A 115343-nucleotide genomic window follows, 5' to 3' on the forward strand; every position below is an offset into this window, starting at 1 on the left:
CAGACCCCAAGCCAGGGCGCCAGGTCGTTCGTCCGGTGGGGCGCTCCACCTGGCGCCCTGACTCGTGGCCCGCTTCCCCTGCGGGCGGGTCGACGACAGACGGGATGATCAGCCGGGCGAAGCTTGCGCGGGCGCGCGGGACAATGAACCCGTGCAACGATTCGACGCCGCAGGAGCTGACCTCGTCCCTGGTCAGCGCGTCCGAGTTCATGTGACTCATCAGCACCCCTGGGGCGTCAGCGTGACGATCATCGGGCATGAGGACATCGGAGCATCGATCGACGGCGCAGCGATCGACAGTCCTTCTGCCGAAAGCCGTGCTTGGTTAGGGGAGTACCCCGTTGTCGGGTCGGAGATTGACGCCGTGGTGCAGCAGATCCGCCGCTGGCATCCACCGGCATGGGTGCGATTGACCATCCGCGCCCGGGACCTAGACAGCTTTCAATGGCCGTGCGACTTCTGCGACAAGCCCACGATCTTGAGCTCGGGGGGCGATGGTGTGGTCATGGACGTCAGGAGCGCCGATGGCCCCGGTAGCCATGCCATCGTGGCCCATCGTGAGTGCCTAAGAGAGCGTCTGAATGAGCGCAGCTACGAACGTGCTCGTGTCGACTCGGTCGGCCGAAGCTGAGTGAAGATGGCAGACGGAGACGGCTCGGCCGAGGTCGGCGACGTACGTAACCAGTGGATAGCCGCCTATCAGCTCAACCGACTCCATGCCCAGCTCCCTGAGCAAGGTGAGGGCCGACGGGTGTTCGCCCGCATGGTCTTCTTCGCGCTGGACGGCGCGGAGAAGGCCGGATACCCCAAGCGGAATGCGGACGCCGTACGGTTCAACCTCCGCGGCTTGCTGATCGAAGAGCTACCGCCGGACGGAGATCCCCTATGGGATCCCGATGCGCTGGGCGCGGACGTGCTGGCCGCATTGCCGCTGTCCCTACAGCGAGCCCAAACATGGAGCACAGATTGGACCACCCGACCCCGAATCGAGATCCTGGCTCTGCGCACCTGCAAGAACCTGCTCGGATCGATGAGGGCGATCGCCGACCGTATGACCGCTGAACCGCTGAGAACACAGGTTGATCAATGGTTGGAACTCTGGCCGCGTCTACCCTGATCGTCGTGCCATTAGCGTGCCATTAACCCCGGTAACAAGGGGTCAATCACGGTCACTCACGACCGGCCCAAAGCACAGGTCAGCCGTCCTACGAGGCGTGATGCATACGATTCCCAAGCTGACAGCGCAGGCTCGATTCCCGTATGGGTGGGACAACGGTGACAGGATGATCCGGCAAGGGGAGGAGCATGCCGGTGCGCATCAAAAATCGATTCCTGCTGGGGCGACCGCTGTATCCATCGGGAGCGGAAGAAGCTCTTGTCAACGTGATCCATCGAGCCTTCATCGACATCCGGACCATGGTCTGGCACCGCAAGCCGCTCTGGCTGAACAGTGATGACCCGGGAGCCGAGTCAACGGCCTATCTCCAGCAGATCCACATGCTGTCAGACCTCGGAGACCAACTGCCGTCATGTCTCGCAGCCATGCTTCGTCGCCCTCGTTCCCGGAAGGAAATTACGTGGAACCTGACCTATACATGGAGAACTGCCGGCCCAGACAAGCGCCAGTGGCTGCGAGATGTTTTCGCCGAAGTCGGCTACGACCATCATCATCTTTTCCCGGACCAGGGCGATCATGACAAGTACGACAGGGCGACTCAGTTAGGGAAACGGATCCGAACGGCCCGGTCTGCCGCAGAGGCGGAGCTGACTGCCCTCGGGTACGACAAAAAGGCATGGGAGGAGGACCGATGGCACACCTTGGAGGAGTTGCCCGGTGGGGATGGGCCGCGTGCTCATGTGATTTTCACATTCATACCCCGTTCCCGGCTCGCACGCTGGCGGGGGCGATCCACGTTGATTCTAGCCGTGGATGTTGAGACGAACCAAGCAACACTGGCGTCTAAAGATCCGGAACATAGACGGAATGGTCTCGTTCGTTCTTGATCGGAAAGTCCGCAGACCACAGGTCAGGACCCCACACGTTGAACGAGCATCACTCCACTTTTAATCCGCAGGTTCCGGACTTAGGGGTCCTAACGCAATGAGTTGTAAGGGCCGCCACAAGTACCTGGCCAGCCTCGGCCGCTACGTCCGCCTCGGTGAGGAGACCTCCGCCCGCGTCACCGCCGAGGCCGATCCCGTCCAGCGCCGCGAGCACCACGGCGCGGTGCGTGCCGTGGTCTCGGTGCTGTGATACCTGCACGTTCTGGGCGCTAGAAGATTTCCAAGAAGATCCTCGCGGCTGCCGCTGCGATGAGAGCTGCGGAACTTATCAGCATCCATCGAGTCGCGCTTCCGAGTTTCTTGGTCCTCGCGTGATGTACGCAGATGCAACGCCATAGCTCCAGCACTGCCGCATCTAATGTCTCGGCTGTGGTTTGTGCGGTGAACGTGTCGCGAAACTCCTTTGCGGAGCTTATTTTGCTGATCGTGTCGCTGTAACTGAATGCGATTGGAGTGCGATCGTCATGCCCCAGAGAGATCTTCGGAATAGATCGCGAGCCGGTGAATATTCCAACCGCACTTATGGTCGAGTAGGCAATGGCCGCTAGGCTGGTTAGCGCGAACGCCCCGGTGATCGGTGATATGGAAGACGAGCTCAGCCCTGAGATGAATACTACTCCGGTGATTACCAGAGCATTGGCGCTCAAAATTCCGCTGGCTCTGCTGATGAGCCCCAGTCGGAGCTGATCCGATCGAGTCAGATGCCATTGGGCAAGATTCAGCCGAGCTGTAATGTCCATCTCGTCGGTCATCTAGCTCCTTGCCTTCCCCTGTCGGCCTGCAGAAGGGTCCACGATTGTCCAACGCGATCGAGCGGAAACTGGTTCCTGTATGGGCATGCGGTCGTTAGGCCCCAGGAGCCTTGCCCAACTACCGCTGTGCAATATGTACGCAATGATCATGACCCACCCCTTCCAGCCGTGCCCGTTGCGTGCCCGTCAGGAGGGTGAGCAAGGGGGAACCGCGGGGATTCACGGGTAAGGCGAGACCATCTCTGGCCTGGGACGCTGCAGGCCGGAGGGCCGTGCACCGCAATCTTCCAAACTAGCTACGCGGGTTCGATTCCCGTCGTCCGCTCAAATGGCAAAAGGCCAGGTCAACCGGCATACGGTGACCTGGCCTTTTGTTATTCAAGAAGTTTTTTCGATCGCCCGTGCCACCTGCGTGCCACTAACCTTTTTTGTGCCTCTCGGTGTGGCTTTCTCACGTGCCACCTTGAGCGCTTGGCCCAGCGCCTCAGCGATCACCTTGTCTCGGTCCTGACTGGTGTGTTGATAGATCAGCGCTGCCCGCGCCGAGGCGTGCCCCATCCAAGCCATCGGCTCTTTGAGGCTCGCCCCGTTAGCCGATGCCAAGGTGTTGCCGACGTGCCGGAGATCGTGGAGGCGAAATCCCGGAAGGCCCCCCTCCGCCTGGACCCGCCTCCAGAGTCGCCGCCCGCGCGGCTGCCGGTCCGCTTCGCTCGGAAGATGACCGCGTCTACACAGGCCGATTTGACGTCCCTGGGCTGGTGGCGTTGGGTGACTGGCGTGTCCAGGTTGCATTTTGAAGCGGTAGATGACGCAACGCTTGAGAAGTGGCGGCATGTCCACAACGTGATCATCCCGGCCGATCCTCTGTCACTGGAGGACGTACGAGAGCGCCGGCAGCGGTTTCACTTGGAGTTGGGGTATGTCGGCGATGTGCTTGCCGGCTGCTCTACCGTACGCCCTCCTATGGACGATGCGGGGAAGGCCACAGTGATCGTGCGGGTGCTTCCCGAGCACCGTCGGCAGGGGATCGGTGGGGAGTTCTTCCAGCGTGAGTTGGAACATGCCCGGGCGATGGGTGGCAAGGTCATCGAGACCGTAGTCCTGGAATCCAACCAGGACGGACTGCGGTTCGCGCTCTCCCATGGCTTCGTCGAGATCGAGCGTTACGTGCTACCCGGCCACGCCGTCCCCTTCATCGATCTGAGACTGACGTAGCCGCAGAGCCGTCAGGGCCTCCGCCGGCCCCTGAGCGGTCACGAATGAACGACACCGGTATACCAACGGCATCGCCCGCCACCTCGCCACGATGGCCCTCAAGTCTGCGAGTGCGGGGCAGCCGTCGTGATGACGGGTGCCTGCAACGGGGGATCCGGCCTTTTTATCGAGGCTCAAGTTGGCGGTGTCTGATGCTTGGCCGTCTGAACGATCCCCGAGCGGAGCCCTCCGCTCGGGGAGTGGGTGCGGGCGAATCCGGCCGCCGGTACGAGCCATGAAGCCATCACGCCTTCTACGACGCACCCCGCCTCCAACTGCGTCACCTCAGTGCCGCGCCAACCACCGGCCCGCCGCCGCCCAGGCATTACGAGGCGCCTCGGAGAAATCTCCTTGCGCCAGCTCGCGTTGGTCACGCTCCACGTTTGCGACATGCACCGTACAGACAGCAAGACCAATGCTCACGAGCATGGCGAGTACCAAGAAAGTAAATCCCAGCCAGCCCAAAACGCTCCATGGCTCGTACGAACTCACTCGATACTGCGTCCGCACCATCGATTCCATGCCCATGAGTGCCGCTGCGATCGCGTACATGACTACCGGAAGGACGAAAAAAGCCCGCTTACGCATGGGATTAATTGTGCACCTTGGCCGTTTTGCTCCACGAGCTTCTACGCGCATGAGTCGCTGCGGCCGCCGGCCCCAACCACTACGCGGCGCCTACGGCGTCCTTCGGATCAGCGCCGGCCGCTCTGCTCCCGCTACATGAAACCCTTACGCGCGAGCCAGGCAATCAGCCCTAAAATCGACACGAAGATGAGCCCCATGCTCGCCCACGAAGCCCAATCGAGCGGCCCTGCTGTATGGGGATCCCCGCCATCCGTGGACGCGAGTAACGAGAAGATCGATGACAGCGTCGCCGCCATCACGACGAGCATGACTCCCGAGAACATGAGCAGGCGATTACGCGGCCCATCAGGTGCTTCCCCTGGCGCAGGCTCGCCATACTCACCTCTGCGGGCCTTGCGAAAACTCTCCACGGCGACCGCCAGCGCAAGAGCCAGGCCAAGTCCTGCGGCGATCAAGGCCACCCAGTCGAACGGTCCACGCACATAGGGATCTACGCCGCTTATCCATTTGAGACCGCGAATCGCCAGCGACAACAGCAGCACGCCTATGAGGAGTTTGAACGGACCAGGCGGCATTTTATTGGACACATCATGATTATGTCGGTTGTCGATCTTTCGTCCAAGAACAACCTCCGGCGGGGGCGCTTCGGCCCCGGGATCATCGTGATCGAAAGACCGGGGAGCCGTAGATGGCCGGGGTGGACCTGATCGTGCCACTTAACACGTCCCAGGCGGGGAGGAGTGAGTCGTCCGCACGGGGTTCTCACGTCGCGCCGCTCGCATGCCGGTAAGGCCGGGAAACGAGGGGCTGTCAGGGGACTCACGGGCAGGGCAGGACTGCTTCCGACCAGCGCTGCAGCAGCTCACAGTGCTGCGTACCGAAGTCTTCCAAACCGGCTACGCGGGCTCGGTTCCCGTCGTCCGCTCCAAAATGGCAAAAGGCCAGGTCACTCCATCCCTGGGGCAACCTGGCCTTTGGTTTTCGTCTAACTTCTCTCTGCTTTCGCGCCCGTTATATGCCTAATGAGTTTTTCTCAGCCTCGGCGTGTGAGGCCGTGAATTCCTCCCCGTACAAATCTGCGATCACCGCTCACCCTCCGGCGGGTTCCGCCGGAGGGTGAGCGACCCTCCCCTGAGCGGCCCCCGGCGAGAGAGCGGTGATCACGCGGGGAAGTCCTTCGGGTTGACGCCGCTCGTGCTGGCGTTGCCGCCCCTGACGACGTTCAGGGTCAGCGTCCAGATGGTCGACTGGGTCGTGGTCGTGGTGAACGACAGCAGTCTGTCGAAGCGCCTGTAGACGGCGCTCCGGCCGAACTTGCCCTTGGAGGTGCTGAACCTGTAACCGCTGGTGTAGAAGATGCGGTAGGTGCCGTCCCTGACATCGTTGACGGTTGCCGTCGACCTTGCCCTGACGAAGACACTGATCGCCTTGCTCTTGCCGCGGACGAGGGTGACGACCGCGTCCCTGGTGGTGCCGTTCTTGACCTTGAGAGCACCCTGCCCACCGCTGATGCGGTCGTAGAGGATCTTGCCGTTGGCGGGACGCGCGGCCGCCTCGGTCCAGGAGACTGCGGAGGACTCCTGGGTCGTGGCGCCGGCCGGACTGGAGGCGATACCAGTCAGGAGAACGGATGCGAGGATCGCTCCCGCGAGGGGACGTAGAGAAACCATTTCGTAAATATGGCGAACCATCCGTTAACCCGTCAACGGATAATGCATCCGCGGAAAATTGTCCGGACACCGTTCCCCAAGCGGAAATGCAAACGGCACCTCCTGGAGACATCGGCCGAACCGCGCACCACCTCGCGCGGGCCGGCCGGGGAAGAGTCCCTCCGTACCCCGGACGACTCCGGAGGTCGCTAGGAGGAACCGCTGCACACTTCCGTCGACAGAGCGGTCTGCCAAGGCTCGGCGGCCTGCTTCCCCTCGGGATCCGAACCGAGCGCGTGGAGAGCGGCGTAGACGGTCGTCTGGACGCCGGAGACCTCCACGCGAACAGGAATCGGCCACTCTCCCTTCGGAACGGCCGCGCAGTCGATGATCTTGTACTTCAGACTGAAGCCGAGACTCTGCCTGGGCTGGAGCACCTGGGAGTCCTGCTTCCCCGGGGACAGCAACTCCAGTCCCGGCCCGCTCCGGCCGATCCCCACAATCGTCACGGGCCCCTGGCTTCTGCTTTTCATGTCCAGGTTGACGGTGAACTGCCGGAACGATTCGTCCGGGCCTTCGACGGATTCGGTGGAGGTCCCCGTCATCTCCAGGTTGAAGCCGGGAGACGCAGGCAGGTCCGGCGACGAGTGCGCGGCAGCGGCAGCGGCAGCGGCGTGGGCCGGCGGCGCCAGGCCGCACGCCGACACGAGCATCAGGGCAGAGGCGACACCGTACGACCTGAGACGCCGATTACCACTCGCTACCTGAGTCATACCGGGGACATTCACCTATATAGCCACAAAACAACCTCACGCCACGACCAGGCCATCCCCAACATTTCTCGACAAATCCCTCGAAACAGGCCCGCTGAAGCATGAGGGCGGCGGATGTGACGGCCGCACCGCGCGGGACCACGCGCATTCCATGCCCCGCCAAATCGCCTAAATCATCCGAATTGCCCACATGAGCACCAAGAACGGTGACGCATCGGCCTCCGCCACGATCGGGAGGAAAGCACAAACGGCGGACTACAACGGGTGACGGGACCGACACTGAGTGAATCCAATCCAGGAGGCACACATGAGCGAAGCCGTCCGAGTCCTGCTCGACGAGTCCCGGATCCCCCGCAACTGGTACAACATCGTGGCCGACCTACCGGCCCCGCCTCCGCCGCCGCTGCATCCGGACACGTTGCAGCCGGTCGGCCCGGACGATCTCGCACCGCTGTTCCCGATGGAGCTGATCGCCCAGGAGGCCGGCTCCGAACGCTTCGTCGCGATCCCGCAGAGTGTCCGCGACGTCTACCGCCTCTGGCGACCGACCCCGCTGATCCGCGCCCGCAGGCTCGAACGCGATCTCGGCACGCCCGCGAGGATCTACTACAAGTACGAGGGCGGTTCCCCCTCGGGCTCGCACAAACCGAACACCGCCGTCCCCCAGGCCTACTACAACGCGCGGGAGGGGATCAGGCGGCTGACCACGGAGACCGGAGCGGGCCAGTGGGGCTCGGCACTGGCGTTCGCCTGCGCGCAGTACGGCATCGAGTGCGAGATCTGGATGGTCCGCGCCTCCTACGACCAGAAACCGCACCGCAGAAGCCTGATGCGGATGTACGGCGCGACCGTGCACGCGAGCCCGTCCCCGATGACCTCGGCGGGCAGCCGGATCCTGGCCGACCATCCGGACTCACCGGGCAGCCTCGGCATCGCGATCAGCGAGGCCGTCGAGGTGGCGGGGGCGGACCCGGAGGTCCGCTACGCGCTGGGCAGTGTGCTGAACCACGTTCTGCTCCACCAGACGGTGATCGGCGAGGAGGCGCTCGAACAGATGGCCGCGTTCGGCGAGGTGCCGGATCTGATCGTGGGCTGCGCGGGCGGCGGTTCCAATTTCGCCGGGCTGACCTTCCCCTTCCTCCGCGAGAAGCTGGCCGGGCGGATGAATCCGGTGATCCGGGCCATCGAGCCCGAGGCCTGCCCCTCACTCACCCGGGGCACCTACGCCTACGATTTCGGCGATGCCGCCGGGCTCACCCCGTTGCTGAAGATGCACACGCTGGGCCACGACTTCGTACCCGATCCGATCCACGCGGGCGGCCTGCGCTACCACGGCATGTCGCCCCTGCTCTCACACGTGTACGAGCTGGGACTGTTCGAGGCGGCCGCCAGGGGCCAGACCGAGTGTTTCGAGGCGGGGCTGCGCTTCGCCAGGACCGAGGGGATCATCCCGGCACCCGAGCCGGCCCACGCGCTGGCCGAGGTCGTCGCCGAGGCGCTCCGATGCAGGGAGACGGGTGAGCCCAAGGTGCTGTTGACCGCGCTGTGCGGGCACGGGCACTTCGACATGAACGCCTACGACCGCTACCTGTCCGGGGAGATGGAGGATCTCTCGCTCCCCCAGGAGCAGATCGACACGGCGCTGGCCGGGCTCCCCACCCTGTGATCGCCCGCTCCGCCACCTCCGTGATCAAAATGCTCCGTTGCGTGACCGATAAATTCCGCTAGATCCAGAAATATCCAGTAATCTCGCCCAAACAAGGAGAGCGAAACTAGATCATTCTTTACAATCCTCCCTAAAAGCAGTCAAAGTGGCCTGGAGGGAACGTGACGGAGTTCGACGGCGTCATCGTGGGCGGAGGCCACAACGGGCTTACGTGCGCCGCCTACCTCGCCAAGGCGGGCTTATCCGTCGCGGTTGTGGAGCGAAACGACGAGGCCGGGGGTGGATGCACCACCCAGGAACTGACCCTCCCCGGCTTCCGGCACAACACCCACAGCAGCTATCACTTCCTGGAGGAGGGCCCGGTCCCCGGCGACCTGGAACTCCAGCGGTACGGCCTTCAGTACGTCTACCCCGAGACCCAGCACGCCACGATCTTCAGGGACGGCCGCGCGATCACGGTCTACACCGACCCCAAGCGCACCGCCGAGTCCCTGGCCCGGTTCTCCAGGGCCGACGCCGACCGGTGGCTGGAGCTGTACGAGCGCTACGCCGAGGCGGCCAGGGGCCTGATGAACGGCTTCCTCTACTCCAGGCCGCTGCCGCCACCCGTGCTCGCCGAGCAGATCAAGGGCGATCTCGGCCGCGACCTGATGAGCTACATGCCTCTGTCGCTGTACGAGGCCGTGGACAGAAACTTCGAGAGCGAGCAGGTCAGGGTTCTGTTCAAGTCCTTCCTGCACGCGATCTCCATCGAGGACGTACCCGGCACCGGCGGTTTCTTCCCCCGGCTGCTCTCCCGCATCACACGCCTCGGCGTGCCCGTGGGCGGGGCGGGAAACGTGGCGAGCGCGCTGCGCGCCGTCATCGAGGAGCACGGCGGCACGGTGGTCACCGGCGCCCACGTCGAACAGATCATGGTCGACGACGGCCGGGCCACCGGGGTCAGGCTGGCCACGGGTGAGGTCCTCGGCGCGCGGCGGTTCGTGGCCAGTTCGGTGGACGCCCCCCAGACGGTCCGGCTGGCCGGCCCGGAGAACTTCGGCGCCGAGATCACAGACAAGATCGAGAACTATAAATGGGCCGGGCACAGCCTGGTCACCCTCCACCTGGCGCTCCAGGAGCCCCCGCGCTACACGGCGGCCGAGTTCGAGCCCGATGTGGACCGAGCCTTCCTGGTCGTGCTCGGCGCCGACGACAGCGAGCAGCTCGGCCGTACCTTCGACCAGATCCACGAGGGACGCTTACCCGACCGGCTCGCGGGTAACGGCGCGTGCCCGTCGCTGTTCGACCCCTCGTACGCGCCGGACGGCAAGCACGTGGCGTTCTGGTGGCCCTGGGCGCCGTACGACCTCGACGGGGACTCGGCCAACTGGGACCGCAGGAGCGAGGAGGTGGGAGAGCGGCTGCTCGCCGAGTGGACCGAGTACGCCCCCAACCTCGCCGGCTCCGTCCTCGGCAAGCGGGTCTTCTCCCCGCTCGACATCGAGCGCCACTGCGTCAACATGGTGCGCGGCAGCCACCACGTCGGCGCGTACGAGCCCTCACAGCTGGGCGGCAACCGGCCGGTCCCCGAGATGGGCCAGTACCGGACCCCGATCGACGGCCTCTACCTCTGTGGCGCCAGCAGCCACCCCGGCGGCTCGGTCTCCGCGGCCCCCGGGTACAACGGAGCGAATGCCATTGCCGAAGACCTCGAACTGGACACCTGGTGGACCCCGGTGCCCGCACCCCGGTGGAGCGAGTGAAGTCACGTTTCGTCACTAAGGACCCAGCGACGCCAGGCTTTCGAATGAGCAGCCCCGCTTCACTGCACGAGCAGCTTTCCATGCTCAACGCGGCGAGCAAACGAATCGGCAGCACCCTGGACATGTTCGAGACCGGCAGGGAGCTGATGGATCTCGCCGTACCGCGTTTCGCGGACGCGGCGGGCATCCTGGTGCAGGACCGGCTGGTGACCGAGGGTGAGTTCCCCCAGCGCAGCACCGACGGCACGGCGCCGGTACGGAGGATCGCGGTGGGCGTGTCCGACCCCGCGCCCGGTGTGTACGCCAACGCGTTCCCGGTGGACGAGGTCGCCGTCTACGAGGCGTGGACGCCCTACGCCCGATGCATGGCCAGCGGCAACCCCATCCTGTACCCCCGCCTGGGCCGCCGTACGGCCGAGGAGATCGGGCGGTTCTGGAAGCGCGACTCGGTCTCCAGCGTGCTGGAGGACAGCTCCTTCCTGGTGGTCCCGCTGAAGGCGCGCGGCCAGGTGCTCGGCTTTGTCATCTTCACCCGCAGACCCGACAGCTACCCCTTCGACGAGCAGGACGTGAACCTCGCCGAGGAACTGGCGGCCAGGACCGGGGTCTGCATCGACAACGCGAGGCTCTACAGCCGTGAGCGCCGTACCGCGCTGACCCTGCAGAGCAGCCTGCTCCCCATAGACCTCTACCAGCCGCTGGGCCTGACGATCGCCTCCCGCTACCTGCCCGCGAGTGATCTGGTGGGGGTGGGCGGCGACTGGTACGACGTGATCCCGCTGCCCGGGTGCCGGGTCGCCCTCGTGGTCGGCGACGTCATGGGGCACGGCATCAGGGCCGCCGCCACGATGGGCCAGCTCCGTACGGCCGCGCGCACGCTGGCCAGCCTGGACCTGAGCCCGGCCGACGTGCTGTTCCGGCTCAACCGGATGAGCCAGGACCTGGACGCCAGCCAGATCGCGACGTGCGTGTACGCCACCTACGACCCGGTGACGCAGCTCTGCGAGATAGCGTGCGCGGGGCATGTACCGCCGATCCTGGTACGGCCGGGCGGCGAGACCGAGCTGCTTGAGCTGCCTCCCGGGCTTCCCCTCGGCATCGGCAACGAACCGGCCGAGATGCGCAGGTTCACGCTGCCGCACGGCAGCGTCCTGGCCTTCTACACCGACGGGCTGGTGGAGAGCCGTGACCGGGACATCGACGAGGGCATCAGCGCGCTGCGCGGCCTGCTCTCCGGTCAGGACCAGGACCTGGAAGAGGTCTGCGACCTGACGATCAGTGCCCAGCGTCCGGGACACGAGCGTGACGACATCGCCCTCATGCTGGCGAGGGTGTGCGAGCTCACCGAGAACGAGGTGGTGGAGCTGACCCTCCCCTCCGAGCCCATCTCCGCCTCGAAGGCCCGCCGCTTCGTCCGCAGCACCCTCACCGGCTGGGGACTGTCCTCGATCGCCGACAACACGGAGCTCATGGTCAGCGAGCTGGTCGCCAACGCGATCGAGCACGGCCACGGCCCGGTCGAGTTGCGTCTGCTGCGCGGTCCCACGCTGCTCTGCGAGGTGTCCGACTACTCCCCCGCGGTGCCGGTCATGCGCGAGGCGGCCACCGACGACGACACCGGCCGCGGGATCTACCTCATCAACTGGCTCGCCCACCGCTGGGGCTCCCGCCTGACCCCGAAGGGCAAAATCGTCTGGGTGGAGCTGAAGTTGCCGTGGAGCTCTCCCCATACCGGGTGAGGGTGAAAGGGATTCGCAGGGCTGGGTTCCTCGGTATTCCTCCGTACCGTGAACGGCACCGGAGCGTGGCGCACTCAGCCGGAGTGTTCGCCGCGCCCCGGTGCCGTCGGGTTCGGCGGATCGCGTAGATCGCGGTGGTGCCGCCGGCCCTGTCTGCGACCACCGGCGACGGCCGGGAGACCCTCGCTCTGCGAGGCGGGACGGACCGCACGCCCTCGGGGCCGGGGTTCCCGGCGATGCCGTCCTCGATCGAACCGGCGAAGGCGTGGGTACGGCCTCGCATCTCGCCCGAGGAGGGAGCGCTCGATCCTCCCGTGACCGGAATCGGTCACGGCGCCGGAACAGGCCGGTGACCACGACAGCGGTCAGGGGGCAAAGATCGCTTTGCGCATGTGGTGAATTTTCACGAAATATCATGGCCGATCGCTGACGGTGAAATAACCGCGGGATGAACCCATATAGCCGGGTGGAGCATAACCCTCAATCGGTAGGGCATCGGCCTACCCGTCATGCCTCATAGACGCGATGACTACTGGCGATCCACGGGTTACGGTCGAGATAAGACTCGGGAGGGCATGATGACCATCGACATACGTGAGGCCTACCGCCGCGCGCTGGACGACTTCGGCGCTCTCGTTCATCGGATCGAGCCCGACCAGTGGCAGACCCGGACTCCATGCGTCGACTGGGACGTTCGTGCCCTGGTCAACCATGTGGTGAGGGAGAATCTGGGGGCGCCCGAACTGCTCAGCGGACGGTCCGCCGCGGAGATCGGTGACATCTTCGACGGCGACCTGCTCGGCGACGACCCGATCAAGGCGTTCGACGCCTCGGCCATGGGCGCCGTCCAGGCGGCGAGCAGCGACCACTCCCTGACCTGCGTCACCCGCCTGTCGTTCGGTGACGTGTCCGGCGCGGAGTACATCGCCGAACTGTTCGCCGACGCCCTCATCCACACCTGGGACCTGGCCCGCGCCATCGGCGCCGACGAACGGCTCGACCCCGAGCTGGTCGAGGCCTGCACGGCCTGGTTCGCCGACGCGGAGAACGACTACCGCCAGGCAGGGGTCATAGGAAAACCGCAGTCGGTGCCCTCCGGCACGGACCCGCAGACCCGGCTCCTGGCCTCCTGGGGCCGCGTGGCCAGACCGTGTCCCTCGGCGTGACCCCGGACCGTCCCTGACCGCGTCTCTCCGACAGGCGCCGGCCCGCAGGCGCCCCGGCTTCACGACGGCTCGGTACCGCGTCCCGGCGTTCCCGATCGTCTCCCCGGGCGCCCCCGGCGGGCCTCAGCTGGCCGGCCGCTTGCCGTGATTGGCCCTGCGCTTCCTGCGTGCCCGGCTCTTGCGTGATCGCCTGCCCATACCGACCACCCTCTTCCTCACGTTCTCAGGGGCCCCGGTTCTCCCGGGGTCCGATGACGCGAGTCCCTTTCACGGGGCCTCATCCTCACGTTCCTCCTGGGACGCGTGCCGTACAAGACCCGAGAGACAATCCGTCCTGCTGGCCCCGATCATCGGGGAGGCGATCGGGACCGGTGCGATCGAGGCAGGACACATGGTCGGAGCCCCGCCGCGCACAGGCCGGACGGGCACGATCCCGGTCATGGTTTGGGCGGCTTATGCTCCCTCGCATGAGTGCAGAGCTGATGGACCGCTGGCGGTCCCTGACCGGACCCGACGCCGAGCCCCTCGGCCGGAAACTGATCGCTCGTTACAACGAGCCGCACCGCAGATATCACACGACCGCCCACCTGGAGGCCGTACTCGCCCACGTCGACACCCTTGCCGGACACGCGGAGAACCCGGATCTCGTACGGCTGGCGGCCTGGTTCCACGACGCCGTCTACGACCCGCGGCGTGGCGACAACGAGGAGCGCAGCGCCACGCTGGCCGAACGCGCCCTGCCCGAGCTGGGACTGCCCGCCGGAGCCGTGGCCACGGTCGCCCGGCTGGTCAGGCTCACCGTCACGCATGATCCGGCCCCCGAAGACGCGGACGGGGCCGTACTGTGCGACGCCGATCTGGCGATCCTGGCCGCCCCACCCGGGATCTACGCCACTTACGCGGCGGCCGTGCGCGAGGAATACTCCTTCGTACCGGACGACGCCTTCAGAGCCGGCAGGGCCGCCGTGCTGCGCTCACTGCTCGACCTTCCGGCGATCTTCCGTATCGCCGATCTGGAGGCGGCCGCGCGGGCCAACATCCACGCGGAACTTGAGCAACTGTGAGTGGATATTCACCAGGATCAAACATAACTGCTGCATTTACCTGTGATAATTTGGTGGAATCTGGTGGATTAAGGAGTGGTCGATGCTTGCCCAGCAGCGGCAGCAGGCAATTCTGGAGCGAGTGCGTAGCAGCGGCGGGGTGAGGGTCGCCGATCTGGTGCGGGAGCTCAGCGTCTCCGACATGACGATCCGGCGGGACCTGGAGGTGCTCGCCGAGCGCGGGCTGGTGGAGAAGGTCCACGGCGGCGCCACCGTGGCCGGGCCCGGCTCGACCGAGGAGCCCGGGTTCGCCGCCAAGTCGGTGCGTCAGCAGCTGGAGAAGGAGGCGATCGCCCAGCAGGCCGCGCAGCTCGTCCGGCCCGGCACGGCCATCGCGCTCTCCGCCGGAACCACGACCTGGACGCTGGCCCACTTCGTGGCCGACGTGCCCGAGCTGACGGTGATCACCAACTCGATCAGGATCGCCGACGTCTTCCACCGTTCTCCCCGGGCGGACCGCACGGTCGTGCTGACCGGCGGGGTGCGCACTCCCTCCGACGCGCTGGTCGGGCCGGTCGCCGTGTCGGCGATCCGCAGGCTCCACGTCGACACCCTGTTCCTCGGCGTGCACGGGATGAGCGTCCGCGCCGGTTTCACCACGCCCAACCTGCTGGAGGCGGAGACGAACCGCGAGCTGGTCGCCGCCGCACACCGCCTGGTGGTTCTCGCCGACCACACCAAGTGGGGCACGGTCGGGATCAGCACGATCGCCGATCTGGCCGAGGCCCACGTGGTGATCACCGACTCGGGCCTGTCCGACGAGGCCCGCGAGGAGTTCACCTCGCGAGTGGGCGAGCTGATCATCACCAATCCCCAGCCGGAGAGCGAGAGCCTGAGCCGATGAAGCGCACGATCACCCACCTGGCCGACGGGCGGGAGCTGTTCTATTTCGACCGGCAGGACGACGCGGACCGCAGCGCGGTCGACAAGCGCGACCTGCCGCCCCGTCCACCGGCCTCCGAGCTGCGCTACGACCCGCTCACCGAGGAGTGGATCGCGGTGGCCGGCCATCGCCAGGCCCGCACCTTCCTCCCCCCGACCAGCGAGTGCCCGCTCTGCCCGTCCACTCCCGGCCACCTCACCGAGATCCCCTCGTCCTCCTACGACGTGGCCGTATTCGAGAACCGGTTCCCCTCCTTCTCCGCCCAGCCGGTCGAATACGAGCAGGTCGGCGGGCTGAGTGAGGTCCGCCCGGGGACCGGCCGCTGCGAGGTGGTCTGCTTCACCTCCGATCACAACTCCTCCTTCTCCGCGCTCTCCCCCGAGCAGGTCGAGCTGGTCATGGAGGCCTGGATCGACCGTACGGCGGAGCTGTCGGCGCTGCCGGGCGTGGAGCAGGTGTTCTGCTTCGAGAACCGGGGACCGGAGATCGGCATCACCCTGGCGCACCCGCACGGCCAGATCTACGCCTACCCCTACGTGACCCCGCGCACCAAGCTGACCCTCGGCGCGGCCGAGCGCCATCGGGAGCGGACCGGCGGCAACCTGTTCGCCGACGTGCTCGCCGCGGAGCGGGAGGCCGGGACCCGGGTGGTCGCGTCGAACGAGCACTGGACGGCCTTCGTCCCGGCCGCGGCGCGCTGGCCCGTGGAGGTCCACCTCTACCCGCACCGCCAGGTCCCCGACCTGCTCGCGCTGGAATCCTCCGAGCGCGCGGCCTTCGGCCCGCTCTACACGGAGGTGCTCCGCCGGCTGGACGGGCTGTTCGGCGTGCCCATGCCGTACATCGCGGCCTGGCACCAGGCGCCGGTCAACGTCGGCCGTGACCTGTCGTACGCGCACCTTGAGCTGTTCAGCATCCGCCGGGCACCGGACAAGCTGAAATATCTCGCCGGGTCGGAGTCCGCGATGGGCGCATTCGTGAACGATGTCCTGCCCGAGAACACGGCACATCTCCTGCGCTCCGTTATCACAGATTGATTACCGCTTGGCATCAGGATGGAGTCGCGTGACCATTACTTTGCCACTACTATCCTTCCAACATCAGCCGTAACAGCTGATATGCCCAATCCCGGGCGAGGCGCCCGGGAGCCGGGGAACCATCGAACCTGGGGTGAACCACTTCGGTGGAAGGGCTTCCTCCAGCCCGAACCCGTCAGCTAACCCGGTCGGCGTAAGGAGAAGAGGAGGGTCGTGGCGGCTCTTTCCCCCACGTTCCGTCGTCATGCGGCTCTGACCCTGTGTCTGATCTCGGCCACCACGTTCACCCTCGGCGCCTCAGCCGCGGGAAACGCGGCCCCCAAGCCGACCGAGGCCGAGCTCCGGGCCGATCTGGCCAAGCTGGGCAAGAAGATCGACAAGCTCATCGAGACCTATGCGGCCAAGCGCGAGGCCCTTGAGAAGGCGCGGAAGGCCGAGACCGTCGCCAAGACGAACATGCGCAAGGCCGAGGAGACCTACGCCGCGGCGGAGAAGGAGGTCGACTCCATCGCCCAGATCCGCTACCAGAGCAACAGTGGAAGCCTGCCCGCGATGCTGTTCGCCCCCGACCTGAGCGGCGCGGCGATGATGGAGCAGCTCACCGCCCAGCAGAGCGCTCACCTGCAGCAGTTCGAAGGCACCCTGAACCGCAGGAAGCAGGCGGTTCAGAAGGCGGCCCAGCTCGCCGACGACATCGGCGATGAGGCCAAGGTGGTGGAGAAGCAGCGCGAGGACGCCGAAGATGTGATCCGCGACATCAAGGACAAGCTCGACCGGCTTGTCCCCACCGGTTCCGGCCGCCTCTCCAACGGAAGCTGGGCTCCCCAGCTCCCCACCGGCGTCGACAACATCACCGACCGCACCCGGATCATGCGCGAAGCCGTCAGGAAACGCTTCAGCCTGCCCTACGCGGTCGGTTGCTACCGGGCCGAGAACGACGGCGGCGAACACCCGCTCGGCCGCGCCTGCGACTTCATGATGAGCACCGGCGGCTCCATGCCCTCGGCGGCCCACGTCCAGCTCGGCGACGAGATCGCCGCCTGGGCCATCAAGAACCGGGCCCGGCTCGGCGTCAAATACGTGATCTGGCGTCAGCGCATCAACCACGGCTCCGGCTGGCGCGCCATGTCCAACCGCGGTGGCGTGACCGCCAACCACTTCGACCACCCGCACATCTCGATGTTCTGAGCTATTCCGAGCGGCAAGGTCTCCGATCCGCGGTGGGATCGTTTCGGGAACCGTCAGGGCACTTCCACCATCCACCGGCTCGTGTCTCTCCCATCCGCGAATCCTCCCGCCGGGGAAGCGCGGAGCACGATCGTCAACCACCGGTGCCGCATGCTTGCGTCACCCTTTCGTGCCTTGCCTGTCACCGCCATGGGCGGGGAGTGACTGGTAAGGGTAGAAGCATGATCTTTTTGAGGCGGACGCTCCAAGTCACCATGCTCACTCTTCTGGTCGTCCCGCTCATCGCCGTCACCACTGTCCCGCAGGCGGCGGCCGACTCGCGCAGGCGGCCACAGGCCGACGCCGGGGCGCCGGCCCGCCGCATGCTGGCCCGGCTGAAAGTCTCCAGGCCCCTGTCGATCCGTGGTTACAGCCACCAGCGGTTCCAGCCCCGATGGGCGCACCACAGCGGCAAGTGCGACGCACGAGAGGTGGTCCTGGCCCGCGACGGGCGACGAGTGCGCAGGAACGCGGACTGTCACCCGGTCAAGGGCGTCTGGTACAGCCCGTACGACGGCAAGTGGCTGAAAAGCGAGAAGCAGGTCGATGTCGATCATGTCGTGCCGCTGGCGTACGCCTGGCGCTCCGGCGCCAGCACATGGAGCCAGGCGCGGCGGCGTGCCTTCGCCAACGACCTCAGCCGCCCCGAGCTGGTCGTGTCCAGCCACTCCGTCAACATCGCCAAGGGCGCCGAAGGACCGCAGAGCTGGCGTCCGCCGCGCCGCGGTTACTGGTGCCGCTATGCGACCTCATGGATCACCGTGAAGTATCACTACCGGCTCTTCGTGACCCGGAGCGAGAAAGTGGCCTTGCTCAACATGCTCCGCACCTGCCGGGGGTGACGATCGAATCGTCCGCGGGTCACAGCCCCTGTGCGCACGAGGGGTCGCGTCGGTACTGGATGATCAGACGCCACATGCCGCTTTATCTCCTTTTTTGGCGATGTGTTGCCGCAGCGATGGCCCGCGTTCAGCCCACGAGATCACCCTGAGGCAGGCAGATGATCATCTGCCTGCGGCCATGGCGGCCGAACGCCCGGGCCTCGGCTCGGGTGACGCTGCGAAGGAGTGATACGTGCGCGGTAACACGAGGATGCGCCGACTTGAAAGAGGGGCGATATCGGCGGCATCGATCGTCATCGCCTCGATCCTGGCGCTCGGCACCGCCCCCGCTGCGGCGGCCGACGGCGATCCCGTCGACACGGTGGTTCTCACGGAGGACTTCTCCTCGGGGAAACTCCCTGCGGGATGGACCGGCCATCTCGGCATCTGGCAGGTCAAGGACGGCCGTCTCGAGGGCGTCTCCGCGAACGGCCAGCGTGCTCGCATCACGTTCGGCACAAGCTACGAGAACTACCGGTTTGAGGCCACGGCGAACTTTCTGAAGGTGGCGGACGAGTCCCGCTGGCTCAACCTGGCCGCGGACTTCCACGGCGCCGAGGACTACGGTTCGGTGTTCGTGGTGCGCAGCAACACCAAGCTGCGCAACGGTCTCGAATACGCGGTGAACAAGGCCGCCGGCGGGTCGTACACGTCGCCCGTCGTCGCTCCTGCGGGCGTCGCTCTCAACACGAACGAGACACACGCCCTGTCGCTTGAGGTGCGCGGCGCCCATGCCACCCTCTCGGTCGACGGCGTCGCCTACCTGTCGACGACCGATCTGTTGCGCACCGGCGGAACCCTCGGCCTCGTCATCAACAACGCCACCGTCGCCTTCGACGACATCAAGGTCACCCAGCTCGCCCCCGAGGCGACCGCTCCGGGCGCGCCGACCAGACTGCGCGTCTCGCAGAAGGGCGCCCAGGCCACGCTGGCGTGGTCCGCGCCCACCGACGCGGGCAAGACCTCCGGCGGGAAGGCCGCGACCGTGACCGGGTACGAGGTCGCGATCGGCGCCGCCGGAACCGGCTCCGGCGGCCTTGAGTGGTCTCCGGCAGCCGGCACCTCGCATACCTTCACGGGCCTCGCGCCCGGTGCGTACACCCTGTGGGTACGCGCCCTCAACAGCGCAGGCAAGACGGGGGAACCCGCCGGTGCGAACGCGTCGCCGGGCGTGCCCAAGATCAAGGGTTTCAACAGAACTCTCAACGGCGGCGCCTGGAGCACCAGCCACGTGCAGGGCATCGCCGTCGACCAGGCGAAGGGCTACATCTACTACTCGTTCACCACCCTGCTCGTGAAGACCGACCTCGAAGGCAACATCATCGGCACTGTGGGCGGGTTCACGGGGCACCTCGGTGATCTTGACTTCAACAAGGCCGACGGCCGGGTCTACGGTTCCCTCGAGTACAAGGCGCAGAAGGCGTTCTACATCGCCGTCATCGATGTCGACGCGATCGACACGGTAGGGATGCAGGCGCAGAACTCCGACATCGTGCAGACCGTCTACCTCGGTGAGGTGGTCGCCGACTTCACCGCCGACATGGACCACAACGGCGTCTTCGACGGCGACACGGCCAACACCCTCGACCACCGCTACGGCAGCAGCGGTATCGACGGCGTCAGTTTCGGCCCGAAGTTCGGCACGACCGGCGGTACGCAGTATCTGACGGTGGCCTACGGCGTCTACTCGAACCTCGGCCGCACGGACAACGACCACCAGGTGCTGCTGCAGTACGACACGAGCGACTGGGCCCGCTACGAGAAGCCACTCGTCGAGGCGGCTCCCCATCGCAGCGGCCCGGAGCGCGTGTCGGGCAAATACTTCGTCTACACCGGCAACACCACGTACGGCGTGCAGAATCTGGAGTACGACGACTTCCTGCGGCGCTGGTTCATGGGCGTGTACCTCGGCACCAAGCCGGCCTTCCCGAACTACGGGCTCTTCGCGGTGGATGCCGCGACGCGGCCCGTGCTCGGTGAGCTCGTCGGCACCGGCGGAGACCAGGGCCTCCTGATCGCACTGGCCAAGGACGGGCGCACGGACGAGACCACCGGCATCCGTGGCTGGGTTCAGAAGGCGGACGTGGGCATGGAGTCGCTCGGCGACGGGCTGTTCTACCTCTCACGCGACAGCTCCAAAAACGGGCTGCAGACTTCCGACATCACGCTCTACCGGTGGGTCGGCGGCACCGGCACGCCGTTCACGCCGGTGAACAGCGAGACCGAGCTCAACCGCGCGCCCGTCATCACCTCCCCCGCTCCGGCAGGGGGCACGATCGGCCAGACCTACTCTCACACCTTCACGGCCTCGGCATTCCCGAAGGCGAGCTTCGCGGTCACCGCGGGCAAGCTGCCCATGGGACTCGCCCTTGACCGCGCGTCCGGCGTGCTCTCGGGCAGACCGGTGAAAACGGGGAGCGTCGCATTCACCGTCACCGCCACGAACGGGGTCAACCCGGCCGCCACGCAGGCTGTCGTCATCAAGATCTCACCCGCCAAGGGCGCCGGCGGAAACGGAAACGGCCACGCAGACGGCCATGAGAACGGGAACGGCCACGGGAACGGCCACGGCCATGGCCGTGGCCATGGCCACGATCACAGGTAATAGCGGCGGCAGCGGTAGGGGCTCGCTCCCTCCCGGTGAGTGAGGACACCCGTCGCTGACGAGCACAACGCCGATCCAGGGCCCCCGAAACGCTGAGCGTCCGCGGGGGCCCTGAATCGGGCCGCGGTGGAGTGGCCGGCCTGCTCGGGCAAGCGGCACTCGAGCTTTCCAACCTGGGCGACGCCCTCGTCGATCCAGACAGGACGTTCGGGGCGTGGGCGAGGGGCCTGGCCCGGGACGCAGGGCGGTCGATCTCCACCCGCGAAGGCGCCCTCTCCGCCCTTCCAGTCTCGATCTAGCCTTCCGGTCCCGATCTAGCCTTCCGGTCCCGATCTAGCCTTCCGGTCCCGATCTAGCCTTCCGGTCCCGATCTAGGTTTCCGGTCCCGATCTAGGTTTCCGGTCCCGATCTAGCCTTCCGGTCCCGATCTAGGTTTCCGGTCCCGATCTAGGTTTTCGGAACGTGGATCGCCTCGAGCTTGGTGGGAAGGTCCAGCTGCGCCCTTCTGATTGCACGATAATCATCCCTGGGGACCTCTTTTTCGCCGAAAAAAGCTTTCAGCAGGGTGTCTTCGCTGGGGCCCTCGGCGCCGAAGATTCCCTGAGGGGCGCTGGGGGCGCCGAGAAGGTGGACGTAGCAGCCGTAGTCGATTTGCAGGACGTCGAACTTGATCCCCGGAACTCCCGCACTGGAGTAGTCTTTTTTTATTATATGAAGGATCCGGTCGTCGATCAGCCTTCGGATGAGAGGATGGTCGACGTGCTCCTGGTTGAGGAGAAAGGCCCTTGCCTTCTTCTTTGAGATCACTTCTCCTATGATGGCGTCGAGAAGCTTACGCGCCTCCGGGGCGCTGCTCAGCAGCGCCGCCTTGGTCATTTTGTAGACCCGATGCGCGCCCTGCCGGATGTCGTTGGTGGAGATCTTCTCGTCGTTGGCTATGATCGCGGCCTTGGAGATTATGCTCAGTGCGTCTCTTGGCACCCCCTCCGCAGCCCTGATCAATTCCTGAAGTGCGGTGATCTGGGTGAAAAGCAGGGTGGTCAACTGATCCAGGGAGTCCAGTTCCGACAGGTTCTGCGACTTCAGCTCCTGGTTTATGTGGCGGAAGAGGAGATTCTGGAAGAAGTTGATCGACCGCTCCTTCTGCTCCCTTTTGCTTTTGGCGGGAAATATCACGAACTCGTCGAGGTCAAGTATCGGGAACAGGTCCGATCCGATCTCGATGCCGATGTAGTCCGAGCTGCCTTCCCTGAGAATTCTCCATTCCGTACGATGAGGGATCGCCGCGATCCGTACGGTGACCTTGGGCAGGCTGAAAAAGATCCGGCGGAGCATCTCGGCGACGTACGGCTGGAGGGAGACCGGCATCTCGCTCCACTCGTCGAGGAGTATCCAGCACTGCTCCGCGGGATGGGCCTCCAGCGCATGCTTGAAGAGCTTTCCCAGCGCGCCGAAATGGACGCGGTAGCGAACGCCTCCCGAGGATTTTATCCGGATACTCTCGGATGACTTGTCGAGCGACCTGTCGGAGACGCCGGCGCTCATGGACAGCCCGGATTTTCCGACGCCCACCTTCAGGTCGTCCGCCTCGGAACGCTCTTTCTCTCTCCCCGTGAAGATTTCCTGCTCTTCCTGTTCGACGACCATGACCTCGCCGATGTGATCGAATATCTCGTTCAGGGGATGCAGGTCGCCGTGGCCGTTCAGCGCATCGTTGATCAGGCTGTCCTGAATCATCGCGATGATGTCGACGAGGAGCCGCGAAGCCCTCTCTGCGAGAGGAATCGTGGAGTCGGAGTACCAACCCCCGGTTGAACCCAGGTCCTGTTTCACATCGATGAAGACGACCAGGTTTCCCTTGGCCCGCTCCTTCTCTGCCAGGTATTTGAGCGTGTGGGTCTTCCCGGTCCCCCGGCGCCCATATATGACGCCGTTGTCGCGAGCCGCTATGGAGGTCGTCAGGATTTCATTTTCGACGTAAGTGCTTATTGTGTGCTCATCGTTGTGGATGCGCTCTGCGCGCTTCTCGATGACCTGGAGGATATTAAGCAACTTTGCGGTATCCAACATTCCACCCCCAGATTATTTATTTCGAAAATTCATGACGATCAAAGCCACTGCCACGCCAAATGTCTTCAATTATTTCCGTGGCACGGTCAAGAAATGAGATGATCTCAATGGTGTGCGCGAGGGTGTGATGGACGTGGGGCGAGGCCGGTCGGCCCGCCGCGCGGCTCGGGGCACGTTCGCGCGAGGTCATCGGCACCCATGAGGAGCGTGATGGAGCAGGCGAACAGGGATGTGGCGCCGGGTGGGGAGGCGGCGTCCGCCGAGGGGAAACCTCGTGGGCATCGGGGTGGGGACGCGCGAGGCCGGACCCCCTGGACACGCGGGCGGGTTCTCGCGTCACTTGCCGTGCTGGTCGCCGGGCTACTGGCGTTTCACTCCGTTGTGCCCAACACCGTGGGCAATCTCGGCAGCCTGCTGGAGACGTTTCTTCCCTGGCTCGGCCTGGCCGTTCCCGTGCTGGTGGGCCTGGCGCTGCTGCGCCGCTCGGCCACCGCGACGGCGGCCACGCTGCTGCCCATGGCAGCCTGGGCCATCCTCTTCGGCGGGCTGCTGCCGTCCGCGGACCCTGAGGCGGCATACGACCTGACGGTGCTCCAGCACAACGTCAACGACGAGAACCCCGACCCCGCGGGAACCGCACGGGCCCTGGCCCAGGCCGGAGCCGACCTCATCGCCCTCGAGGAGCTGATGCCCGGCGCGCTGCCCGTCTACGGAGCCGCCCTCGCGTCCGGCTATCCCCACCGAGCCGTCGTCGGCACCGTCGGGCTCTGGTCCAGGCATCCCCTCGTGGACTCCCGGCCGGTGGACATCAAGCCGAAGGACATCGAGGCCGACTGGAGCCGTGGGTTGCGGGCCACCGTACGGGGGCCGTCCGGTGACATCGCCGTATACGTCGCCCACCTCCCCTCGGTCCGCATCGGACTGCCGAGCGGCTTCAGCTCCGCCCGGAGGGACGAGAGCGCCGCCGCGCTGGGCGCGGCCATCGGCGCGGAGAAGCTGGACAGGGTCATTCTGATGGGCGACCTCAACGGCACCCTCGACGACCGTGGCCTGGCCCCGGTCATCTCCCGGATGACCCCGGCGGAGGAAGGTTTCGGCTTCAGCTGGCCCGCGGCTCTCCCCCTCGCCCGGATCGACCACGTCATGACCCGGGCTGCGACTCCCGTCACCACCTGGGCGCTGCCCCCTACCGGCAGCGACCACCTGCCGATCGCCGCCCGCGTCAAGATCTGGCCGTGAGTCATTCAGGTCGGTGTGACGGGTCCACCCGCAGGCGGGTGAGCGCTTTCGGGGTCAGGTCCCGCGCGAGCGACTCGAGTGCGGCGACGATCTCGCGGATCCGCTGGGGGTCGTCGGTGCCGAGCGCCGCGCCCAGGGCGTCATCAACGGGCGTCGAACGGACCTGAGCCACTCGCTCGGAGACTTCGGAGGCCTGCCGGACCAGGAGCCGGCGACGGTCCCGGGGGTCGGTCATCGTCACGACGGAGCCCGTTTCCCGCAGCCTCGCGACGGCGGCCGACACCGCGCTCTGTGGCAGGCCCGTCCGCGTGGCGATCTCTCCGACCGAACTGTCCGGGTGCTCGCGAAGATCGCTCACCACGATCAGGACCGTCCGGACGCTGGTGGAGTGATGGCCGATGCCCTCCGTCGGCATCGCCTCCTCACCGATCTTCATCAGGGTTCGTCCCAGCAGGAACAGCTCTACTCCATTCACGCTCACGAAGATACATCAAAAAAGATGCATCAGTATTGATGCATCAAACTTGATGGGTTACAGTCGGTGCCGAAGAAGCGATCACCCCCTCCGAAAGGGATCTCCATGAACGACGCGATGACAGGCATGCTCCACGTCCCGGGCGCCCGCCTCTACTACGAGGTGCGCGGCACCGGTCCCCTGCTGCTCATCTCCCAGAGCGGCGAGGGCGACGCGGGCCGCAGCGTCGATCTGGTCGACCGGCTCGTCGAGGACCACACGGTGGTGACCTACGACCGGCGAGGGCTGTCACGCAGCACTCTCGACGACCCCGCCCAGAGGCTGACCGTCGAGGCACACGCCGACGACGTCCACCACCTGCTGGCCTCCCTGACCGATGAACCCGCGCTCATGCTCGGCTGCAGCCTCGGCGCCGTCATCGGCCTCCACCTGGCCCTGCGTCATCCCGGCCAGGTGAGCACGCTCATCGCGCACGAGCCCGTCGCGCCACGACTGCTGCCCGACGCCGAACGGACCCATCACGAGCAGGAGCTGCGGGAGATGCAGGAGGTCTACCGCCGTGACGGCCTGCCCGCGGTCGTCACGGTGATCGCCAAGCTCCTCGGCATCAGCCTGGCCGACCAGGAGACGGAGCCGGACCTCACCCCGCACCCGTTCACCCCCGAACGGACCGTCAACTTCGGGTTCTTCGTCGAGCACGACTTCACCGCGATCCTGGACGACACGCTGGACGTCGCCGCGCTGAAGAACACGCCGACCCGCATCATCCCGGCGGCCGGCCGCACCACTCCGCGCACGGTCTTCGACCACCGGTGCGCGCAGGAACTGGCCGATCTCGTCGGCGCCGGCCTCGAGACGTTCCCCGGCGGCCACAACGGCAACCTGACGCATCCGCGCGCCTACGCCGCACGCGTTCGCGAACTCCTCAGCGGGGCGTGACGCCCGTCGGCTCTCCCCGGCTGAGCACTCCACGGTCTCCGAGAGTGCCGGGCAGAGGATCTCCGGGAGTGCCGGGCAGAGGATCTCCGGGAGTGCCGGGCAGAACCCCCGACGGTGGCTCGGAGGGATCTTCCGAGACGGTGGAAACGTATATGACAGCGATCTCCCGCACGGACAGAATTGGGCGTCATGACCGATAACCGGATTGATCCCCCTTTCGTCGCCGACGAGGGCCCCATGCTGCGCTCCTGGCTTGACTGGCAACGGGAGACCCTGGCGGTGAAGTGCGCCGGGCTGGCGCAGGACCAGCTCCGTCTGCGCTCCGCCGAACCGTCCACGATGTCCCTGCTGGGCCTCGTCCGCCACATGACCGACGTCGAGCGCTACTGGTTCCGCAACATCCTCACCGGTGAGAACGCCCCCGACATCTACTGGACCGACCAGCATCCCGACGCGGAGTTCGACCTGGTGGACACCGCCTCCGCCGAAGAGGCGTTCGCCCGCTGGCAGGCAGAGATCGTCAGTGCCCGCGAGCTCTCCTCGGGGCTGCCCCTCGATCTCGTGGGCAAGGGGCTCCGCGGGGGCGAGGAGGTCTCGCTGCGCTGGATTTTCGTTCACATGATCTCGGAGTATGCCCGGCACAACGGCCACGCCGACCTCATCCGCGAGCGGATCGACGGTGTCACCGGCGAGTAACGGCGTCAGGCACGACCCTCGCCGTTGACGGCCGCACCGGCCGCTGCGACCCTCCGGACCGACACGCAGTGGTCGCGTCCGGATCCGCGCGGTCGGAACACCACCGCCTCGATCACCGTTCCGGGGGCCTACCCCTGCGGGCGTAGGCGGGACACGTCCCCGCACACGCCCGCGGAGAGATCAGCCGGAGAGCCGGACCGGGTTGACCAGGTCGGCGTACATCAGCAGACCGGCCGAGATGATCATCACGAACGCGATCGCGTAGGTCAGGGGCAGCGCCTTGGCGATGTCCACGTAGCCGGGCGTGGGGCGGCGGGCGACGCGCGCGTAGCCACGCTTGACACCCTCCCACAGGCCGCCCGCCACGTGACCGCCGTCCAGCGGAAGCAGCGGAACCAGGTTGAACAGGCCGATCGCCAGGTTGAAGCCCGCCAGCAGATTGATGAAAACGGCGATCTTGTTCTCCAGCGGAGCGCTGGAGGCCGCTATCTCACCACCGATGCGGCCCGCGCCGATGATGCCGATCGGGCCGTTCAGGTCACGCTCCTCGCCGGAGAACGCGGCGTGCCAGACGCCGACCATCTTCTGCGGGAAGCGGAGCAGCGCGCCGGCGGTGGCCGTGGTGAGATCCCACATCTGGGAGCCCACCGCGCCGATGCCCTGCTTCTCCATGACCACCGTCGGGCTGATGCCCAGGTAACCCACGCCCTTGTCGATCTTGCCGGGTTCGTCGAGCGACTCCCGGTCCTGGGCGATGAGGTTGGCGGTCAGGGTCAGCTTCTGCCCCGCCCGCTCGACCTCGAACGTCACCGGCCCCGGGCCGTGGGCGCGGATGTCCCGCGTCACCGCCTCCCAGGTCGTGGCGGGCTTGCCCGCCGCCGACAGGATCTTGTCACCCGGCTTGAAGCCCGCCGCCGCCGCCGGGCTGGGCTTGTCGGCCGCGGTGCACTCGGGGTTCTTCGCGTATTCGGCGGTGGTCTTCACGCACGCGGGGACTCCGGCGACCTGCGTCTTCGACACCTGGACGCCGAAGCCCATGAGCACGACACCGAACAGGATGAAGGCCAGCACGAAGTTCATCGCCGGGCCGCCGGACATGACGATGACCTTCTGCCACCAGGGCTTGCGGTAGAAGACCCGGTCCTCGTCGCCGGGGCGGACCTCCTCCAGCGCCACCTCGCGCGCGTTCTCGATCAGGCCCTGCCAGGGCCCGGTGGAGACCGAACGCAGCTTGGTGGGATCGTCGGTGGGCCTGGGCGGCAGCATGCCGATCATCCGGATATAGCCACCGAGCGGGATCCACTTGATGCCGTACTCGGTCTCGCCCCTGCGCCTCGACCACATGGTCGGGCCGAACCCGACCATGTACTGGGTGACCCTGACGCCGAACAGCTTCGCCGGCACCAGGTGGCCGATCTCGTGCAGCGCGATCGAGGCCATCAGTCCGACGAGGAAGATGACGATGCCGATCACATTGAGCCAGCTCACAGGTTCGTACCCCCGGTCGCGGATTTATCGACAATGCCCCTTAGGAGATTAGCCGAATTATCCAGGCCCCAGGTTGCCGCCGAGACGGACGTCATGCATTGGGCCGCCTGTGCGGGCCTGGACGAACATGGCCACTTTGGTGACAATAAGCAATCGGACGGTTACATTATGGCAAGGACGGGCGAGAGAGTGCGGGGAGAGCTTTGATCGGAATCCTGGTTGCCGAGCAGTTGCCCCTGGTCCGGCGTGGCCTGGTGGCATCGCTGGAGTGCGAGGCCGATCTGAAGGTGGTAGCCGACCTGGGCAGGGGCGAGGAAGTCTTACCCGCCGTTCTGCGCCACGAACCCGAGGTCGCGGTCATCGGCCTGGATCTCCCCGGCGTCGACGGGTTCGCCGTGGCGCTCCGGCTGCACGAGGAGGCCCCCCGCTGCCGGGTCCTCCTGCTGTCGGGCAATCCCACCCCCGGCCAGGTCCGCCGCGCCTTCAGCGTCCAGGCGCTCGGGTTCATGAGCCTGGACGTGGGGCCGGATCAACTGGCCGACGGCGTTCGCCGGGTCGCGGCAGGCCGCCGCGCGGTGGACTCGGAGCTCGCCCTGGCCGCCTTGGAGCTGGTGGAGAACCCGCTGACCCGCCGGGAGCTGGACGTGCTCCGGCTGGCCGCCCAGGGGGCCCGGTCCGGCGAGATCGCCGACCAGCTGTTCCTCTCCGTGGGAACGGTCCGAAATCACCTGTCACGGATCATGTGCAAAACCCACGCCCGCAACCGCCTCGACGCCGTGCGCATCGCCGGCGACTCCGGATGGCTGTGACGCCTCACGGGCGGGCGGCGGAGGCCGCCTGGACGTCAGGGACGCCAGATGAGGACGAGCGCGCAGTCGTCGTTGTGCCCCGACGACATGGCCGTGACCAGATGGCGGGCGCCGTCGCGGAAGCCGGAGGGCAGCAGCCGCTCGGCCTCGCCCAGCAGGCGGTCGAGGCCGGCGTCGATGTCACGGCCGGGCTGCTCGATCAGGCCGTCGGTGTAGAGCATGAGCGCGTCGCCCTTGCGGAGCATCCCGCGGTCGGTTTCGCAGTGCAGGTCGGGCACGACGCCCAGGACCACGCCCTTGGCCGTGGAGACCCGCCAGGTCCCGGTGCCCGCCTCGAACTTGACCACCGGGGGGTGACCGGCCGAGGTGATCACGTATTCGCCCGTGGCGAGGTTGATCCGCACGTGGACGGCCGTGACGAAGCCCTCGGCCTCACGCTGCCGGTGCAGATAGGTGTTGCAGGCGGGCAGGAAGTCGGTGACCGAGCCGAGCAGGCCGCCGAAGGTGCCCGACAGCATCAGCGCCCGGGTGCCCGCGTCGACGCCCTTGCCCGACACGTCGACCAGGGCGAGGTCCACGATGTCGCCCTCGCGCATGGAGACCAGGAAGTCTCCTCCGAACGAGGAGCCTCCGGCCTGCTTGAGGACCACCCTCGAGCCCCAGTCCTTGGGCAGCGGGGGCAGCTCACTCTGGCTCTTGAGCCGGTCGCGCAGCTCCAGCAGCATCGCGTCGCCGCGCAGCCCCTGCACGCCGAGCTTGCCCCGGGTGCGGGCCATCAGCGCGGCCAGGACTGCGGTGAAACCGAAGGTGACCAGCAGGCCGGGACCGATGTGCCCCACCCCGCGCACGACGGCCACGTAGATGATGGAGATCGCGACCGCGCACAGCAGTTTGGCGAGGCTGGGCAGCCGGAGCTGGAGGCCGGCGACAAGGGTGATCGGGATCATGAGCGCCGGGGAGAACCACTCCATGGAGACCCGGGCGGCGAGACCGCCGAGCACCAGGGTCAGCACGATCAACGTGATGAGCAGGTTGCGGTCACGGGCCAGCGGGCCACGGCGCAGGAGGCGCACGATGGGCACCAGGAGCGGGACCCGCACCAAGAACGCACGGAGCGCCGGAGGGATCAGCGGCACCGGACGGGAATTCATGATGCACCTGACTGTATCGGGCTATCCCCCCTTTGGGCAGCCCACTTGACCAATACCTTGATCATTAAGGGTGGATAATAGATGGCCGGAACCCTCCATCCCCTCTACCGTAGGAAAAATGAGCATTAGTCTGCGTCCGGTAACCGAAAGCGAATGGTCCGGCTGGATGACGGTGGAGGAAGAGGCGTTCGGCGCCGCCGTCCCCCCGCACCGGGAGAAGCTCTTCAGGGGCACCACCGAGTTCGACCGCTCGCTCGGCGCGTTCGAAGGCGACCTGCTCGTAGGCGTCACCTCGGTGGACAGCCTCACCATGACGGTGCCCGGCGGGCCGATTCCGGTCGGCGGCGTCACCGCCGTCGGCGTGTTGCCCTCCCATCGCCGCCGGGGCATCCTCTCCTCCCTGATGACCCGCCAGCTCGCCGACGTCCGCGAGCGGGGCGAGGCGGTCACCGCCCTCTACGCCTCCGAGGCCGCGATCTACGGGCGCTTCGGGTACGGCAGGGCCGCCGACAGCATGTTCTTCACCATCCCCACCTCCGGCACGGCCTTCGTCAAGAACGCTCCGGTCGATCCGGCGCTGCGGCTGCGCGTCGTCAAGCCCAACGAGGCCAGGAGCGTCTTCGAGAAGATCTTCGAGACCGTGCGCGGCGACCGTCCGGGACTCTACGAGCGCACGCCCGCGCGCTGGGACGTCGTGCTGTCCGACCACGAGGCCGACCAGCGTGGCGCCGGACCGCTCCGTGCCGTCGTCGTCGAGGACGACGACGGCCCCCGGGGCTACGCGACCTTCCGGACCAAGCAGAGTTTCACCGATCACGACGTGCCGGACGGCGAGGTGCGGCTCAGGGAGCTGTTCGGCCTCGACCCGGCCGCCTACGCGCTGCTCTGGCGGCATCTGCTGGATCGTGACCTGATGTCGCACGTCAAGGCCTCCTACCGGCCGTCGGACGACCCGCTGATCCACCTGCTGGCCGAACCGCGCCGGCTCAACGCCGGCTGGCTGGACGACCTGTGGATTCGCCTCGTGGACGTCGAGCGGGCCCTTGCCGCCCGCCGTTACTCGGCGCCGGTGGACGTGGTGATCGAGGTCGAGGACACCGTCTGCCCCTGGAACGCCCGCCGCTGGCGGCTGTCGGCCGACACCTCCGGCGCCCGGTGCACGCCCACCGAGGACCCCGCCGACCTGACGCTTCCCGTCACCGTGCTGGGCGCGGCCTACCTGGGCGGCCGGCCGCTGGCGGCTCCGCAGGCGGCCGGCGCGCTGCGCGAGTCGCGGCCGGGAGCCGTACGGGAGCTGTCCACCGCGATGTCGTGGGATCCCGCTCCCTGGGGCGGGTTGATGTTCTGATCCGCTCCGGCCTCGCCTGACCGGCCCGCGGCTTTCGGCCCATGACTCCGGGCCGTGAGCTCCGCGGGCCGCGACCCCGGCCGTATCCATGACTCCGGGTCGCAAGCTCCGCAGGCCGCGACCCCGGACGTATTCGCGGCCCGGCTCGTGAACTCGCGCCTTGATCTCGCGAGCTCCGGGCCCCTGCCGTGACCGGCGGGTTAGGGTGACGGCATGGCACTGCAGAGTTTGCAGATCAACGCGATCACCGCGATGCGGGCACGGGACGTCTCGCGACCGACGCAGGAGCAGCAGGAGGCCGCGGACCGGCGGCCCCTGCGCGACGAGGCGCCGCGTAAGGAGCCTCCGCGCAGAGAACCCCCGTACCGCGAGTCCCCACGCCGCGGATAGGGGTCAACACCCGTCCGGGGTCACCCGCTCGCTCATGAACGAGCGAGCGGGCTCTCCGCCGGGGTTCAGGGCAGCGAGGGAAGCTGGCCGATCGTCTCGTACGAGTCGAGCTGCGCGAGCCGGCGGCTGTGCCGCTCGGCGCCCGAGTAGGCGGTGGCGAGGAAGATCTCGACGAACCGGGTCGCCTCCTCCTCCGAGTGCATGCGCGAGCCGATGCTGATCACATTGGCGTTGTTGTGCTCACGGGCGAGTTTGGCGGTCTCCTCGCTCCACGCCAGGGCGGCGCGGACGCCGCGCACCTTGTTCGCCGCGATCTGCTCGCCGTTGCCCGAGCCGCCGATGACGACCCCCAGGCTGCCCGGGTCGTCCACGACGCCCTCGGCCGCACGCAGCACGAACGGCGGATAGTCGTCCTCGGGGTCGTAGACGGAGGGACCACAGTCCGTGACCTCATGGCCGTGTTCTTTCAGCCAGGAGACGATGTGGTTCTTGAGCTCATAGCCGGCATGGTCGGCACCGATGTAGACGCGCACCCGCCCAGTTTCGCAGGTGTATGTGGACGGCTGGACCCCGGTCCCGACTAAAGTAATGATCGAAGCACTCCTGCAACCCTTACAAGAGAGAGCCCCTCATGCGTGACATCCGAGTGGTCGGGGACCCGGTCCTCCGTACGCCCGCCGAGCCGGTCGTCGACTTCGACCGCGACCTGCGACGCCTGATCGACGAGATGTTCGACGCGATGTACGCCGCGCAGGGCGTCGGCCTGGCCGGTCCGCAGCTCGGCGTGTCGCAGCGGATCTTCGTTTACGACTGCAGCAACCGCAAGGGGCATGTGATCAACCCGGTGCTGACCGTCGACGACGACGCGGAGGTGCTCGACGAGGAGGGCTGCCTGTCGGTTCCCGACCGCGACACCCGCACCCCGATCTACGCGAAGACCCCCCGGGCCGCCGGGGTCACCGTCCAGGGTCTGAACCGCCTGGGCCGCCCGGTCCAGATCAAGGCCCGCGGCCTGCTCGCACGCTGCTTCCAGCACGAGACGGATCACCTCAACGGCCTGCTGTACGTGGACCGGCTGGCCAAGGACGCCGCCAGGAAGGTCCTGCTTCAGGCCCCCTGACCAGAGGATCGGACCGCCGCGAGGGGCGGGCCGGCCGGAGCCGAGGGGAGGGCCGGGTGCGCGGAGTCATCCGGCCGGGGGCACGGTCCGACCTCGGAGCTCGACGCCCCGGAGGCAGCCGGTGCTCACCTGGCGGCGACCTGCCGGATCGAGTCCGCCCGACCCGGCAGAACGCTCTCGGCCCACCCCGTCAGAGCTGGACGGCCTTGATCTCCAGGTATTCCTCGAGGCCGAACTCGCCCAGCTCACGGCCCAGCCCTGACTGCTTGTAGCCGCCGAACGGGGCCCGCATGTTGAACTGGCCGCCGTTGACGGCCACCTGGCCGGTTCGCAGCCGCCGCGCCACGGAGACCCCGTGCTCCTCGCTGCCCGCCCACACCGCACCTGCCAGGCCGTACGGCGTGTCGTTGGCGATGGCGACGGCCTCGTCCTCACCGCGGGTGTAGGGGATGATCGTCAGGACCGGGCCGAAGATCTCCTCCTGCTCGATCACCATCCCCGGCTCCACCCCGGCGAACACCGTGGGCTCCACGTAGAAGCCCCGGTCCAGGGGCTGGTCGGTGCCTCCGGCGACCAGCCGTGCACCTTCTTCCTGGCCCCGGTTGATGTAGCGGATGACCCGATCACGCTGGGCCGCGGAGACCAGCGGGCCGAGCCTGGTCATCTCGTCGAAGGGGTCGCCGACGGTGTATTTCCTCGCGGCCTCGACGGCGAGCCCGACGGCCTCGTCGTACCGGTCCCTGTGGACGATCATGCGGCTCCAGGCGGAGCAGGTCTGGCCGGAGTTGAGGAAGGCGTTGGCCACCGTCACCTTGGTCGCCACGGGCAGGTCCGCGTCCGGCAGGACCAGGCTGGCCGACTTGCCGCCGAGCTCCAGCGCCACCCGCTTGACCGTCTCGGCCGCGAGCGCGGCGACCCTCCGTCCCGCCTGGGTGGAGCCGGTGAAGGACACCATGTCCACGTCGGGGTGGGCGGCCAGGGCTTCGCCCACCACCGGGCCGTAACCGCTCACCATGTTGAAGACCCCGGCGGGCAGCCCCACCTCGTCGAAGATCCCGGCGAGCGCGAAGGCCGCCAGCGGCGCCACCTCGCTGGGCTTCAGCACGACCGTGCAGCCCGCGGCCAGCGCCGGGCCGACCTTGCAGATGACCTGGTGGAGCGGGTAGTTCCACGGTGTGATGGCGGCCACCACGCCGACCGGCTCCCTGAAGATCCGGGAGTTGCCGACCTGCCCGCCCTCGAAGGCGTAGGTCTCGGCCATCTGGGCGTAGGAGGCCAGCACCCCGGCCGGCATCAACGTCTGCACCTTCATCGCCACGCCGTACGGCGCGCCCATGTCGGTGGCGATGATCCTGGCTATCTGATCGGAGCGTTCTCGGAGCAACTCGGCCGCGGCGGCGAGGATCTTGCCTCGCTCGGCGGAGGCCGTCCTCGCCCACGAGGGAAATGCCGCACGGGCGGCGGCCACCGCGGCGTCGACGTCGGCGGGCGACCCTGCGGGCACCCTGTCGATTATCTCCTCCGTCGCGGGGTTGACGACGTCGATGCTTTCGCCCGACGCCGAAGACTGCCAGGCTCCGTTCAGATAAAGGTGACGCATTCCCTCATCCTTGCGCGCGTATTGTCATTATGCGAGAGCTCAGCAGGTCACACCGTAGATCCCGCCGCCACACGAAGATCAGAAGTTGGCCGGATGTGGCCATTCGCCCCGTTGGGCGCTCGACCGTCCGCTGCGACGAGGGTACGACGAAGAACGCCGACAAGCGGCATATAGGGAAGATCCTTAAAAACTCGTAATATCCGGATAAGAGCGTTTCTTGATCGTCGCGGAAATCCAGATCACGCCGAGCCCGCCGGACCGCCACGAAATGATCACCGCACCCATCAGGCACATCCGGCCCGCCGGGGTCGCCCGAGACCGTCCGGGGCCGGCCCGAGACCGGTCCCGTGATCACCGTTCGTGGTGATCCCTGCGAGCGCTGTGATCCCCCGAGCCGCCGGAGCCCGCCGTGGTCGAGCACGGCGGGCGGGCGATCGAAGGCGGGTGAGGCCGGTCCGCGACTCAGTCGAAGATCGGGGCCCGGGTCCTGGAGCGCTTGAGCTCGAAGAACCCGTCGGTGCCGGCCACCAGGCGAACACCGTCCCAGAGCCTGCCCGCGGCCTCGCCCTTGGGTGCGGGCGAGATGACGGGGCCGAAGAACGCGACGCCGTCAACCGAGATCACCGGGGTGCCGACCTCCTGGCCGACCCGGTCGATGCCGTCGTTGTGCGAGGCGCGGAGGGCCTCGTCGAACTCCTCGGAGTCCATCGCGTCGGCGAACCCCTGATCGAGCCCCGCCGCCTCCAGCGCCTCGGCCACGAGCTCGGGGAACTTCTCGGGCTCCTTGGCCCGGCCCTGGTTGTGCAGGCGGGTGCCGAGTTCGGTGTACAACCGGCCGACCGTCTCGGAGTCATGCTTCTGCTGCACCGCCGTGACCACGCGGACCATGCCGATGGTCCTTTCGACCATCGTGCGATAGCTCTCGGGCACGTCCTTGTCCTCGTTGAGGACCTTCAGGCTCATGACGTGCCAGCGTGGTTCGATCGGCCGTACCTTCTCCACTTCCAGCAACCAGCGGGAGGTCATCCACGCGAACGGGCAGAAGGGGTCGAACCAGAGGTCGACAGGAGTGCGCTCCGTCATCTTTCAGCTTCCTGATCGTAAGACTTCGTCACTCGGCGACAACCCGATCGGTAGAGCCTCCTATTCCATATCTGGATTAATACGTTGGCTTGCCCGTTTATCCTCAAATGTGGTGACCAGCCTTCCGCTTGATCTTCCATGCGGCGACCTGCTGCCTTACGTGGCAGGATTCAGTCACCCCTTCGCAATGGAGCGGGGGAAGTTTTGACGAGGGAGCGGTAGTGGCAGGCAACCTGACCCGTGACGAGGCCCGCGAGCGCGCACGGCTGCTCAGCGTGCAGTCGTATGCGGTGGAGCTCGATCTGACCGAGGGTGAAGAGCGCTTCGAGAGCATCACCACGGTCCGCTTCACCAGCGCCCGCGCGGGTGCGGAGACGTTCATCGACCTGGCCGAGGCCAAGGTGCGCAGGGCGGTGCTGAACGGCGTCGAGCTGGACGTGACCGGCTACGACCCGGAGACCGGGCGACTACCGCTACCGGACCTGGCCGAGACCAACGAGCTGCGCATCGACGCCGACTGCTCCTACACGCGCACCGGCGAGGGCCTGCACCGCTTCGTCGACCCGGTCGACAAGAGCGTCTACCTTCACAGCCAGTTCGAGACGGCCGACGCCCACCGGATGTACGCCTGCTTCGACCAGCCCGACCTGAAGGCCACCTTCGAGCTGACCGTGCTCGCGCCCTCGTACTGGGAGATCATCTCCAATGCGACGCCCGACTCGGCCGACGAGCTGGAGGGACACCGGGGGCGCCACGGCGCGCTCCAGGCCGCCAAGCGCTGGCACTTCCCCGCCACCCCCGTGCTGTCGACCTACATCACCGCGCTGTGCGCCGGGCCGTACCACAAGGTGACCTCCGAGCACGACGGCATCCCGCTGGGCCTGTACTGCCGGGCCTCGCTCGCCGAGCACCTCGACGCCGACAACATCTTCGAGATCACCCGGCAGGGCTTCGACTTCTACCACCGGGTCTTCGGCGTCCGTTACCCGTTCGGCAAGTACGACCAGCTGTTCGTGCCCGAGTTCAACGCGGGCGCGATGGAGAACGCGGGCTGCGTGACCTTCCTGGAGGACTACGTCTTCCGCTCGCGCGTCACCGACGCGGTGATCGAGCGCCGCGCCGAGACGATCCTGCACGAGATGGCGCACATGTGGTTCGGTGACCTGGTCACCATGCGCTGGTGGGACGACCTGTGGCTGAACGAGTCGTTCGCCACCTACGCCTCGGTGCTCTGCCAGGCAGAGGCCACCCGCTGGGGCCAGGGCGCGTGGACGACCTTCGCCAACGTGGAGAAGTCCTGGGCCTACCGCCAGGACCAGCTGCCCTCGACCCACCCGATCGCCGCCGACATCGTCGACATGCACGCGGTCGAGGTCAACTTCGACGGCATCACCTACGCCAAGGGCGCCTCGGTCCTCAAGCAGCTCGTCGCCTACGTCGGGCTGGACAACTTCCTGGCCGGCGTCCGCGACTACTTCAACGAGCACGCCTGGGGCAACACCGAGCTCAAGGACCTGCTCGGCGCCCTGGAGCGCACGTCGGGACGCGATCTGTCCTCCTGGTCCAAGGAGTGGCTGGAGACCTCCTGGGTCAACACGCTGCGCCCGTCGTTCACCGTCGACGCCGAAGGCCGCTTCCTCGAGTTCCAGGTGCTGCAGGAGGCCCCCGCCGACTATCCGACGCTGCGCTCGCACCGCGTCGCCATCGGCCTGTACTCCCTGCGGGGCGACGAGCTGGTCCGCACCAAGCGGGTCGAGCTCGACGTGGTCGGTGCGCGTACGGCGGTGGCCGAGCTGGCCGGCGAGCTTCAGCCGGACCTGATCCTGATCAACGACGACGACCTGACCTACGCCAAGGTCAGGCTCGACGAGCGCTCGCTGCGGACCCTGGTGGACGGCGGGATCACCAAGTTCACCGAATCCCTGCCCCGCGCCCTGTCCTGGTCCGCGGCCTGGGACATGACCCGCGACGCCGAGATGACCACTCGCGACTACCTCGCCCTGGTCATCTCCGGGGTCAGCTCGATCAAGGACATCACGGTCGCCCAGACCGTGCTCCGCCAGGCCCGCCAGGCCGTCCAGCAGTACGCCGACCCCGCCTGGCGGAACCAGGGCATGGCCCTGCTGGCCTCCGCCCTCCGTTCCCTCGTCGACGGCGCCGAGCCCGGTTCCGACCACCAGCTCGCCTACGTCAACGCCCTGTCCACCGTGGCCACCTCGACGGAGGATCTGGCCTTCGTCAGGGGTCTGCTGGACGGCTCGACCGCGCTCGACGGCCTGACCGTGGACACCGACCTGCGCTGGACGCTGGTCCAGTCCCTGGTCTCCGGCGGCGTGCTGGGCGACGAGGACATCGCGGGCGAGCTCCTGCGCGACGCCACCGCCAGCGGCGAGCGCTCCGCGGCGCTCTCCCGCGCCTCGATCCCCACGGCCGAGGCCAAGGCGAGCGCCTGGTCCACGATGATCGAGGGCAAGCTGAGCGGCGCCCTGCTCCGCTCGACGATCCTGGGCTTCATGGACCCGCGCCACCCGGATCTGCTGGAGCCGTACGCCGCGAAGTATTTCGAGGAGATCGGCTCGATCTGGAAGTCCTGGACCTCTGACAGCGCCCAGAACTTCGCGACGGGCTGCTACCCGGCCCTGAGCATCTCGCCCGAGACCGTCGCCAGGACCCAGGAGTTCATCGCGGAGAGCCAGCCCTCGCACGCCCTCAAGCGCCTCCTGCTGGAGGGCGCCGACGGCGTCAGCCGCGCCCTGCGCGCCCAGGCCAAGGACGCCGCGGCCTGACCCGCCTCGGATCCGGAAGGAACCGACGCGAACCACCCCGGCGGAAGCCGGACGCGCGGACGCCCCCGCCATCACGGCGGGGGCGTCCGCGCGTTTTCGAGCGGCGCCGTGTGCCCGGCCGTCACCGGGTCGTGTCTCGGCGCCGGGGAGACCAGGTCCGTGCCCTGCCCTGCCGATCCTTGATTTCTCACCCGGCGTTTCACGCGGGCGGGAGGGTCGAGCCGACCGCCGAGCGGCCGAGGCCGAGGGGCGAGGCGGATGGTGATAAAAATGGTTTCTAGCCGCCCAAATAGGCTCATTTCGTCCTTGCACAGGTAACGTCCACCTCGTTCGCGGGTCATGAGAGGGTGATCAAGTGGAATCGGCACGTGATCTACTCGTCTCCCTGGCCCAGAGATACGCCTTCGCCGATCTGGGGGCGCTCGCCCCCGGTGTCGTGAAAGACGCGAGCAACATCGAGGTGGTGTGCGAGTTCGGGCAGCGGCTGCTCTCACTCGACGCGGAGGACTTCGCCGTCGAGGCACGCGCCGTACCGAGCGACCTGAGGCGGCGGGCGCGGGCGTGCACCATGCCGCAGACGCCACGCGAGCAGCCGCGCGGCGCTCTGGAGTCGCTGCGCCCGGCCTACGCGCTGCTGCTGGAGGTGATAGCGGTCAGATGGTACCGGCGCGAGCTGAGCTCGATGGTCGCCGCCGTACACATCGCCAGCGAGTATCTTCCGCTGCTCGCCTTCGAGCCGCTACTCGGCAGCGCGGGCGACCCCACGCGCTGGCCCGAGGGCCTCAGCGCGCCGGGCAGCAGGTTCGGCGTGATCGGCGACCGCGAGTGCGACCACACCAAGGCCGAGCAGTCGGCCGTCAACCGGACCCTGCGCGTGGCCCAGGAACCCGCCGAGGGGTGGCGGGCCTACCTCGATAGGCAGCACAGCCAGGTGGCCGGTGCGCTGGCCACCTGCGTGGCCGAGTGCCGCAACCCCTGTACCGCGATGGACTGGATCCAGGAGAGCCACCGCGAGGACCTCGCCCTGCGCGCCCGGGTGGCGCTGACCTTCGCCGACACCCCCCTGGTACGGCTACGCCACGCGGCCCCGGTCGGCCACGGGTTCGGCGTGCCCTCCCCCGAGGAGGTGCTTGAGGCCTGGGACCGCAGCCGGACGATCCTGGGCAAGAACGAGATGGGCCGGGAGGCCGCCAAGGACGACGGATTCCCGCTGCCGGGGCTGCCCAGCCTGTTCTCCGCCATCGCCGCCGCCCCGCTGACGCCCTCGACGCTGCTGATGGACACCGCCACCCATCTGGTGAAGCTGCTGCGGCTCTGACCGTGGCACGCGCCTTCGCGGTGGAGACACCGGGCGGGCCGGCGGTCAGATCTCCTGGCCGATGAGCACCGAGAGCACGCAGCAGGCGATGGCGACCAGCATCAGGATCGTCGCCCTGCGGATGTAGCGGTACTTCGCGTCGGCGGTGGCGCTGAGCCTCCTGATCCTCAGCACGATCAGGTCGACCCTGACCTGTCCGTTCCGGCGGGTGCTGCCCGCCCTCAACTCGGCGAGCACCTCGTCGGTGAAACCGTGGACGTAGGAACGGCGGCGATCCACGGCCTGCCCGGCGAGCCCCGCGCTGCGCGGATGGATCGCGCCGACGAGCATCAGGATTCCCGCCAGCCAGAAGAACATCCCGGTCCACCAGAGCCACTCCACCTGGCTGGGCAGCTCGTGCGGCCTCCACTGCCCGCCCAGCAGCCCCGCGACGATGAGACCGGCGGCGGCGCCGGTCGTCACCAGCAGGATGACCCCCTTCTGATCCGCCCTGCCGACCTCGGTCTGCGCGTCGACGAGCATCGCCATGATCTGGCCGAGGATCTGATCCGGTTCTCCCGCCGCCGTGCCCCCCTCAGGAGGGCGGCCCAGCAGCGCGTCCCACACGATCTTCAGCACGCCCCGATTATCGGGGAAAGTCACGGATGGCGCGAAGCCTGGTCCGCGAGCATCCACACGCCGGTGACGATCCCGCCCACCAGGTCTCCCGCGCCGAACACGGTGGCCATCGACATCGCGGCCATGCGGCACTTCTCGTCGGGGAGCCGCCGCCTGGCCTCGGAGCCCGTGACGATCTCCAGGGCCTTCTTCTCCGAATCCACGAAGATGAGCACGGCCCGGTCGACCTCGTCGCCCAGCGCGGCGTGCAGCCGTTCGGAGAAGTGACGGCGAGGGCCGATCGCCGGTCCGAGGTAGGCGGCGAAGCGCAGGCCGGTGCGGCGCTCGGCGGCGCGCAGCGCCTCCCGGACGCCGTCGATCTGGGTCGAGGTAAGGGTTCTCATATCCGTCGCCACCTCCGTCACCACACCGAGGACGCTCCACCGACGTACCGTCCGGGCTCGGCGGTCTCCGCCAGCATCACCCAGTCGACCTCCGGCGTCCGGCTCTCCGTCAGCACCAGACCGGAGGTGTTCACACCGTGCTCGCTGTGGAGCGGGCCACCGAACCACATCGCACCGGCCGACGTGGTCCGGGCGGCGCTCTTACGCAACCTGCCGGGCAGTGCCGCCAGCAGGGCGATGAGCAGGAACAAGCCACCGGAGGCTCCGATGAGAAATCCGAAGACCTGGATCGCACTGTCCACACCATCAACCGTAGGTCCCTTCCGGGGAATCGTCGAGATCTACCAGACAGCAGGTCTCCGCTCCCCCCAGAAACCGCCGCGTGCCGCCTCGACCTGCGCCGAAACGGAGATCAGGGTGCCCTCGTCGCCGAACCGCCCGGCCAGCATGACGCCGATCGGCAGGCCCTCCGCGGTCCAGTACAGCGGAAGGCTGACCGCGGGTTGCCCGCTGACGTTGTAGATGGCGGGGAAGGCGGCGAACCGCTTCATCCGTTCGAGGGTCTCCTCGGGATCCTCGACGTCTTCGAACCAGCCCACCGGCTGTGGCGGCTGGGTGAGGGTCGGGGTGAGCACCGCGTCGTACTGGTTGGTCACCAGCAGCCCCACCCGGGTGGCGAGCTGCAGCGCCGACTGCGCCCGCATGAAGTCGGGGGCCGGGATGGCGAAGCCGCGCCCGCGGAGCCAGGCGGTCAGCGGCCGGAGCCTGTCCTGCCTGGTCAGGTCCACCGGGTGCATGCAGGCGAACGCGCACCAGAGGGTCACGAACTGCGGCACCAGATCGGCCGTGAACGGCGGATCGATGTCCACCACCTCGTGCCCGAGCCCCGCCAGCTCCGCCGAGGCCCGCTCGTAGGCGGCGAGCACCTCGGGCTCCACCACGGCGCCCGGGACCGCCGGCTCGGCGTAGCGGGCGATCCGCAGACGGCCCGGGTCGCGGCCCACGTAGGCCGAGAAGGAGCCGAGCTCCGGCGGCGGCGCGTAGTAGAGATCGCCGGGGTTGTTGTGGGTCATCACGTCGAGCAGCGCGGCGGCGTCGGCGACGGTCCTGGCGATCGGACCGTTGGTCGACAGGCCGGCCAGGTCGGGGACGACGGGCGCGTAGCTGATCCGGCCCCGGGTCGGCTTGATGCCGTACAGCCCGCAGACGGAGGCCGGGATCCGGATCGATCCGGCGCCGTCGCTGCCCTGTGCGGCGGGAGCCAGCCCCGCGGCGACCGCGGCCGCCGCGCCGCCGCTGGACCCGCCCGCCGAGCGGGAGAGGTCCCACGGGGTGCGGGTGGGCGGGGAGATCGAGGTCTCGGTGTAGCACGGCATCCCGAACTCGGGCGTCGCGGTCTTGCCGAGCATGATCGTCCCTGCGTCCCTGAGCCGCTCGACCACGCTGTCGTCCACCGGGGCGACGAAGTCCTCGTAGGCGGCCGAGCCGAAGTGGACCGGAACGCCCTTGACCAGGTTAAGATCCTTGATCGGGATCGGCACTCCGAGCAGGGGTGAGGGGTCACCCCCCGCGAGCACCCTGGCCTCGGCCTTCTGTGCCTGCTCCAGTGCCAGTTCCGGGGTCACGGTCACATACGCGCCCACCTGGGAATCCAGCCGGGCGATGCGATCGAGGTAGTGCTCGGTGATCTCGACAGGCGAGATCTCCCTGCGCCGTACGGCTTCCGCCTGCTCAAGAGCATTAAGATCATGTATGTGAACCACGTCCCGCACAGTAGGCGCAGTCGACCGAAGTTATCTAGAGAGGAAATGAGTAGATACCCGGTTAAGACGAGCGCCATGCGAAGGATCACGGTCACAAAAGTATGAGATACGCAATACTAGGCACCCTCAAGGACGTCAGCTACCGTGAGTTACGTGGATTCCGGTCAAGTACCAGAAGACGGTAACACTACGTCACCGATTTGGGTCAGCGACCGCCAGGCCGAGGACAGGCCGACGTCTCGACCCGCCGCGCCCGCGTCTACGTACGCGCCCATCGAGCGTGCTTCCCTGCGCAGCCTGCTCGACCATCCCAAGTACCGCCATCTGCGCCGACGCGTTCTGATCGCGATCGGCGCGGGGGTGATCGCGGGCATCCTGCTGGCCAGTTGGCGGCTGGGTGTCACCGCCGCCATCGTGGCCGCGATCGCCGACACGGTGCTGCGCGCCCGTTCGAACTCGAGTGTGCCCGCCTGGCGGCGCGCCTCGGTCGCGGAGCGGCGCACGGAGGTCCAGCTCAAGAGGCTGGAGCGGGGTGGTTACCGCACCCTGCACGCCCGTGCCATCCCCGGCAGCGAGGCCCAGATCGACCATCTGGTCGTGGGCCCCACGGGGGTGTACGCCGTCGACTCCGAGAAATGGGACAAGCGCCTGCCGGTCCGCGTCCAGTCGCATCGCAAGCTGTTCCACGGCCCGTTCAACCAGAAGCCCCGTCTTGACGAGGCCCGCTGGGAGGCCGCTCAGGCCAGCGAGCTGATCGGCGAGATGCTCGGCCGCGAGGTCTCGATCGTCCCGTCTCTGGCGATCTACGGTCCGGCCATCCCGTGGAAGGTTCTCAACGTCCGCGAGGTCGACGTTTTCGACGGCAGCCGTGTCCGTAAATGGATCACCAAGCGCGAACGCTCACTCACCGACGTCGAGATCGAGAAGATATACGAGGCCGCGGAGCATGTTCTGCCCGCGCGGTACCCCGAAACCTGAGGTCTTTCGGCATGCCGGCGTCATTCTCCAACTTTTTCGGCATACCGGGTTAGTTCTCCGGGACCAAGGTCCAACGGGAGTCTCCTACGCCAAGTCGCCCCGGCACCGGTGACTCCCGTTCTTGGAGAAGGCTCTTGGAGAAGGCGTCCTCCCCGGAGGGAGGGTCGCCGTCGAGCGACCCGCGCCGTTCGCGCCTCGCGTACCCGTCGTGGCAGTGCGTGACGATGCCCGCGCCGGCGGTGTGACTCTGCGCGACGGCGAGCGTCCGCCGACAGGTCGTCCCCGGCCCCGAGCGCGATCCCGCATGCGCTCGAACACACCCGATTCCGCGCATCCGAGGCGCTTCGTCGACACGGCCCCCGCCCCGCTCGCCGTCGCCGGCGCGGACGTTCGATAGTCTTGGGGACAGATCCGTCGAGCCCGGACCGGGCTCATCGGACGCCGCGTCGGTGCCCATCCCCGCTTCCCCCGTCGGCGTCCCGCGATCTCCGCGGTACCCCTCTGCCCCGCCCGGCAGGCGACCTCTCGCCGTGCTCGCGGAGCGGCAGTCACAGAGCAGATGGTCACAGGCCGTACGTCTCGTGGCGTGGACAGTCGTCTCACGCACCGGGCGGTGGCCGTACCATTTGAAGACACGGTTTCGATGATGGGAGAAGCCTTATGCCCGCCCTCAGGTCTCGTACGGTCACTCACGGCAGGAATATGGCCGGGGCCCGAGCCCTGCTCCGGGCGACGGGCGTAGCAGGCGAGGACTTCGGTAAACCGATCATCGCCGTGGCCAACAGCTTCACCCAGTTCGTCCCCGGGCACGTCCACCTCCGGGAGGTCGGCGACGTGGTCGCCACGGCGATCCGCGAGGCGGGCGCGATCCCCCGCGAGTTCAACACGATCGCGGTGGACGACGGCATCGCGATGGGCCACGGCGGCATGCTCTACTCGCTGCCCAGCCGCGAGCTGATCGCAGACTCGGTCGAATACATGGTCAACGCGCACTGCGCCGACGCGATGATCTGCATCTCCAACTGCGACAAGATCACCCCGGGCATGCTGCTGGCCGCTTTCAGGCTCAACATCCCCACGATCTTCGTCTCGGGCGGGCCGATGGAGGCCGGGAAGACCCCCAACGGGAAGCTCGACCTGATCGACCCGATGATCGCCGCCGCCGACGACAGCGTCTCCGACGCCGAGCTGCTGGAGATGGAGGAGAACGCCTGCCCCACGTGTGGTTCGTGCAGCGGGATGTTCACCGCCAACTCGATGAACTGCCTCGCCGAGGCCATCGGCCTCGCGCTCCCGGGCAACGGCACGATCCTGGCCACGCACAAGGCGCGCAAGAAGCTCTTCCAGGACGCCGGCCGCCAGCTCGTGGACATCACCAAGCGCTACTACGAGCAGGACGACGAGACGGTCCTGCCGCGGAGCATCGCCACCCGTGACGCGTTCGAGAACGCCATGGCGCTGGACGTGTCGATGGGCGGCTCGACCAACACGATCCTGCACATCCTGGCCGCGGCCCGCGAGGCCGGGGTCGACTTCGGCCTCAAGGAGATCAACGAGATCTCGCTGCGGGTCCCCTGCCTGTGCAAGGTGGCCCCGGCCACGGCGAAGTACCACGTCGAGGACGTGCACCGCGCGGGCGGCATCCCGGCCATCCTCGGCGAGCTCGACCGGGGCGGCCTCATCCACCGCGACGCCTACACCGTCAACGGCGGCACCCTGGGCGACTATCTGGACGACTGGGACCCGCAGTCGCCGAAGGTCCTGTCCGAGGCGGAGGAGCTCTGGCACGCGGGCCCCGGCAACATCCGTACCATCAAGCCCTACTCGCAGAGCGCCCGCTGGGAGGAGCTCGACCTCGACCGGTCCGAGGGCTGCGTGCGCGACATCGAGCACGCCTACACCCGTGACGGCGGCCTGGGCGTCCTCTACGGCAACATCGCCGTCGAGGGCTGCATCGTCAAGACCGCGGGGGTCGACGAGTCGGTCTGGAAGTTCACCGGACCCGCCGTGGTCTTCGAGTCCCAGGACGACGCGGTCGAGGGCATCCTGAACAACAAGGTCAAGGCCGGCGACGTCGTGGTGATCCGCTACGAGGGGCCGAAGGGCGGTCCCGGCATGCAGGAGATGCTCTACCCGACCTCGTTCCTCAAGGGCAAGGGCCTGGGCAAGGTCTGCGCGCTGGTCACCGACGGCCGCTTCTCCGGTGGCACGAGCGGGCTGTCCATCGGCCATGCCTCTCCGGAGGCCGCCGAGGGCGGCACCATCGCCCTCGTCGAGAACGGCGACCTCATCGCCATCGACATCCCCGGCCGTTCGATCGAGCTGCAGGTCTCCCAGGAGGAGCTGACCGCCCGCCGCGAGCGGCTCCTGACCGAGCTGGGCGGCTACCGGCCGCGCGACCGCCAGCGCCCGGTGACCGCCGCGCTCCAGGCCTACGCCGCACTGACCACCTCGGCCTCCACCGGCGCCTCCCGGGACCTGTCCCAGCTCTCGCGCTGACGGCCGGGGCCCTGATTCCCTTGTCGGGTACGGCATGCCGTACCCGACAAGAGGTTCGAAAAATGTCGGTGCTCGGCATTATTATTTGGGTATGACTACCGTCATGAAGCCCTCCACCCGCCCGTTGACGACCGCCGAGATCGCCGCCCTCGCCCTGTCCCTGGCGCACATGGGTTCGGGCCCGCAGGCCATCACCGCCCGGCGCGGCCTGCGCCACGCGTTCGAGCACATGGAGCTCGACGACGAGGTCATCGCCACCACGCTGGAGACCCTGACCTCACCGATGCCCCCGGCGACCGCCGACCGGGCAAGGACCATCGCCAACGCCATCACCTCGCGTCTCGTGATCCGCCTCCACTACCAAGACGTGACCGGCCGGATCACCGTCCGCGACGTCGACCCGGTGACGTGCATGGTCCACCGCGAATACTGGTATCTCGTGGGCATGTGCCGCATGCGCCACGCGATCCGGGCCTTCCGGTTCGACCGGATCGTCGCCACCGAGCCCACCTTCATGCCCGCCCGCCCGCACATGGTGGACAATTTCCTTCCCTTCCAGGGCAAGCGCGCGGCATAACCGGATTCTGATCTGTCATCCGGCGTGATCCTGAAAGCCGGATGACAGACTCCGGTATCGCTCCCGGCGGTCGCCGCGGCCCCAACGCGGGCAGGCGGACAGACCGCTCGGGCGTGATCATGCGGGCAGGGCCGCTCATACGCAGGCATGATCACTTGAACGCTGTCATGCGGACGGAATCGTGCGGGCGCGCCCATCCGAGCCCAGCCTGCCGACGAGACCTCGCGGGTCCGCTCACTCGAATGAACGCGGTCAGGTGGAGAAATCGTGCGGGCGCGCCCATTCGAATGCGATCTGCGGACGGGACCTCGCCGGTCCGCTCACTCGAATGAACGCGGTCAGGTGGAGAAATCGTGCGGGCGCGCCCATTCGAATGCGATCTGCGGACGGGACCTCGCCGGTCCGCTCACCCTGAAAACCGTCATGCGGGCACGCTCACTCGAACACGGTCGATGGGGACGGGAGCGTGCGTGGAACGCGGTCTAGCCGCAGCACCCGCCGCCGCAGCATCCGCCACCGCCGCCGCCACTCGCCGGGGCGCTCGATCCACCCGCCCCTCCGGTCACGGCGACCGTGGACAGGAGCTTGACGGTGTCATCGTGGCCGTCCGGGCAGACCGCCGGGTCACCGGATCGGGCCATCGGACGGGAGATCTCGAAGGTGGACCCGCAGGCACGGCAACGGAAGTCATAACGCGGCATGGCACACAGGTTACCCAGATTCCTCAGCGAAAGGTGATGGAGGCGTAGTCGGCCACCGGACGGTAGCCGATCGCCTGGTAGACCGAGTTGGACGTGAGGTTGGCCAGGTCGGTGAAGAGCAGCACCTCGTCGGCGCCCTCGGCCCGCGCCTTGGCGGTCACGGCGTGGGAGACCGCCGCGCCGTACCCCTTCCTGCGATGCTCCGGAGGCGTGTAGACCGGGCCGACCCTGGACATGCCCCCGATCGGCGAAGAGACCCCGGCGAACGCGACGGGCCGCCCGCCCGCCTCCCACAGGACCAGCTCCCGCCGGCCGGTCCGGCTGGCCACCAGCGGGGTCAGGTCGGCGGGGGCGGGGGCGGCACCGGCCGCCTCGCCCTGGAACTCCCCGGCCCATTTCACCAGGAGCTCGAGGTCGTCCTCGGTGGCCGTGCGAGCGGCTCCGCCGGAGGGGAAGGGCGGCGGGACGAGCGCGTCGAGCCGGTAGAGACGTTCGAAGCGGCGCTCGGCCACGGGCCGCCACCAGGCGGCGGCGAACGCCTCGGCCAGCGGGAGCGGCCCGGAGACGCCGGGGATCGTCCTCTCCGCCTCGATCAGCTGGGTGGCGAGGTCCCGCACGGTGTCGACGGGGATGGCGGGGAGCAGCAGGAAGCGAGGCGGCGTCTGGCAGGCCGCCGCGACGGTCTCACCGTCGCGCTCCAGCCAGGCCAGCAGCAGGTCGTCACCCCAGAGGCCGATGCGCATCCCCCGCAGGATCGTGAGCGGGACGGTGTTGCGGACGGGATCCTGGAGCAGCCACGGCTCCGCCGCCCCGGCGTACACCTCGACCTTGGAAGTGAAGGTCCATGTCATGCACCGATTGTGCCGACAGCTGCCCGCCGGGGCGAGCGGATATTCACGCCGCCGTCAGGCCGCGTTCTCCGCGAGGTAGGGCGCCCACAGGGGGTCGCCGACGATGTGCGCGCCGATCAACCGCCAGTGGACGCCGCGTGGCACCACCGGGGCGACGCTCAACGTCCACCCCAGTTCCTCCAGCATTCGGTCGGCCTTGCGATGGTTGCACGACGTGCACGAGGCAACGCAGTTCTCCCACGTGTGGGGTCCGCCCCGCGAGCGGGGAATCACGTGGTCGATGGTCTCGGCCCGCTGGCCGCAGTAGGCGCACCGGTAGTCGTCCCGGCGCATCAACGCGGTTCGGGTCAGCGGGATCCGCGACCGGTAAGGAATACGGACGTATCTGCGAAGCCTGATCACCGATGGGACGTCGAGCGTGCGACTCGCCGAACGGAACACGGCGCCCCGCCCGTCACGATGGACGACGTCCGCCTTCTCCCTCAGCACGAGCACGACGGCACGGTGCAGGGAAAGGGTGGTGAGGGGTTCGTAGGTGGCGTTCAAGAGCAGGACCTGGCGCATCAGCGGGCCTCTCCCGCCGTACAACGCGTCAATTGAGGGGGCACGCCACTGCGTGCCCCGGCTGGCGGCCCCTCCTGGGGCCCGGGTGCTTCCGTCACGAGGACCTCCGCCGGACGGCCCAGCGGATGCTCACCACGGCACCGTCCTTCACCAAGTTTGGCTTCTACATCAGCGTTCCCGCCACCCATAAATGACTGGAGGGACCCCTGATACGTTTTATGCCCGCATTACCAGTTCTTAACTCCTCCCGCTACGGATAGGATACGTCGCTCGCGCGATGGCCCCGCACGGTAGCCCGGAGGTCGTAGGGTTCCTGCCATGACGCTACAGCCATACCCTCCAGCCAGCCGCGATGACCTCGTCGAGGAGCTGCACGGCACCCCGGTCTCCGACCCCTATCGATGGCTGGAGGACCCCGACGACCCGGCCACGAAGGACTGGCTGACGGCGCAGGAAAAACTGTTGTCCGCGGAGATGGGAGCCCTTCCGGGCCGCGACGGCTTCAAGTCACGGATCACCGAGCTTCTGAGGTCGGGCTCGATCGGCGCACCGGTGTGGCGCGGGGAGCGGCAGTTCTTCATGCGGCGCACCCCGGAGCAGGAGCACGCCGTTCTCTACACCGTCGACCCCGACGGCACCGAGCGGGCGCTGCTGGATCCGATGACGCTCGACCCGACCGGTCTCACGACGCTCGACGCGTGGCAGCCCGACAAGGAGGGCCGTCTGCTCGCCTACCAGGTCTCGGTGGGCGGCGACGAGGAGTCCAGCCTCTACCTGATGGACATCGCGTTCGGCGACCGGATCGAGGGGCCGATCGACAGGTGCCGCTACTCCCCCGTGGCGTGGCTTCCCGGCGGTGAGTCCTTCTACTACGTGCGCAGGCTGCCCTCCACGGAGGTGCCCGACGGCGAGGAGCAGTTCCATCGCCGGGTCTACCTGCACAGGGTCGGCACCTCCACCGAGGAAGACGTCCTGATCTTCGGCGACGGCCTGGAGAAGACCAACTACTACGGCGTCGGGGTCTCCCGCGACGGCCGCTGGCTGCAGATCTCCGCCTCCCGGGGTACGGCGCCGCGCAACGACCTGTGGCTGGCCGACCTCTCCGCCTCCGCCGCCTCCTCTCCCGACCTGGTCGTCGTCCAGGAAGGGGTGGACGCCCAGAGCGGGCTGCAGTTCGGCCGCGACGGCCGGCTCTACGTCTTCACCGACCGCGACGCCCCGCGCGCCCGGATCTGCGTGACCGACCCCTCCACCCCCCAGTTCGAGAACTGGCGTGACCTGATCCCGCAGGACCCCGAGGCCGTGCTGTCCGACTTCGCGATCCTCGACGACCTGGACCGGCCGGTCATGCTCATCGGCTGGACCCGCCACGCGATCAGTGAGATCTCCATCCACGACCTGGTCACCGGCGAGCGCCTCGGAGAGGTGCCGACGCCGGGAGTGGGCACGATCGGCGGCATCAGCGAGCGTCCCGAGGGCGGCCACGAGGCCTGGTTCGGCTACACCGACAACACGACCCCGCCGAGCATCCAGCGCTACGACGCCCGCACCGGCGAGACCGCCCTCTGGGCCGCCTCCCCCGGCGCCGTCGAGGTTCCCGCCGTCAACACCGAGCGGATGACCTACCGCTCGGCCGACGGCAGCGAGATCCACATGCTGGTGATCTCCAAGCCCGGCGTCGAGGGCCCCCGCCCCACCGTCCTGTACGGCTACGGCGGCTTCGGCCTCTCGATGACCCCCGGCTACTCGGCGTCGATCCTGAGCTGGGTCGAGCAGGGCGGCGCCTACGCCATCGCCCAGTTGCGCGGCGGCGGCGAGGAGGGCGAGGAGTGGCACCGGGCCGGGATGCTCGCCAACAAGCAGAACGTCTTCGACGACCTGCACGCGGCGGCCGAGCACCTGATCGCCACCGGCGTCACCACGGCCTCCCAGCTGGCCATCTCCGGCGGCTCCAACGGCGGTCTCCTGGTCGGCGCGGCCCTGACCCAGCGCCCCGAGCTGTACGCGGCGGTGGTCTGCTCGGCCCCGCTGCTCGACATGATCCGCTACGAGCTGTTCGGGCTCGGCGCGACCTGGAACGTCGAGTACGGCACCGTGGAGAAGCCCGACGAGTTCGCCTGGCTGCACGCCTACTCCCCGTACCACAACGTCCGGGAGGGCGTGTCCTACCCCGCGACGCTGTTCACCGTCTTCCAGTCCGACACCCGGGTCCACCCGCTGCACGCCTGGAAGATGTGCGCCGCCCTGCAGTACGCCCAGGCGTCCGACAGGCCGATCCTGCTCCGCAACGAGGTCGAGGCCGGCCACGGCGCCCGCGCGGTGAGCAAGACCATCGAGCTCGCCGCCGACCAGCTCACCTTCCTCGCCTACCACACCGGTCTGACCCAGTAGGGGAAGCGCGCCCCGGGATCGCCGTCTCCGATCCCGGGGCATCCGGTCCGAGGCCCGGCAGGAGCGCCGACGCCGTCCCGGTTCCCGGAAACGCTCTCGCGGAGTGGGTTGAGAGCGCCCGGGCGGCCACCCGGGCGTCCTCGGCGCCGGGATCGTGAAAACCGTCGGGGGCGGTGGTTGTGGTCGACGGGTGGAGAACGCCACGACGTTGGAGGGGCTGACCTTCTCCGAGGATGTGACCGAGGGTGGCTCTGAAGCCGAAGGCTGGAATCCGAGCAGGTGATCTCCCACTCGGGCCGCGGCAGCCTCAGAGCTCCGATGGATGCCCCCGGCCTCAGCGGACCAGGCGTACCGGCCCTGCGGGGACATCGCCCACCCGGCGGCCCACCCCTGACGGCATCCGCCCGTTGCGCGGTGGACCCGGGGCCGGAGGTCCGGGAGGGGGGTCAGATGCCCATGCGGGCGGCGATGCCGTCGAGGATGTAGTCCAGCCCGGTCTCGAACTGCCACTGCGGGTCGTCCTTGTGGGTGCCTTCGAGGAGGTAGCGCTGGAAGGTGGGATAACGGCCGGTGCCCATGAGCCAGATCATCTGCGGCGCCAGTCCCGTCTTCAGCTCGTCGTCGCTGGACCATCCGCGGCCCTCCATCAGCTGGTGCAGGGTGATCTCGGCGTTGGTGGCGCCGTGCACGTAGGAGTCGATGGTGCGGACGATGGCCATCATCGTGTCGGCGTTCAGGCCCAGGCTGTCGAGTGCGGTCAGTGATCGCTCCGCCACGGCCATCCGGTTGGGGGTCAGGGCGAAGGCCGCCTGGGGTGAGAGCTGGGCGAGCCAGGGGTGTTTCAGCATCAGCGCGCGGGTGCGGAGGGCGAGGGCCCGTATGGTCTCTCGCCAGCCGTCGGCCTGGGAGTGCTCCAGCTCGCCGTGGACCAGGTCGACCATCAGCTCCATGACGTCGTCCTTGCCGGACACGTAGCGGTAGGCCGCCATGGGGGCGACGCCCAGCTCGGCGGCCAGGCGCCGCATGGTGATGGCGTCGAGGCCCTCCGTGTCGGCGATCTCGACCGCCACCGAGGCGATTCGGTGGGGGGTCAGGGCGGCGCGGGGTGCGGGCGCGGGGCGCTCGAGACGCTCCCACAGGGAGGCCTGCGCCTGGCCCTCATCTTCCACCTGCGGAGGAGGAGCGGCCGAGGACTTTTTCTGACTGGCCACGGATGCGGTCTCCTTATCGTCACATTGCGTACAGCGTATCAGGAATAGACAACGTACACAGTCATGTATACGTTGTACTCGCTAAGATACGGCGTACACATTGAGGAGATTTCCCATGGACGACATGTTCGGTTTGCGGGTCGCGGTCATCGTCGGCAGCACCCGGGACGGGCGCTTCGGCCCGGTCGTGGCGAACTGGCTGCTCACTCACCTCGCGCAACGCGAGGACATGACGTTCGACCTCGTCGACCTGGCCGAGACCCCGCTGCCCACCGTGTTCCCGGCCTTCGGGCAGCCCGCGGCGCCCGGCACCGCCGAGCTGCTGGCCACCGTCTCGCCGAGGCTGGCGGCGGCCGACGCGTTTGTCATCGTCACCCCCGAGTACAACCACAGCTTCCCGGCCTCGCTGAAGAACGCCATCGACTGGCACAACAAGGAGTGGCATGCCAAGCCGGTCGGTTTCGTCTCCTACGGCGGCCTGTCCGGTGGGCTCCGCGCGGTCGAGCAGCTCCGTGTCGTCCTGGCCGAGCTGCACGCCGTCACCATCCGCGACACCGTCAGCTTCCACGGCGCGTGGACGCAGTTCGACGCGGACGCCAATGCCAAGGACCCGGCCGCAGGCGCCGCGGCGAAGACCATGCTCGATCAGCTGGCCTGGTGGGCGCACGCCCTGCGTGACGCCAAGGCCCTTCGCCCCTATGCCGCCTGATGCCGTCCTACCCGCCGGAGCCGGAGGAGGCAACGATGGATCACGAAGGTCACAGCGAAAGTCGCGGTGAAGGTCACCCCGGAGAGAAGGAACCGGAGCGCCCGAGGTCGCTCTACTTCGGCGTGTTCGGCCTGATGCTCGGCATGTTCCTGGCCATGCTCGACGGGCTGATCGTCGGCACCGCGCTGCCCACGATCGTGGGTGACCTCGGCGGGCTGAACCACCTGTCCTGGGTGGTGACGGCCTACCTGCTGGCCGCCGCCGCGACCACCCCGATCTGGGGAAAGCTCGGCGACCTCTACGGCCGCAAGGGCACCTTCATGTCCGCGATCGTGCTCTTCCTGGTCGGCTCGGTGCTTGCCGGGCTGTCGCAGGACATGGGCCAGCTCATCGCGTTCCGTGCCGTGCAGGGACTCGGGGCGGGAGGACTGATGGTCGGCGCGCTCTCGATCATCGGTGTGCTGGTGCCGCCGAGAGAGAGCGGCCGTCTGCAGTCGATGATCGGCGCGATGCTGCCGGTCGCCTTCATCGGCGGGCCCCTGGTCGGCGGCTTCCTCACCGACCAGCTGAACTGGCGCTGGACCTTCTACGTGAACGTGCCCGTCGGGATCGTCGCACTGCTGATCATCGGTACGGGGATCCGGCTGCGGACCGAGCGGATCAGGGCCCGCATCGACTATGCCGGCGCGCTGCTGCTGACCGTCGGCATCCTGACCCTGACGCTGCTGGCCAGTTGGGGCGGCAACACCTACGCCTGGTCCTCGCCGCAGATCCTCGCCCTGGGCGCCGCCGGCGTCCTGGCACTGGCCGGGTTCGTGTACGTCGAACGGCGCGCCATCGAACCGGTCATCCCGCCCCGGCTGTTCCACAACCGCAACTTCACCCTCGCCCAGATCCTCAGCTTCCTCGTCGGCGCCGTCATGCTCAGCGTGACGAACTACCTTCCGCAGTACATGCAGTTCGTCCAGGGGGCCTCCCCGACGGCCAGCGGCCTGCTGCTGCTTCCCCTGATGTTCGGCATGCTCGGTGCGCAGCTGACGGTCGGCCACCTCATCAGCCGCAACGGCCGCTACCGCGTCTACCCGATCCTCGGCGGAGCCGTGATGGCGGTGGGCGCCCTCGTCCTGCTCCTGCTCGACGTGAGCACCGGCACGGCCGTCGCGTCCGCCCTCACCCTGGTCACCGGGCTTGGTATGGGCCTGCTGATGCAGAGCACCATGCTCATCACGATGAACAGCGCCGACGTCCGCGACATGGGCGCCGCGAGCGGAACGGTCACCCTGGTGCGCACCATCGGCGGCTCACTGGGCATCGCGCTCCTGGGCGCCGTCTACGCGAGCCGCATGGAGGCGAGCCTGGCCGGGAGGCTCGGCTCCGAGGCCGCGCACCGGATGGCCGCCGGCGGTGGCCGGCTGACGCCCGCCCTGCTGCGGGACATGCCCGCCTCCGTCCGCGACGCCTTCCGGGCGGCCGTCTCCAGCGGCCTGCACGGCATCCTCATCGGCGCCGCCGTCCTGTCGGTGGTCGCCTTCGCCGCGACCTGGCTCATCCGGGAGATCCCACTACGCACCGGGGCCGCGCAGGCCGACCCCGCCGAACCCGCGGAGCAGGCCGGGCACGCGGAAGACACGGAAGGGAGTTCCCGTCCCACGCTGGCCCCCGCCGGTACGGCCGACTGATCGCGAGCAGTGATACCTCGTTACCTCGTTATCCGCCCCGCCACTCGCCGGCCCGGATCGGGCCACACGCGTCAGAGCAGGCCGAGCGCGTCGCGTGCCGCCGCCACGGCGGCCTGGCCCAGGCTGATGCCGCCGTCGTTGGGGGGAACCGTACGGTGGGTCAGGACCCGGAAGTCCCGCAGTCGAAGCGCCCTGACGAGCCCGTCCAGCAGCAGCAGGTTCTGGAAGACCCCGCCTGACAGGGCGACGGTGCCTATGCCGGTGCTCTCGCGCAGCCGTACGCACGCCTCGGCGGTGACGGCGGCGAGCCCGTTGTGGAAGCGGGCGGAGACGAGCTCCGGGCCGGCCCCGCCGCGCATGTCCTCGACGACCGCCCGGACGAGGTCCGCGGCCTGGATCGTCACGAGCGGCCCGTCGTCGAGGAGCCGGGCGGGATAGGCGCCCCTCTCCGCCGGATCGGCCCGCTGTTCGAGCGCGATCGCGGCCTGCCCCTCGTAACCGGCGGTGTCGCGGAGTCCGGTGATCGCCGCGACCGCGTCGAACAGCCGGCCGGCGCTGGAGGTGAGGGGAGAGTTCACCCCGGACCTGGCCACGGCCACCACGTCGTCCCAGTGGCGGTGGTTGCGGGACCTGACCGGGAGGCCGTCGGGGGGCGCGCCGTCGTAGGCCGCGTCCAGGTGCGCGGCGGCCATCCGCCAGGGTTGCCTGATCGCCGCCGTGCCGCCGGGCAGCGGCACCGGCGACAGGCGCCCGGCACGGGTGAAGCCCGTGAGATCGGCCACGAGGAGCTCGCCGCCCCAGATGGTGCCGTCGGTGCCGTAGCCGAGGCCGTCGAAGGCCACTCCGATGACGGGCCCGGTCTCCTGGTTGTCGGCGAGGCAGGAGGCGATGTGCGCGTGGTGGTGCTGGACCCCCGCCAGGTCCACCCCGCCCGTGTCCTGGGCGTCGTGGGCGTACTTGGTGGAGAGGTATTCGGGGTGGAGGTCGTGCGCGACCAGTTGCGGCGTGACGTCGAACAGTCGCCGGAAATGGTCGACGCCGTCGGCGAAGGAGCGCAGCGTCTCGTAGTTCTCGAGATCGCCGATGTGGTGGGAGAGGAAGGCCTGGTCCTCCCTGACGAGGCAGAAGGTGCTCTTCAGCTCCGCACCGCACGCGAGTACGGCCCGCCGTACGGGCTGGGAGAGCCTCAGCGGCTGGGGTGCGTATCCCCGCGATCTCCGCAGCGGAAGCCCTCTCCCCCCTACCGGGAGGATCACCGAGTCGTCGGTGCGGACGTGGATCGGGCGGTCGTGCGTGAGGAAGCCGTCCGCGATGCCCGCCAGGCGGCTGCACGCGTCGCCGTCCCGGTAGGCGATGGGCTCGTCGGAGAGGTTGCCGCTGGTGAGGACGTACGGCCCGGCGAACCGCTGGGCGAGCAGGTGGTGCACGGGTGTGTAGGGCAGCAGGAGCCCGAGGCGGCGGTCGCCCGGTGCCACGGACGCAGCCATCGCGGCGCCGGGCCGCCGGGGCAGCAGCACGATCGGGCGCCGGGGGCCGGTGAGCAGCCGTTCGGCGTCGCCGTCCAGCTCGCACAGCGCTCGCGCGGTGTCGAGGTCGCCGACCATGACGGCGAACGGCCTGTCCTCGCGATGCTTGCGCGCGCGGAGGGTCCGCGCGGCCTCCTCGTTCGCGGCGTCGACCGCCAGGTGATATCCGCCGAGGCCCTTGACGGCCAGGATGCCGCCCGAGCGCAGAAGCCCTGCCGCCGACGTGATCGGATCCTCGGCCGGTGATCCGTCCTCGGCCCGGCTCCGGGCGTCGAGCATCCGCAGCGTCGGCCCGCAGGCCGGGCAGCAGATCGGCTGGGCGTGGAATCTGCGGTCCCGCGGATCGAGGTATTCACGCTCGCACTCCCCGCACATGGCGAACGCGGCCATCGTCGTGGCCGGCCGGTCATAGGGGACGTCCCGGATGATGGTGAATCTCGGCCCGCAGTTGGTGCAGGTGATGAAGGCGTGGCGATATCGGCGGTCGGCCGGGTCGAACAACTCGGTCAGGCAGTCAGCACATGTCGCGACATCGGGCGATATCAGAGTGGCCCTTCCGGCTCCCTCCCGGCTGTCCGCGATGTGGAACCCGTGGTCCCCGCGCGCCGGTATCACTGTGGCGGTGACCCGGTGGATCGCCGCCAGCGGGGGCGCCTGATCCCGCAGATCCTCCTGGAAGCGCGCGACGTCATCCGGCGCGCCCTCGGCCTCGATGAACACCCCCCGGCCGTCGTTGCCCACCCATCCGGACAGCGCCAGCCGCAGGGCCAGGGAGTGGACGTGCGGACGGAATCCCACCCCCTGAACGATGCCCTCGACACTGACCCTGATCCGAATCCGCGTCGGGACCTGAGCCTGAGCCCGCGTCCGCCCGATGCTCACGCCGCCGCCCTGATCCGGGGCCGTCCGATGCTCACGCCGCCATCCCGATCCGGATCCGGGTCCGGGGCCGCGTCCATTCGATGCTCACGCCGCCGTCAGGATCCGGGTCCGTGGCCGCGTCCGTCCGATGCTCACGCCGCCATCCTGTCCGTGCCCGGCGCGCCGTCACCGGGAGGCACGCACGGTCTGGACGAGAAGGTGATGTCCATGATCAGAGCTTTACCGCTGATTGTGAAGTCAAGGGTGTCACGCCTGAAACAACTCACCGTAATCTGACGACTACCGTAAATAACGGAGCGTCAGCATGTCTGCCATATCGACCATGAAACCAGCGGTCAGCGAAGCCTTCGCTCGCCGGGACCGCGCCGGCCGCGCCCTCGCGGACGACGCGGAGCGCATCGCGCGAGCGTGCCAGGAGATGGCCATCCTGTTCCGTCTCGGCGGAAAGCTGATCGTCTTCGGCAACGGCGGCGGAGGCACGGACGCGGCCCACATCGCGGTCGAGTTCATGCACCCGGTCATCGTGGGCAAGCGAGCGCTGCCCGCGGTGGCGTTGAGCAACGACGCCGCGACGGTCAGCGGGGTGGGCAACGACGAGGGGCTCGCCGAGGTCTTCGCCCATCAGGTGCGCCACTGGGCGGACACCTCCGACATGGCGCTGGGGATCTCCCGCGACGGCCGGTGCGCGAACGTCCTGCGGGGCCTGGAGACCGCCAAGGACCGAGGCCTGTTCACCCTCGCCCTGGTCGGCGGAGACGGGGGCGCCCTCGCGAGCAGCCCGGCGGTCGACCACGTCCTGGTCGCCGGCTCGGACGACCCCGCCGTGGTCAAGGAGATCCACGTGACCATCTATCACCTTCTGTGGGAGCTGGTCCACGTGTTCTTCGACCAGGCCGGCCCGCTCTCCGGCGAGACGCCCGGATGACCGGGCCCGCGGACTGTTCCGCCGATGTGTGCATCACCTGCTCCGACGAGGCCGTGCCGATGACGGTGATCCGGCTGATGGACCCGGACCTGGCGATCGCCCGTGCGGACGGTTTTCCCGAGGAGATCAGCGTGGCGCTGGTCGACTCGTCGGTGGGTGACACCGTCCTGGTGCACGCCAAGGAGGCCATCGCCGTGATCGCGCGGGGAAGCGGTGATGAGCGTGCTTGAGGAGTCGCCGCCCGACGGGATAGGGGGGCTCTACCCCTTCCTCTACGCGGGCCGGGCCGATATGGACTCGGCGCTGGCGGAGGCCAACAGGTCCACCGCGGAGAAGGCGGCCGAGATCGTACGGCTGCGCCGGCGGATGGCCGAGGAGTCGGGGGCCGAGCTCGCCGAGTGCGCCGAGGAGATGGCTCTCCGGTTCACCTCGGGCGGGAGGCTGTTCACGTTCGGCAACGGCGGCAGCAGCACCGACGCCCAGGAGGTGGCCACCGCCTTCCTGCACCCCTCCCACGGCCGGCCCCTGCCCGCTCTCTCCCTGACCAGCGACGTCGCCGTGGTCACCGCGCTCTCCAACGACGTGGGGTTCGAGGTCGTCTTCGCGCGGCAGCTCGCGGCCCTGGCTCGGCCCGGAGACATCGCCCTCGGCCTGTCGACGAGCGGTGGCTCCCGCAACGTCGTCCAGGCGTTCGAGGAGGCGGCGCACCGGGGCATGCTCACCGTCGGCCTGGCCGGCGACCAGGGCGGCAGGCTGGCCGAGCTCGACCTTCTCGACTACCTGTTCGTCGTCCCCTCCTCGTCCGTGCACCGGATCCAGGAGGCGCAGACGACGGTCTACCACGTGCTCTGGGAGCTCACCCAGCACGCGCTCGACTCGATATCCGTCCCACGGGGCCACCGCTCTGGGTGAAGGGAAGCGCCATGATCCGTACGGCACAGACCCCCCACACCGATCACGTCCCATCGACATCGACGAGGAGTGGGGAGGCGGCATGACGGCGACGACGCGGTCGGCGAGCGGCGGACCACAGGGGCAGGAAGAGCCGGTCATCCATATTTTGTGGATCAATGCCGGGCTGAGTTGTGACGGGGACTCCGTCGCGTTGACCGCGGCGATGCAGCCGAGCATCGAGGACATCGTGCTGGGCACGCTTCCGGGACTGCCCAAGGTGGCGGTGCACTGGCCGCTGATCGACTTCGAGTCCGGGCCGATGCAGGGCGCGGACGTGTTCATCGAGTGGTTCTTCAAGGCCGCCCGCGGGGAGCTGGACCCGTTCGTGCTGGTGGTGGAGGGCTCGATCCCAAACGAGTCGATCAAGCAGGAGGGCTACTGGTGCGGGTTCGGGAACAACCCGGAGACCGGGCAGCCGATGACCACCAGTGAGTGGCTGGACCGGCTGGCGCCCAAGGCGACCGCCGTACTGGCGGTCGGCACCTGCGCCACCTATGGCGGGATCCACGCGATGGCGGGCAATCCGACCGGGGCGATGGGAGTGGCGGACTACCTGGGCTGGGACTGGCGCTCCACGGCGGGGCTGCCGATCGTCAACGTGCCCGGGTGCCCGATCCAGCCGGACAACCTGTCGGAGACGATCCTGTACCTGCTGTACCAGCTCGCCGGGCAGGCTCCGATGATTCCGCTGGACGAGGCGTTGCGCCCGACGTGGCTGTTCGGCCAGACCGTGCACGAGGGCTGCGACCGGGCCGGCTACTACGAGCAGGGGCAGTTCGCCACCGAGTACGGCTCTCCCAAGTGCCTGGTGAAGATCGGCTGCTGGGGGCCGGTGGTCAAGTGCAACGTGCCCAAGCGCGGGTGGATGAACGGAATCGGCGGCTGCCCGAACGTGGGCGGGATCTGCATCGCGTGCACGATGCCCGGCTTCCCGGACAAGTTCATGCCGTTCATGGACGAGCCGCCCGGAGCGCGGCTGTCGGTGACGGTCAGCGGCGCCTACGGAAGCGTGATCCGTACGTTGCGCGGCATCACCCTCCACACCGTGGACAAGGAGCCGAAGTGGCGTGCCAAGGGACGCGAACTCCTCACCGGATACACCGCACCGTGGCGCTGAGCCGCGGCCTCGAAGGGAAGTTGATGTGAAGACCTCACCGAAGCCGCAGCGGGGCGGGCCGGGCGAGCAGCCGAGCGAACTGGTGGAGATGGCCTGGGACCCGATCACCCGGATCGTGGGCAGCCTCGGCATCTACGCAAAGATCGACTTCAAGAACCGGCGGGTGGCCGAGTGTTACAGCACCTCGTCGATCTTCCGCGGCTACAGCATCTTCATGAAGGGCAAGGATCCGCGCGACGCCCACTTCATCACCAGCCGGATCTGCGGGATCTGCGGTGACAACCACGCCACGTGCTCGGTCTACGCCCAGAACATGGCCTACGGTGTCCGGCCTCCGGCCCTCGCCGAGTGGATCCTGAACCTCGGCGAGGCGGCCGAGTACATGTTCGACCACAACATCTACCAGGAGAACCTGGTCGGGGTCGACTACTGCGAGAAGATGGTCCGCGAGACCAACCCCGGCGTGCTGACGCTGGCCGAGCGCACCGAGGCGCCGCACGCGGCCGACCACGGCTACAAGACCATCGCCGACATCATGCGCTCGCTGAACCCGCTGGAGGGCGAGTTCTACCGCGAGGCGCTGCAGGTCTCCCGGCTGACCCGGGAGATGTTCTGCCTGATGGAGGGCAGGCACGTGCATCCCTCCACCCTGTATCCGGGTGGGGTGGGCACGGTCGCGACGGTGCAGCTGTTCACCGACTACCTGACCCGGCTGATGCGCTACGTGGAGTTCATGAAACGGGTCGTGCCGATGCACGACGACCTGTTCGACTTCTTCTACGAGGCCCTTCCCGGCTATGAGGAGGTCGGCCGGCGCCGGGTGCTGCTGGGCTGCTGGGGCAGCTTCCAGGATCCCGAGCACTGCGACTTCACCTACCGGAACATGAGCTCCTGGGGTCGCGAGATGTTCGTCACCCCCGGAGTGATCGTCGACGGCCGGCTCGTCACCAGCGACCTGGTCGACATCAACCTCGGCATCCGGATCCTGCTGGGCAGCTCCTACTACGACGACTGGCAGAGCCAGGAGCCGTTCGTCACCCACGACCCCCTGGGCAACCCGGTCGACATGCGCCATCCGTGGAACCAGCACACCATCCCGCACCCGCAGAAACGCGACTTCACCGACAAGTACAGCTGGGTCATGTCCCCGCGCTGGTTCGACGGCAAGGACATGCTCGCGCTGGACACCGGCGGCGGGCCGATCGCCCGGCTGTGGTCCACCGCGCTGTCGGGGAAGGTCGACATCGGCTACGTCAGGGCCACCGGCCACAGCGTGGAGATCAACCTGCCGAAGAGCGCCACCCTGCCGGAGAAGTCCTTCGAGTGGAAGATCCCCCAGCACAACGGCCAGCCGCTGTCCAACGCGCTGGAGCGCAACCGGGCCCGCACCTACTTCCAGGCCTACGCGGCGGCGTGCGCGCTGTACTTCGTCGAGCAGGGACTGGCCGAGGTGCGGGCGGGACGCACCCAGACCTGGTCGCCGTTCACCGTGCCGGACGAGGCGATCAGCTGCGGGTTCACCGAGGCGGTCCGCGGCGTGCTGTCGCACCACATGGTGATCAAAAACGGCAAGATCGCCAACTACCACCCGTACCCGCCCACACCGTGGAACGCCAGCGTCCGCGACGTCAACGGGGTGCCGGGGCCGTACGAGGACGCGGTGCAGAACACCCCGATCTTCGAGGAGAACCCGCCGGAGACCTTCAAGGGCATCGACATCATGCGCACCGTGCGCAGCTTCGACCCGTGCCTGCCCTGCGGGGTCCACATGTATCTCGGTGACGGCCAGGAACTCCGCAAGCTGCACAGCCCGCATGCCTTCAACGCCACGTGATCGATCGGCCGCCGGGGAGCCGTCCGCTCCCCTCCGGCCGGGAAAGGGGGCCGGGCAGATGCCGCCAGCCCATGATGTTCAAGCCACCGGGAGTCGCGTCGAGGCGCTGATCTCCGAACTCGGCACGCTGACCGACCCCGCGACGCGCGCCAAGGCCGAGGAGCTCGTCCGGGTGCTCGTCGAGCTGTACGGCGCGGGCCTCGAACGCGTCGTGGAGATCGTCACCGAGGCCGGGGACGCGGAGGTGTTCCGCCGCCTCGTCGGCGACCACCTCGTGTCGGGCCTGCTCGTGCTGCACGATCTGCATCCGCTGAGCACGGCTGAGCGCGTCCGTGAGGCGCTCGACACGGTGCGGCCCCTCCTCGGGTTGCACGAGGGCGGGGTGGAGCTGCTCGACGTGGACGAGTCCGGGGTCGTACGGCTGCGCCTGCGGGGCACCTGCCACGGCTGCTCCTCCTCGCAGGCCACCGTCACGGACGCCATCGAACGCGCCGTCGCCGCCGCCGCGCCGGAGGTGTCCCGGGTGGACGTCGAGGGAGTGGTCGACGACCGGGCGCCGCTGCTGCAGATCCAGCACCGCCCGCCCGGCTCGTGCCCGGTGCCGGAGGCGGTCTCATGACGGCCACCGGGCTGCGCCGCTTCCTGGAGCCGCAGAAGCCTGACGTGGCGCGGTGCGAGATGTGCGCCGAGCCGACCGGCACCGAGCACGGCCACGTGGTGAACGTCGAGAGCCGGGCGCTCCTGTGCACGTGCCGGAGCTGCTACCTGCTGTTCACCCATGAGGCGGGGGCTCAGAGGCGTTACCGCTCGGTGCCGGAGCGCCACCTCTACGACCCGGCGTTCCGGCTGACCCAGGCGACCTGGGACGAGCTCCAGATTCCGGTCCGCACGGCGTTCTTCTTCCGCAACTCCACGCTCGACCAGACGGTGGCCCTCTACCCGAGCCCCGCCGGAGCCACCGAGTCCCTTCTTCCGCTGGACACCTGGGAACGCGTCCTGGCGGACAACCCGGCGATGGCCGATGCCCGGCCGGACGTCGAGGCGCTCCTGGTGGACCGCCGCCCCGAGGGCGGTTTCGCCTGTCACCTGGTGCCGATCGACGCCTGCTACGAGCTCGTCGGCCTGGTGCGGCTGCACTGGAAGGGCTTCGACGGCGGCCAGGAGGCCTGGAAGGCCATCGAGGACTTCTTCACCGGGTTGCGCCGGCGCAGCGACCTCGTGCCGTCCGGAGGCGACGACCGTGGATGAGATCGGATTCACCTGCGTGGGCGTGCGGGCGGAGGCCTACGCGGCCTTCCCGACGCTGGTCTTCCGGCTGCGCATCACCGAACCCTCTCCCGAGGGGGTGCACGCCATCGGGCTGCGGTGCCAGATCCGGATCGAACCGCACCTCAGACGGTACGACCCCGACGAGGTGGAGCTGCTCGGCGACCTGTTCGGAGATCCCTCTAGGTGGGGCGACACGCTGAAGCCCCTGCAGTTCGCCAACCTGTCGATCATGGTCCCGGCCTTCACCGGAACCACCGAGGTCGACGTGCCGGTGCCCTGCAGCTACGACCTGGAGGTGGCCGCGGGCAAATACTTCGCCGCGCTGGACGACGGCGAGATCCCGCTGCTCCTGCTCTTCAGCGGCACCGTGTTCTCCAGGGCGGAGCGCGGCTTCTCCGTGGGGCAGGTGCCGTGGCACTGCGAGACCAGGCACCGGTTGCCCGCTGCTGTCTGGCGGGAGCTGATGGACCGCTACTTCCCCGATTCGGGGTGGCTGCGGCTGCGCCGCGACACGCTGCGGGACCTGCACCGGTTCAAGTACGAACGCGCCCTGGCGACCTGGGACGAGGCACTGGAACTACTGCTCAAGGAGACCCGGGGATGACCGTGCCGATGGAGATCGCCAGGAAGGTGGCCGACGCGGTGCTCTACGAGGGCTACCTGCTCTACCCCTACCGGGCCTCGGCGGCCAAGAACCGGGTCCGCTGGCAGTTCGGGGTGCTCGTGCCGCCGGGGTTCACCGCCACCTCCGAGCCCTCGGCGAGCCTGACCGAGTGTCTCCTGGAGGGAGCCGGGGAGGCCGTGGCGCACCTGCGGCTGCGCTTCCTCCACGTCAACGCGCGGAGCGTCGAGCGCGCCGAGGGCGACGGCTGGCAGCCGGTCCACGAGCTGAGGAGCGGAGAGGCGACCTACCTCACCTTCGACGAGGCGACCGAGCGCGAGGTGGAGGCCACGCTCCCCGTCCTCGACCTGCTCGACGCCGAGCAGACGATCGAGGTGCGCATCCCGGGAGAGCACTCGACCTCATCGATCGTGGCGCCGTCCGGCGAGGTGGAGGGGCGCGTCATCTCCGAACACCTGCCGGTGCACGCCGTGCTCAGGGTGGGCGCCGAGCCGGTGGCGGGGCCGTACGGCCTGATCAAGCTGCGGGTCCGGGTGGAGAACACCGACCCCTGGGATCCGCTGGACGCGCCGCGCGAGCAGGCACTGCGGCGTTCGCTGATCTCGGCGCACCTGCTCATCGGCGTGAACGGCGGGGCCTTCGTCTCCCTGCTCGATCCGCCGGAGTGGGCCCGGCCGTCCGTGGAGACCTGCCGCAACGAGAACACCTGGCCCGTCCTCGTCGGCGAGCCCGGACACCGCGACGTGGTGCTGTCGTCGCCGATCATCCTGTACGACCATCCGGACATCGCGCCGGAGAGTCCGGGCGACCTGTTCGACTCGACGGAGATGGACGAGATGCTCCATCTGCGCACGCTCACCCTCACCGACGAGGAGAGGCGGGAGGCCCGTGCGACGGATCCCCGGGCGTCCGAACTGATCGACATGGTCGGCGACCTGCCGTCCGAGATGGTGGAGCGGCTCCACGGCGTGATCCGCTATCTGGGCGCGCCCGCGCAGGAGGTCCGCACGCCCTGGTGGGACCCGGGGGCCGATTCCACGGTGTCGCCGGACACCGACAGTGTGGTCGTTTCAGGGGTCGCGGTCGCGAAGGGCAGCCGGGTCCGGCTCGCTCCCGGCAAACGGCGCGCCGACGCCCACGACATGTTCCTGGCGGGCAGAACCGCCCAGGTGGAGGCGGTGCTCCTCGACCTCGACGGAGCCCTGCACCTGGCCGTCACCCTGGAGGAGGACCCGGGGGCCGACCTGCACCGGTCCCACGGGCGCTTCCTCTATTTCGCCCCGGACGAGGTCGAGCCGCTGGGCACCGAGGAGGTCATGACATGAAAATCCTGGTGGCGGGGGTCGGAAACGTCTTCCTGAGCGACGACGGCTTCGGCGTCGCGGTGGTCAAGCGCCTGGCGGACGCCGAGCTTCCCGACGGCGTCACGGTCGCCGACTTCGGCATTCGCGGCATCCACCTCGCCTACGAGCTCACCGGCGGCGCGTACGACTCCGTGATCCTCGTCGACGCCGTGTCGCGCCACAGCCCGCCCGGCACGCTGTACGTGCTCAAACCGCTGACGAGTGGCTGCGCCGCGTCCTTCGTCGACGCCCACGACATGACGCCCGAGATGGTGCTGGCGCTGGCGGGCACGCTCGGCGGCGAGACCGGCCGGGTCCTGCTCGTCGGGTGCGAACCCGCCGACATCTCCCCCGGCATGGAGCTGAGCGCGCCGGTGGCGGAAGCCGTCGACGCGGCGGCGGAGCTGGTCCTCGAACTGATCGACCAGCAGATCGCGACGGCGCTCGCCCCGGCGAGCCACGAGGAGGAACCCGCATGGTGAAACGTCTGATGGCGACGGCGGCGCTGGTGGGGCTGGCGGTGCTGGTCTACCAGTCGATTCCCGACATCAAGCGCTATCTGAAGATCAGAAAGATGTGACGGACGGCGCACGGATCCTCCTCGCGGGGTCGCGGCGCGGCCCGGTGAGATCGGCCGAGCGCGAGCGGCTCGGCCGCGTCGGCTCGGCTCGGCTCGGCTCGGCTCGGCGAGATCGAATCGGCGAAGGCGGCTCAGTCAAGCCGGCTCGATGAAAGCAGCTCGGTGAAATCGGCTCAGCGACTCCGCTCAGCCACGTCAGCAAAATGAGGTGAAGTCAGTCGTGCACGAGTTCGGGATCGCCGAGGCGATTCTCACCGCGGTGGAGAAACGGGCGGACGGCCGGCGGGTACAGCGAGCGCGGGTGCAGGCAGGCGCCCTGCTCCGCATCACGGAACCCGCGATAAACCACGCGTTCGCCATGGTCGCCGAGGGGTCGCTGGCCGAGGGCGCGCAGGTCGAACTGGTCGTGGTCCCGGTCAGCCTGACCTGCCGGTCCTGCGAGCAGACGGCCACGTCCGTCGACCCCTTCGCCGTCTGCCCCGGATGCGGCGGCACCGATATCGACAGCGAGGGCGGCGACGATCTCGTCCTCGAATCCATCCAGATGGCGGAGGCCACTCATGTGCCTGGGAATTCCCGGCGAGATCGTGGAAATCCTGTCCGACCGTCCTGATCTGGCCATGGTCGATGTCTGCGGGGTGAAGCGGGCGATCAACATCGGCCTGCTGGAGGGCGAATCCGTCCTGCCCGGCGACTGGATCCTCATCCACGTCGGGTTCGCGCTGTCGAAGATCGACGAGGTGGAGGCCAAGGCGGCGCTCGACTTCCTGGAGAGCATCGGGCAGGCGTACGAGGACGAGATAGAGGCCCTCCGTGAATCCATGATCGAGGAGGGGTGAGATCCGGTGCGCTTCGTCGATGAGTACCGTGACGCCGAGAAGGCCCGGACGCTGGCCACACGGATCGCCGCCCTGTGCGAGCCGGGTCGTGCCTACAAGTTCATGGAGGTGTGCGGCGGGCACACCCACACGATCTACAAGCACGGGCTGGAGGACTACCTGCCCGAGGCGGTCACGCTGGTGCACGGCCCCGGCTGTCCCGTCTGCGTGATCCCCATGGGCCGGGTGGACGACGCCATCCACATCGCCGGGCAGCCAGACGTGATCATGACCTCGTTCGGCGACATGATGCGCGTGCCCGGGGGGAACGGATCCTTCCTCGACGCCAAGGCGCGGGGCGCCGACATCCGCATGGTCTACTCCCCGCTGGACGCCCTGAAGATCGCCCGGCAGAATCCCGGCAAGCGCGTGGTCTTCATGGCGATCGGCTTCGAGACCACCGCTCCCTCGACGGCGATGACCGTCCTGCGCGCGGAGGCCGAGGGGATCGCCAACTTCTCGATCTTCTGCAACCACGTGACGATCATTCCCGCGATCAAGGCGATCCTGGACTCTCCGGACCTGCGCCTCGACGGGTTCATCGGGCCGGGCCACGTCTCCACCGTGATCGGTTGCCGGCCGTACGAGTTCATCGCGCGCGACTACGGCAAGCCCCTGGTGGTGGCCGGCTTCGAACCGCTCGACGTGCTGCACACGGTCTACCAGATCCTCGTGCAGCTGGCCGGCGGCCGGGCCGAGATCGACAACCAGTACGCCCGGGTGGTCCCGTGGGACGGCAACCTCAAGGCTCTGCGCGTCATCAACGAGGTGATGGAGCTGCGCCCGTACTTCGAGTGGCGCGGGCTGGGGTTCATCTCGCAGTCGGCGCTCAGGGTCTCGGAGCGATACGCCGCCTTCGACGCCGAACGGATCTTCCAGATTCCCGGCGGCCGGGTGGCCGATCCCAAGGCGTGCCAGTGCGGTGAGGTGCTCAAGGGGGTGCTCAAGCCGTGGGAGTGCAAGGTGTTCGGTACCGCGTGCACTCCGGAGACGCCGATCGGCACGTGCATGGTGTCGTCCGAAGGGGCGTGCGCGGCCTACTACAACTTCGGCCGGTTCTCGCGCGAGCGCGTCAAGGAGGCGACCCAGAGGTGAGCGCCGAGGAGGAGACCACCGGCCGGGTGGAGACCGCGACGCGGGAGGCCCCGGAGCGGATCAGGTCCGCGGGCCGCGAACGGCAGCCCCCGGACCTGATCCGGGCTCCCGATCCGATCCAGACCCCGGATCCGGTTCGGCCTCCCGATCCGATCCAGACCCCGGATCCGGTTCGGCCTCCCGATCCGATCCAGGCTCCGGATCCGGTTCGGCCTCCCGACCCGATCCAGGCTCCGGATCCGGTTCGGCCCGCCGACTCGATCCAGACTCCGGCGAGCCGAGAGCAGCAGGTCCTGGACCGGATCGAGCGGGTACGCCACCGCAAGGCCCGCGTGCGGGAGGACCGCATCACCCTCGCGCACGGCGCGGGCGGCAAGGCCACGCACACCCTGATCGAGGCGGTGTTCCTGGAGGCCTTCCGCAACCCGCTGCTGGAGCCCCTGGAGGACGGCGCGGTCGTCGACGGGCTGGCCTTCACCACCGACTCGTACGTGGTGACGCCGCTGTTCTTCCCCGGGGGCGACATCGGCGACCTCGCGGTCAACGGCACCGTCAACGATCTGGCGATGTGCGGGGCGCGCCCCCGCTACCTGTCGGCCGGATTCATCCTTGAAGAAGGCTTTCCCGTCGCCGACCTGCGGCGCATCACCGCCTCCATAGCGGCGGCGGCGCGGGCGGCGGACGTGTGGATCGTCACCGGCGACACCAAGGTCGTGGAGAGAGGCAAGGCCGACGGCTGCTACATCACCACCTCGGGCATCGGGACGCTGGACCGGACTACCCGGCTGAGCGCCGCCGCCGCCCTGCCGGGGGACGTGGTCATCGTGTCCGGGCCGATCGGCGAGCACGGCATCACGATCATGCTTGCCCGGGGAGAGCTCGACATCGAAGCCGATCTCACCTCGGACACCGCGCCGCTCAACGCCCTGACCCGCATACTGCTGGACGCCTGCGGCGACGGGCGGGTGCGCTGCCTCCGGGACGCCACCCGCGGCGGGGTCGCGACGATCGTCAACGAGATAGCGGAGGCCTCGAAGGTCGCCGTCGTGCTGGAGGAGGACGCGATCCCGGTACGCCCCGCCGTACGCGGGGCATGTGAACTATTGGGGATCGATCCGCTCTACGTCGCCTGCGAGGGCCGGATGGTCGCGGTGGTGGCCGAGCAGTCCGCCGAGGTCGCGCTGGCCGCCCTGCGCTCCCATCCGCTCGGCGCGGACGCGGCCGTCATCGGACGGATCGGTGACGACCCGCCGGGGCTGGTCCTGCTGAAGACCTCCTTCGGAGGCACCCGCATCGTCGACCTGCTGGTCGGCGACCCGCTGCCGAGAATCTGCTGAGAATCCGTCAATCCGATGAGGTGCTGGATATGAGCGACAAACAGAGACCTGAGGACGCGAGCCCGCACGGCGAAGAGGGAGAGAAGGAGCACCACGGCTACTCCCCCGACGTGGGTCGCGCGAGCGAAGAGGTGATCCAGTCCGGTAACCGGGCCTTCGCTCCCCCGCCGGAGACGAAGGGCCCCGGACGCGTGGTGTCCGAGGAGGAGCGCGAGGGCGTCTCCCCCACCGACACCGAGGCCGCATCGCCCCTGGGCGTCGGCACCGGCACCGGCAGACGCGCCGAGGAGATCGCGGAGGAGGAGGACGAGGAAGGCCGCGAGGCAGCCGGTGTCGATGAGAAAACCGGGCGTCCGTACGGCGTCTCCACCTCTGAGGACTCCACCGGCGTCAAGCCTCGGGACCCCGGCCGCTAACGCGGGAAGACGATCGTCTTGTGGCCGTCGAGCAGGACGCGCTGTTCGGTGTGCCAGCGGACGGCGCGGGCAAGGGCCTGGCACTCGACGTCGCGGCCGATGGCGGCGAGGTCGTCCGCGGAGTGGGTGTGATTGACCCGGGCGACCTCCTGCTCGATGATCGGGCCCTCGTCGAGGTCGGCGGTCACATAGTGGGCGGTCGCGCCGATCAGCTTCACGCCCCGGGAGTGAGCCTGGTGGTACGGCTTGGCCCCCTTGAACGACGGCAGGAACGAGTGGTGGATGTTGATCACATTGCCCGCGAGCTTGACGCAGAGATCTTCCGACAGCACCTGCATGTAGCGGGCGAGCACCACCAGGTCGACCCGGTAGTGATCGACCAGCGCCAGGATCTCCGCCTCCTGCCTGGGCTTGGTCTCCGAGGTGACCGGCAGGTGGTGGTAGTCGATGCCGTAGGACTGGGTCAGCGGCCGGAGATCGGGGTGGTTGGAGACGACCGAGACGATCTCGATGTCGAGCAGGCCGGAGCGTGTCCGGTAGAGCAGGTCGTTCAGGCAGTGGCCGAACTTGCTGACCATCACGAGCACGCGCGGCTTGACGGCCACGTCCCGCAGCTTGAAGTCCATGCCGAATTCGGGGGCGAGGGCGGCGAAGGCCGTGAGCAGTTCTCCGTCGGGCACCGTCGAGGAGAACTGCACCCGCATGAAGAACCGCCCGTCGGCGTCTCCGAACTGCTGACTCTCGATGATGTTGCATCCCTGCCCCGCGAGGAGGCCCGAGACCGCGGCCACCACACCGGGACCGTCCGGACAGGACAACGTCAACACAAACTCGGCCCTGGAACTCATGCCTTTTCACCCTTGAGGAGGTCGGATCGTACGGTGCCTTCGACTGACCTGGGCAGAGTACAGCGACCCGCCCGCATTCACCCGCACCATTCCCGTTGATCTCCTCTCCGGCATGAACACGTTGAATCGGCTGACGGTGATAGCGTCCCGGACCTGTGAGCGACTCCCAGGTGAACGACCGGCCCGCGGCCCGAGTGATCTGCGTGGACGGCACGGGCCGGGTGCTGCTGATGCACTGGCACGACACGACCAGCGGGCAGACCCTGTGGGAACCGCCGGGCGGCGGGATCGACCCCGGCGAGACGCCCTTCGAGGCCGCGCGACGGGAGCTGACCGAGGAGACCGGCCTGCCGGGCGAGGCGGTGCTGAACCGGTGGGTGCCGGTGCGCAGGGAGTTCGACTGGCTCGGCACTCGCTATGCCAAGACCGAACGGTTCTATCTGGCCAGGTTCGGGAGCACTCCCGAGGTGGACCCGAAGGCGTTCACTTCCGAGGAGGACAGCACCTATCTGGGTTTCGGCTGGTTCTCCCCCGCGGAGATGGCCGAACTTCCCGGCGCCCTCGAACCTCCGGACCTGCGGGAGATCATCTCCCGGATCACCCAGCTTGCCCCCTAAAGAGGCCAAGGTGCAGACTTTTCCCCTGCGGAGGAAAAATCCACACCCTGATGCACATAGAGGAAAAAATGACTCCCACGGAGGGGGGATTCCTCCCGAGTGGGGATTATCTCCGCCTCGTGGGCCCATCCCCTGCGGATGCACCCTCTGTCTCGCCAGGAGTGTCCTCCTTCGCCTGCCTTCCGCCCCGCGCCACTCTTTTTCCTGCGACACGGTACGGCTCAGCGTGGACCACGGCCACATGCAGATCTTCCCGGCATGAATCGTCGTCAGAACCTGGATCAACTCAGCGGAGAGGCGCTCTCACCCCTTGTGCATGACGCTGGAAGCACCACTCAGTCTGACCGTTCCGGGCTTGTGAACAATGATCTTTTTCATCGCACTCACCAAAGAATGACTACAGATACGAAGAGTAAGTATTCCCCTGTTCCGCCTGAACGCAACGCCTAATGACGAATTAGCATGAAATTCGCTTACTTAATGAGGGGGGACATGGCAACAACCAGATCTTTCTCTCCATGGATCACGATGCAACCGCCGCGCTCTTCTCTGCGGATCTCGCGCCAGCCGTACTTGCGATAGAGCTCCATCGCGGCAGGCTGGTTCAGGGTGGTGTCACCGCAGAGCCGGACATAGCCCAGCTCAATCGCGCGCTTCTCCAGTTCAGCGACCATCTGGGCGCCGAGCCCGCGTCGCTGGAATTCCGGATGGACCCGCATGCGGCACATCTCCGCGCTCTGGTCATCAACACGGCGCAGCCCGCCCATTGCGACGATGCGCCCGCCGGGAATCTCACCCACGAGGAACTCTCCACCGCCGGCGAGATAGATCTCGTTGATCCGGGGGAAATCGTCCTCGTAGTAAACGCCGTCTCCCGGTGCGAGACCGACCTGAGCAAGGCAGATCTGATGCAGCGCCCAGACGGATTCGAGGTCAGACCAGCGATAACGCCGGATTCTGGCCTTCATGCACCAATCACCGGATCCTCCGTCGGCGAGGCGCGCAGCGCCTCCTGGAAGAGCTTGAGCCCCGCATGGTTGGGGGCCTTGGCCTCCACCTCCCTGGCCATCTCATGGGCGCGCTGCATGAGGATGCCGGGCCTGCAGTTGTCGCCGAGGCCGTCGAGCGTGGCCCGGGCGATCGCCAGCGCCTCGTCGATGTCACCCTCGAGAAGCTTGCACTGGGCACGGTCGAACTTGATGAAGGTCGGGTCGAGCCAGTCGGCCGGGCCGTACTTCGTGAGCGCCTGTTCCAGGATGAGGTCGGCCTCCATCGCCTGCCCCAGCTTCACCAGTGCGTCTCCCTGGTGGAAGTAGAGCTGACGCTCGGTGTAGCCGAAGGTCGAGTCGTCCTGATCGACGGCGGTCATCTGGGAGAACGCCGCCCTGGCCCGCGACAGCGCCCGCTTGGCCTGGTCGACCACGTCCTTCTTGCCCGAACCCGACATCATCGCCAGCGCGCGGGCCTCGACGACCGGGGCCATGGCCTGAGCCGCGCAGGGCGTCTGACCGGCCATGTCGCGGCTCTTCTTGGCAAGGTTGAGCGCTTCGCGCGGGTCGCCGTAGTAGAGCGGGACCAGTGCCTCCCTGGCCGTCACCCAGGCCCGGAGCGCGCGGTCTCCGGTCTCGTCCGCGGCCGTCCTGCCGGTCCTGAAGAAGGAACGGGCAAGCCGGTGATCGCCGAGGTTAATCATGATCATGCCGCTCAGCCCCGCAAGCTGGGCGGCCATGCGGCATAACCGTTCCTGCAGGTCCACCGGCTGGCGCCGCTCCATGGCCTTGCGCACGGCGCTGAACTCCAGGAGCACGTCGCAGAGCAGTCTCAGCGGCGGTGTGTTCATGTATTGGCGGCCGAAGCCGATGGTGGCTTCCTCCCACTGATCCAGCATCGCAGCCGAGACGGTGGCCGACACCAGGGTGTCGTCCATCCTTCTGCGAATGCTCTCCACGGATCCGAGCACCTGCCCGTCCAGCGCGATGCCGCTGCCGGCCAGAAGCTGTAAAAGCGTCCTCCGTAGCACGTTCTCGTCCTCCTCACCCCCGACCACGGAAGAGGAGTTGCTGATCGACTGAATCAGCAACTCCCCAGGGCCAGGGGAAGTATCGGGTTTTCCATCTTGGAGATCTCCTCGGACCGTCCCGGGCATCTTGTGACCATGGCCACAGATGCACGGGCCGTCGTATCCAAGGGAGACCGGTTCGACCCGGTAGGCGGTGCACAGATAGTGGAGGTATTCGGGACCGGGCCGTTTCAGCCCGCTCTCGTAGGCGGAGAGAAGCGTCTCGCCTATGCCTGGCGCCGATTTGCCATCACGTTCGAACAGCGCCCTTATCTGTTCGATCACATCCGCGAGGGCGACGCCGTGCGCGAGACGATGACCTTTAATCCGTGTTGTCCCGAATTGTGGATTACACTTTTCGTAGATCATCTCGGCGATATGCGCCGAGCTCTGCCCGACAGCCAGGCCTTTGGCCCGAAGCTGCCGCGCTAATTCCGTCTCCCTGTGCTGCCTGCCGGACATACCGGCCCCTCTCTCGTGGCCAGCTGGGCTGGCTGGCACACTTGTCCCGACCGGTCCTCTCCCCTGACTCAGTGTGATTCTGTTGTCGCACTGTGCCTAAGAGAATGATGGACCACGTTTGACTCATCCGGAACGTACGAATAAAGCCACCGGCTAAGGATCGTCCACCGCCGGACTGTTTCTTTCAACCTACTTGGGACAAGGCATACCCTGATCTGGGTTTTCCCCACATTGACCCTGAGGCCACAGTGGGCCATGTTTGGCTCACAACACCAAATGCGTGATCAATCGAACACGATTCGGTGCTGTGAGCCAAACCCAAGAGGAGGGACGAGGTGGGGGAAAACGACTTCGGGCACCTAGAACGACTGGTGTCGGAACTTGACTCCCGCGGGCTCCACGCCCGGGTGGTGCGGACCCAGTCGGGCCGTGCCTTCGTACGTGTGATCAACCCGAACGCGACCAGCCTGGCGGAGAATGTCACCTGCCGAGCGCAGGCCGCCCCCAGCTGCCGGGATTGGTACTACTGGTGGTCCTGGGGTGAGCGGATGCACACGGCGGAAGACCCCGCCGGTGCCGCGACCAAGGTCGCACGCGTACTCGCCGCGGTGGGGGAGTGAGCGAGCGGTGCACCTGACGGCGTCCATCCGCCCGGGTGCATCGCTCCTACCGCGGCTCGACGGGGCCGACGGGGTGACCGGTGCGGAGCGTCTTCGGACGCTGGTCACCCCGTCGGCTTCGAACCTCTCGAACGATCCCGTCGACCGGCCCTCTCAGCCGGCCCGTCGACGGTCTTCGAAGCTCCAGAAAACACAAGCTGCCGCCCGGGTCTCGTCCGGGCGGTAACCGGAGGGATCTCTCTTGGAAACGGCACGGGACACGCTTCCGGGTGCGCGTCCCGTACGAGTCGTCCGTCACCGGGGCATCCGAGCCCACCCCCCGCGGCCCTGAGCTCGGATGTCCCCGTCTTCCCCGGCGTGATGTGACGGCGGCCGGTTCGGTCGGCAATATAGGTAAGTCGCATGACTTGCCCGTCTTGACGAACGATCCGATCCGAGAGGGATCCACTCCGTGTTCTTGTTTGCCCCCTTGTCCGTGATAAGCCTCTCTCCGATAAGCCCCTCTCCCACTCCGACCGCGACCGTGACGGCCCCCGCCACGGAGACCTTGGTCAAGGATGTAATGAGTGTGGGCGCAGGCTTGACCAACGGATGCGACAACGGCGGCGGGGCGATCTGCAACCTCATGCGAGCCGTCCTGCCGGACACGTTCGCACCTCTGGTTGCGGCTCTGATCGCCATCGTGCTGGTCATGCTGATCGCTCTGATCTTTCGCAACGTGGCCCACCGGCTGATCACCCGGGTGGTACGGCGGGCGTCCTCCGGCCGGGCGTCCCTGGCCGGACGCCTGCGCGGGCGGGAGCCGGTGACCCCCGAGGGCCTTGACGCGATCGTGGCCGAGAGGCGCAGGCAGCGGGCCGAGACCATGGGTTCGGTGCTCAAGCACATCGCCTCCATCGTCATCCTGGGCACCGGGGTTCTGACCGTCCTCGACAAGCTCTCCATCCCCATCGCCCCGCTGCTGACCAGCGTCGGCATCGTGGGTGTGGCGATCGGCTTCGGCGCCCAGGAACTCGTCAAGGACTTCATCGCGGGCATGTTCATGCTCCTGGAGGACCAGTACGGCGTGGGCGATGTGATCGACTCCGGTGCCGCGATCGGCACGGTCGAGGCGGTCACCCTGCGCATCACCCGTCTGCGCGACACCGAGGGCCGGGTCTGGTACGTCCGCAACGGCACCATCACCCGCGTCGGCAACGAGTCTCAGGGCTGGTCCCGCGCGGCGGTGGACGTGCCGGTGTCCTACACCGCCGACATCCCCGCGGTCCGCGAGCTCCTTGAGCAGGTGGCCGACGAGATCTGGTCGGACCCCTCCTTCCGCGACTCCGTCATCGTCGAGGAGCCCCAGGTCTGGGGGATCGAGCAGATCTCCGACACCGCCGTCATCTTCCGGATCAGCGCCAAGACCCTCCCGTCCAAGCAGGCCCAGGTCGCCCGGGAGCTCCGCCTCCGCGTCAAGTCGGCCCTGGACCGCGCCTCCATTCCGATCGCCGGCTGACGTCACTTAGGCTTGACGCGTGTCCGCGATCCCCGAGGAACCCCAGTCCTTCTACGACGCCGTCGGCGGCGAAGAGGCCTTCAGACGTCTTGTCCACCGCTTCTACGAGGGAGTGGCGGACGACCCGCTGCTGCGGCCTCTCTACCCCGAGGAAGACCTCGTCGGGGCCGAGGAGCGGCTGCGCCTCTTCCTCATCCAATACTGGGGCGGCCCCAACACCTACAGCCTGCAGCGCGGACACCCCCGTCTGCGGATGCGGCACAACCCGTTTGTCATCGGCCCGGACGAGCGCGACGCCTGGCTGAGGCACATGCACGACGCGGTGGCCTCGCTGGAGCTCCCCGACGACCTGGAGAAGCGCCTCTGGGACTACCTGGTCTACGCGGCGCAGAGCATGATGAACGCCCCCGGCGCATAAACCCCGCCGGATGACCACTCCCGACGCATAAACCCCACCGAGCGAGGGCAATCGATGCACATGGAAACCCCCTGGTGGCGTGATGCCGTCGTCTACGAGATCTACGTTCGCAGCTTCGCCGACGCCTCTGGAGACGGCGTCGGCGATCTGCCCGGTATCCGGCAGCGCCTGCCGTACCTCGCCGAGCTCGGCGTGGACGCGATCTGGCTGACCCCCTTCTACCGCTCCCCCATGGCCGACGGCGGCTACGACGTGGCGGACTACCGCGACGTCGACCCCCTTTTCGGCACCCTCGCCGACTTCGACGCGCTCGTCGCGGAGGCTCACCGGCTCGGGCTGCGCGTGATCGTGGACATCGTGCCGAACCACAGCTCCTCCGAGCACAAATGGTTCCAGGCCGCGCTGCGGGGTGAGCAGCGCGAGCGCTACATCTTCCGCGACGGCGGGGACCTGCCGCCCAACAACTGGCAGTCCACCTTCAGCGGCCCGGCCTGGACCAAGACGCCCGACGGTCAGTGGTACCTCCACCTGTTCGCCTCGCAGCAGCCGGACTTCAACTGGCGCAACCCCGAGGTTCACTCCGAGTTCCTCGACATCCTGCGGTTCTGGCTGGACCGGGACGTGGACGGGTTCAGGATCGACGTGGCGATGGGCCTGTACAAGGCCGAGGGTCTGCCTGACAGCCCGCCGGAGGATCAGGCGTTCAAGGCCGAGTCGCCGATCTGGGGACGGCCTGAGGTCCATGAGGTCTACCGGGAGTGGCGCAAGGTGCTCGACTCCTATCCGGGCGAGCGGATGGCCATCGGCGAGGTGTGGACCGACTCCGCCGAGGACCTCGCGCTCTACGTCCGCTCCGACGAGCTGCACCAGAGCTTTAACTTCGCCTGGCTGGAGGCTCCCTGGTCGGCGACGGCGTTCAAGAAGATCATCGATGACACCCTGGCCGCCGTGACCGCTCCCACCTGGGTGCTCTCCAACCACGACGTGATCCGTCACGTCACCCGGTACGGCGAGGGCGCGACCGGCTCCACGCCGGGCCTCGCCCGTGGCCGTGCGGCGCTGCTCGCCATGCTCGCCCTGCCCGGGTCGGCATATTTGTACCAGGGGGAGGAACTTGGTCTCCCCGAGGTGAAGGATCTTCCCCCGGAGGCCCGCCAGGACCCCATTTTCGCCCGTTCGGGAGGCAAGCTGCCCGGCCGGGACGGCTGCCGGGTCCCCATCCCCTGGTCCGGCGTCGCCGAGCCGTACGGCTTCTCCCCCGACGGCGTCCGGCCCTGGCTGCCCCAGCCCGCCGAGTGGGCCGCGCTGAACGCCGAAAGCCAGGCGGACGACCCGGGCTCGACTCTGAGCTTCTACCAGGAGGCCCTGCGCGCCCGCCGCGCGCTGCGCGGCTCGCTCGATGACCAGGTCACCTGGCTGGACTCCCCCGAGGGCGCGCTGTTCTTCAGGCGCGGCTCGCTGACCTGCGTCATCAACTGCGGCACCGAACCGGTATCGCTTCCGCCGCACGAGCATGTCCTGATCGGCAGCGCTCCCGTGGAGGGCTACCTGCTCCTTCCGGACACGGCGGCCTGGCTGCACACCCCCTGACCCCCGCGGGGAGCCCGTCTCGGTGAGGTCGCACCAACACGGGGGATCCGGCGGGCGCTACCCGGCGGGCGCGAACCGGCTCAGGTAGACGAGCTCCTCCTGGTTCAGCCGCCGGGGAGCGGCCCGTGCCACGTCGTAGGCGACGAGCACCGAGCGGGCCTGAACGAAGATCTCCTCGTTGTCACGGATCTCGTAGTGGAGGGTGAACCTCACCGGCCGGATCTCGGTCACCCAGGTCTCCACCCGGACCGGGTCCGGGCGGAAGGTGAGGGGGCGCCGGTAGTCGATCTCGTGCCGGGCGATCACCAGCCCGTTGAAGGGCTTCCTGCCCTCCCGGTGGGGGTCGATGTGGAACATCGCCAGCCGCGCGTCTTCGAGGTAGTCGAAGAACCGCACGTTGTTGACGTGGCCGAGCGAGTCGACGTCGGCGAACCTGACGGCTCGGGGAAACACATGCCGGTGGCCCTGGCCGACGCCGTCCGCGACGCTCTGTTCAAACACACCGAGAACGGTAGCGAGCCCCCGGCTCCCGCTGTACGGCGGGGCGCCGGGGGCTTTTTCCTGCGATCCGCGTCAGTCGCGGGTGAGCCTGCGGTAGGTGACACGGTGCGGGCGAGCCGCATCGGCGCCCAGCCGCTCGATCTTGTTCTTTTCGTAGTCGGCGTAGTTGCCCTCGAACCAGAACCAGTTCGAGCCCTCTTCCCACGCAAGGATGTGGGTGGCGACGCGGTCGAGGAACCACCGGTCGTGCGAGGTGATGACGGCGCAGCCGGGGAACTCCAGCAACGCGTTCTCCAGGCTGGAGAGCGTCTCGGTGTCGAGGTCGTTGGTGGGCTCGTCGAGCAGCAGCACGTTGCCGCCCTGCTTGAGGGTCAGCGCCAGGTTGAGCCGGTTTCGCTCGCCACCGGACAGGATGCCGGCCTTCTTCTGCTGGTCCGGACCCTTGAACCCGAACGCGGCGATGTAGGCGCGGGAGGGCATCTCGACCTGGCCGACCTTGATGTAGTCGAGCCCGTCGGAGACGACCTCCCAGACGTTCTTGGTCGGGTCGATGCCACCACGGCTCTGGTCCGCATAGGAGATCTTGACGGTGTCACCGACGACGATCTCGCCGCTGTCCGGCGTCTCGCTTCCGGTGACCATCTTGAACAGCGTCGTCTTACCGACGCCGTTCGGGCCGATGATGCCGACGAGACCGTTGCGCGGCAGGTCAAAGGAGAGACTGTCCATCAGGACACGGTCGTCGAAGCCCTTGGTGAGCTTCTCGGCCCGGATGACCGTGGTGCCCAGACGCGGGCCCGGCGGGATCTGGATCTCCTCGAAGTCAAGCTTGCGGTGCTTGTCGGCCTCGGAGGCCATCTCCTCGTAACGCTGCAGACGCGCCCGGCTCTTGGTCTGGCGTGCCCTGGCGTTGGAGCGGACCCACTCGAGCTCCTCCTCCAGGCGCTTCTTGCGCTTGGCGTCCTTCTGGCCCTCAAGCTTGAGCCGGGCCGCCTTGGCCTCCAGGTAGGTGGAGTAGTTGCCCTCGTAGGGGTGGCAACGGCCGCGGTCGAGCTCCAGGATCCAGTTGGCCACGTTGTCCAGGAAGTAACGGTCGTGGGTGACGGCCAGGACGGTGCCGGGGTATTTCTCAAGATGGGACTCGAGCCACTGGACGCTCTCCGCGTCCAGATGGTTGGTGGGCTCGTCGAGCAGGAGCAGGTCGGGCTGTTCGAGCAGAAGCTTGCACAGCGCGACCCGGCGGCGCTCACCACCGGAGAGCTGGGTCACCTCGGAGTCCGGCGGCGGGCACCGGAGGGCGTCCATCGCCTGCTCCAACTGGCTTTCGAGATCCCACCCGTTACGGTGGTCGAGCGCTTCCTGCAACGTGCCCATCTCGTCCAGAAGCGCGTCGCTGTAGTCGGTGGCCATGAGCTCGGCGATCTCGTTGTATCGATCGAGCATGGCCTTGGTCTCGGCGACGCCCTCTTCGACGTTGCCGAGCACGGTCTTGGATTCGTTGAGCGGGGGTTCCTGCTGAAGCATGCCGACGCTGAAGCCGGGCATGAGCCGGGCGTCGCCGTTGGACGGCTGCTCCAGGCCCGCCATCATCTTCAGCAGCGTCGACTTTCCGGTGCCGTTGGGGCCCAGGACGCCGATCTTGGCGCCCGGCAGGAACGACAGCGTTACGTCGTCGAGGACGACCTTGTCGCCATGCGCCTTGCGCACGCGCTGCATTGTGTAGATGTACTCCGGCATGCCTTTAGTTTAGGGCCTGCTGAGCTCAGCTAGGGGCGGACTCGGCTCCGGGCCGACGGGCAGGGGGCACAACCGTGGCGGGCAGGCAGATCCGGTCACGGCCGAGCTCCTTTGCCCGGTAAAGGGCCAGGTCTGCCGCGGCGAGCAGTTCGATCAGGTCGTCGCCGTGCACGCTCATGATCGCCACCCCTGCCGAGATGGTCACAGTGATCATGTTGTCGTCGGCCGGAACCGCCATCCGCCCCACGCGGGAACGCAGACGCTCGGCGACCCGGCGGGCCTCGGTGACATCGGCCCTGGGCAGCAGGACGACGAACTCCTCGCCGCCGAAGCGGCCCACCACGTCGTAGTCACGCAGCTGACTGCGGATGGTGGAGGCCACGCCCACCAGGACCTGGTCGCCGATCAGGTGGCCGTAGGTGTCGTTGACCCGTTTGAAGTGGTCGATGTCGACGATCAGCAGGGCGAGCGTCTCGCCGGTGCGACGTGCCCTGACGATCTCGGTGTCCGCCTCACGCTGCCACGCCGCGGCGTTGAGCAGACCGGTCTTGAAGTCGGTGCGGGCCGCCGCCTGCAGCTGGGCGTGGAGCAGGCTGCGCTGGAGCAGCACCACCGGCGGCAGCGCCAGCACCAGCAGCGCCAGGTTCAGCCCGCAGGTGATGGAGACGAGGACTCCGAGACAGAGCTCGACCACGTCGAGCAGCAGGCTTTCCCGATTCCACAGAACCTCCCGCCAGCGGCTGTCGGGATCCGCGGTGTGCGCGGCGATGGCGATCAGCGCGGTGTTGACCACCGTGAACAGCACCGCGCAGCCGACGGCGATGAGGATGGGCTCCCCGGCGCCCCTGGTCAGCGCGGCCAGGCCACCGGCCGTGCCGTGGAAGAGCAGCGAGGCCGCGCATCCGGCCAGGCCGATCGCGGCCGAGCTGAAGACCCTTCGGTAGACGACCGTCTCACGCACCCGTTTCTGCAACAGGAACTGGAGCGGGATGGGCGCGAGAAGCGCGTAGACCGGCGGCAGGAGCAGTGCGGCCGGCAGCCACCACGCGGAGAGCAGGTCGCGGGAGACGCCCGCGGGCATGCCGAGCCTGCGGGTCGCCTCGATGCAGACGGCGCCACATGCCATCAGCGCGGTGAAGGTGAGCAGATCAGGCCAGCGGAAATTGCCGGATACGGCAAAGAACAAGATTGCGGCAAAATCCAGGGCCACGACCCCGCAGATGTAACCAACCAGTGCGCGACGCTGCCCAAGCAGAGGCCATCTGTCGGCCAAGGGCGCCACGCTGTCGCGTGGCTTGACTGAGGTGTGACTGGGAGCCGCCATGTCGTCCCCCTCTCCGACTAACGATGTGTAACACAATAGTTGCGGAGTGTGCGGCATGCGATGGGAACCGCTACCTTTGGCAGAGTGGGCAGCTCACCAGTTGGCTCACAAATGGAATCGCTCGCTCGCGAGCGGACCGTGTGGGAAAGGAGCAGCCATGCGGCGGGGCGTGACCTGGACCTAACAGGTGTCTCGGCATCCGACACGGGAACGACCATCGGCCGGCTTATCTCGGCGCCACCGCACTCTCGCGAAGGCACTGACCGCGTCCGGCCGATGCCCCCTCACCCTCCGGGCTCCGATCTCACCATCCGGGCTTCGATGCGTCTCTCGCACCTCGGACTCCGCCGAAGGCACCACCCGCCTCATCTCCGAACCCTGCCGAAGGCACTTGCGCGCCCTGCCGAAGGCACCCGTTCGGCCCTTATCCCCGGGCACCTCCAAAGGCTCCCCGCCTCCCTTCGGGCACCCTTTGAAGGCACCCCCGCTCCCCGAGCACCTCCAAGGGCGCCACCCGCCTTACCCACGGACACCTCCAAAGGCGCCACCCCGTCTCCCCTCGGCCACCCCTCGAAGGCACCACCGGCCCCACCCTCGGGCACCTTCGAGGAAGCCGCACCACGCCAAGGAGGCAACACCCCGCGCTTACCCTCGGAAAACACCTCCGGGGCACCCCCGGACACCTCTAAAGGCGCCGACCGGCCTCATCCAGGCATCCTCGAAAGCACCACCGCCCCCTCAAGCACCTTCAAGGGCACCATGCCCCGGCTCGCTAGGGCCCGGGCGATCCGCTGGCGCACTCGCCCAGCTCGGCGCGGCACCCGGGCCGGCGGGAAACCCGGCTCAGGCCGCCATACCTTCTTCCACGGGCCACGGCGCGTCGTCCTTCGCCGGCCTGTCGACCTTCTTCTCCGGCGTGCCCGGTTTCCCGGCCACACCCTCCCCCGCGCCGAGCTCCTTCCCCGATGCCTTCTTACGAGCCGTTTCCTTCGGGGCCGCGCCCGGCTTCCCCGAGCCCGGCTTCCCGATCGGCTCTCCCACGCCAAGCTCCCAGCTGACCATCTCTTCCTCCGTCTCTTCGTTCGCATCCGGCGTCTCACCCGCCGGGCCGCGGTCCGCCGAGCCCGGCTCGCTTCCGGCCGCGCCCTCACCCGCCGTACCGCCTTCGGCCTCTGCCGCGTTGTCGTCTTCGTCCGCGGCCTTCACCAGGGCCAATGCCCCGGAGGCGCTTTCCTCGCCAGGGGCCGCGCCGCCCATCGCCCAGTCGAACGTCTCGCGGTCGAGCTCGCTCCGCTCCTCCCGGCCCAGTGCCGGGGTCGCCCCACCCCGCTGTGGCTTGGCGAAGCTCCCGAGCCCCCAGCGAAGGTCATGTCCGAGCGAGTTGGCCTCCACCTCCGCCATGAAACGGCGCTCGCCCTCATGAGTGAACTCACGGATCCGCAACCGCCCCTGGACGACGATCGGCTGGCCCAGGTGGATCGACTGGGCCACGTTGTCGGCGAGCCCGCGGAAACAGCGGACGCCGAAGTAGGTCGTGTCACCGTTGCGCCACTGCTGGTTCTCCCTGTCGAAGTAACGGCTCGTCGAGGCGACCTTGAGCGAGGTGACCCGCGAGCCGTCGGGGAAGGTGTGCTGGCGCGGCGGGGCCGCGACGTTACCGGTCAGCGTGACGTAGATGTCATTCATCGTGCCTCCCATGAGAGCCGGCGGACTGCCCGCGGCATGGAATACACGATGGCCCGCATCGCCCCCGGCACGAGCTACCGAATCACGCTCTGGGGACAACCGTCCGGGCCCGCGACGCAGCTGTGGACAGTGCGGAACCGACACCGTGACAGGGCCGGTTCGGCCGGTTCGGCCGTGACGACACGTGACGACACGAGCTCACCACCGTCGAGCCCGGACGGTTCCCCTCCTCGTCAGGGACGAGCGCTGCAAACGTGCTGGATCGGCCGGTCGCATCCATCGGTGACCGGCGCCGTGGCTGACCCGTGTCGCACGCGGGCGCCGGTGATTGCCCAGCAGTCGGGACGGGTCGGCGGCCGGAGCGGCTCAGCGCTCAGGGCGGTTCAGCGGCCGGGGCGGCTCAGCGGTCGGCACGGTTCAGCGGTCGGCACGGTTCAGCGTGGACATGCCCCACAGTTCGGCGATACGTCCGTCCTGCACCCGGAAGATCTCCATCATCGTGGGGAGGGCGTGTCCTCCCGAGCCGGCCGGGATCCCGTGCATGGTCGTGCGAACGGCGACTCTGTCCCCGTCGACGAGCATGTCCTCGACGACGATCCGGACATCGGGGAACGTCGCGTGTAGCCCGGCCCAGGCCTTCCTGACACTTTCGACGCCGGTGGTGCCCAGCGGGTGACTCACGAAGTCCGCGGAGAAGATCGCCTCCGCGGCCGCGATGTCGCGGGCGTTGAACGCCTCATACATGCTGTGCCCGACGGTTCTCACACTGTCTGTCATCTCATCCGTTCCTGTCTGGAGAATATGGGCGGAGATCCCGCAGGGCTATCGGTCCGCACGGTCACGCTCGATGCGCTCCACGTTGACACGTAGGCGATCCAGGGCCCGTAGCACGATCTCCTGCTCTTCCCCGGTGACCCCGTCGAGCAGCCGCACCTGGTAGGCCTGGTGGGCACACGCGAGTTCTGCGGCGACTCGTTCGCCCTCGGGCGTCAGGCGGGCCAGGGTGTAGCGGTTGTCCTCGGGATCGATGCGACGGCTGATCATTCCCTCGCCCTCGAACTCCTTGATGAGGCGCGTGACGCTCGCCCCATCGAGAGAAAGGATCCGTCGCAGGTCGCTGTGGCTGGTCTCCCCGTCCCTCCACAGTCGCATCAGCACCTGAAGCCGGGGCCTGCTCATCCCCACATGCCGCGCGAATGCCTGGCGTACCTCGGCACAGGCGCCCGCCAGCTGATGAAAGAACCTGTCTTCGGAAGTTTCGGCCGACCCTGCCATCCGTCCCCCTCGCGAGAGAAGCTTCTACTCTTTCTATCAACAACTCTTGATACCATCAAGAGTTTAATCATCAAAGGGATTTACGGTGGCCCGGACCGGTTCACCAGTGCGATACCGCATGGAGCCAGGGGTCGGAACGTCGCGACGGCGAGTGATGGCGCAGGGCCGCCCTCGCTGCGACACCGCGCAGAGCTCAAGGTCAAAACACGACGGATGAGGGCAGGTGGCCGGCTCGGTACCGCTCACCCGTGCGGGAGCGGTACCGGAAAAGAAGGGCGCGGCGAGTCAGGATGAGCCCTGCCGGGGGCGGCAGGGTGGTCGATCCCTATCAGTCCCCTGTGTCCTGGCGGCGGCGCGTCCGGTGCCGCGCTCGCCCCCGAACGCACGCCCCTACCGCAGAGCTTGGCCCAGATGCAGCCCCGCGCAGATGCGCCGGGCCTCGACCAACAGCCGGGCCTCGACCAACAGCAGCATCGTGGACGGCGCGGAATCAGCCCCGCATGCTTCGCATCGCCGCGTAGAACTCGTTGTATCGGGCCAGCTCGCGTTCCACCGGCTCGATCACCATGCCCTCGGCGACCCCAGCGACCCTGCGGCGCATCTCCCGCTCCAGGCGATCACGCTCGTTACCCGCTCCGAGCACGACGAAATTACGGCTGGCCACGGCGGTGAGCAGTCCGAGCCCGAGGACGGAGAGCATCATCAGCGCCACCCATGGCAGCGAGGCCGTCTCGCCGAACACAGCCAGGCCCGACGGCAGCTTGCCGACGCCGACCACACCGTAGAGGACGGCCGTGCCGACCCAGGCGACACCCGCGAAGAACAGCAGGATCAGGAGGTACTGCCAGACGAGGAGAAGCCGCCACCAGACGGGGACCCGGTCCAGGCGCGGTGCGATCTCCGACAGCTCCTCGGAAAGCACCTGGGGCAGCTGAGCCGAGCGCGAACGCGCGGCGTCCCTGATTCCGTTCTGCCAGGCCTCGTGCATGCCGGAGGTCAACCCGTCGGAAAGGGCCTGGACCGCGTTGTCCACCTCCGCAGGCTGCGCGCTGATCGAATCTCCCGCGAGACCTCGAATCTCGTCCCTCAGGTCGCTCAGGCGCAGGCTGTTGAGCGGGTCGGGGCGGAGCTTGGCGGCCCAGCGTGCGTACGGCCAGCCGATCCACTCGATGGACCGCACGCCGTAGACGTTCTCCATCGCCTCCCCGACCGCGGGGACCCCGACCGCGTCGCACAGGGCGTCGGTGAGGCCGATCCGGCGGGCGTCATCCACAGAGGACGCGGCGCCGGGTGCTCCCCCGTCGGGCATGACCTTCGTCAGACGGATCGTCAGGCGGTCAAGATCGGCCTCCAGGCGCTGGACCGCGGCTCTGCGCTTGGACACGGTCTCGGCGAGGACCGCCTTGAGACTGTCCACGCCCCTGCCCGTGGTCGCGGAGGTGGCCACGATGATGGGGTTCTCGACGCCTTCGCGGCGGAGCAGCCCGTCCAGGTCCGCGACGCACTCGGCCAGCTCCTCGGCCTCCAGCCGGTCGGACTGGTTGAGCACGAAGATCGTCACTGCCTCGTGGCCGGCCAGATCGGTCACGTAGCGGCGATGTGTGGAGGCGTCAGCGTACTTCTGCGGGTCGAGCACCCACACGACGAGATCGGCGACCTGGATCAGCCGGTCGGCCTCGGTGTCGGTCAGCGCCCGGATGGAGTCGTGGTCGGGCAGGTCGAGCAGGATCAGTCCGTGGAGCTGGCTCTCGCCCTTGTCCAGGGCACTGGCCCGGGCGAAGCGGTGGCGCCACTGGATCTGCAGCCAGTCGAGCAGCGGGCCCGCGCCCTCCAGGCCCCAGACGCAGGCGTGAGTGCGCGCCGTGGTCGGGCGGCGCACGCCTGTCGGCGACAGCTCCAGCCCGGAGATCGAGTTGAACAGCGTCGACTTACCGCTTCCCGTGCCTCCGGCGAGCGCGACCACGGTGTGGTCGGAGGAGAGCTTGAGCCGGTCGCCGGCGCGCAGCAGCAGCTGCCCCGAGTCGGTGAGGAGCTTGGGCTCGACCTTGCCCGGCCCCAGTTCCACGATCCGTGCCAGCGCGGCGAGCCGTCCGCCAAGACCTTGGCGTGTCTGGGTGGTGCCAACGCTCATCGGGCGACCTCGAGATTGTACGTGGCCTGGTAAAGGCGGGTGGCGGCGTTTTCGTCTGGTATGCCAGCCCCATCAAGGACCTGGACATAACGCGACGTCTCGTCGTCGAACAGCATGCCGATCCGGGCACGAAGATCGCTTCGGGCCTTGACGCCGATGTTGCGCAACGACTCGGCGCCGAGCAGCGCGTGCACCAGCCGCTGCGGCAGCGCACCGGCGATGCCTCCGGCCTCGGCCGAGCCGTTGCCGAGCAGCCCCACGGTCAGGATCAACGCCAGGGACTCGACATCGAACGAGATCACCCTGGCAACCGACCGCTTGGTCACACCCTCGGTCCGGATCAGCTCGATGATGTGGTCCTGCCAGGCGCCGATGACCCGGCTGGTCTTGCGCAGCAGGTCGTCGGAGGCGCGGCCGAGGCCCGGGGTGGCGACCAGGATCTTCCCCGTGCTCTGGCGGTGCAGCCAGCGGGCGGCGGTCTCCTCTGCGGCCCGCTGCGCCGCCGATACGACGACCGACTCCAGCCCGGCCCGCAGCGCGGACTTGAGCGCGCTGAGCCGCTCGGGGGCCTGCTGAGTCGCCTTCCCCGCGAAGCGGCCGGGCTTGCGCAGGTGCAGGGTCCGCATGAGGTCGCCGGACCCGGCGAAGTCCTGCCACCGGGCGAGCACCTCGCCGCGGAGCAGCGAGCCGTTCCTGGTGGCCTCCTCGATCTCGGTCATCGCATGGATGTACGCGGCGTCCACGTCGGTACGGAGGTCGCTCCTGAAGGAGACCTGGGCCTCCAGCTGCTTGGCCAGCGCGGGGATACGGGTGCGGAAGCTGTTCAACGCTCCGAACAGGGTCGCCTGTACGGCCTGCGCCCGCCGCCGGTCGTCGACCGAAAGCTCGGTCAGCCAGAGCCGGAGCTCGGTGACCTCGTGGTCGGGAAGCATGCCGTCGGTGGCCTTGCTCTCGTTGATGACGAACCGGTCGACCTCGCCGAGGCCGTACTCGGTCAGCATCCTGACGAAGTGCTTGGTGACCACCTCGCGGGACTGGGGCGACACCCGGGAGAGCACGATGGCCAACCGTGCTCCGCGCTCCTTGGCCAGGCGGAGCAGCCGCCAGGCCGGTGCGTCGGCGTAACGGGCCGCGGTGGTGACGAAGATCCACAGGTCGGCCGCGTCGAGCATGCGGTGAGCGATCTCGTGGTGCTCCTCGACGACCGAGTCGATGTCCGGGGTGTCGAGCAGTGCCACACCCGGAGGGAGGCGTTCTGTGGAGACGAGCACGAGGCCGCCGGGAGCCGTGTCGGAGTCGGACTCACTCTGGCGCCGCAGGCTGCCGAGCAGGTCTCCCTTGGCGAACCACTCGTGGTCGTCGGGATGGCAGGCGAGGACCGGGGTGCCCGTGGTGGGGCGGCGCACGCCGGTGGCGCTGACCTTGGCGTTGGCCAGGGTGTTGATGAGCGTGGACTTGCCCGCGCCGGTCGAGCCCGCGATGACGACGAGCGCCGGGGCGGTGCTCATGTGGACACGGGGAATCACGTAGTCGTCGAGCTGGGCCAGGATCTCGCTCTGGGTCCGCCTGGCCTCCTCGGCGCCCGGGAGATCCAGGTTGAAGCGGAGGTCGGTGACGCTGTTGCGCAGGGCGGTGAGCGCGTTGGTCAGAGCTTCGGAGACGACGTCCGGCAGCGGGATCTCCCTAACCCGGTCACCCTCCGCCTCCTCGGCCTCCTCTTCGCCCTCGGCCGCGCCGTCGGTCTCGTCGTCGATCCTGTCGCTGTCCTCGACCTCGGCCTCAGGGCCGGAGTCGTTCTCAGAGCCAGATTCGGAGCTGAAGTCAGAGTCAGCGCCGGAGCCGAAGTCAGCCTCAGGGGCAGAGCCGGATCCGGAATCGACCTCGACCTCGGGGTCGGAGCCGGGGTCGAGGTAGAAATCAAAGCCCGAACTGGGTTCGGAGTCGGCCTCGGAGTCAAGGCCGGAACCGGAGTTCGAGCTGGACTCGGAGTCGGCCTCAGGGTCGAGGACGACGACGTCGTCCGACTCTGCGTCCGTATCCGAGGAGTCCGGGTCGACGACCTCGGAGCTCGTCTCGGCGTCTGCCTCGGGTAAGTCTTCGCTCGTGTCCGCACTGCCCGCGCGGAGAGGAGGAGAGTCGATGTCCGCGTCGGCGGGGACGGTGTCCGGAGAGAGAGCTCCGATCTCCCCGCCGGGCCTCCCCTCCCCGGCGCCCGTCTGAGCTGCCCGCTCGGTGCTCTCCGTCGCGGAAGGAGTTCGTGAGGGGGCGACGTCGTCATCCGGGCGTAAGGCGCCCGTATGGAAGGCCCCCGCAGGAGAGGCATCCGCGCGGGACGCACCCGCGGGGGAAGCGTCCGTACGGGAGGCGGGTGTGCGGGGGGCGACCGCAGGAGGGGCGTCCGCACGGGAGAAAGCCGTGCGGAAGGGGCCCGGGGGAGGAACGTCCGCGCGGGACGCACCCGCGGGGGAGGCATCCGCACGGGAGCCGGCCGTACGAAAGGCGCTCGGGGGTAAAGCGTCCGTACCTAAGGCATCCGTACCTGAGGCATCCGTACGGGGGGCACCCGCAGGAGAGGCATTACGGGAGGCACCCGCGGGAGGAGCACCCGTGCGAGAGGCGCCCGGGGAAGCAGCCGGAGAGGCACCCGCGGGGGGAGCACCCGTGCGAGAGATGCCCGGGGCGGCGCTCGGAGGCGAAGACGGCGCACCGCCGCCCGCCGGCGAGGCACCCGCACCAGAGCCGGGCGTGTTCGCCCCGTCCCCGTGCGGAACGTCCTTACCCGCGGTCAAAGAGGCGATGGTCGCCTCAGCGGCCGCGGCCGCCACACGGAAAGCAGCGAACGCGTCCTCCGAAGAGGACGGAGCGGCACCGCCGTCCGTACGGGAGGCACCTGCGGGAGAGGCGCCCGCAGGGGAGGCATTGCGTGAGGTACCCGCAGGGGAGACACCCGGGCGGGAGGTGCCTGCGGGAGGAGCACCCGTACGGGAGGCGCCCGCGGGAGGAACGCTCGCACGAGAGGCGCCGGGGGAAGCACCCGCCGGGGAGGCGCCCGCGGGGGGAGCACCCGCGCGGGAGGCACCCGGGGCGGCGCTCGGAGGCGAAGACGGCGCACCGCCTCCCGCACCAGAGCCCGGCGTGTTCGTGTCCCCGCGCGAAACATCCTTACCCGCGGTCAAGGAAGCGATGGTCGCCTCAGCGGCCGCGGCCGCCACGCGGAAAGCAGCGAACGCGTCCTCCGAAGAGGACGGAGCGGCACCGCCGGCGTCCTTCCCGTTGGGAGCCGAGGCGCGGGCCTGGATGGAGGCCGCGTCATCGTCGGGACGAATGGCGCCGAAGATGACCGTTTTCTCTCCGGGGGACTCGGCGTCGTCCGGCGAGGTGTCGCCGGACGGCTCCTGGGGATTGCCGACGCGGCGGTTGTCACGCCCACCCCTGTGAGGAGGCATGTTGGCAGCCGGATTCACGGTACGCGCTCCGCTCGAACCATCTCGACCTCCTGGCCGACCTTCACGACATCGCCGACGATCACGATCGCAGGTGGCCGAATCCCAGCCGCGGTCACGCGCTCTGCCACCGTGGACAGCGTGGCAAAAAGAGCTCGCTGGGTGGGAAGAGTACCGTCCTGTACCACCATTACGGGAGTTTCCGGCGAACGTCCGTCTCGGATGAGCGTTTCGGCAATTGCACCGATTCGCTCGACGGCCATCATGAGCACCAGAGTTCCAGCGGATCTTGCCAGATTTGGCCAGTCAACAGTGGATTTAGCATCGCCCGGCGGAACATGTACGGAGATCACGTGGAACTCCTGGCTTACGCCGCGGTGCGTCACCGGCACGTTGGCCGCGGCGGGCACCGCGACCGGACTGGTGATCCCGGGAACCACGATGACCGGGATGCCCTCGCGGGCGCAGGCGAGCATCTCCTCGCCGCCCCGCCCGAAGACGAACGGATCGCCTCCCTTGAGCCGCACCACGAACTTGCCCTGCTTCGCGTGCTGGATCAGCAGCTCGTTGATCTTCTCCTGGGCCATGTAGCGGCCGTAGGGGATCTTCGCGGCGTCGATCAGCTCGACGTCCGGGGACAGCTCGTCGAGCAGGGCCTGCGGGGCGAGCCGATCGGCGATGACCACGTCCGCCTGGGCGAGCAGCTGCCGCCCCCGAACCGTGATCAGCCCGGGATCGCCGGGACCACCGCCGACCAGGGCGACGCCGACGGGCTTGGTGCGGTTGCGCCGGGCGTCGACCGTGCCGTCCCGGAGCGCTTCCACGACGGCGTCCCTGATCCCGGCCGCCCGCCGGGGGTCACCGCCGGCGGTGACCGCCACGCTGATCTCGTCCACCTTGCCGCTCGCGGGGGTCCAGGCGGCCGACGCGTCCTTGTCATCGGCGCGTACGCACCAGATCCGCTTGGCCTCGGCCTCGGCGGCCACCGCGGTGTTCACCGCGCGGTCGTTGGTGCATGCCTGGACCAGCCAGGCCCCGTCCAGGTCGCCGACCTGGTACGGCCTGGCCTCCCAGGTCACACGGCCGGTGGCGATGAGATCGTCGAGAGCGTGCGTGACACTCGTCGAGACGATGGTGACCAGGGCACCCGCTTCGAGCAGCGCCGGGACCCGCCGCTGGGCGACGCGTCCACCACCGACGACGAGCACCCGCCGCCCGGAGAGGCGCAAACCGAGCAGGTAGGGCGACATGGCGGCAAATCTCCCGTTCGCGATGAACCGTGAAGCACGGCGTGTTAATAGGTAAACCTACCGGCTAATGACGCCTTCTTTGCTGCCTCTGCGTTAACAGGGGTAAAGAAGCGGCGGACTACCATTCACCGGTACGCTCCAAGCATTTCGCAGGTCAGGCCTCCTTGTCGCTGACACCGGCCGAATCGAAGGTCGCCACCTCGTGCATGACCCTGACGGCCGCGCAAACAATCGGGTAAGCGAGCAGGCCGCCCGTGCCCTCGCCGAGCCGGAGCTCGAGTTCCACCAGGGGGTGCAGGCCCAGGTGGCTGAGCGCGACGGCGTGCCCCGGTTCGGCGGAACGGTGTCCGGCCACGCAGTGGTCCACGACGGCGGGGGCCAGCGCCGCCGCCGCCAGCGCCGCCGATCCCGCGATGACACCGTCCAGGATGACCGGCACCCCGGCGGCCGCCCCGCCCAGGATGAATCCGGCGATCGCCGCGTGCTCCAGCCCGCCGACCGCGGCCAGCGTCTCCATGGCCGAGGCCACCGTCCGGGCCGGCGCCGCCTGCCCCGTCGCCCCTGCCACCGGGGCCGCCTGCGTCTGGGAGGCGGCGTCCGGCCCCCGCGTCAGGCCGTTCACGTGGAGGGCCCGTCGGACCACCTCGATCTTGCGCTCCAGCGTCTCGTCGTCGACCCCGGTCCCCCTGCCCGTCGCGACGGCCGCGTCCTGTCCGGTGAACGCGCAGATCAGGGCGGCAGAGGCGGTGGTGTTGGCGATGCCCATGTCTCCGGTGATCAGACAGCGGGCGCCCTGGTCCACGAGCTCACGAGCCACGGCTATTCCGGCCTCCAGGGCCTCGGTCACCTGCCGGGCGGTCATCGCCGGCCCCTCGGACAGGTCGGCCGTGCCGTACGCGACCTTGCTGATCCTCAGGCCGGGCGCCGGATCGAGATCGGCGGCCACGCCGACGTCGACGACCGTCACCGAGGCGCCGACCTGGGTCGCGAAGGCGTTGGCCACGGCGCCGCCCGCGAGGAAGTTGCCGACCATCTGGAGGGTGACCTCCTGCGGCCACGGGCTCACTCCCTGAGCATGGACGCCGTGGTCGGCCGCGAAGATCGCCAATGCCGCCGGGGCGGGCAGCGGCGGCGGGCTGACGGCCGCGGCTCCGGCCAGCCGTACCGCCACCTCCTCCAGCGCGCCCAGCGCGCCTCGGGGCTTGGTCAGACGGTCTTGATGGGCTCGCGCCTCGGCGACGGCCGCCGGGTCGGCCGGTCGGATCGCGGCAATGGTCTGCTCAAGGATGGTCATGCGGTCCAGTGTCCCCTGAAAGGGGCGTTTCAGGGATTCCAGGGGACATGAGGGACTCGGGGAAAAGGTCACCAGGCGATGCCACTGAGCGCCTCCTCGTAGCGTTCGATGACCACGTCGGCCAGACCCTCGCAGTCGCCGATGACGTCGGCGCAGCGAACATCCAGGTCGGAGTGGCCTGCGGCGTAGGCCATGGCCTGGGCCCAGACGCGGTCCAGCATGCCACCGGCGAACAGCAGATAGGGCACGAGGATCACACGCTTGGCGCCGAGGCGGCGGCAGCGCTCGATGCCTCCGGGAACGCCGGGCGGGGTGAGGGAGATGAAGGCGGTCTCCACCGTCATGTATTCGTGGGCGTGGGTCTCCCAGAAAAGGCGGGAGACCCGGTGCACGTCGGCGTTGGTGGCCGGGTCGGTGGAGCCGTCGCCGACCAGGACCACGGCGGTCTCGCCGATGTCGATGTGCTCGGGCTCCTCGTCGAACGGCCCGGCCGCCGCCGGGACCAGCCGGAGGCTGGCGACCTCGGCCGCGGCGTCGGCCAGACGCTCGGCGAGCAGCGACAGGATGCGGGGATCAGAACCCAGCGGGCGACCGTAGTCGCAGGTGAGCATGGGGTGCCTCTCCTGCTCACGCGCCATCGCGGAGGGAACGTCGGCGCCCAGCCACACATCTCCCGTGAGGCTCATCGGCAGGGTCACCACACGATGGTGCCCGCGCGCGACCAGCGAGGAGATCGAGTCGCTGAGGCGGGGCTTGGCTCTGGCGATGTATCCGCCGGACACGTCGGCCGCCGTCTGATCCAGGCGACAGCGGAGTCGGTGGATGAATCTACCGAATTCGGCTGATCCATTGTCATAGTGCGAGCCCTGCCCGATGAGCAGCAGCGGCGGTTTCATAGAGAACAGGACTCCAATGACCTTGACCTGGGATTATGCGATCGCGAGTCGCGAGGATATCCGATAACGTCACGCCATGAACAGGTAACGGATCAATAAACTTTCCCTGGTCATGTCAGAGCGGGACGGACGAAGAAGATCGAATCGACGGCGGTCGCGGATGGCACGCCCGACCGGGCCGGACGGCCGGCGCGAGGACGCGGACCCGCACGCGATCCGAAGACGCGGACCCGCGCGCCTTCGGCACGGTAGCCGTGCTCGCCGGAGACGTCCAACACGGTCGGCGGACCGCGGTGCCGTCCGGAGCCCGCCCGGCACGCTCGCCCCGGCGGGCCGGAGCCTTCTTCACCGCCCCCCGCCACGATCAGGCGTGGGTCAGGCCGAATCGGTTCTGAGCAGGCCGAACACCACCAGGTCGCACGGGCCGTCCGCGTTCGTCCCGGCGGCGCGCAGCACACCCTCCCTGGTAAACCCGGCCTTCTCGGCGACCCGGAGGGAGGCGACGTTGTCCAGGTTGGCGCGGAGCTCGATCCTGTGCAGCTCGGTGGCCGCGAACACCCAGCCCGCCACACCGCGCACGGCCTCGGGAGCGTAGCCCCGGCCGCGGTGCAGCGGGTGCACGCCGTACCCCACCTCGGTGGTTCCCGCGCCCCAGAGGGTTCTGTACAGGCTGATCGCGCCCACGATGAGCTCGTCGGCCTCCATCGCCAGGTGCACGCCCTGACCCGAGCGGTGCAGCTCGTGCACACCGTGAGCGAGCCACTGGGAGATGCCGGACGGGTGTCCGGGCGCGCTGGGCGGGAGGAACCGGGCGCGCGCATCGACCACCTCGCGGATGCGTCTCTCGTCGCCGGAGGCGAAGGGACGGAGCACGAGCCGTTCGGTCTTGACGGACAGATCAGGTGCGAAGGCGGTCACACGTCTCCCTTGTCGTCCCTTGTCGCGGAGTGGGTGAGGTCGGGTTCGCCGCACGGAGACGCACCCCACGCGACCTGGATGTCTGCCCATCACAAGGTGGGTAAGGCTCCCGAATCGAGGGCGAAAGAGTCGATGGCCGTGGAACGGGGAAGCGCCGAACACGGCCCGCGCCTGGACGATCAGCAGAAGCACGAGACCGAGGGGCTCGTACGGGGCACGGGCCCGGCGCATACGGAGGAGTGGAAGGAGCCTGAGCCTCTCCCGGCGGCGGCCGACGAGGAACTGCTGCCGCCACCGTACCCGCCCGGCCACGAGCCGGGCACACCTGCCGGCATCACCCCGGAGGGCGTGGAGGCCCGTGGCAACCTGGCCAGGTGGATCGGCGGGGCCGGCTTTCCCACCGACCGTGATGCCCCGGTCGCGCGCACCGAGTCCGTGTTCGCACCGGACACGGTGATCGACGCCCTCCGGTTACCGCCGGACGGAACATTCGGAAACGTCGGACAGGTCGCGGCGGCACTCGGGTTGGGCATCGAGGGAAAAAGGTCCTGACGGGCCTGGCCTGACCGCAGTCCCCCGTGCCCGATGCCCACCCGTCCTCAGCGGACGATCACGACCTCGAGCGTGCGCGGACCGTGCACGCCCTCGACCCGGTTCAGCTCGATGTCGCTGGTCGCCGAGGGGCCGCTGATCCAGGTCAGCGGCCTGGACGGGTCGAGCCGGGCGACGGCCTCCGGCACGCTCGCCACGATCTGCCCGACCCGCACCACGCACAGGTGGTAGTCCGGCACCAGGGTCAGCGCTCGCCGCCCCTGGCCCGGTCCGGCGTCCAGCACGATCGTGCCGGTCTCGGCGATCCCCACCGCGCAGCCGGTGATGACTCCGTCGACCGCGTCCAGCTCCGCCGAGCTCAGCACGGGCTCATCCCGCACGGCCCGTACGGCCCGCGTCCCCGGGTCGGCCACCGTCTCCGCTCCGGAATCGGCCGCGGTTTCCGCTCCGAGGTCGGTCACGGCTCCCGCTCCGGGATCGGCCGCGGCTCCGGGATCCACCGGCGCGGCTCCCGCCCCGAGAGCCGATTCCACCGCCGCGACCCATTCCCCCGGCAACCCGTCCGGTACGACCAGCCGGGTGACCGCCCGCCGTTCCAGCGCCGCCGCGATCACTCCCGCCACCTCGTCCGCGTCCACCACGTGCACCACGGCCCGGTAGTCGGCCACCCTCTCGGCGAACAGCTCCACCACCCCGGTCAGGTCCGCCGACGTGCGGTAGGCGCGGGTGATCTCGACGTCGGGGGCCCCGGCCACGGCCGTGCGGATCCTCGACAGGATCAGCTCCCTGGTCTTCGCGCTCGCGCTCGCCCGGGGCCCCCGGTCCCGTGCCTCCGCGGTGGGTTCGAGGCCGGGCCGGGACTCGGCTGCTCCGCCGCTCATCGGGCGTCTCCATCGGTACGGTTCCACCAGTCGCGGAAGGACTCGGCGGGGATGTCGGGGATGTCGCGGGTGTTGGTCCAGGCGGACAGCGGGCCGGGGAGATGTTTGGGGACGAACCTACGGAAACGACTGCCGAGACGCTGGGCGCCCGCCAGCCGTCCGGGACTGTTGAACACCCATCCGGCGGCCCGCATGCCCAGGCGCTCGGCACGCGGGTGGGGGGCCTTGGCCCGCAGGTGGACCAGGACCTCGGGGATGTCGATCGCCACCGGGCAGACGTCGTAGCAGGCGCCGCAGAGCGTGGAGGCGTAGGGCAGGGACGCGTCCAGCTCGGAGCTCATGCCGCGCAGCTGCGGGGTGAGGATCGCCCCGATCGGGCCGGGATAGACCGAGCCGTAGGAGTGGCCGCCCGCGCGTTCGTAGACCGGGCAGACGTTCAGGCAGGCCGAACAGCGGATGCACCTCAGTGCCTGGCGGCCGACCTTGTCGGCGAGGACCTGGGTGCGGCCGTTGTCGAGCAGGACGAGATGGAAGTCCTGGCCCTCCGTCGCGCCGGTCCAGGTGGAGGTGTAGGGGTTCATCCGCTCGCCGGTGGAACTCCTGGGCAGGAGCTGGAGAAAGACCTCCAGGTCCCGCCAGCTCGGCAGCAGCTTCTCGATGCCGACCACGCTGATCAGCGTCTCGGGCAGGGTGAGGCACATCCGGCCGTTGCCCTCGGACTCCAGGACCACCAGCGTGCCGGTCTCGGCGATCATGAAGTTGGCGCCGGAGATCGCGACCTTGGTGGACAGGAATCGTTCGCGCAGGTGGAGCCGGGCCGCCTCGGCGAGCGCGCGGGGCTCGTCGGTCAGCCCCTCGGGCGCCGCGCGACCCCAGTCGGCCATCTTGTCCTGGAAGATCTCACGGATCTCCGAGCGGTTCCGGTGGATCGCCGGAACCAGGATGTGCGAGGGCCAGTCGTCGCCGAGCTGCACGATCAGCTCGGCGAGGTCGGTTTCGTAGGCGGTGATGCCCTCCGCCTGGAGGGCCTCGTTCAGGCCGATCTCCTGGGTCGCCATCGACTTGACCTTGACCACGCTGGTCTCGCCGGTGGCCTTGACCAGATCGGCGACGATCCGGTTGGCCTCCTCCGCGTCGGCCGCCCAGTGAACCTGGCCGCCCGCCGCGGTGACGGCCTCCTCCAACTGGAGGAGGTAGCGCTCCAGGTTGCGCAGGGTGTGGTCCTTGATCTCCTTGCCCGCCTGGCGGAGCTCCAGCCAGTCGGGCAGCTCGCCGACCACGCCGGCCCGCTTGGCGCGGATCGTGTGCGTGGCCTTGCGGAGGTTGAACCTGAGCTGCGAGTCCTGTACGGCTGCCGCGGCGTTCTCGGGGAACGCGGGCATGCCGAGGAATGTGTTGCCCCCGCTCATCGCACGACCCCTTCCCCGGACAGGGGTGTTTCGCGGTCGTGGGGAGCGCGGTGTCCGGAGGTCGCGGGCACCGGCGTGGCGTCGATCATCGGACGACCTCCGTGGTGGCGAGGATCTCCGCGAGATGCATGATCCGGACCCCGGTGCGCTGGCGCTTGAGGGTGCCGCCGATGTGCATCAGGCAGGAGTTGTCCGCGGCGCACAGCACCTCGGCGCCGGTGGCGGCGACGTTGCTCACCTTGTCGCTGCACATGGCCGCGGAGATCGCCGGGTTCTTCACCGCGAAGGTGCCGCCGAAGCCGCAGCACTCCTCGGCGCCGGGGAGCGGGACCAGCTCCAGACCCTTGACCTGCTCAAGCAGGCGGGTGGGACGGTCGCCCAGGTGGAGGCCGCGCAGGGAGTGACAGGTCGGGTGGTAGGTCACCTTGTGCGGGAAGTAGGCGCCGACGTCGGTGACGCCGAGGACGTCGATCAGGAACTCGGAGAGGTCGTAGACCTTCGGCACCATCTCGGCGACCTCGTCGGCGAAGGAGACCCCGGCGGCCGCGGTGGCGGGCGTGCGAGCGCGGGCCAGCCTCGGGTACTGCTCGCGGACCATCGCGGCGCACGATCCCGAGGGCGCGATGACCGCGTCGTAGGAGGCGAAGACGTCCACGAAGTGTCTCGCCAGCCGCCTGCCCTCCGCGGGATATCCCGTGTTGACGTGCATCTGACCGCAGCAGGTCTGCGCCTGGGGGAACTCGACGTCACATCCGAGGCGGCGCAGAAGCGTCACGACCGCCTGCCCGGTGCCGGGGAACAGCGTGTCGTTCACACACGTGATGAACAGGGCTACGCGCACGACACTCCTTTCGCTTTATGGTCCGACCACAGTATGGTCTGACCATATTTTTTCACAAGAGGAGGGCTTTTGAGCGGATGGGAGCCGGTACGGCGCACCCGGGCGTTCGAGGAGGTGATCGCCCAGATCGAGCTGCGCATCGCGGGCGACGGGCTCACGGTCGGCGACCGCCTGCCGGCCGAGCGCCACCTCGCCGAACAGCTCCAAGTCAGCCGGTCATCCGTGCGCGAGGCGATGCGGGTGCTGGAGACGCTGGGCGTGGTGTCGTCGCAGGCCGGGCGGGGCCCCGACGCGGGCGCCGTGCTGATCTCCAAACCCGCGGAGGCCCTGACCGACCTGCTCAGACTCCATCTCGGGCTGTCGAGCCTCTCCCTCGACGAGGTCGTCGACGCCCGGCTGATGATCGAGCAGTGGTCCGCCGCCCACGCCTCCGTGCACGGCGCCGACCTGTCGGTCCTGGCCGCCGCGCTGGAGCGCATGGAGCGCGCGACGACGGCCGAGGAGTTCGTCGAGCACGACACCGCGTTCCACGTCGGCATCGCCGAGGCCTCGGGGAACCGGCTGACCGCCGCCATCATGCTCTCCCTGCGGGACTCGCTCCGCCGCTACGCGGTCGAGGCCGTCGAACGCCTCGGCGACACGGCCGGGCTCATGGCCGACCATCACCGGATCCATCGGGCCATCGCCGCCGGGGACTCCGCCGAGGCGTCGGCCGCCGTCGAAGCCCACCTCCGGTACGCCTACCCCGACATCTCCCCGGCCCTCCGTCCCCCGGAACACGGAGCGAAACTGGCCGGTCCGTAACGGAAGGCCATCCCCGACCCGGCGGTGGGATCGACTTCCCGAAGGAGAACGCCCGATGACCACCGCCCCTTCGCCCCGGCGACAGGATTGGCCGGTGGCGTCCCGCGCGCCCCGGTAACCGGGTTGACCGGTGGCGTTCCGCACGCACCGGTGACCGGGTTTCCCCGCGGCGGGGCCCCGGAACAACCCGGTCAGGGTTTGAGAGGGCATCCCGCTGGTTCACAGCGGAAGGCTCACCGCCCCTTCGGGACCGGGGTCAGGGACAGGTCGGGCAGTGCGGGCGGCCGGACGGAGTCGGCCGAACGACAGGTGGCGCCCGAGCAGGAGACCAGCGCGTCGAGCTGCCGGTTGAACTGGGCGATCACCGTGAGCGGGACCTTCGCCGCGAGGTTGTGAAGCTCGTAGGGGTCCCTGATTAAGTCGTAGAGCTGGTATTCGCCGGTCGAATAGCGGACGAAGAGGCTCTGCCCGGTCCGCATGCCCGCGTAGGCGGGGACCGGGGTCTGGCGGGCCGAGCTCTGGTTGGTCGGGCGATAGAACTCCAGCAGCACGTTCTGGCGCCAGCCGGGAGGGGTCCGGCCCCGCAGGAGCGGAAGCAGGGAGCGGCCCTCGGCGAAGCTCGGAAGCACGGCTCCGCCAAGCTCGGTGAAGGTCGGCGCGAGGTCCACGCTGGCGCCTATGTCGCCGACGACGCCACCGGCCTGGATACCCGGTCCGCGCACCACGAGAGGCACCTTGATCGACTCGTCGAACGGGGTGGTCTTGCCCTGCGCGAGCCGGTGCTGGCCCAGGTGGAATCCGTTGTCGGAGCTGAAGAAGATGTAGGTGTTGTCCAGCTTTCCGGTGGCGCGCAGGGTCTCGATCAGAGTGCCGACCATGTCGTCCACGCTGAGCATGGACCTGAGCCGGTTGCGGTAGCGCTCGTCGATCTTCGCGATCGTTCTCTCGCTGAACATCGGCAGGGATCGCAGCCACAGGGGCTCGTCCCTCACGTCGCTCTGGTCGAAGGAGCCGGTGCGGGGGGCGGTGGCGTCGGCGAAGGCGTCGCGGTGCCGGGGAGCGTAGGCAGCCGGGTTGTGCGGGCTGATCGGGGCGAGATACAGAAAGAACGGATCGTCGCCCGGCCGGCTGACGAACGAGCCCGCCTTCTGGCTGAGCACGTCGCCCAGATAGTCCTGGGCCATGGCACCGTAGTTTCTCAGCGCCCCGTTCTCGTTGAGCGTGTAGTTGTACTGCTGGTAGAGGTTGGTCACCGGCACGGCCCAGTCGTCCCAGCCCTGCGGCACGTAGGTGGACGCGGCGACGCCGCCGGGATAGTGGTTGAGGTATTTGCCCATCAGCCCGGTCCGGTAGCCGGCCGACTTCATCCAAGTGCCGATTGTGGAACGTTCCAGGCCAGAGTTAAAGAATTTCGTGAAACCGCCCTCGGGGGCCGTATTGGTCAGAACCCCATGGCTGTGGACGTATTGGCAGCGCAGGATGGATGCGCGTGATGGGCAGCACCAGGAGTCCGGGACGAAAAAGCGGTCGAAGCGGGTGCCGCCACGGACGAGCTGATTCCAGATATTCGGAAATTTCTGTAGATCGCCAGCTTCCAGGTCGTCAACGAGGATGAACACGATGTTGGGTTTTTTGGCCGCCTGCGCCACGGCGGGAACCGTTCCCGAGGCGGCGAGGGCAAGGAGCAACATCAGGGAGAAAACCCTGCGGACAGCGTTAAGCACAGATGCTCGTTTCCCGGAAGACTGAATTTTGACACCTCCCATTCGACCGACAAAGGTAGAACGTGTTCTAATTGCGAGGCGCGTATTCGGTATTCGGAGGAGACCTCCATGGGTAGTGATCTGAAACTTGGCCTGAACCTCGGCTACTGGCAGCGTAACTCCGACGACTCCACCGAGCTCGTCCAGGCGGCGGAACGCCTGGGATACGAGTCCGTCTGGACGGCCGAGGCCTACGGCAGCGACGCTTTCACCCCACTGGCCTGGTACGGCGCGCGGACCTCCCGTATCAAGCTGGGCACCTCCGTCGTCCAGATCTCAGCCAGGACCCCCGCCGCGACCGCCATGACCGCGATGACGCTCGATCACCTGACGGGCGGCCGGCTGCTCCTCGGCATCGGCGCGTCCGGGCCCCAGGTGGTCGAAGGCTGGTATGGCAGACCATTCCCCAAGCCGCTCGCCCGCACCCGTGAATACGTCGAGATCATGCGCAAAATCTGGCGCCGCGAGGAGCCGGTGACCAACGACGGCGAGCACTACCCGCTCCCCTACCCGGGCGGCGCGAACCTGGGCAAGCCGCTGAAACTGATCACCCGCCCCCTCCGCGCGGAGATCCCGCTCTATCTGGGCGCAGAGGGCCCCAAGAACGTCGCGCTCGCCGGCGAGATCGCCGACGGCTGGCTGCCGCTGTTCGTGTTCCCGGAGAAGATCGAGCGGATGTACGGCCCGTCGCTGGCCGGCACCGGGCCGGACTTCGACATCGCCGCCATGGTCATGACGCTGATCACCGACGACGTCAGATCCGCGCTGGACGGCGTGAAGATGATGCTGACCCTCTATATAGGGGGCATGGGCGCCAAGAGCCGCAACTTCCACGCCGACATCATCGGCAGGATGGGCTACGCCGAGGCCGCCGAGGAGATCCAGGCGCTCTATCTGGCCGGACGCAGGGACGAGGCGTTCAACGCGATCCCGGACGAGCTGGCCGACGGCATCTCCCTCGTCGGCCCGGTGGGCCGGATCCGCGAGCGCCTGGAGCTGTGGCGCAAGAGCCCCGTCACCAACCTGCTGGTGATGGGCCCCCGTGACGAGGCCTCGCTGAAGACGATCCGCGATCTCGTCCTGGGCTGATCCTCGCCCACCGGGCGCTAGTCGGGGCGCGGGGCGGGGTCGGCGGTGACGGAGCGCAGCAGCGGGGCGCTCGCCGCTCCGGCTCCGATCACCCCGGCGAAACCGAGCACCACGCAGGCGGCCAGAGTGATCACGCCGGTGGTGTTCATCGAGACGCGCGAGAACGGGAGGGCGCAGAACACCCCGACCGCTATGGCACCGCCGCCCATGACCGTCAACGGGATCAACGTCTCGGCGCGGCGGGCCTTGTTCAGCACCTTCAGCGGGGTCCCCGCCAGGCGGAGCAGGGCGTAGGTCTGCCTGCGGTCCAGGATCGAGGAGGCGGCGGTGATCCCGGCGCTGGCCGTCGCGACCAGGAACGAGACCGCGAGCACGGTGACCGTTCCCGTGCCGATGTCGCCGAAGAGCCGGTTGCTCGACCACTCCTCGTCGGCGGCCGAGGTGGCTCCGTGTCCCGGCACCAGACCGTCGAGAGCGGTGCGCGCCCGGTCGACCGTCTCCAGGCCGCGCTGCCGGACCGAGACGGTGAGCACCGTGGTTCCACCGTCGTCTCCGACGTCGATCCCGGCGGGGATCTCCGCCGCGGACAGGCGTTCACGGGCCCCGGCGGTCACTTCGGCCACCCGGGACGAGGGAACGGACAGGTGCAGGCCGGTGGCGTTCGCGGTGCCGGACAGACCGCTGCCCGGGCTGAGAAGGCCGATGAACCCGGCCACGAACCCGGTCATGGCGACGCCGCTCACGGTCCGCCAGGCGGCCCTGGGGTCATCCATCATGCGTCGCCCGGCCAGCAGGCGGGCCGGGCGACGGGCCCGGCTCACGACGATCCGGCCGATCACGCCGACCACCCACGGGCCGACCAGGTTGACGGCGAGGAAGACGAGACCGAGAACGGCGGCGACCACTCCGACGCCGGCGCCCATCCCGAGCGTGGGGACCACGGCGAGGACCGCCAGCAACGCGAGGACCCGGATGAAGCGCATCGCCGGAGGGGTCTGCCGCTTGGCCACGCCGAGCGGGCTGACCACGACCCTGCGCAGGCCGACCACCGCCGACAGGCCGACGAGCAGCGGTACGGCCACCAGAACGGCGAGCACGGCGAGTGCTCCGGGCCACAGGTCGGAGACGAACCAGGAGCCGCCGGCGATCTCGATCCCGGTGAGCAGCGGGGCGAACACGCCGTACAGGACCAGCCCCAGCAGTGCCCCGCCGAACGCGGTGATCACCGCCTCCGCGACGGTCATCGTGACCACCTGGCCGGGGGTCGCACCCACCAGCCGGAGCGCGGCCAGGCGCCGGTCCCGGCGGGCCACGGTGAGCCGCGCCGCCGCGCCGCCGAACACCAGCAGCGGCACCACCATGAGCACGCTCGCGATCAGCCCGAGTGCCTCGTACGCCCCCGCGTCGGGCGTCGCCTTTCCGGTGAAATCGGAGATCTTCGTGCCCCCGGCGCGCCGGTCGTCAGCCGACCCGGTGGCCATCACCGGGGAGTCCGGCGCCTGGCCTCGGACCGCGACGAGCTCGCCGGGATGGACCAGCGCCTCGTCGCCGACCGTTCCGCCGATCCTCCCGGAGAACCGGTCGGCGAGCTGGTCGGCCGGAAGCCTCCGGGCGAGCTCGGCCAGCGCCGGGGAGAGCCAGACCTCCCCCGGCGCGGGAAAGCGGTCCAGGCCGGGCGGCGGGGCCGTCCCCGGCTTCAGCGTCGCCAGGTCCACGACGGTGATCCGCCGGTCGCGCACGTAGTCCTCGCGCACGGCCTCAACCGCCACGGCCTTCCCTGTGACCGCGACCGGGTTGCGCCACGCCCCCCGGTCGGCCCGCCCCTGGAAGGCGAAGTTGAGCGCCACGGCGAAGAGCAGCAGCGCGGTGGAGACGGCCACCGCCACCACGGTCAGCCCCGCGCCCATCAGGCCACGGCGCCCACCACCGCGCAGCAGCCGCCAGGTCAGGCTCATCAGCCCGCTCACTCCGTCACCCCCGGAAGGGCCGATGTCGCCGTCTCCCTCGTGACGTCCCGGCCGGACGCCGGGTAGCGGACGTCGTGACCGTGAACCGGGCGCTGCGCGTCGTGACCCGCAGGGGGCCCCGTGCCGGTCAGGCCGGGGACGATCTGGCCGTCGCGGACCTCGACCACGCGGTCGCACCAGCGGGCCACCTCCGGGTCGTGGGTGACGACCACCAGCGAGGCGCCATTGTGCTTGGCGGCCTCCACCAGCAAGCGCATCGTGTCGTAGCCGGTGCTCTGGTCGAGCGCGCCGGTCGGCTCGTCGGCGAAGATCACTTTCGGCTGGATGACCAGTGCGCGGGCGATCGCCACCCGCTGCGCCTGGCCGCCGGAGAGCTCTCCGGGCCGGCGGCCCTCCATGCCGGCGAGGCCGAGCGGGCCGAACCACTCGCGGGCCCGCCGTACGGCGTCGGCCCGGGACACGTTGCCGAGCATGAGCGGCAGCGCGACGTTCTCATCGGCCGGTAGCTCGGGAAGGAGCTGGCCGAACTGGAACACGAACCCGAAGCTGGTACGGCGCAGGGCACTGCGCTCCCGCTCCCCCATCGTGTCGATGCGCCGGTCGAGCAGACGCACCTCACCGGCGTCCGGCTTCATGATCCCGGCGAGGCAGTGCAGCAGGGTCGACTTGCCCGACCCGCTCGGCCCCATGATCGCCACGGCCTCATCCGCCTGGACCGCCAAACCGACGCCACCCAGCGCCACGGTCGGACCGAACCGCTTGACCAGGTTGAGTCCTTCAAGGACAACACTCATGACGACGACCTTCCCGCGCGAAGGCGTCATCGCGGATCAGTTAAAAGTCTGGTCCATATATCAGGGCATCGCCCGAAAGGTCGATGTCGTGCCTTCTGCTGGCAGAATCCATCGGGTGACGATTCGGGTGCTCATCGCGGACGACCAGCAGCTGGTGCGGACCGGTTTTCAGATGATTCTGGATGCCCAGCAGGACATGGAGGTCGTGGCGACCGCCGCGAACGGCGCCGAGGCGGTCGAACAGGCACGGAGGCTCCGGCCCGACGTGTGCCTGCTGGACATCCGGATGCCCAAGCTGGACGGCCTGGAGGCTACCCGGATCCTGGCCGGGCCGGGGGTTTCCGACCCGATGCGCGTGGTCATCGTCACCACCTTCGACCTGGACGAATACGTCTACGGAGCACTGCGCGCGGGGGCGACCGGGTTCCTGCTGAAGGACAGCGGGCCGACGCTGCTCATCGAGGCGGTCCGGGCCGCGGCGGCCGGGGACTCGCTGGTGTCGCCCTCGGTGACCGTCCGCCTGCTCGAACACCTGGCCCCTCCCCGGATCGGCGCCGCCCGCCCGCCCGGTGAACCGCTCACCGAACGCGAGCGGGACGTGGTCCGCCTGGTGGCCAGAGGGCGGACCAACCAGGAGATCGCCGCCGAGTTGTTCGTCTCGCTGTCCACGATCAAGACCCATATGGGGAGCATCTTCACCAAGCTCGGCGCCAGGAATCGGGTGGAGATCGCGGCTTGGGCGTGGGAGTCGGGTGTTGTGAGCTGATTACGGGGGAGCAAGCTGATTAGCGGAGGAGCAGACGGGATAAAAGAAGGGCAAGTCCTTCAGCGCATGCCGGGGGGAGATATACATGCGCTTCATCTCGTCTCCACAGAAGTCTCCGCAGAAAAGGTCGGCCTCAGCCGTTTATGTGACCCTTTCCGCCCAGGTGCTCGCGACCGCCGCCCTGGTGGTGTTCGAACAGGCTCGAGGCCGGCGGCTGGCCCGGGAGATCTCAGCGCTCGGCGGCGACCCCCATGCCCCCGGCGCGCAGGCCGTCGTCGGCGCGGTCAGCCTCTTCGCCGTCCTGATCATGTTTACCGCCGTGACCACGATCGCGGCCGTCGTCGCCTGCCTGACCTGGCTGATCCGTGCCAGGCAGGACGCGGGCCAGGCCCGGCCGGCGGCGCCCTCGGTCCTGGCCGGCTGGTTCGTGCCGGGCGTCAACCTGATCGCCCCGCCGGTGATGATGGATCGCCTGTGGTGGGCCTCCCGCCCGCCGGTTGATCGCCGTACGCGCTGGCTGGCGCTTCTCACCGCCTGGTGGCTGAGCTGGCTGGCCGCCCTCACGCTGGTGCTGATGCGGCTGTTGTCGGGCCCGTCCCAGGGGAGCACCAGCCTGACCGGCCTCGGCCCGGTCGAGCTGGCCGCCATCACGGTCGCCGCCCTGCTGTGCGCGGCGACCGTCCGGCAGATCGCCAGGATCCAGGCAGTGAGCACCCGGCACCGGCATCGGACCCCCGAGAGCCGCATCGTCCCGCGGCCCTTTCCGCTGAGCGTCTCTCAGGTCGCCCAGGTCACCGCGGAGCCGGCCCCTCGCGTCGCCGCGGAACCGACCCCGCACCTCACGCCGCAGGCCATCCCGCAGACCGCCCCCAAGTGATCCCGCGCGTCACCTCCGGGCAGACCTCGGCCAACGGATCGACACCACGGATCGGCACCGCCGGGCGGGCCTGACCCCGGGGCCGTCGAGACGGGCCCGACGGCGTCGAGGTGAGGCTCGGCGGTGAATAAGGCTCGGCGGCGTCGACCCGGGGCGTCAGTCCAGCGCCCTCATCAGCAGCCAGCCCTCGGCGGCCGTGTCGAAGCGGAGCTCGTAGGTGCCGCCCCTGCCTCCGGGACCGGCCTCAAGGCGCCAGAACCGGCGCTCGCCCGGGTCGCTCTCGGAGATCTTCCACAACTCGCGCGCGACCACCCAGTGATCGAGGATCCGGCGGACGGTGTGGAGCCGATCGCGCCAGACGAACTGGACCGGTTGCCCCTCCCGGGTCCACACCTCGATCGGGTCGCCATAAAGTCTGCTCAAGACATCTCTCCCCCCGCGGCCTTCGGATGAGCACCCGGGGGAAGGCGGGTTTACCTAGTCGAACATACGTTCTTATGAGCTCGGGCGCAAGTCCCCCATCTGCCGTACCAGCGGGTTGGCGTCCACCGAGTTGCGGATGCTGAAGGTCACGCTGCCCGCGCGGTAGCGGTCGTCGGACCACTCGACCGGGCGTCCCTCGTGCGTGGTGGTGACCCGGCGCTGGCGCAGCAGAGGGCTGCCTCGCCGTACGCCCAGCAGCTGGGAGTCCTGAACGCCCGCCGCGACCGCGTCGATGAGGTGCTCGCCGTAGGCGAAGACCAGCCCGACACTCTCGAAGAGCGCCTGGGTGATCGACTCGCAGTCGTGGTCGATCCGCTCGACGGCCGGGGCGATCCACCCGGCGTAGACCGTCCGTTCCAGCATCACGGGCTCACCGTCGAGCGAGCGGAGCCGCAGCACCGACAGCACCGGATCGCCCGGCTGGAGCGCCAGCCGTACCGCCTCGGTGACGCTCGCGCCCAGGCGGCGCTGCTCCAGCACCTGCCCCTTGACCCGGTAGCCCATCGCCCGCGCCCACTGCGCGAAGCTGTGCAGCTCGGCGAAGCTCTGGCTCCGCTCACGGCCGAGCACGATACGTCTGGCCCCCTGCCTGGACCCCACCAGGCCCTCGGTGGCGAGTACGGCCACCGCCTGGCGGACCGTGCCGCGCGAGGCCGAGAAGCGGACGGCGAGCTCGGCCTCGGAGGGCAGCTGCGCCCCCACGGCGTACTCGCCGCGCACGATGGCCTCGCGCAGCTCTTCCGCGATGCCCACGTAACGGGCCGTCATGATCGCGCCCCCGCCGATGCCCGCTCGGACATCCGCCCGAGCGCCCGGCCGAGTCCCCCTCCGGACCCCCCCGAGAGCGCCCGATCGGCTCCCCGCCCGGACGCCCCTGAAAGCGCCCGGCCGGCTCCCCATCCGGACGCCCCTCGAAACGCCCGCTCGGCTTTCCATCCGGACACCCCTCGCAACGCCCGCTCGGACAACCGGCTCGATCCCCACCCGCTACACAATCTCGCTCCGCCTCTCAAATCCGCCCTCTCGCGCCCTGCCCGGCACACGGTGAAAACCTCCATCTGTGCGCACTGGGCGGTCGATCCTGACCACACCCTAGGCACGTAGAACCGCCCATGAAGCCCCAGTCGTTGCATTTCACTGACGTACTTCGGGTGTTCACCGAACAGAAACCGACTACCGACCTGCCGGGTCTAGCTTGTTTGTACAAGTTCCTCTACTTTCGTTGCTTATTCCGCGCCACCCCCTTGGGAGACAAAGTGCTCGCATCACGAATTCGCTTCGCCGGCCTGGCCGCGTGCCTCCTCGTAGGCGCTACGGCATGCGGTGCCGCCCCGAGCACCACCGCGGCCCCCGCCGCCTCCGGCGGTAGCGCCGCGGCCGGCGTGGACGCCAAGACCGCCGCCTCCGCGGCCGACTTCGGCGGGCTGGACAAGCTCGTCGAGGCCGCGAACAAGGAGGGCAAGCTCCACGTCATCGCCCTCCCGCCGGACTGGGCGAACTACGGCAAGATCATCGCAGCCTTCAAGGCGAAGTACCCCGGGATCGAGATCGAGGAAGAGACCCCCGACGCCGCCAGCGCCGACGAGATCAACGCGGTGAAGACCCGCAAGGGCCAGGACCGCGCCCCCGACGTGCTCGACATCGCCCAGTCCTTCGCGATCAGCGGTGCCGCCGAGGGCCTGTTCGCGCCCTACAAGGTCCAGACGTGGGACAAGATCCCCGAGAACCAGAAGGAGGCCACCGGCCTCTGGTTCAACGACTACGGCGGCTACGTCTCCATCGGCTGCGACGCCAAGAAGATCACCACCTGCCCGACGAGCTTCGCCGACCTGCTCAAGCCCGAGTACAAGGGCAAGGTCGCCATGAACGGCAACCCGACCCAGTCCGGCTCGGCGTTCGCGGGCGTGTACGCCGCGGCCCTGGCCAACGGCGGCTCCTTCGACGACATCCAGCCCGGTCTGGACTTCTTCAAGAAGCTGAAGGCCGCGGGCAACTTCAACCCGGTGGAGACCACCCCCGCCACCATCGAGAAGGGCGAGACCCAGATCAGCATCGACTGGGACTACAACAACGCCGCCTACGCCCCCAAGATGGCGGAGAAGGGCCTGGACTGGAAGACGAACATCCCGTCCGACGGCAAGTTCCTCCAGCTCTACGCGCAGGCGATCAACAAGGACGCCCCGCACCCCGCCGCCGCCCGCCTGTGGCAGGAGTTCCTCTACAGCCCCGAGGGCCAGAACCTCTACCTGGCCGGCTTCGCCCGCCCGGTGCTGCTGCCCGCCATGAAGGCCGACGGCTCGGTCGACGCCGCCGCCGAGGCCAACCTGCCCCCCGTGGACGGTGAGCCTGCCTTCCCGACCGAGGAGCAGAACACCAAGGCCAAGGAAGTCCTGGCCTCCGGCTGGGGCGCCGCTGTCGCGGGCTGATCGATGACGACCGACGTAGGTACGGCTGCCCAGGGCGGCAGCCGTACTCGCTCCAAGGGATGGCTCGCCGCCCTGCCCCTGCTCGCCTTCGTGGCACTCGCCTTCGGGATCCCGGCGATCGCGCTGCTGTTCGGCGCGTTCACCGTCAAGGACCCGAAGACCCTCACCTCCTCGTTCAGCACCTCCAACCTGACCGAGAGCCTTCAGGGCAACTACCTCAACACCCTCCTCAGCAGCGTGCAGCTGTCGGCCGTGGTCGCGGTGCTCGGCGCGATCCTGGGCACCTTCCTCGCCCAGGCCGTGGTGACCTCCCGGTCCCGGGCGCTGCGCGAGTCGGTGCTCACCGCCTCGGGCGTTCTGGCCAACTTCGGCGGCGTGCCGCTGGCGTTCGCCTGGATCGCCACTCTGGGCAACGCCGGCGTCATCACCAAGGCCTTCGGACTCGCCGACGGCGGCTGGAGCCTGTACAACTTCTGGGGCCTGGCCCTGGTCTACATGTACTTCTCGGTGCCCCTGATGGTGCTCACCGTGGTCCCCGCGCTGGACGGCCTGAAGCCGCAGTGGCGGGAGGCGGCGGGCAACAACGGCGCCACCACCTGGCAGTACTGGCGTCACGTCGGCATCCCGGTGCTGACGCCCTCGCTGCTCGGCGGCGTGGTACTGCTGTTCGGCGGCGCGTTCGCCGCCTACGCCACCGCCAGGGCGATGGTCGGCAGCACCGTCCCGCTGGTCACCCTGCAGATCGCGGACGCCCTGACCGGCAACGTGCTCATCGGGCACGAGAACATGGCGCTCGCGCTCAGCCTCGACATGATCGTCATCGCAGGTCTGGTCATGGCGGTCTACCTGCCGCTGCAGAAGAGGAGCAGCCGATGGTTGCGGTGACTCCGATCCTGGAGACCCCACAGGTCGTCCCCCCCACCCGCCGCCCGCAGCGCCTGAAGATCTGGCGCGGCGCGGTCCTGGGAATCGCGGCGATCTACTTCCTGGTCCCGCTGGGAGCCTCGTTCTGGTATTCGGTCTACAACGACCAGCAGGGCTTCTCCCTCAGCGCCTACCTGGACATCTTCAGTGCCGAGGGCTTCGGCACGAGCATGCTGCTCTCGCTCGCGCTGGCCGTCGCCACGATCGTGCTGGTGCTCGGTCTCACGCTTCCGGCGATGCTGGCCGTACGGCTCAGCGCACCCAGGCTCGGCCCCGTGCTGGAGGTGATCTGCACGCTTCCGCTGGTCGTGCCGCCGATCACCTTCGTGGCCGGGATCAGCATGGTGCTGCGCTGGGGACCCGACTACCTGGCCGCCACACCGCTGTGGGGGACCCTGATCGCGATCCAGAACGAGACGTTCCCCGTGGTGCTCGTGCTGGCCTACGTGGTGCTGGCACTGCCGTTCGTCTACCGCTCGCTGGACGCCGGGCTCCGCGCGATCGATGTGCGCACCCTGGTCGAGGCGGCCCGCAACCTGGGCGCGTCGTGGCCGCACGTGGTGTTCCGGGTGATCATCCCCAACCTGCGCACGGCCATCGCCGGCGCCTCGTTCCTCACCCTCGCGCTGGTGCTCGGCGAGTACACCATCGCCGCGCTTCTCGGCTACCGAACCTTCCCGGTCTGGATCGTGACGATCTCCGGGGCCAACGGCCAGCTCTCCGTGGCCGTCTCGATCCTCAGCCTGCTGCTCATCTGGCTGCTGCTGCTCTTCCTGTCCAGCGCGGGTTCCAAACGAAGGAGCACCTCATGACCGCCAGCGTCGAGTTCCGGGGGTTGCGTCGTGTGTTCGGCAGCACGACCGCCCTGGACGGCCTGGACCTGACCATCGCGCCCGGCGAGCTGATAGCTCTCCTCGGCCCCTCCGGCTGTGGCAAGACCACGGCGCTGCGGTGCGTGGCGGGCTTCGAAACCCCGGACGCGGGCGCCGTGCTCGTGGACGGCAAGGACATCACCCGCCTGCCCGCCAACCGCAGGGACGCGGGCATGGTCTTCCAGTCCTACAGCCTGTTCCCCAACCTCAACGTCCGCGACAACGTGGCGTTCGGGCTCCGGGTCCGTAAGGTGCCCGCCGCCAAGCGCCACGCACGGGCGGCGGAGCTGCTGGAGCTGGTCGGTCTTCCCACGCATGCCGAGCGCTACCCGCACGAGATGTCCGGTGGCCAGCAGCAGCGCGTCGCGCTGGCCAGGGCGCTGGCGCTGGAGCCTCGCGTGCTGCTGCTGGACGAGCCGCTGTCGGCGCTGGACGCCAAGGTCCGCGTCACGCTGCGCGAGGAGATCCGTCGGCTCCAGCTGGAGCTGGGCATCACCACCATCTTCGTGACCCACGACCAGGAGGAGGCCCTCTCGGTCGCCGACCGGGTCGCGGTGCTGCGCAGCGGGCGGCTGGAGCAGTGCGGCGCCCCGGCCGAGGTCTACGACCGGCCGTCCACGCCCTTCGTGGCCGAGTTCGTCGGCACGATGAACCACATCCCCGGCCGGCTGTCGGGCAACGAGGTCACCGTCCTCGGCCAGCTCCTTCCGGTGGACGGCCCGCTCCCCTCCTCTTCCTCCGAGGTGGACGTGCTGATCCGGCCGGAGGCCGTGCTCGTCACCCCCTCCTCCGAGGGGAGCGCGATGATCGTGGCGTCGTCGTTCCGCGGCTCGTCCGCGCGACTGCGCGTGCAGCTGGGCGAGCTGGAGGTCCTCTCCGACGTGCCCGGCCACGAGGCGATGCGGCTGGCTCCCGGCACGCGGGTGAGCGTCAGCCTCGTGCAGCGTCCCGTCCTGGTCGCCGAGCGCACCGCCGCCGTCCCCGCCGTTCAGGCGTCCGCCAAGTCGGGGGACCCCGCCGGTGTCAGTTGAGCTCCGGGCCGTCCTGTTCGACATGGACGGCACGCTCGTGGACACCGAGGGAATGTGGTGGGAAGCGTGCGCGGCGGTGGCGGCGGAGCTCGGCCTGGAGCTGACCGACGCCGAAACCGGTCACGTGCTCGGCCGTCCGGTCGAGCACGTGGCGGCCCACCTCCTGCGGCACGCCCCGTCCTCCCCCGGCACCGCCGACACGCAGCCCGCCATGACCGACGCGCGACTCGCCGAGGTCGGCGGGCGGCTCATCGAGGCCTTCGCGGAGCGGATCGCGGAAGGGGTGACGCCGTTGCCCGGCGCGATCCGGCTGCTGGACGACCTGCGGGCGGCCGACATGCCCGTCGCGCTGGTCAGCGCCTCCCCCCGGCAGATCGTGGACACGGTGCTGCGCACGATCGGGGCGGAGCGATTCGCCCTGGTCGTGGCGGCCGAGGACACCGTACGCGCCAAGCCGCTGCCCGATCCGTACCTCAAGGCCGCCGCCAACCTGGGCGTGGCCCCCGCCGAGTGCGTGGCCGTGGAGGACAGTCCCACCGGCCTCGCCGCCGCGCACGCGGCCGGGTGCCGGGTGGTCGCGGTCTCCGGCGGCATGACGGTGCCGGACGATGTCCTGATCATGGACAGCCTGGAACGCGTGGATCTGCCGCTGCTACGGCGATTGATCGAAGGGAGGACATCGATAGGCTGAGCCACTCATGTGACCACATATGCGGTTAGGTACGACTGTGAACAATCTCAGTCCCGGCGAATTTCTGCAGATCGGGCGATACCGCGTGCTCAGCCAACTGGGCAGAGGCGGGATGGGCACGGTCTACCTCGGCGAATCCGCGGACGGGCAGCAGGTCGCCATCAAGGTGATCAACCCGGAGTACAGCCAGCACGAGCAGTTCCGGATGCGCTTCCGCCGGGAGGCCGACGCGGCCCAGAGAGTTCGCCGGTTCTGCACGGCCGCGGTGATCGAGGCCGCACTCGACGGCGACCAGCTCTACGTCGTCACCGAGTACGTGACCGGCCCGAACCTGGAGGAGGCCGTACGGGCGCAGGGGCCGCTGCGCGGCTCCAGCCTCGACGCGCTGGCGGTCGGCGTGGCGACCGCGCTGACCGCGATCCACAGCGCCGGGGTCGTGCACCGCGACCTCAAGCCGTCCAACGTGCTGCTCTCCCCCATCGGCCCCCGGGTGATCGACTTCGGCATCGCCCGCGCGCTGGACACGCTCAGCGGGATCACCGGAACCGGCGAGATCATCGGCACGCCCCGCTACATGGCACCCGAGGTGCTGCGCGGCGAGCCGGTCTCTCCCGCGTGCGACGTGTTCTCATGGGGCTGCCTGGTGGCCTTCGCCGCCAGCGGCCGGCCGCCGTTCGGCGGGGAGGCGCTGCCCGCGGTGCTGTACCAGGTGCTCAACACCGAGCCCTCGCTGGAGAACATGGAGCCTGCGCTGCGGGAGCTGGTGACCTACGCCATCGCCAAGGATCCCAGCCGCCGGCCCACCTCCCAGCAGGTCCTCGACCACCTGGTCGGCCGCTCCGCCGCGCCCGAGCAGACGGCCTACTCGGTCCAGGCCGCCTGGCAGCAGAGCCCTTCCATGCAGAACCCGTCTCCGCAGCGTCCATCCGTACAGAGCCCGTCCACGCAGCGTCCGCCCGCCCAGAGCACGCCCGCGGCGCATGAGACCGTTCCCTGGGCGGAGACCGCCGGATCGGCGGGGCCGCCCACCGGCCTCGGCCCCGATCGCACGGCCCCGGCGGCCCCGCAGGCCGGACGACCGGCGGGCCGCAGGAAGATCCTCATCGGGGTCGCCGTGGCGGCCCTGATCGCGGTGGGCGGCGGCCTGGGCCTGTATCTCGCGCTCTCCCCCGGCGGTCCTCCCGAGGATCTCGCCCTGCTCTACCAGGACGACTTCACCCAGAGCGGGACCGGCTGGACCGGCGGCCCCTACGATCCGGCCGTCGACAGGTACGGCTACGCCTCCGAGGGCTACTACGCCCTTGATGTGAACGGCGAGTACGCCCTTCTGCGGGAGGAGGCGCCGACCGGCTTCGTGAGTGCCCCTCCGGCCACCCCCAATCCCACGGCCAGTCCCACACCGATCACTCCCGCCCGGCTGCTCCTCGGCGTCGACGTCGGGATCCGCTCCGGCAGCACCGGCCCGGGTGAGTACGGGCTGTTCTGCCGGGGCAAGGACGACACCAAGGCCACTCGTTACGAGTTTCTGCTCGACACCGCGGGCAACGCCCGCATCCGCAAGTCCGTGGAGAGCGCCGGAGGCGAGCTCACCAAACCCGTCCCCGTCGACCTGCCCAAGGATCAGACCACCCGGCTCCAGGCCGAGTGCTCCGGCGACGCGGAAGGCGTGCAGCTGACCATGTGGGTCAACGGCGGGCGGGTCCAGTCCGTCCGGGACACCAACCCGCTGCCCAGCGGAGAGGTCGGCATGATCGCCCGGGTCGGTGAGAAGAGCAAGGCCGTCCTCAAGGCGTCGTTCGACAACTTCACCATGCACGGCCCGCTCTCCGCCAAGAGCCCCTGACCGAAAAGGGGAACAACGAATGATCGGCACGAGGTTGGGGACGATCAAAGCGTCCGACTGACCGAAGGAGTTCAGCACAATGCGTGCCATCGTCATCTCCGCCACGGGCGGGCCCGAGGCTCTCACCTACACCGATCATCCGGACCCCGAGATGAATCCGGGTGACGTCCTGATCGACGTCGCCGCCGCCGGAGTGAACTTCATCGACGTCTATCACCGGATGGGCCGCTATCCGCTGTCCCTGCCCTTCATTCCCGGCAAGGAGGGCGCGGGCACCGTCGCCGCGGTCGGCGAGGACGTGCGGGAGTTCGCCGTCGGCGACACCGTGGCCTGGGGGAACGTGATCGGCAGTTATGCCTCGAAGGTCGTGGTGCCCGCGTCCCACCTGCTCGCCGTGCCCGACGAGGTCACGGCGGAGTCCGCGGCGGCCATCATGCTCCAGGGGATGACCGCGCACTATCTGACCCACTCCACCTACGAGGTGAAGCCGGGCGACGACGTGCTGGTGCACGCCGCCGCGGGGGGAATGGGCCTGCTGCTCACCCAGATCGCCAAGCTGCGCGGCGCCCGGGTGATCGCCACGGTCTCCACCGAGGAGAAGGAGAAGCTGGCCCGCCAGGCGGGCGCCGACGAGGTCCTCCGCTACAGCGGCTTCGCCGAGGCGGTCCGCGAGCTGACCGGTTCCGGCGTGCACGTCGTCTACGACGGCGTGGGAGCGACCACCTTCGACGAGAGCGTCGCCTCGCTGCGCCCGCGCGGCATGATGGCCCTGTACGGCCAGTCCAGCGGCCCGGTCCCGCCCATCGACCCGCAGATCCTCGCCCAGGGGGGCTCGCTCTTCCTGACCCGGCCCACCCTCGACTTCTACATCGCCACCCGCGAGGAGCTGACCTGGCGGGCCGCAGACCTCTTCGGCTGGGTGGCCTCCGGACAGCTCCGCGTGCACATCTCCCACCGCTACCCGCTGGCCGAGGCCGCCCAGGCACACGAGGACCTCGAGGCCCGGCGCACCACCGGCAAGGTGTTGCTCATCCCCTGAGGACCTTGAGGCCCCCGGCCGTCCGCCGTGCCGCGCGCGTCTCTCGGCTACCGTGCCGCGCACGGCTTTTGAATGCCCGCCGTGCCACTCGCCGTCTCCCGGTATCCCGTTGTCCGATGGGCCGCCCGCTGCCTGCCGCGCTGCCGCCGTACCCACCGCGGGCCGTCAGGCCAGCGGGTGAGCCGGCCAGTCCAGCAGGCGGGCGCCCAGCACCGCCGTCTCCAGGGTGAACCGCTGGGTGGGATCGTCGGGTGAGAAACCGGTGAGACGGCGGATCCGCTCCAGCCGGTAGGTCACCGCCCGGGTGCTCACACCGAGCTTGCGCGCGGCGGCGGCCTGGTTCCCCTGGGAGGCGAAGACTGCCTCCAGCGTGTCAAG

General features: G+C 68.6%; 108 protein-coding genes and 1 riboswitch (1 of these 109 only partly in view). Of the genes, 63 read left to right on the plus strand and 45 right to left on the minus strand.

The genetic code is table 11. From position 1 onward, the window contains the following. The first annotated feature begins 241 nt into the window (after positions 1-241). The 4 genes from DKM19_RS51255 to DKM19_RS50075 all read left to right on the plus strand — a co-directional run bounded on the left by DKM19_RS51255 (position 242) and on the right by DKM19_RS50075 (position 2254). Positions 242-631, plus strand: coding sequence for a hypothetical protein (locus tag DKM19_RS51255; RefSeq protein WP_204358381.1), 390 nt, complete (start codon positions 242-244; stop codon positions 629-631). Positions 632-637: 6 nt separating this feature from the next. Next, positions 638-1117, plus strand: a complete 480-nt coding sequence (locus DKM19_RS35435) for a hypothetical protein (RefSeq protein WP_162642002.1) — start codon at positions 638-640, stop codon at positions 1115-1117. A gap of 188 nt (positions 1118-1305) precedes the next feature. After that, positions 1306-2004: a hypothetical protein gene (locus tag DKM19_RS50070; RefSeq protein WP_162642003.1), complete on the plus strand. Its 699-nt coding sequence runs from the start codon at positions 1306-1308 to the stop codon at positions 2002-2004. Between the two features lie 97 nt (positions 2005-2101). Then, complete coding sequence (locus DKM19_RS50075) at positions 2102-2254, plus strand: hypothetical protein (protein ID WP_162641152.1); 153 nt, start codon at positions 2102-2104, stop codon at positions 2252-2254. Between the two features lie 19 nt (positions 2255-2273). On the opposite strand, the gene DKM19_RS50080 is transcribed toward DKM19_RS50075, so the two are convergent. After that, positions 2274-2816, minus strand: coding sequence for a hypothetical protein (locus tag DKM19_RS50080; protein WP_162642004.1), 543 nt, complete (start codon positions 2814-2816; stop codon positions 2274-2276). A 615-nt stretch (positions 2817-3431) separates the two neighbouring features. On the opposite strand from DKM19_RS50080, the gene DKM19_RS35440 reads away from it, so the two are divergent. Then, positions 3432-4031: a GNAT family N-acetyltransferase gene (locus DKM19_RS35440; RefSeq protein ID WP_204358382.1), complete on the plus strand. Its 600-nt coding sequence runs from the start codon at positions 3432-3434 to the stop codon at positions 4029-4031. Positions 4032-4355: 324 nt separating this feature from the next. On the opposite strand, the gene DKM19_RS35445 is transcribed toward DKM19_RS35440, so the two are convergent. The 4 genes from DKM19_RS35445 to DKM19_RS35460 form a co-directional block, all read right to left on the minus strand. Then, positions 4356-4658: a hypothetical protein gene (locus DKM19_RS35445; protein WP_110701828.1), complete on the minus strand. Its 303-nt coding sequence runs from the start codon at positions 4656-4658 to the stop codon at positions 4356-4358. A gap of 131 nt (positions 4659-4789) precedes the next feature. Further along, complete coding sequence (locus DKM19_RS50085; RefSeq protein ID WP_162642006.1) at positions 4790-5245, minus strand: hypothetical protein; 456 nt, start codon at positions 5243-5245, stop codon at positions 4790-4792. Positions 5246-5818: 573 nt separating this feature from the next. Then, a complete protein-coding gene (locus DKM19_RS35455; RefSeq protein WP_110701832.1) occupies positions 5819-6328 on the minus strand; it encodes a hypothetical protein in 510 nt (169 codons plus the stop codon). Positions 6329-6516: 188 nt separating this feature from the next. Then, positions 6517-7080: a hypothetical protein gene (locus DKM19_RS35460; RefSeq protein WP_110701834.1), complete on the minus strand. Its 564-nt coding sequence runs from the start codon at positions 7078-7080 to the stop codon at positions 6517-6519. A 307-nt stretch (positions 7081-7387) separates the two neighbouring features. Here DKM19_RS35460 and DKM19_RS35465 point away from each other — a divergent pair, with 307 nt between their 5' ends. From DKM19_RS35465 to DKM19_RS35520, 10 genes are all read left to right on the plus strand, one after another. Continuing rightward, entirely contained in the window at positions 7388-8746 is a 1359-nt protein-coding gene (locus DKM19_RS35465; protein WP_110701836.1) for a TrpB-like pyridoxal phosphate-dependent enzyme, read from the plus strand. A gap of 161 nt (positions 8747-8907) precedes the next feature. Then, positions 8908-10491, plus strand: a complete 1584-nt coding sequence (locus DKM19_RS35470) for an NAD(P)/FAD-dependent oxidoreductase (RefSeq protein ID WP_110701838.1) — start codon at positions 8908-8910, stop codon at positions 10489-10491. A gap of 44 nt (positions 10492-10535) precedes the next feature. Then, on the plus strand, positions 10536-12230 hold the full coding sequence (locus DKM19_RS35475; protein WP_239513753.1) for a SpoIIE family protein phosphatase: 1695 nt from the start codon (positions 10536-10538) through the stop codon (positions 12228-12230). A gap of 578 nt (positions 12231-12808) precedes the next feature. Next, positions 12809-13396 (plus strand): TIGR03086 family metal-binding protein, encoded by a 588-nt coding sequence (locus tag DKM19_RS35485; protein WP_110706220.1) that lies wholly within the window; start codon positions 12809-12811, stop codon positions 13394-13396. 467 nt (positions 13397-13863) lie between these two features. Further along, a complete protein-coding gene (locus DKM19_RS35490) occupies positions 13864-14460 on the plus strand; it encodes a metal-dependent phosphohydrolase (protein ID WP_204358383.1) in 597 nt (198 codons plus the stop codon). A gap of 82 nt (positions 14461-14542) precedes the next feature. Continuing rightward, positions 14543-15343, plus strand: coding sequence for a DeoR/GlpR family DNA-binding transcription regulator (locus tag DKM19_RS35495; RefSeq protein WP_110701842.1), 801 nt, complete (start codon positions 14543-14545; stop codon positions 15341-15343). Then, positions 15340-16419, plus strand: a complete 1080-nt coding sequence (gene galT, locus DKM19_RS35500) for a galactose-1-phosphate uridylyltransferase (RefSeq protein WP_110701844.1) — start codon at positions 15340-15342, stop codon at positions 16417-16419. The genes DKM19_RS35495 and galT overlap by 4 nt, the downstream gene beginning before the upstream one ends. A 72-nt stretch (positions 16420-16491) precedes the next feature. After that, positions 16492-16627: riboswitch (cyclic di-AMP (ydaO/yuaA leader) on the plus strand. Positions 16628-16632: 5 nt separating this feature from the next. Continuing rightward, positions 16633-17607 (plus strand): hypothetical protein, encoded by a 975-nt coding sequence (locus DKM19_RS35510; protein WP_162642007.1) that lies wholly within the window; start codon positions 16633-16635, stop codon positions 17605-17607. A gap of 221 nt (positions 17608-17828) precedes the next feature. Then, complete coding sequence (locus DKM19_RS35515; protein WP_110701847.1) at positions 17829-18488, plus strand: HNH endonuclease family protein; 660 nt, start codon at positions 17829-17831, stop codon at positions 18486-18488. A gap of 232 nt (positions 18489-18720) precedes the next feature. Then, entirely contained in the window at positions 18721-21132 is a 2412-nt protein-coding gene (locus DKM19_RS35520) for a putative Ig domain-containing protein (RefSeq protein WP_162642008.1), read from the plus strand. 447 nt (positions 21133-21579) lie between these two features. Here the strand turns inward: DKM19_RS35520 and DKM19_RS35525 are convergent, their stop codons facing one another. Beyond that, positions 21580-23202, minus strand: coding sequence for a helicase HerA-like domain-containing protein (locus tag DKM19_RS35525; protein WP_110701851.1), 1623 nt, complete (start codon positions 23200-23202; stop codon positions 21580-21582). A gap of 210 nt (positions 23203-23412) precedes the next feature. Here DKM19_RS35525 and DKM19_RS35530 point away from each other — a divergent pair, with 210 nt between their 5' ends. Continuing rightward, a complete protein-coding gene (locus tag DKM19_RS35530; protein WP_110701852.1) occupies positions 23413-24441 on the plus strand; it encodes an endonuclease/exonuclease/phosphatase family protein in 1029 nt (342 codons plus the stop codon). Position 24442: 1 nt separating this feature from the next. On the opposite strand, the gene DKM19_RS35535 is transcribed toward DKM19_RS35530, so the two are convergent. After that, the gene (locus DKM19_RS35535; protein WP_239513754.1) at positions 24443-24922 is read right to left on the minus strand and encodes a MarR family transcriptional regulator; all 480 of its coding nucleotides are present in this window, start codon (positions 24920-24922) and stop codon (positions 24443-24445) included. 99 nt (positions 24923-25021) lie between these two features. Between DKM19_RS35535 and DKM19_RS35540 the strand changes: the two genes are divergently transcribed. Beyond that, a complete protein-coding gene (locus tag DKM19_RS35540; RefSeq protein WP_110701856.1) occupies positions 25022-25855 on the plus strand; it encodes an alpha/beta fold hydrolase in 834 nt (277 codons plus the stop codon). Between the two features lie 189 nt (positions 25856-26044). Then, entirely contained in the window at positions 26045-26551 is a 507-nt protein-coding gene (locus DKM19_RS35545; protein WP_110706221.1) for a DinB family protein, read from the plus strand. A gap of 180 nt (positions 26552-26731) precedes the next feature. On the opposite strand, the gene DKM19_RS35550 is transcribed toward DKM19_RS35545, so the two are convergent. Then, positions 26732-28039 carry an RIP metalloprotease gene (locus tag DKM19_RS35550; RefSeq protein WP_110701858.1) on the minus strand — a complete coding sequence of 436 codons (1308 nt, stop codon included), beginning with the start codon at positions 28037-28039 and terminating at the stop codon, positions 26732-26734. 203 nt (positions 28040-28242) lie between these two features. On the opposite strand from DKM19_RS35550, the gene DKM19_RS35555 reads away from it, so the two are divergent. Further along, positions 28243-28848 (plus strand): response regulator transcription factor, encoded by a 606-nt coding sequence (locus tag DKM19_RS35555; RefSeq protein ID WP_110701860.1) that lies wholly within the window; start codon positions 28243-28245, stop codon positions 28846-28848. Positions 28849-28883: 35 nt separating this feature from the next. On the opposite strand, the gene DKM19_RS35560 is transcribed toward DKM19_RS35555, so the two are convergent. After that, on the minus strand, positions 28884-29999 hold the full coding sequence (locus DKM19_RS35560) for a PP2C family protein-serine/threonine phosphatase (protein WP_204358385.1): 1116 nt from the start codon (positions 29997-29999) through the stop codon (positions 28884-28886). A gap of 118 nt (positions 30000-30117) precedes the next feature. Here DKM19_RS35560 and DKM19_RS35565 point away from each other — a divergent pair, with 118 nt between their 5' ends. Both DKM19_RS35565 and DKM19_RS50090 read left to right on the plus strand, forming a co-directional pair. Beyond that, positions 30118-31347, plus strand: a complete 1230-nt coding sequence (locus DKM19_RS35565) for a GNAT family N-acetyltransferase (protein WP_110701862.1) — start codon at positions 30118-30120, stop codon at positions 31345-31347. A 213-nt stretch (positions 31348-31560) separates the two neighbouring features. Next, the gene (locus DKM19_RS50090; RefSeq protein ID WP_162642010.1) at positions 31561-31737 is read left to right on the plus strand and encodes a hypothetical protein; all 177 of its coding nucleotides are present in this window, start codon (positions 31561-31563) and stop codon (positions 31735-31737) included. Positions 31738-31802: 65 nt separating this feature from the next. On the opposite strand, the gene DKM19_RS35570 is transcribed toward DKM19_RS50090, so the two are convergent. Continuing rightward, positions 31803-32270: a ribose-5-phosphate isomerase gene (locus DKM19_RS35570; protein ID WP_089209707.1), complete on the minus strand. Its 468-nt coding sequence runs from the start codon at positions 32268-32270 to the stop codon at positions 31803-31805. Positions 32271-32368: 98 nt separating this feature from the next. Between DKM19_RS35570 and def the strand changes: the two genes are divergently transcribed. Next, entirely contained in the window at positions 32369-32857 is a 489-nt protein-coding gene (gene def / locus DKM19_RS35575; protein WP_110701864.1) for a peptide deformylase, read from the plus strand. Between the two features lie 190 nt (positions 32858-33047). Here the strand turns inward: def and DKM19_RS35580 are convergent, their stop codons facing one another. Next, on the minus strand, positions 33048-34457 hold the full coding sequence (locus tag DKM19_RS35580) for an aldehyde dehydrogenase family protein (RefSeq protein WP_110701866.1): 1410 nt from the start codon (positions 34455-34457) through the stop codon (positions 33048-33050). A 462-nt stretch (positions 34458-34919) separates the two neighbouring features. Further along, entirely contained in the window at positions 34920-35540 is a 621-nt protein-coding gene (locus tag DKM19_RS35585; protein WP_110701868.1) for a DsbA family protein, read from the minus strand. Positions 35541-35761: 221 nt separating this feature from the next. Here DKM19_RS35585 and pepN point away from each other — a divergent pair, with 221 nt between their 5' ends. Then, a complete protein-coding gene (gene pepN, locus DKM19_RS35590) occupies positions 35762-38326 on the plus strand; it encodes an aminopeptidase N (RefSeq protein ID WP_110701870.1) in 2565 nt (854 codons plus the stop codon). 355 nt (positions 38327-38681) lie between these two features. Then, complete coding sequence (locus DKM19_RS35595) at positions 38682-39644, plus strand: hypothetical protein (protein WP_110701872.1); 963 nt, start codon at positions 38682-38684, stop codon at positions 39642-39644. 45 nt (positions 39645-39689) lie between these two features. On the opposite strand, the gene DKM19_RS35600 is transcribed toward DKM19_RS35595, so the two are convergent. The 4 genes from DKM19_RS35600 to DKM19_RS35615 are packed head-to-tail and all read right to left on the minus strand — an operon-like array spanning position 39690 to position 42408. Then, positions 39690-40262 (minus strand): Pycsar system effector family protein, encoded by a 573-nt coding sequence (locus DKM19_RS35600; RefSeq protein ID WP_110701874.1) that lies wholly within the window; start codon positions 40260-40262, stop codon positions 39690-39692. Between the two features lie 20 nt (positions 40263-40282). Further along, on the minus strand, positions 40283-40645 hold the full coding sequence (locus DKM19_RS35605) for a DUF5130 family protein (RefSeq protein WP_162642011.1): 363 nt from the start codon (positions 40643-40645) through the stop codon (positions 40283-40285). 17 nt (positions 40646-40662) lie between these two features. After that, a complete protein-coding gene (locus tag DKM19_RS35610; protein WP_110701878.1) occupies positions 40663-40947 on the minus strand; it encodes a hypothetical protein in 285 nt (94 codons plus the stop codon). Positions 40948-40986: 39 nt separating this feature from the next. Further along, entirely contained in the window at positions 40987-42408 is a 1422-nt protein-coding gene (locus tag DKM19_RS35615; RefSeq protein WP_110706223.1) for an amidase, read from the minus strand. A 144-nt stretch (positions 42409-42552) separates the two neighbouring features. Here DKM19_RS35615 and DKM19_RS35620 point away from each other — a divergent pair, with 144 nt between their 5' ends. The 3 genes from DKM19_RS35620 (at position 42553) to DKM19_RS35630 (ending at position 46462) form a co-directional block, all read left to right on the plus strand. Beyond that, the gene (locus tag DKM19_RS35620; RefSeq protein ID WP_110701880.1) at positions 42553-43386 is read left to right on the plus strand and encodes a nuclease-related domain-containing protein; all 834 of its coding nucleotides are present in this window, start codon (positions 42553-42555) and stop codon (positions 43384-43386) included. Between the two features lie 660 nt (positions 43387-44046). Next, a complete protein-coding gene (gene ilvD, locus DKM19_RS35625) occupies positions 44047-45885 on the plus strand; it encodes a dihydroxy-acid dehydratase (RefSeq protein ID WP_110701882.1) in 1839 nt (612 codons plus the stop codon). A gap of 91 nt (positions 45886-45976) precedes the next feature. Next, entirely contained in the window at positions 45977-46462 is a 486-nt protein-coding gene (locus DKM19_RS35630) for a YafY family protein (RefSeq protein ID WP_089209717.1), read from the plus strand. 482 nt (positions 46463-46944) lie between these two features. Here the strand turns inward: DKM19_RS35630 and DKM19_RS35635 are convergent, their stop codons facing one another. Genes DKM19_RS35635 through DKM19_RS35645 form a run of 3 tightly spaced genes read right to left on the minus strand, consistent with a single transcriptional unit; the run spans position 46945 to position 48578 of the window. After that, complete coding sequence (locus DKM19_RS35635; RefSeq protein WP_110701884.1) at positions 46945-47163, minus strand: zinc ribbon domain-containing protein; 219 nt, start codon at positions 47161-47163, stop codon at positions 46945-46947. A 23-nt stretch (positions 47164-47186) separates the two neighbouring features. After that, positions 47187-48014, minus strand: a complete 828-nt coding sequence (locus DKM19_RS35640; RefSeq protein WP_110701886.1) for a GNAT family N-acetyltransferase — start codon at positions 48012-48014, stop codon at positions 47187-47189. 54 nt (positions 48015-48068) lie between these two features. Then, positions 48069-48578, minus strand: a complete 510-nt coding sequence (locus tag DKM19_RS35645; RefSeq protein ID WP_110701888.1) for an HNH endonuclease — start codon at positions 48576-48578, stop codon at positions 48069-48071. Positions 48579-48896: 318 nt separating this feature from the next. On the opposite strand from DKM19_RS35645, the gene DKM19_RS35650 reads away from it, so the two are divergent. Beyond that, positions 48897-50969 carry a prolyl oligopeptidase family protein gene (locus tag DKM19_RS35650; protein WP_110701890.1) on the plus strand — a complete coding sequence of 691 codons (2073 nt, stop codon included), beginning with the start codon at positions 48897-48899 and terminating at the stop codon, positions 50967-50969. Positions 50970-51415: 446 nt separating this feature from the next. Here the strand turns inward: DKM19_RS35650 and DKM19_RS35655 are convergent, their stop codons facing one another. Continuing rightward, complete coding sequence (locus DKM19_RS35655; RefSeq protein ID WP_239513756.1) at positions 51416-52180, minus strand: TetR/AcrR family transcriptional regulator; 765 nt, start codon at positions 52178-52180, stop codon at positions 51416-51418. Between the two features lie 115 nt (positions 52181-52295). Between DKM19_RS35655 and DKM19_RS35660 the strand changes: the two genes are divergently transcribed. Both DKM19_RS35660 and DKM19_RS35665 read left to right on the plus strand, forming a co-directional pair. Then, positions 52296-52889 carry an NADPH-dependent FMN reductase gene (locus tag DKM19_RS35660; RefSeq protein WP_110701891.1) on the plus strand — a complete coding sequence of 198 codons (594 nt, stop codon included), beginning with the start codon at positions 52296-52298 and terminating at the stop codon, positions 52887-52889. Between the two features lie 35 nt (positions 52890-52924). Then, positions 52925-54568, plus strand: a complete 1644-nt coding sequence (locus DKM19_RS35665; RefSeq protein WP_204358386.1) for an MDR family MFS transporter — start codon at positions 52925-52927, stop codon at positions 54566-54568. A gap of 71 nt (positions 54569-54639) precedes the next feature. On the opposite strand, the gene hypF is transcribed toward DKM19_RS35665, so the two are convergent. Continuing rightward, complete coding sequence (gene hypF, locus DKM19_RS35670) at positions 54640-56976, minus strand: carbamoyltransferase HypF (RefSeq protein ID WP_239513757.1); 2337 nt, start codon at positions 56974-56976, stop codon at positions 54640-54642. Between the two features lie 304 nt (positions 56977-57280). Between hypF and DKM19_RS35675 the strand changes: the two genes are divergently transcribed. From DKM19_RS35675 to DKM19_RS35745, 15 genes are all read left to right on the plus strand, one after another. Further along, positions 57281-57901, plus strand: coding sequence for an SIS domain-containing protein (locus DKM19_RS35675; protein ID WP_110701893.1), 621 nt, complete (start codon positions 57281-57283; stop codon positions 57899-57901). Then, positions 57898-58131: a HypC/HybG/HupF family hydrogenase formation chaperone gene (locus DKM19_RS35680; protein WP_110701895.1), complete on the plus strand. Its 234-nt coding sequence runs from the start codon at positions 57898-57900 to the stop codon at positions 58129-58131. The genes DKM19_RS35675 and DKM19_RS35680 overlap by 4 nt, the downstream gene beginning before the upstream one ends. Next, positions 58118-58813, plus strand: a complete 696-nt coding sequence (locus DKM19_RS35685) for an SIS domain-containing protein (protein ID WP_110701897.1) — start codon at positions 58118-58120, stop codon at positions 58811-58813. Before DKM19_RS35680 ends, DKM19_RS35685 begins: the two co-directional genes overlap by 14 nt. An 82-nt stretch (positions 58814-58895) precedes the next feature. Continuing rightward, positions 58896-59972: a hydrogenase expression protein HypE gene (locus DKM19_RS35690; RefSeq protein WP_110701899.1), complete on the plus strand. Its 1077-nt coding sequence runs from the start codon at positions 58896-58898 to the stop codon at positions 59970-59972. 25 nt (positions 59973-59997) lie between these two features. Beyond that, on the plus strand, positions 59998-61806 hold the full coding sequence (locus tag DKM19_RS35695; protein ID WP_204358387.1) for a nickel-dependent hydrogenase large subunit: 1809 nt from the start codon (positions 59998-60000) through the stop codon (positions 61804-61806). 58 nt (positions 61807-61864) lie between these two features. Beyond that, positions 61865-62425, plus strand: coding sequence for a NifU family protein (locus DKM19_RS35700; RefSeq protein WP_110701901.1), 561 nt, complete (start codon positions 61865-61867; stop codon positions 62423-62425). Continuing rightward, the gene (locus tag DKM19_RS35705; protein WP_110701903.1) at positions 62422-63054 is read left to right on the plus strand and encodes a DUF5947 family protein; all 633 of its coding nucleotides are present in this window, start codon (positions 62422-62424) and stop codon (positions 63052-63054) included. The genes DKM19_RS35700 and DKM19_RS35705 overlap by 4 nt, the downstream gene beginning before the upstream one ends. After that, positions 63047-63679 (plus strand): DUF6084 family protein, encoded by a 633-nt coding sequence (locus DKM19_RS35710; RefSeq protein ID WP_110701905.1) that lies wholly within the window; start codon positions 63047-63049, stop codon positions 63677-63679. Before DKM19_RS35705 ends, DKM19_RS35710 begins: the two co-directional genes overlap by 8 nt. After that, complete coding sequence (locus DKM19_RS35715) at positions 63676-65022, plus strand: hypothetical protein (protein WP_110701907.1); 1347 nt, start codon at positions 63676-63678, stop codon at positions 65020-65022. Before DKM19_RS35710 ends, DKM19_RS35715 begins: the two co-directional genes overlap by 4 nt. Continuing rightward, positions 65019-65522: a hydrogenase maturation protease gene (locus DKM19_RS35720; RefSeq protein WP_110701909.1), complete on the plus strand. Its 504-nt coding sequence runs from the start codon at positions 65019-65021 to the stop codon at positions 65520-65522. The genes DKM19_RS35715 and DKM19_RS35720 overlap by 4 nt, the downstream gene beginning before the upstream one ends. A gap of 306 nt (positions 65523-65828) precedes the next feature. Further along, positions 65829-66233: a hydrogenase maturation nickel metallochaperone HypA gene (locus DKM19_RS35725; protein WP_239513758.1), complete on the plus strand. Its 405-nt coding sequence runs from the start codon at positions 65829-65831 to the stop codon at positions 66231-66233. Next, positions 66208-66459: a HypC/HybG/HupF family hydrogenase formation chaperone gene (locus DKM19_RS35730; RefSeq protein WP_369986716.1), complete on the plus strand. Its 252-nt coding sequence runs from the start codon at positions 66208-66210 to the stop codon at positions 66457-66459. The genes DKM19_RS35725 and DKM19_RS35730 overlap by 26 nt, the downstream gene beginning before the upstream one ends. 6 nt (positions 66460-66465) lie before the next feature. After that, positions 66466-67593, plus strand: coding sequence for a hydrogenase formation protein HypD (hypD, locus tag DKM19_RS35735; RefSeq protein ID WP_110701913.1), 1128 nt, complete (start codon positions 66466-66468; stop codon positions 67591-67593). Next, the gene (gene hypE, locus DKM19_RS35740; protein WP_305000272.1) at positions 67590-68930 is read left to right on the plus strand and encodes a hydrogenase expression/formation protein HypE; all 1341 of its coding nucleotides are present in this window, start codon (positions 67590-67592) and stop codon (positions 68928-68930) included. Before hypD ends, hypE begins: the two co-directional genes overlap by 4 nt. A 29-nt stretch (positions 68931-68959) precedes the next feature. Then, complete coding sequence (locus DKM19_RS35745; protein WP_110701915.1) at positions 68960-69346, plus strand: hypothetical protein; 387 nt, start codon at positions 68960-68962, stop codon at positions 69344-69346. Here the strand turns inward: DKM19_RS35745 and purU are convergent. Beyond that, positions 69343-70194, minus strand: coding sequence for a formyltetrahydrofolate deformylase (purU, locus tag DKM19_RS35750; RefSeq protein ID WP_110701917.1), 852 nt, complete (start codon positions 70192-70194; stop codon positions 69343-69345). The genes DKM19_RS35745 and purU overlap by 4 nt on opposite strands. A 155-nt stretch (positions 70195-70349) precedes the next feature. On the opposite strand from purU, the gene DKM19_RS35755 reads away from it, so the two are divergent. After that, on the plus strand, positions 70350-70811 hold the full coding sequence (locus DKM19_RS35755; RefSeq protein ID WP_305000273.1) for an NUDIX hydrolase: 462 nt from the start codon (positions 70350-70352) through the stop codon (positions 70809-70811). A gap of 473 nt (positions 70812-71284) precedes the next feature. Here the strand turns inward: DKM19_RS35755 and DKM19_RS35760 are convergent, their stop codons facing one another. Continuing rightward, positions 71285-71779 carry a GNAT family N-acetyltransferase gene (locus tag DKM19_RS35760; RefSeq protein ID WP_110701919.1) on the minus strand — a complete coding sequence of 165 codons (495 nt, stop codon included), beginning with the start codon at positions 71777-71779 and terminating at the stop codon, positions 71285-71287. Beyond that, positions 71776-73332 (minus strand): XRE family transcriptional regulator, encoded by a 1557-nt coding sequence (locus DKM19_RS35765; RefSeq protein WP_110701921.1) that lies wholly within the window; start codon positions 73330-73332, stop codon positions 71776-71778. Before DKM19_RS35765 ends, DKM19_RS35760 begins: the two co-directional genes overlap by 4 nt. A gap of 335 nt (positions 73333-73667) precedes the next feature. Here DKM19_RS35765 and DKM19_RS35770 point away from each other — a divergent pair, with 335 nt between their 5' ends. The 4 genes from DKM19_RS35770 to DKM19_RS35785 all read left to right on the plus strand — a co-directional run bounded on the left by DKM19_RS35770 (position 73668) and on the right by DKM19_RS35785 (position 77458). Further along, positions 73668-73952: a hypothetical protein gene (locus tag DKM19_RS35770; protein WP_089209740.1), complete on the plus strand. Its 285-nt coding sequence runs from the start codon at positions 73668-73670 to the stop codon at positions 73950-73952. Between the two features lie 562 nt (positions 73953-74514). Continuing rightward, positions 74515-75450: a mechanosensitive ion channel family protein gene (locus DKM19_RS35775; protein ID WP_110701923.1), complete on the plus strand. Its 936-nt coding sequence runs from the start codon at positions 74515-74517 to the stop codon at positions 75448-75450. Positions 75451-75469: 19 nt separating this feature from the next. Next, entirely contained in the window at positions 75470-75868 is a 399-nt protein-coding gene (locus tag DKM19_RS35780) for a globin (RefSeq protein WP_110701925.1), read from the plus strand. Between the two features lie 54 nt (positions 75869-75922). Continuing rightward, positions 75923-77458, plus strand: coding sequence for a glycoside hydrolase family 13 protein (locus tag DKM19_RS35785; protein ID WP_110701927.1), 1536 nt, complete (start codon positions 75923-75925; stop codon positions 77456-77458). 57 nt (positions 77459-77515) lie between these two features. Here the strand turns inward: DKM19_RS35785 and DKM19_RS35790 are convergent, their stop codons facing one another. The 8 genes from DKM19_RS35790 to DKM19_RS35825 form a co-directional block, all read right to left on the minus strand. Then, positions 77516-77959, minus strand: a complete 444-nt coding sequence (locus DKM19_RS35790; RefSeq protein WP_110701929.1) for a thioesterase family protein — start codon at positions 77957-77959, stop codon at positions 77516-77518. A 72-nt stretch (positions 77960-78031) separates the two neighbouring features. After that, positions 78032-79696: an energy-dependent translational throttle protein EttA gene (gene ettA, locus DKM19_RS35795; protein WP_110701931.1), complete on the minus strand. Its 1665-nt coding sequence runs from the start codon at positions 79694-79696 to the stop codon at positions 78032-78034. Positions 79697-79721: 25 nt separating this feature from the next. Next, positions 79722-80882 (minus strand): GGDEF domain-containing protein, encoded by a 1161-nt coding sequence (locus DKM19_RS35800; protein WP_239513759.1) that lies wholly within the window; start codon positions 80880-80882, stop codon positions 79722-79724. A 981-nt stretch (positions 80883-81863) separates the two neighbouring features. Next, positions 81864-82706, minus strand: a complete 843-nt coding sequence (locus tag DKM19_RS35805) for a single-stranded DNA-binding protein (RefSeq protein WP_162642013.1) — start codon at positions 82704-82706, stop codon at positions 81864-81866. Positions 82707-83123: 417 nt separating this feature from the next. Further along, positions 83124-83483, minus strand: coding sequence for an ester cyclase (locus DKM19_RS35810; RefSeq protein WP_110701936.1), 360 nt, complete (start codon positions 83481-83483; stop codon positions 83124-83126). A 45-nt stretch (positions 83484-83528) separates the two neighbouring features. Continuing rightward, positions 83529-83885, minus strand: a complete 357-nt coding sequence (locus DKM19_RS35815; RefSeq protein ID WP_204358388.1) for a MarR family winged helix-turn-helix transcriptional regulator — start codon at positions 83883-83885, stop codon at positions 83529-83531. A gap of 586 nt (positions 83886-84471) precedes the next feature. Next, complete coding sequence (locus tag DKM19_RS35820; protein WP_110701940.1) at positions 84472-86112, minus strand: GTP-binding protein; 1641 nt, start codon at positions 86110-86112, stop codon at positions 84472-84474. Then, the gene (locus DKM19_RS35825; protein ID WP_239513760.1) at positions 86109-87620 is read right to left on the minus strand and encodes a dynamin family protein; all 1512 of its coding nucleotides are present in this window, start codon (positions 87618-87620) and stop codon (positions 86109-86111) included. The genes DKM19_RS35820 and DKM19_RS35825 overlap by 4 nt, the downstream gene beginning before the upstream one ends. Here DKM19_RS35825 and DKM19_RS52180 point away from each other — a divergent pair, their 5' ends adjacent. Further along, positions 87621-88205, plus strand: a complete 585-nt coding sequence (locus DKM19_RS52180; RefSeq protein WP_239513761.1) for a hypothetical protein — start codon at positions 87621-87623, stop codon at positions 88203-88205. A 1367-nt stretch (positions 88206-89572) separates the two neighbouring features. Here DKM19_RS52180 and cobA read toward each other — a convergent pair. The 4 genes from cobA to DKM19_RS35845 all read right to left on the minus strand — a co-directional run bounded on the left by cobA (position 89573) and on the right by DKM19_RS35845 (position 93913). Then, positions 89573-90805, minus strand: coding sequence for a uroporphyrinogen-III C-methyltransferase (gene cobA / locus DKM19_RS35830; protein WP_110701942.1), 1233 nt, complete (start codon positions 90803-90805; stop codon positions 89573-89575). 154 nt (positions 90806-90959) lie between these two features. Then, positions 90960-92099: a nicotinate-nucleotide--dimethylbenzimidazole phosphoribosyltransferase gene (locus DKM19_RS35835; protein WP_110701944.1), complete on the minus strand. Its 1140-nt coding sequence runs from the start codon at positions 92097-92099 to the stop codon at positions 90960-90962. Between the two features lie 68 nt (positions 92100-92167). After that, the gene (locus DKM19_RS35840) at positions 92168-92995 is read right to left on the minus strand and encodes a sirohydrochlorin chelatase (protein WP_110701946.1); all 828 of its coding nucleotides are present in this window, start codon (positions 92993-92995) and stop codon (positions 92168-92170) included. A gap of 375 nt (positions 92996-93370) precedes the next feature. Then, positions 93371-93913 carry a GNAT family N-acetyltransferase gene (locus DKM19_RS35845; protein ID WP_162642014.1) on the minus strand — a complete coding sequence of 181 codons (543 nt, stop codon included), beginning with the start codon at positions 93911-93913 and terminating at the stop codon, positions 93371-93373. 132 nt (positions 93914-94045) lie between these two features. On the opposite strand from DKM19_RS35845, the gene DKM19_RS35850 reads away from it, so the two are divergent. Beyond that, positions 94046-94465, plus strand: a complete 420-nt coding sequence (locus DKM19_RS35850; RefSeq protein ID WP_110701950.1) for a DUF2795 domain-containing protein — start codon at positions 94046-94048, stop codon at positions 94463-94465. Positions 94466-94512: 47 nt separating this feature from the next. Here DKM19_RS35850 and DKM19_RS35855 read toward each other — a convergent pair whose 3' ends face one another. The 3 genes from DKM19_RS35855 to DKM19_RS35865 all read right to left on the minus strand — a co-directional run bounded on the left by DKM19_RS35855 (position 94513) and on the right by DKM19_RS35865 (position 97596). After that, the gene (locus DKM19_RS35855; RefSeq protein ID WP_110701952.1) at positions 94513-95346 is read right to left on the minus strand and encodes an LUD domain-containing protein; all 834 of its coding nucleotides are present in this window, start codon (positions 95344-95346) and stop codon (positions 94513-94515) included. After that, the gene (locus DKM19_RS35860; protein WP_110701954.1) at positions 95343-96755 is read right to left on the minus strand and encodes a lactate utilization protein B; all 1413 of its coding nucleotides are present in this window, start codon (positions 96753-96755) and stop codon (positions 95343-95345) included. The genes DKM19_RS35855 and DKM19_RS35860 overlap by 4 nt, the downstream gene beginning before the upstream one ends. 85 nt (positions 96756-96840) lie before the next feature. Continuing rightward, positions 96841-97596 carry a (Fe-S)-binding protein gene (locus tag DKM19_RS35865; RefSeq protein WP_110701956.1) on the minus strand — a complete coding sequence of 252 codons (756 nt, stop codon included), beginning with the start codon at positions 97594-97596 and terminating at the stop codon, positions 96841-96843. 69 nt (positions 97597-97665) lie between these two features. Here DKM19_RS35865 and DKM19_RS35870 point away from each other — a divergent pair, with 69 nt between their 5' ends. Continuing rightward, positions 97666-98400 (plus strand): FadR/GntR family transcriptional regulator, encoded by a 735-nt coding sequence (locus tag DKM19_RS35870; RefSeq protein ID WP_110701958.1) that lies wholly within the window; start codon positions 97666-97668, stop codon positions 98398-98400. Between the two features lie 233 nt (positions 98401-98633). On the opposite strand, the gene DKM19_RS35875 is transcribed toward DKM19_RS35870, so the two are convergent. After that, positions 98634-100166 (minus strand): sulfatase, encoded by a 1533-nt coding sequence (locus DKM19_RS35875; RefSeq protein WP_369986732.1) that lies wholly within the window; start codon positions 100164-100166, stop codon positions 98634-98636. A 66-nt stretch (positions 100167-100232) separates the two neighbouring features. Here DKM19_RS35875 and DKM19_RS35880 point away from each other — a divergent pair, with 66 nt between their 5' ends. Then, positions 100233-101252, plus strand: a complete 1020-nt coding sequence (locus tag DKM19_RS35880; protein WP_110701962.1) for an LLM class F420-dependent oxidoreductase — start codon at positions 100233-100235, stop codon at positions 101250-101252. 17 nt (positions 101253-101269) lie between these two features. On the opposite strand, the gene DKM19_RS35885 is transcribed toward DKM19_RS35880, so the two are convergent. Continuing rightward, positions 101270-103207 (minus strand): FtsX-like permease family protein, encoded by a 1938-nt coding sequence (locus DKM19_RS35885; RefSeq protein WP_110706231.1) that lies wholly within the window; start codon positions 103205-103207, stop codon positions 101270-101272. Positions 103208-103215: 8 nt separating this feature from the next. Continuing rightward, entirely contained in the window at positions 103216-104013 is a 798-nt protein-coding gene (locus tag DKM19_RS35890; RefSeq protein ID WP_110706232.1) for an ABC transporter ATP-binding protein, read from the minus strand. Between the two features lie 115 nt (positions 104014-104128). Between DKM19_RS35890 and DKM19_RS35895 the strand changes: the two genes are divergently transcribed. Both DKM19_RS35895 and DKM19_RS35900 read left to right on the plus strand, forming a co-directional pair. Beyond that, positions 104129-104779: a response regulator transcription factor gene (locus tag DKM19_RS35895; RefSeq protein ID WP_110701964.1), complete on the plus strand. Its 651-nt coding sequence runs from the start codon at positions 104129-104131 to the stop codon at positions 104777-104779. A gap of 145 nt (positions 104780-104924) precedes the next feature. Beyond that, the gene (locus tag DKM19_RS35900) at positions 104925-105656 is read left to right on the plus strand and encodes a DUF4328 domain-containing protein (RefSeq protein WP_239513762.1); all 732 of its coding nucleotides are present in this window, start codon (positions 104925-104927) and stop codon (positions 105654-105656) included. A gap of 156 nt (positions 105657-105812) precedes the next feature. Here DKM19_RS35900 and DKM19_RS35905 read toward each other — a convergent pair whose 3' ends face one another. Both DKM19_RS35905 and DKM19_RS35910 read right to left on the minus strand, forming a co-directional pair. Continuing rightward, the gene (locus DKM19_RS35905) at positions 105813-106079 is read right to left on the minus strand and encodes a DUF6504 family protein (protein WP_089209760.1); all 267 of its coding nucleotides are present in this window, start codon (positions 106077-106079) and stop codon (positions 105813-105815) included. 72 nt (positions 106080-106151) lie between these two features. Beyond that, positions 106152-106907 (minus strand): GntR family transcriptional regulator, encoded by a 756-nt coding sequence (locus DKM19_RS35910; protein ID WP_110701968.1) that lies wholly within the window; start codon positions 106905-106907, stop codon positions 106152-106154. A gap of 488 nt (positions 106908-107395) precedes the next feature. On the opposite strand from DKM19_RS35910, the gene DKM19_RS35915 reads away from it, so the two are divergent. The 7 genes from DKM19_RS35915 to DKM19_RS35945 all read left to right on the plus strand — a co-directional run bounded on the left by DKM19_RS35915 (position 107396) and on the right by DKM19_RS35945 (position 114965). Next, on the plus strand, positions 107396-108565 hold the full coding sequence (locus DKM19_RS35915; RefSeq protein ID WP_110701970.1) for an ABC transporter substrate-binding protein: 1170 nt from the start codon (positions 107396-107398) through the stop codon (positions 108563-108565). 3 nt (positions 108566-108568) lie between these two features. After that, entirely contained in the window at positions 108569-109450 is an 882-nt protein-coding gene (locus DKM19_RS35920) for an ABC transporter permease subunit (protein WP_110701972.1), read from the plus strand. Beyond that, the gene (locus DKM19_RS35925) at positions 109438-110301 is read left to right on the plus strand and encodes an ABC transporter permease (protein WP_110701974.1); all 864 of its coding nucleotides are present in this window, start codon (positions 109438-109440) and stop codon (positions 110299-110301) included. The genes DKM19_RS35920 and DKM19_RS35925 overlap by 13 nt, the downstream gene beginning before the upstream one ends. Further along, positions 110298-111392, plus strand: a complete 1095-nt coding sequence (locus tag DKM19_RS35930; RefSeq protein ID WP_110701976.1) for an ABC transporter ATP-binding protein — start codon at positions 110298-110300, stop codon at positions 111390-111392. The genes DKM19_RS35925 and DKM19_RS35930 overlap by 4 nt, the downstream gene beginning before the upstream one ends. Beyond that, complete coding sequence (locus DKM19_RS35935; RefSeq protein ID WP_110701978.1) at positions 111382-112083, plus strand: HAD family phosphatase; 702 nt, start codon at positions 111382-111384, stop codon at positions 112081-112083. The genes DKM19_RS35930 and DKM19_RS35935 overlap by 11 nt, the downstream gene beginning before the upstream one ends. A gap of 37 nt (positions 112084-112120) precedes the next feature. After that, on the plus strand, positions 112121-113926 hold the full coding sequence (locus DKM19_RS35940) for a serine/threonine-protein kinase (protein ID WP_239513763.1): 1806 nt from the start codon (positions 112121-112123) through the stop codon (positions 113924-113926). 79 nt (positions 113927-114005) lie between these two features. Then, the gene (locus tag DKM19_RS35945; RefSeq protein WP_110701982.1) at positions 114006-114965 is read left to right on the plus strand and encodes a quinone oxidoreductase; all 960 of its coding nucleotides are present in this window, start codon (positions 114006-114008) and stop codon (positions 114963-114965) included. A gap of 165 nt (positions 114966-115130) precedes the next feature. Here the strand turns inward: DKM19_RS35945 and DKM19_RS35950 are convergent, their stop codons facing one another. Continuing rightward, a protein-coding gene (locus DKM19_RS35950) for a CdaR family transcriptional regulator (protein ID WP_110701984.1) crosses the window boundary here: on the minus strand, positions 115131-115343 show its 3' end. Its footprint extends 942 nt past the window's final position; only the last 213 of its 1155 coding nucleotides appear in the window; the start codon falls outside the window, past its right edge — the gene reads right to left on this strand; the stop codon is at positions 115131-115133.

The sequence above is a fragment of the Streptosporangium sp. 'caverna' genome (assembly GCF_003203775.1).
In the GTDB taxonomy this organism is placed as follows: Bacteria; Actinomycetota; Actinomycetes; order Streptosporangiales; family Streptosporangiaceae; genus Streptosporangium; species Streptosporangium subroseum.

What these genes read in the sequence shown, in the direction of transcription:
- DKM19_RS35545 (WP_110706221.1), top strand. Translation starts at nt 26,045, where the DNA reads ATGACCGATAACCGGATTGATCCCCCTTTCGTCGCCGACGAGGGCCCC.
- DKM19_RS35495 (WP_110701842.1), top strand. Translation starts at nt 14,543, where the DNA reads ATGCTTGCCCAGCAGCGGCAGCAGGCAATTCTGGAGCGAGTGCGTAGC.
- DKM19_RS35850 (WP_110701950.1), top strand. Translation starts at nt 94,046, where the DNA reads ATGGCCGTGGAACGGGGAAGCGCCGAACACGGCCCGCGCCTGGACGAT.
- DKM19_RS35565 (WP_110701862.1), top strand. Translation starts at nt 30,118, where the DNA reads ATGAGCATTAGTCTGCGTCCGGTAACCGAAAGCGAATGGTCCGGCTGG.
- DKM19_RS35680 (WP_110701895.1), top strand. Translation starts at nt 57,898, where the DNA reads ATGACCGGGCCCGCGGACTGTTCCGCCGATGTGTGCATCACCTGCTCC.
- DKM19_RS35805 (WP_162642013.1), bottom strand. Translation starts at nt 82,706, where the DNA reads ATGAATGACATCTACGTCACGCTGACCGGTAACGTCGCGGCCCCGCCG.
- DKM19_RS35585 (WP_110701868.1), bottom strand. Translation starts at nt 35,540, where the DNA reads ATGACGGAGCGCACTCCTGTCGACCTCTGGTTCGACCCCTTCTGCCCG.
- DKM19_RS35665 (WP_204358386.1), top strand. Translation starts at nt 52,925, where the DNA reads ATGGATCACGAAGGTCACAGCGAAAGTCGCGGTGAAGGTCACCCCGGA.
- ettA (WP_110701931.1), bottom strand. Translation starts at nt 79,696, where the DNA reads ATGCCGGAGTACATCTACACAATGCAGCGCGTGCGCAAGGCGCATGGC.
- DKM19_RS35580 (WP_110701866.1), bottom strand. Translation starts at nt 34,457, where the DNA reads ATGCGTCACCTTTATCTGAACGGAGCCTGGCAGTCTTCGGCGTCGGGC.
- DKM19_RS35745 (WP_110701915.1), top strand. Translation starts at nt 68,960, where the DNA reads ATGAGCGACAAACAGAGACCTGAGGACGCGAGCCCGCACGGCGAAGAG.
- DKM19_RS35765 (WP_110701921.1), bottom strand. Translation starts at nt 73,332, where the DNA reads ATGTCCGGCAGGCAGCACAGGGAGACGGAATTAGCGCGGCAGCTTCGG.
- DKM19_RS35525 (WP_110701851.1), bottom strand. Translation starts at nt 23,202, where the DNA reads ATGTTGGATACCGCAAAGTTGCTTAATATCCTCCAGGTCATCGAGAAG.
- DKM19_RS35465 (WP_110701836.1), top strand. Translation starts at nt 7,388, where the DNA reads ATGAGCGAAGCCGTCCGAGTCCTGCTCGACGAGTCCCGGATCCCCCGC.
- DKM19_RS35650 (WP_110701890.1), top strand. Translation starts at nt 48,897, where the DNA reads ATGACGCTACAGCCATACCCTCCAGCCAGCCGCGATGACCTCGTCGAG.
- def (WP_110701864.1), top strand. Translation starts at nt 32,369, where the DNA reads ATGCGTGACATCCGAGTGGTCGGGGACCCGGTCCTCCGTACGCCCGCC.
- DKM19_RS35460 (WP_110701834.1), bottom strand. Translation starts at nt 7,080, where the DNA reads ATGACTCAGGTAGCGAGTGGTAATCGGCGTCTCAGGTCGTACGGTGTC.
- DKM19_RS50070 (WP_162642003.1), top strand. Translation starts at nt 1,306, where the DNA reads ATGCCGGTGCGCATCAAAAATCGATTCCTGCTGGGGCGACCGCTGTAT.
- DKM19_RS50090 (WP_162642010.1), top strand. Translation starts at nt 31,561, where the DNA reads ATGGCACTGCAGAGTTTGCAGATCAACGCGATCACCGCGATGCGGGCA.
- DKM19_RS35515 (WP_110701847.1), top strand. Translation starts at nt 17,829, where the DNA reads ATGATCTTTTTGAGGCGGACGCTCCAAGTCACCATGCTCACTCTTCTG.
- DKM19_RS35860 (WP_110701954.1), bottom strand. Translation starts at nt 96,755, where the DNA reads ATGAGCGGGGGCAACACATTCCTCGGCATGCCCGCGTTCCCCGAGAAC.
- DKM19_RS35605 (WP_162642011.1), bottom strand. Translation starts at nt 40,645, where the DNA reads ATGAGAACCCTTACCTCGACCCAGATCGACGGCGTCCGGGAGGCGCTG.
- DKM19_RS35630 (WP_089209717.1), top strand. Translation starts at nt 45,977, where the DNA reads ATGACTACCGTCATGAAGCCCTCCACCCGCCCGTTGACGACCGCCGAG.
- DKM19_RS50075 (WP_162641152.1), top strand. Translation starts at nt 2,102, where the DNA reads ATGAGTTGTAAGGGCCGCCACAAGTACCTGGCCAGCCTCGGCCGCTAC.
- DKM19_RS35700 (WP_110701901.1), top strand. Translation starts at nt 61,865, where the DNA reads ATGCCGCCAGCCCATGATGTTCAAGCCACCGGGAGTCGCGTCGAGGCG.
- DKM19_RS35880 (WP_110701962.1), top strand. Translation starts at nt 100,233, where the DNA reads ATGGGTAGTGATCTGAAACTTGGCCTGAACCTCGGCTACTGGCAGCGT.
- DKM19_RS35455 (WP_110701832.1), bottom strand. Translation starts at nt 6,328, where the DNA reads ATGGTTTCTCTACGTCCCCTCGCGGGAGCGATCCTCGCATCCGTTCTC.
- DKM19_RS35825 (WP_239513760.1), bottom strand. Translation starts at nt 87,620, where the DNA reads ATGAGCACCGCCCCGGCGCTCGTCGTCATCGCGGGCTCGACCGGCGCG.
- DKM19_RS35920 (WP_110701972.1), top strand. Translation starts at nt 108,569, where the DNA reads ATGACGACCGACGTAGGTACGGCTGCCCAGGGCGGCAGCCGTACTCGC.
- DKM19_RS35645 (WP_110701888.1), bottom strand. Translation starts at nt 48,578, where the DNA reads ATGCGCCAGGTCCTGCTCTTGAACGCCACCTACGAACCCCTCACCACC.
- galT (WP_110701844.1), top strand. Translation starts at nt 15,340, where the DNA reads ATGAAGCGCACGATCACCCACCTGGCCGACGGGCGGGAGCTGTTCTAT.
- DKM19_RS35775 (WP_110701923.1), top strand. Translation starts at nt 74,515, where the DNA reads ATGAGTGTGGGCGCAGGCTTGACCAACGGATGCGACAACGGCGGCGGG.
- DKM19_RS35675 (WP_110701893.1), top strand. Translation starts at nt 57,281, where the DNA reads ATGTCTGCCATATCGACCATGAAACCAGCGGTCAGCGAAGCCTTCGCT.
- DKM19_RS35540 (WP_110701856.1), top strand. Translation starts at nt 25,022, where the DNA reads ATGAACGACGCGATGACAGGCATGCTCCACGTCCCGGGCGCCCGCCTC.
- DKM19_RS35945 (WP_110701982.1), top strand. Translation starts at nt 114,006, where the DNA reads ATGCGTGCCATCGTCATCTCCGCCACGGGCGGGCCCGAGGCTCTCACC.
- DKM19_RS35485 (WP_110706220.1), top strand. Translation starts at nt 12,809, where the DNA reads ATGACCATCGACATACGTGAGGCCTACCGCCGCGCGCTGGACGACTTC.
- ilvD (WP_110701882.1), top strand. Translation starts at nt 44,047, where the DNA reads ATGCCCGCCCTCAGGTCTCGTACGGTCACTCACGGCAGGAATATGGCC.
- DKM19_RS35635 (WP_110701884.1), bottom strand. Translation starts at nt 47,163, where the DNA reads ATGCCGCGTTATGACTTCCGTTGCCGTGCCTGCGGGTCCACCTTCGAG.
- DKM19_RS35875 (WP_369986732.1), bottom strand. Translation starts at nt 100,166, where the DNA reads ATGGGAGGTGTCAAAATTCAGTCTTCCGGGAAACGAGCATCTGTGCTT.
- DKM19_RS35910 (WP_110701968.1), bottom strand. Translation starts at nt 106,907, where the DNA reads ATGACGGCCCGTTACGTGGGCATCGCGGAAGAGCTGCGCGAGGCCATC.
- cobA (WP_110701942.1), bottom strand. Translation starts at nt 90,805, where the DNA reads ATGTCGCCCTACCTGCTCGGTTTGCGCCTCTCCGGGCGGCGGGTGCTC.
- DKM19_RS35560 (WP_204358385.1), bottom strand. Translation starts at nt 29,999, where the DNA reads ATGAATTCCCGTCCGGTGCCGCTGATCCCTCCGGCGCTCCGTGCGTTC.
- DKM19_RS35785 (WP_110701927.1), top strand. Translation starts at nt 75,923, where the DNA reads ATGCACATGGAAACCCCCTGGTGGCGTGATGCCGTCGTCTACGAGATC.
- DKM19_RS35820 (WP_110701940.1), bottom strand. Translation starts at nt 86,112, where the DNA reads ATGAGCGTTGGCACCACCCAGACACGCCAAGGTCTTGGCGGACGGCTC.
- DKM19_RS35815 (WP_204358388.1), bottom strand. Translation starts at nt 83,885, where the DNA reads ATGAGCAGGCCCCGGCTTCAGGTGCTGATGCGACTGTGGAGGGACGGG.
- purU (WP_110701917.1), bottom strand. Translation starts at nt 70,194, where the DNA reads ATGAGTTCCAGGGCCGAGTTTGTGTTGACGTTGTCCTGTCCGGACGGT.
- DKM19_RS35840 (WP_110701946.1), bottom strand. Translation starts at nt 92,995, where the DNA reads ATGAAACCGCCGCTGCTGCTCATCGGGCAGGGCTCGCACTATGACAAT.
- DKM19_RS50080 (WP_162642004.1), bottom strand. Translation starts at nt 2,816, where the DNA reads ATGACCGACGAGATGGACATTACAGCTCGGCTGAATCTTGCCCAATGG.
- DKM19_RS35925 (WP_110701974.1), top strand. Translation starts at nt 109,438, where the DNA reads ATGGTTGCGGTGACTCCGATCCTGGAGACCCCACAGGTCGTCCCCCCC.
- DKM19_RS35660 (WP_110701891.1), top strand. Translation starts at nt 52,296, where the DNA reads ATGGACGACATGTTCGGTTTGCGGGTCGCGGTCATCGTCGGCAGCACC.
- DKM19_RS35475 (WP_239513753.1), top strand. Translation starts at nt 10,536, where the DNA reads ATGAGCAGCCCCGCTTCACTGCACGAGCAGCTTTCCATGCTCAACGCG.
- DKM19_RS35885 (WP_110706231.1), bottom strand. Translation starts at nt 103,207, where the DNA reads ATGAGCCTGACCTGGCGGCTGCTGCGCGGTGGTGGGCGCCGTGGCCTG.
- DKM19_RS35445 (WP_110701828.1), bottom strand. Translation starts at nt 4,658, where the DNA reads ATGCGTAAGCGGGCTTTTTTCGTCCTTCCGGTAGTCATGTACGCGATC.
- DKM19_RS35490 (WP_204358383.1), top strand. Translation starts at nt 13,864, where the DNA reads ATGAGTGCAGAGCTGATGGACCGCTGGCGGTCCCTGACCGGACCCGAC.
- DKM19_RS35720 (WP_110701909.1), top strand. Translation starts at nt 65,019, where the DNA reads ATGAAAATCCTGGTGGCGGGGGTCGGAAACGTCTTCCTGAGCGACGAC.
- DKM19_RS35890 (WP_110706232.1), bottom strand. Translation starts at nt 104,013, where the DNA reads ATGAGTGTTGTCCTTGAAGGACTCAACCTGGTCAAGCGGTTCGGTCCG.
- DKM19_RS35705 (WP_110701903.1), top strand. Translation starts at nt 62,422, where the DNA reads ATGACGGCCACCGGGCTGCGCCGCTTCCTGGAGCCGCAGAAGCCTGAC.
- DKM19_RS35835 (WP_110701944.1), bottom strand. Translation starts at nt 92,099, where the DNA reads ATGACCATCCTTGAGCAGACCATTGCCGCGATCCGACCGGCCGACCCG.
- DKM19_RS35810 (WP_110701936.1), bottom strand. Translation starts at nt 83,483, where the DNA reads ATGACAGACAGTGTGAGAACCGTCGGGCACAGCATGTATGAGGCGTTC.
- DKM19_RS35855 (WP_110701952.1), bottom strand. Translation starts at nt 95,346, where the DNA reads ATGAGCGGCGGAGCAGCCGAGTCCCGGCCCGGCCTCGAACCCACCGCG.
- DKM19_RS35715 (WP_110701907.1), top strand. Translation starts at nt 63,676, where the DNA reads ATGACCGTGCCGATGGAGATCGCCAGGAAGGTGGCCGACGCGGTGCTC.
- DKM19_RS35690 (WP_110701899.1), top strand. Translation starts at nt 58,896, where the DNA reads ATGACGGCGACGACGCGGTCGGCGAGCGGCGGACCACAGGGGCAGGAA.
- DKM19_RS35685 (WP_110701897.1), top strand. Translation starts at nt 58,118, where the DNA reads ATGAGCGTGCTTGAGGAGTCGCCGCCCGACGGGATAGGGGGGCTCTAC.
- DKM19_RS35930 (WP_110701976.1), top strand. Translation starts at nt 110,298, where the DNA reads ATGACCGCCAGCGTCGAGTTCCGGGGGTTGCGTCGTGTGTTCGGCAGC.
- DKM19_RS35530 (WP_110701852.1), top strand. Translation starts at nt 23,413, where the DNA reads ATGGAGCAGGCGAACAGGGATGTGGCGCCGGGTGGGGAGGCGGCGTCC.
- DKM19_RS35640 (WP_110701886.1), bottom strand. Translation starts at nt 48,014, where the DNA reads ATGACATGGACCTTCACTTCCAAGGTCGAGGTGTACGCCGGGGCGGCG.
- DKM19_RS35435 (WP_162642002.1), top strand. Translation starts at nt 638, where the DNA reads ATGGCAGACGGAGACGGCTCGGCCGAGGTCGGCGACGTACGTAACCAG.
- DKM19_RS35760 (WP_110701919.1), bottom strand. Translation starts at nt 71,779, where the DNA reads ATGAAGGCCAGAATCCGGCGTTATCGCTGGTCTGACCTCGAATCCGTC.